The following is a 110,000-nucleotide window of genomic DNA, read 5'->3' as shown; positions in this document are numbered from 1 at the left end:
GCGACAAAAAACGCAATGATTAATAACACGACCATTTCCCCGATGTATAGATTCGTCTTTTCGAATCCGAATGCCAATCCCCGTAAATAGATCCCGTCGAATAAGGCAAATGCAATCAAGACGATTTGGACCCGATCCCAGAGCTTAGCCCCTCGGAAGATATCCAGTCCGACCCGGTGAAGGATCAGGTATGAAAAGAATCCCATCAAGCTGATTGCAGTCCATGTACTACTGTAAGCCAGTGCTGTGACATATCCGCTAATCGATTGATTCCGGACATATCCTGGTTCAGCGACAAGGTTAAACACGAAGCCGGCGAGCGTCCCGATCAGGAGCGTCATCCAAAACAGCTTCAAAAATCCTCTAGTCTTCATTTTTATCCCTCTACTTTTTCGATGACACGCGTTGCGAGTTCATTATAGTGTGTTTCAAATGGATGACCGTCACGATAGATCGACGGTGCGAAGTCCGTCTCATTCGCATACGGCTGACCAAGTGGAATCTTAGCTAGAATATCTGTTTTTAACGCTTCTGACAACTTCTCTCCGCCACCTGAACCAAAGACATACTCTTTTTCACCTGTCGTCTTGCTTTCGAAATACGCCATGTTCTCGATGATACCGAGCAGGCGGTGGTTCGTTTTGATTGCCATCGCCCCGGCGCGTGCTGCAACGAATGCTGCGGTCGCGTGTGGTGTCGTGACAATCAGTTCCTGACAGCTCGGCAACATCGAATGGATATCGAGCGCCACGTCGCCTGTGCCTGGAGGTAAATCAAGCAATAAATAATCCAGTTCGCCCCACTCGACGTCTGAGAAGAAATTATTTAACATCTTCCCAAGCATCGGACCACGCCAGATGACAGGTGCGTTGTCTTCGACGAAGAAGCCCATCGAAATGACTTTGACCCCAAAACGTTCAGGCGGCACGATCCGGTCATTGACGACAGTCGGACGTGTTTCGATTCCCATCATATCCGGAACGCTGAATCCGTAGATATCCGCGTCGATCAAGCCGACCTTCTTCCCTGCACGTGCCAAGGCAACCGCTAAGTTGACGGATACCGTCGATTTTCCGACGCCCCCTTTACCGGAAGCAATCGCGATGAACGTCGTCCCTGAGTCTGGTTTGAGGATCGATGGTGTTGTCGCGGCTTGGATGCCGTGATCACCGAGTGCCTCAAAACGTAAACCAACTGTCTTGAATCCTTTTTCTTTTAACTCTTTGACGATCTGTTGCTGTAACGTCAACTGTTCACCGGTTCCTGCTTGTGCTAGCGCAATCTTGAGACTGACATAGTCTCCCTTGATGCGGACATCCCGAATCCCGTTCGTATCTGTAAGCGAGCGGTCAATCGTCGGATCGACGAGCTTACCAACCACCTCGCGAATTTCTTGTTCATTCAACATAGTGCCTTCCCCCTGAGAACGTTCGATTTAATCCATTTCAGTATAACAAAAATAAGATAGCGCTTGCACATTTCGACTCGGAAAGGATGACATTTCCTTGTCGACTTGGAAGAACCTACGTTGACGATGCCTAAAAAAAGAGATCGTCCTCTTCGCTACCGCAAAAAGAAGATCCCTTGTCTTTAAAACATACGATTCCACGTTGCGGGGCCGACGACCCCGTCGACTGCTAATCCTTGACGCGTTTGATAGGCACGGACCTTTTCAACCGTCTCGGCGTCAAATCGTTTTGTGACCGTCGCTTTGACAGCGCGTTGAATCCGCTCGATGTCCCGACTGTTCATGTTGACCGCCCCTCTATAAAGGGGTTGACCCGGATACGGAACTAAGGCATCCGTCGTTGATTTGTTTAATTCAAAGTGTGGATAATCCTTAAATCCGTCCCAATCCCCGCCCCAGGAGAAACCTTGTCGTTTCATCGCTAGGACGATTTGTTGAAAGTTAGCATCGGTATTAAAGATCGCCTCTGCCCCGTCCATCGAATACTGAAACAGATCAACAGCAATGCCCCGGTTATGATTCGATTGTCCGCCGCGGGCATTCGTGACGATTGCACCCGGAGCCGTGCGTCCTTGCGCATAGAGCTTCTCCTGCTCGGCATAGGAACGGAATCCTTGGGCGACGCCGACATAAATGCCTTTGACATGGAGCTCCCGGATGACTTGACGTGTCTTTCGGGCGACTTCCGGCGAGAGTCCCGGAACATTTAGTTTCCGATTGGCTCGTTCAAGCAACCAACTGACTGATACTGTCATCTTTCACCACACTCCTTTCTCATCTGTTCCCGAAAACGGAATCCGGTATACTTGACGGTGGACTTGTTCTCACAATTCATTCGGAAAAAGGAGTTTTTTGATGAAAAAGATTTTAGCCGTTGCGGGTGTCTTGACCGTTCTCTTACATATGGGTTATGCGATCTACTTTTATGCGGTCCATGAAGCGAACGCGACTTATCAGCCCGCTCTCCCTGAGAACAGCACCGTGTTAAGTCAGGATACATCATTTGTCGGTCAGGTCGGTTCACAAACGGAGTACGATCCTATTTCTTTTTTAAAGGATCTTTTCCTGTGGAGCATTCCGCTGACATTCATTGGTTTGATGGCACTTTTATTCCTCATCCGAACCATCCGACGTCGTACATCCTGAACAATAGACCGTTTTTTGACCATTTCCGGTCAAGAAGCGGTCTTTTTCAAACGACGGTTTGTCAAATTAAGTGCAACACTTCTTCCGAGAAGACCTCGTATGCAGTTTTCCAGTTGAGACATTTCCGTGGTCTCCCATTGATCCAGGCGAGCGCTTGAGCGAGTTCAGAACGACTGACCTTTCCGAAATCCGTCCCCTTCGGGAAAAATTCACGGAGAAGACCATTGGCGTTCTCGTTACTTCCACGTTGCCAAGAAGAATACGGATCCGCAAAATACATCGGTACGCCTAACGTTTCACGAATTCGTTCATGACAGCTAAACTCTTTTCCACGATCTGTCGTCGCGGTTTGAAACGTTCCCGACGGGAAGTAGAGATGCAATGCTTTAATCGCTGACTCCATCGAGGCAGCGGACCGATCCTCCATCGGCACAGCGAGATAGAAACGGCTCTTTCGCTCGACGAACGTTGCGACACATGCCTTGGATTTCCCTCTGGCTGAGACGACAGTATCCAGCTCCCAATGTCCAAACGTTTGGCGCCCTTTGACGTCGGCTGGACGTTTACTGATTGGTAATCCGACATTGAAGCGTCCACGCGTCTCACGTGGTTTCTGACGCTTTCCCTTTTGGCGAAGAAAACTAGAATTGGCCTCGACGAGGCCCGTATAGATCCAGCGATAAATTGTCTTGAAGGATAGTCCTTCTTCTTGGAATAAACGTCCGGCAATCTGTTCAGGCGACCATGTCTCGCGTAACTTTTCGAGGATACGAACTCCTTTTTCTAGCGTGAACTTCGTCCGTGCACCGCACTTCTTTTTGCGCTCAACATAACGCTGGTCAGCACAGGAAGCATCATAGTAAGGGTTTCGTTTTAATTCTCGTGAAATCGTAGAAGGTTGACGCCCCAGGCGTCCCGCAATCTTTCGGACGGATAAACCTAAATCGAGATACGTTTCTATTTTGACTCTTTCTGATGTGGTAAGATGAATATAGCTCATAATGAATCCTCCGTTGAATGTGGTGTGGTAACTCCATTCTACACGAGGCCGTTATGGGCTTTTTGTGTTTTCCGTCAGGTGTTGCACTTAATATTACAATTCGTCAAACAAAAAAACCTCCCACCCGTAAGGATGAGAGGTAAAAACGATTAACGTTTTGAGAACTGAGGTGCACGACGTGCTGCTTTAAGACCGTATTTTTTACGTTCTTTCATACGAGCATCGCGTGTGAGGAAACCTTTAGCTTTAAGTGTGCCACGGAAGTCTGGATCCGCTTGAAGAAGAGCACGTGAGATACCGTGACGGATTGCGCCTGCTTGACCAGTGAAGCCGCCGCCTTTGACCGTTACCATGATATCGTATTTGCCTTCTGTTTCTGTGAGTACAAGTGGTTCTTTTGCAGTCATGATTAAAGTTTCATAACCGAAGTATTCGCTGATATCGCGCCCGTTAACTGTGACTTTACCGTCTCCAGCAACGAGGAAAACGCGAGCTGCCGCGCTTTTACGGCGACCAGTGCCGTAGTAACGTACATCTGCCATCGTGTAGTTCCTCCTAAATTCGTATTAACCGCGAAGTTCGTAAACTTCTGGTTGTTGTGCTTCTTGCTTATGAGTATCTCCAGCGTAAACGTGGAGTTTGTTGAACATTTGACGACCGAGGCTACCTTTTGGAAGCATCCCTTTGATCGCGAGTTCAAGCATACGCTCAGGTTTGTTAGCGAGTAAGTCGCGTGCGACAGTCTGCTTCAAGCCGCCTGGATGACCAGAGTGACGGTAGTAGACCTTTTTGTCGAGTTTGTTACCAGTTAATACGATTTTCTCAACGTTGATGAGGATAACGTGATCCCCACAGTCAACGTGTGGTGTGAACGTAGGTTTGTGCTTACCGCGGAGAAGTGAAGCCACTTCGCTCGAAAGACGACCGAGTGTTTTGCCTTCTGCGTCGATAAGGAGCCATTTGCGTTCTACATCAGTAGCTTTCGCCATGAAAGTTGTGCGCATGTAAAATACCTCCTAAGGAATTTAAAAATTTCTTTTTTGATTTTTCATTTATTCACTGTTTGAATCTATCAGAATCTTAGGTGTACGGGGCTAAGATTGTGGTTTCATAATAAATGAAATGCCAATAAACATTGTATGTTTTTTAGCGGCTAATGTCAAATGCCTTTTTTAGACTCTGGGTAGAAAACTTCCCAAAGGTATAACCCGTGCGGTGGTGCCGTCACACCAGCGACGTTTCGATCCTTCGCTTCGAGCATTCGTTTGATGTCTTCCGGAGCAAAACGCCCGCGTCCGACATCAAGCAACGTGCCGACCATGATCCGAATCTGATTGTAGAGAAAACCACTTCCGTGAAAACGGAAAATCAGTTCGTCTCCTTGCTCGATCAGTTCCGCCTCATAAATCGTCCGAACACGATTGTCCGTCTCTGTCTTCGCGACACAGAACGAACTAAAGTCATGAGTCCCGACTAAATACGCTAATCCCAGACGAATTTGCGCCACGTCGAGTGAATACGGAATCAAGACCGATTGATGACGCCGAAACGCATCTTCCGTCTGACGCACGAAGTACCGATATTCTTTCCCTACTACATCATACCTTGCTTCGAAGTCAGAAGCGACCTCTTTACAATCACGAATTCGAATATCGTCCGGTAATAACGTATTTAATGCCTTCACCATGCTGGCTGGAGCAATCGATAACTCCGTATTAAAATGAATGACCTGTCCCTGAGCGTGTACACGGGCGTCTGTACGTCCGGAGCCGATGATCTTGACCGGATGCTTGTGCATCCGCTCCAGCGTCTTCTCGATCACTTCCTGGATCGTCAGACCGTTCGGTTGGACTTGATACCCGGAATAGTCCGTCCCATCATACTGAATCGTACATTTAAAACGTCGCATCAAAACCCTCCTCGTAAATAAACTAAAAGGAGTCCGAGTGCGACAAGGAGAATCATCAGACCCGTATCTCGCCCTGTCCACTTCGACTCGCGGAGCCGTGTTCGGCCTTCACCACCACGGTACCCCCGCGCTTCCATCGCTGTCGCGAGATCCTCGGCCCGTTTAAAGGCCGAGATGAACAGGGGAATCAGCAGAGGAATGATGGCCCGCAACCGTTCCTTGATGGGTCCTGCCGATAGATCGACGCCACGTGCCTGTTGCGCCTTCATGATCTTCTCCGTCTCTTCTGCCAGGGTCGGCAGGAAACGGAGCGAAATCGACAGCATCAAGGCAATTTCATGCGTCGGGACACGGACGACCTTAAACGGTTTGAGTAACAACTCAATCGCATCCGTCAGTTCAATCGGTGACGTCGTCAGCGTGACGAGTGTCGTGATCGAGACCAGATAAAAGAATCGGAGCGAGACGATGATCGCAAGACGTAACCCTTCTTCGTAGATCTTGAACCAGCCGAATTCGAGCAGTACCGCCCCTTCCCGGGTAAACAGCAGCTGAATGATAAACGTAAAGACGATTAAAAATAAAATCGGCCGTAGTCCTTTTAAGACATAACGGATCGGTAATTTACTGCTCGCGAGCGCCAAAAATGTAAACACGAGTAAAAAAAGATTGGTTGCTGCATTGTTGGCCAAAAAGACGAGCGGAATGAAACAAAACGCAAAAATGATTTTAGCGACAGCAGACGAACGGTGTAAATACGATGTTCCCGGTATATGTTGGCCAACGATCATCGTCTTCCCTCCCGTACATGCAAAATCCACTCAATCAATTCGGCTTCTGTCTGAAGGGTCGGCCGGTTGATGTTCAACTGATCCGCCATTTGCCAAGCGAATGCTAAGACATGGGGTAAGTCGAGATGGAATTGACGCAATAACGTTTCTTGACGGAATAGACCCATTGGTTCTCCATCATACGCCACTTGCCCATCTTCCATGACAACGACCCGGTTCGTATATTCGAGCACTTGGTCCATATCGTGTGTGATTAACAGTAACGTCATCCCGGATTGTGCATGAAGCTCAGCGAACAGACGAAGCATCTGCTTACGTCCTTGCGGATCGAGTCCTGCCGTCGGTTCATCGACGATCAACACGTCTGGTTGACTAGCGAGTACGCCCGCAATCGCAACACGCCTCATTTGCCCACCAGACAGGTCAAACGGTGAACGTGACCAGAACACTTCATCCAGCCCGACGGTACGTAGTGCGTCCTTCGCCAAACGTTCAGCTTCTGACGGTTCGTGTCCGAAGTTCATCGGACCAAACATGACATCCTTCAAGACGGTTTCTTCAAACAGTTGATATTCCGGATACTGGAAGACAAGCCCAACCCGTTTCCGTAACGCTTTTAAATCTTGTTTACGTTTTGGTTCAATGATGATGTCATCGACCTGTACTTTTCCAGCAGTCGGTTTTAACAATCCGTTGATATGTTGAACAAGTGTCGATTTCCCGGAACCGGTATGTCCCACAAACGCAACAAGCGCCCCTGACGGAATCTCAAGATTCACATCACGCAGCGCGACTCGTTCAAACGGACTATTGAGTTGGTACGTATAATTCAATTCCTGGATTAAGATTGGCATAAGCGGTTCACCAAGTCTCTTTCATCTAGTATCGTGTCCTCATAAGTAAGACCACGTGCCGAAAGTTGCTCCTGCACCCGGACGACAAATGGAACATCCAGTCCAATCTGCTCAAGAAACGCGGATTGTGCAAACACCTCTTGCGGTGTTCCTTCTAATACGATTTGACCCGCATCCATGACAATCACACGACTTGCCCGTAAGACTTCGTCGAGTTCATGCGTAATGGCAACGACGGCCATCGGATGTTGTTCATATAATTCTTGAACGGTCGACATAACCTCAGTTCGTGCAATCGGATCAAGCATCGATGTTGCTTCATCGAGCACGAGAACATCAGGGCGCATCGCAAGCGCCGAGGCGATTGCGACACGCTGCTTCTGTCCGCCGGATAGTTGATGGGGTTCCCGATCAACAAAATCCGTAAGGCCAACGCGCGCTAGACTGTCGTCGATACGACGAACCATTTCCTCGCGTGGCACACCCCAATTTTCGAGGGCAAATGCCACGTCGTCGCGCACGGTCGTGCCAACGAATTGATTATCCGGATTTTGAAAGACGATACCGATTGCGCGGCGCATCTCCCACAGTTGCTCCGGCACTGCACTCGAGAACATCTCGTTGACAGTGACCGTTCCTTGTTCAGGAAGCAACAATCCGTTAAACAGCTTCGTCAGCGTTGATTTTCCAGAGCCGTTGTGTCCAACGATGGCGACCCATTCCTGCGAACGGATCGTCAGAGAGACATCTTGCAACGCTGGTTGTTCTTGTTCCGGGTAACGATAGGTCACCTGTTCCAACTCAATCAGCTTTGCCATGTCTGCTCCTCCTTCATCAAATCAAAATAATTTCATTTGTAACAAAAGGGCAGAAGCGAGTTACGCACTGCCCTTTTATCCGAATCATTTAAAAATTAAACGAGTTCGATGATGACCATTTCTGCGCCGTCACCACGACGTGGTCCCATTTTCATGATACGTGTGTAACCACCTTGACGCTCAGCAAAACGTGGAGCAACATCAGCAAACAATTTTTGGATTGCATCTTGTGTTTTACCAGCTTCGTTTTGACCAGCAGCTTCGCGACGAACGAACGATGCAACTTGACGACGAGCGTGGAGATCACCGCGTTTACCTAAAGTGATGAGTTTCTCAACGACTGGACGAAGTTCCTTCGCTTTTTGTTCTGTAGTTTGGATACGCTCATTGATGATGAGATCAGTCGCAAGGTCACGCAAAAGTGCCTTACGTTGTGAGCTTGTACGGCCTAATTTCGAGTATGCCATGGATGGATTCCCTCCTTCGTGCAATTAATAGTTTTAGTCTTCTTTACGTAGGCCCAGTCCGAGTTCATCGAGTTTCGCTTGAACTTCTTCGAGTGATTTACGTCCGAGGTTACGAACTTTCATCATCTCGTCTTCGCTCTTGTTCGCGAGTTCTTGAACCGTATTGATGCCGGCACGTTTCAAACAGTTGTACGAACGAACTGAAAGATCGAGTTCTTCGATCGTCATTTCAAGTACTTTTTCTTTTTGATCTTCTTCCTTTTCGACCATGATTTCGGCATGGAGCGCTTCGTCCGTAAGACCAACAAAGATGTTTAAGTGTTCTGTCATGATTTTTGCACCGAGTGACACTGCTTCTTCAGGGCGGAGTGAACCGTCCGTCCAAACATCAAGTGTCAATTTATCGAAGCTCGCATCTTGACCGACACGTGTTTTTTCAACTTGATAGTTTACACGTTGAATTGGCGTGTAAATGGAATCAATTGGGATGACGCCGATTGGCATATCGTCCCGTTTGTTATCTTCAGCCTGAACGTAACCACGACCACGACGAGCGGTCAGACGCATATGAAGTGATGCACCTTCTGCAAGTGTTGCAATGTGGAGTTCTGGGTTGAGGATTTCGACGTCGCTGTCATGCGTAATGTTCGCAGCCGTGACAACGCCAGCGCCTTGGATATCGATCTCAAGTGTTTTCTCTTCTTCCGAGTAAACTTTGAGGGCGAGTTTCTTAAGATTCAAGATGATTTGGGTAACGTCTTCTACAACGCCATCAATTGTCGAGAACTCATGAAGAACGCCATCGATTTGGACTGCAGTGACTGCAGCACCCGGAAGTGAAGATAATAGGATACGACGCAAAGAGTTACCAAGCGTTGTACCGAATCCACGCTCAAGCGGTTCTACCACGAATTTACCAAACGTAGCGTTGTCGCTTAATTCGATCGTTTCAATCTTCGGTTTTTCGATTTCGATCATCTGAACCCCTCCTTGAATATCGTCATGTTGGCCATCGCGTTCAATCGCCAACCGTCTTGTGTACGTGTCTACTGCCATGCTTGGTCAAACGATCAACGAAAGTCTACTCGAATTTCCGCTTTGCAGTACAAGACGGGTTACACGCGACGACGTTTTGGAGGGCGGCAACCGTTGTGTGGAACTGGAGTTACGTCACGGATCGCTGTTACTTCAAGACCGATTGCTTGGAGCGCACGGATTGCAGCTTCACGACCTGCACCAGGACCTTTAACGTTAACTTCTACAGTACGCATACCGTTATCCATCGCTGTTTTCGCAGCAGTTTCAGAAGCGAGTTGCGCAGCAAATGGAGTTGATTTACGTGAGCCTTTGAAGCCCATGTTTCCTGCAGTTGCCCAAGAGATTGCATTCCCTTGCATGTCAGTGATCGTAACGATTGTGTTGTTGAATGTTGAACGGATATGAACGATACCAGACTCAATATTCTTTTTGACTTTACGTTTACTACGAACATTCTGTTTACGTTTTGCCATCTTAGTTTACCCTCCCTTACTTCTTCTTGTTCGCTACTGTACGGCGTGGGCCTTTACGAGTACGCGAGTTGTTTTTAGTGTTTTGACCACGAACTGGAAGACCACGACGGTGACGAACACCACGGTAGCAACCGATTTCGATCAAACGTTTGATGTTGAGTGAGATTTCACGACGAAGGTCACCCTCAACTTTTACTTTATCTAATCCATCACGGAGTTGGTTGAGTTGTTCTTCAGTCAATTCACGAGTACGAGTATCTTCAGAGATACCAGCTTCTTTCAAGACTTTCTGAGCAGTCGTTTTACCAACACCATAGATGTAAGTGAGTGAGATAACGATGCGTTTCTCACGTGGAATATCTACACCAGCAATACGTGCCATGTGTGCACCTCCTTGTTTAATTACCCTTGTTTTTGTTTATGCTTAGGGTTTTCGCAAATAACCATTACTTTGCCTTTACGGCGGATAACTTTACACTTTTCACAGATCGGTTTAACCGAAGGTCTTACTTTCATTGTGAATACCTCCTCCTGAAAAAATCGGAGTTTTTATTTGAAACGGTATGTGATCCGTCCGCGAGTCAAGTCGTATGGTGACAACTCAACTGTTACTTTATCTCCTGGCAGGATCCGAATGAAGTGCATCCGAATTTTCCCTGAGACGTGCGCGAGGACCGTGTGGCCGTTTTCTAACTCCACCTTAAACATCGCGTTTGGAAGCGGTTCGATAACCGTACCTTCCACTTCGATTACATCTTGTTTCGCCATCAATTATACCCCTTTCTCTATAAAGTTGATTGGGAGCCCAGACGATTTGTAGCGCTTAGGGGCTTTCTACAGTAGCCGTGAGAGAATCATCGGTCACAAACACGAGTGGATAGCGGCTTATAGAAAGGTGACACCAATAACGCGCACAGCTCACTCTGCATCGACCGTTAAGATCTCGTAGCCTTCGTCTGTGATGGCGATGGTGTGCTCAAAGTGGGCGCACATGCTACCGTCCACTGTCACTACCGTCCAATTGTCGGATAGCGTGCGAACATAGCGTTTCCCGACATTGACCATTGGCTCAATCGCCAAAGTCATGCCGGTTTTCAGGCGCGGCCCTTTCCCCGGTGGTCCATAATGTGGGATTTGCGGATCTTCATGCAAATTTTGTCCCACGCCGTGGCCCACATATTCGCGGACTACAGAAAAATTCGCAGCTTCAACATGTGACTGGATCGCATGCGAAATATCTGTCAGGTGCACGCCAGCTTTGGCGCGCTCCAATCCTTTATACAGAGATTCTTCAGTTACGTCAAGTAACCGCTTCGTCTCTTCAGAGATTGTACCTACCGGATATGTCCAGGCTGAATCTCCGTGATATCCGTTATACTCCGCCCCGATATCAATCGAGATGATGTCTCCATCGTGGAGTACGCGGTCACCCGGAATACCATGGACAAGTTCTTCATTTACTGACGCACAAATGCTCCCAGTAAATCCATTATAACCTTTAAACGATGGTGTTGCCCCTTGACTTCGAATATAACGTTCAGCAATCGCATCGAGTTGCCCCGTTGTGACCCCTGGACGAATATGAGCTTGAAGCTCTTTATGCGTCCGGGCGACGATTTGTCCTGCCTTACGCATGATGTCGATTTCACGCGGCGCTTTCGTAATGATCATTACTGACCACCAAGAAGTGCTTGAACATCGGAGTAAACTTCATTAATCGGACGATCACCGTCCAAATTACGAAGATACCCTTTTTCAGCGTAAAAGTCAATCAAAGGTTGCGCTTGAGCGACGTTGACTTCAAGACGACGGCGAACCGTCTCTTCTTGATCATCTTCACGTTGAACAAGTGCTGACCCGTCGATATCACATACTCCGTCCACTTTTGGTGGGTTGTAGAGGACATGATACGTTGCTCCACATGTTGGGCAAATCCGGCGACCTGTCAAACGAGGCACAAGTTTTTCTGGATTCACACCGATGTGAATGACGTGATCGATTTGTTTGTTTAGATCCGCAAGCAACACTTCAAGTGCGTCTGCTTGTTTCACTGTGCGTGGGAAACCGTCAAGAAGAAAACCATTTGCACAGTCTTCTTTGGCGAGACGTTCACGTACGATGCCGATTGTGACTTCATCCGGAACGAGTTCCCCTTTATCCATGTACGATTTCGCTTCCTGCCCGAGCGGTGTTGAATCTTTAATCGCCGCGCGGAACATGTCGCCTGTCGAGATGTGTGGAATGGCGTAGTCTTCGATGATTTTCGCAGCCTGCGTCCCTTTTCCAGCACCCGGCAAGCCCATCAATACAAGATTCATGTCGGTAGCCTCCACTTCTATAGACTCTATAGACACAACAGAAAGGAAAGGGATGGTCCCCTTCCTCCCGCCTTATCGGATAAAGCCTTTGTAGTGTCGTTTAACCAGTTGACTTTCAATCTGTTTCATCGTCTCAAGACCTACACCGATGACGATCAGTAAGCTTGTTCCACCAATCTGGACCGAGTTCGGTAAGCCAGCGAACTTAATAAAGAACGTTGGCGTGACCGCGATCACAGCTAGGAAAAGTGAGCCGAAGAATGTCAGACGATATAGGATCTTCGTGATGTATTGTTCCGTTTGCTTACCAGGACGAATACCAGGAATGTATCCGCCTTGTTTTTGAAGGTTCTCTGCCATCTGTTCCGGATTAACCTGAACAAATGTATAGAAGTACGAAAATGCGATGATGAGCGCTACATAAATCGACATACCGATTGGACTCGTATAGTCGAAGATGTCACGAATCTTCGTCGCGTTTTCCGGACTTGCCAAGAAACTTGCAACCGTTGGTGGAGTCACCATAAACGATACAGCGAAGATAACTGGGATAACCCCAGCAGCGTTAAGCTTAATCGGCAAGTGTGTCGATTGGCCGCCAACTGGAGCACGGTTCACCGTACGCTTGGCGTACTGAATCGGAATCTTCCGGGCAGCTTGCTGCACATAGATGACACCGACGATGACCGCGATGATGATTAAAAGCAACAGTACGATATAAAGCACGTTGACAAACAAAGCATCCCCTGCATTTTGGAGCTTTGTTTCGTAAATCTGACGGAATGCGTTCGGGAAGCCCGCGACGATCCCAGCGAAGATGATCATTGATATCCCGTTACCAATGCCCTTCTCCGTGATGAGTTCACCGAGGAACATCAAGAATGCGGTACCCGCCGTCAAAACAAGTGCAATCATAACGTACGTCCAGGTGCCAAAATCTTCATTGACAAGACCTGGGTAGATACGGTTAAATCCAAGCGCGATTCCAAACGCTTGGACTAAGCCGAGTACGATCGTTCCATAGCGCGTTACCGTTGCTAACTTCTTACGGCCCGCCTCTCCTTGTTTTGCCCATTCGGCAAACTTTGGAACAACGTCCATCTGTAAGAGTTGGACAACGATCGAGGCCGTGATATACGGCATGATTCCCATCGCAAAGAGTGAGAAATTCTGCAAAGCATTCCCGCCGAAGGAGTTCAAGAAACCAAGAATACCATTCTCATCGATCTTGAATACTTCAGTGTTTACCATTGGTACTGGGATATGTGCTCCGATTCGGAAGACGATAATCAGGGCCAAGGTAAAGAGAATGCGCCGACGGATGTCGGCTACGCGCCACATATTGGAGATCGCTTGAAACATTAGATCACCTCAACCGTACCGCCGGCAGCTTCGATCGCTTGCTTCGCAGCTTCGGAGAACTTGTGAGCTTTTACTGTCAGTTTCTTTTCAATCTTACCGTTTGAAAGGATCTTCACGCCATCTTTCATACCTTTGACTGCGCGAGTCTCGATAAGAAGTTCTGGTGTTACTTCCGTTCCATCTTCAAAACGGTTAAGTGTGTCAAGGTTGATAACCGCGAACTCTTTACGAGTCGGGTTGTTGAAGCCGCGTTTTGGTAAACGACGGAAAAGTGGGTTTTGTCCACCTTCGAAACCTGGACGAACACCACCGCCTGAACGAGCTTTTTGACCTTTGTGACCACGGCCAGAAGTCTTACCGTTACCAGAAGACATACCGCGACCTACACGGTTGCGTTCTGAACGTGAACCAGCAGCTGGTTTCAATTCATGGAGTTTCATAGTGGGGCACCTCCTCATAAAATTATATCGAACTATTACTCTTGAATTTCTTTTACTGTCAATAAGTGTGACACGTGGTTAATCATCCCACGCATAGCAGCGTTGTCAGGTACAACAACAGTTTGGTGCATCTTATGGAGACCAAGCGTACGAGTAGTAACGCGTTGGTTCTCCGGACGACCGATCATGCTGCGTGTGAGGGTAACTGCGAGTTTCGCCATCTGTATTCCCTCCCTTTCTTAACCGCGAAGTTCTTCGACGGTTTTACCGCGGAGTTTCGCAACGTCTTCAGCACGTTTAAGTGATGTGAGACCTTTAACAGTCGCACGAACCATGTTGATTGGAGTGCTTGATCCAAGTGATTTCGAAAGAATGTCGTTGATTCCCGCTAATTCGAGAACCGCACGAACTGGACCACCAGCGATGACTCCAGTACCTTCAGAAGCAGGTTTCAAGAAGACGTGACCTGCACCGAAAATTCCGTTGATTTCGTGTGGAATTGTAGTGTTAACGATTGGAACGTTAACCATGTTTTTCTTAGCATCTTCGATTGCTTTACGGATCGCTTCAGGCACTTCCTGAGCTTTACCCGTACCGAAACCTACGTGACCATTCTTGTCACCTACGACGACGAGTGCAGCAAAACGGAAGCGACGGCCACCTTTTACTACTTTCGCGACGCGGTTTACAGTAACAACGCGTTCTTCGAGTTGATCCATGTTAATTTCTAACTGGCGCATGTAGAGGTTCCCTCCTTTTCTATTAGAATTTGAGACCAGCTTCACGAGCTGCTTCAGCTACAGCTTTGATACGTCCATGATAGAGATATCCTCCACGGTCGAAAACGACTGTTTCAATACCTTTTTCAAGAGCGCGTTCAGCTGCGAGCTTACCAACTGCTGTTGCAGCGTCAGTCGTGTTGCCTTTTTCAAGGTCGAGTGATGATGCAGATGCGAGTGTTGCATGTGTTGCATCGTCAATGACTTGTACGTAAATGTTCTTGTTCGAACGGAATACATTCAAACGTGGACGAGTTGCCGTCCCGATGATTGTACGACGTACACGACCATGACGCTTTTTACGCGTAGCGTTTTTGTCTGCCTTTGAGATCATTTATGCCACTCCTTTCCGGTCAATTCGTATCAACGAATTACTTACCTGTTTTACCTTCTTTACGACGAACGATTTCATCACTGTAACGAATTCCTTTACCTTTGTAAGGCTCAGGTTGACGGTACGAACGAATCAATGCAGCAACGTGTCCAACACGCTCTTTGTTGATACCGCGAACGATGATTTGCGTATTCGTAGGAACTTCGACTTCAATGCCTTGTTCCGGAGTGTACTCGATTGGGTGTGAATAACCGAGGTTGAGTACGATTTTGTTACCTTGCTTTTGAGCACGGTAACCAACACCTTGGATATCAAGTGTCTTAGCGAAACCGTTGTTTACACCTTCGACCATGTTCGCGATAAGCGCACGAGTCGTTCCGTGGATTGTACGGTTAGCTTTCTCGTCGTTTGGACGAGTGACAGTCAATTCATTACCTTCTACGTTGATAGCCATAGTCGGGTTGAACTCACGAGTGAGTTCACCTTTAGGACCTTTTACTGTAACTGTGCTGTTTTCAACTGTTACTGTAACGCCTGCTGGGATAACGACTGGCTTTTTACCAATACGTGACATTTAAGACACCTCCGTTCTTTTTATGCGTGAATTACCAGATGTATGCGATCACTTCGCCGCCGACTTTTTGTTGGCGAGCTTCTTTGTCTGTCATAACACCTTTAGATGTTGAAACGATAGCGATTCCGAGACCACCGAGTACTTTCGGGATTTCATCAGCTTTCGCGTAAACGCGAAGACCTGGTTTCGAGATACGTTTGAGTCCAGTGATGACGCGTTCGTTGCTTGCGCCGTACTTAAGGAATACGCGGAGCGTACCTTGTTTGCTGTCCTCGAGATATTCAACATCGCGGATGAAACCTTCACGTTTGAGGATTTCAGCGACTTCACGTTTGATTGTAGAAGCTGGCATTTCCAACTTCTCATGGCGAACCATGTTTGCATTACGAATGCGTGTAAGCATATCTGCAATCGGATCTGTCATAACCATGCGATGTACCTCCTTTCACAACTTTAATGAATTACCAGCTTGCTTTTTTAACACCAGGGATTTGACCTTTATGAGCAAGATCACGGAACTTAATACGGCTGATACCGAATTTACCAATGTAACCGTGTGGACGGCCAGTGATACTGCAACGGTTGTGTAAACGAACCGCTGAAGAGTTACGTGGGAGTTTGCTCAAGCCGATGAAGTCGCCTTGTGCTTTCAATTCTGCGCGTTGTTCAGCGTAGCGCTCTACGAGTGCTTGACGTTTTACTTCACGTGCGATCATTGATTTCTTAGCCATGTTGTCGGCCTCCCTTATTTTTGGAATGGCATGCCGAGTGCTGTGAGAAGCTCACGTGACTCTTCATCCGTATTAGCAGTTGTTACGATAACGATGTCCATACCACGGACTTTCGATACGCGATCGTAGTCGATCTCTGGGAAGATCAATTGTTCCTTCACGCCTAGCGTGTAGTTACCACGGCCATCGAATGATTTCTTCGATACACCACGGAAGTCACGTACACGTGGAAGTGACACGTTGATCAACTTGTCGAGGAACTCATACATGCGCTCTCCACGAAGTGTTACCTTCGCGCCGATTGGCATACCTTCACGAAGTTTGAAACCAGCGATTGATTTCTTAGCTTTCGTGATGAGTGGCTTCTGACCAGTGAGGAGCTGAAGCTCTTCGACTGCCATGTCAAGTGCTTTCGTGTTCGTAACAGCGTCACCAACACCCATGTTGATTACGATCTTATCGACTTTCGGCGCTTGCATTACAGAAGTATAGTTGAATTTCTCCATCATTACTTTGACGATTTCGTCTTGGTATTTTACTTTTAAACGGTTCATCAGAAAGTGGACCTCCTTTCTTTAAATCTTCTTATTTATCTAAAGCTTCGCCCGATTTTTTAGCGATACGTACTTTCTTGCCGTCAACCACAGTGAAACCAACGCGTGTTGGGTTTCCTGTCTTAGGGTCGATAAGCATAACGTTCGATACGTGAATCGGTGCTTCTTTCTCGACAATTCCGCCTTGCGGGTTGAGTTGAGAAGGTTTTGAGTGTTTCTTGATCATATTAACGCCTTCGACGATAATGCGATCTTTTTTAGGCATAGCAGTAAGGACAACACCTTGTTTGCCTTTATCTTTACCAGTCATAACCTGAACTTTATCACCTTTTTTGACATGCATCGTTAGAGCACCTCCTTGTAGGAATTCTTTGGAATTAAAGTACTTCCGGTGCCAACGAGACGATCTTCATGAAGTCTTTTTCACGAAGTTCGCGTGCGACTGGTCCGAAGATACGTGTGCCACGTGGGCTTTTATCATCTTTGATGATGACTGCTGCGTTTTCGTCAAAACGGATGTACGAACCGTCTTTACGACGAACGCCACGTTTAGTACGAACGACTACTGCGCGTACAACTTCACCTTTTTTGACAACGCCACCTGGTGTTGCTTGTTTAACTGTGCAAACAATTACGTCACCGATGTTAGCAGTTTTGCGACCAGATCCACCGAGGACTTTGATCGTCAAGACTTCACGAGCTCCTGAGTTGTCTGCTACTTTCAAGCGAGATTCTTGTTGAATCATACGATTGTACCTCCCTCCGGATGTTTATTCATCCGAACTAATTAGAGTTTAGATGATTACTGCTTTTTCGACGACTTCTACGAGACGGAAACGTTTGTCTTTAGAAAGTGGACGTGTTTCTTGAATGCGTACGACGTCACCGATTTTAGCTGTGTTACTTTCATCATGCGTTTTATACTTCTTCGAGTAGTTTACGCGTTTGCCGTAGAGCTTGTGCTTTACTTTTGTCTCAACTGAAACCACGATCGTTTTATCCATTTTGTCAGATACGACGCGTCCAGTTAATACTTTGCGGTTGTTAGTGCGTTCCATTGAGTGTTCCTCCTCTCAGAATCCGAGTGAATTATGCGTTGTTGATGCCGAGTTCGCGTTCACGAAGAACGGTTTTCGCGCGTGCAATCGACTTGCGCACTTCACGGATACGAGCAGGGTTCTCAAGCTGACCAGTCGCGAGTTGGAAACGAAGGTTGAACAACTCTTCTTTCCACGAACCGACTTTACCGTTGAGCTCTTCTGTAGTTTGCTGACGGAGATCAGTTGCTTTCATTCGTATCACCACCATTTTCTTCACGTTTTACGAACTTACATTTTACTGGAAGTTTGTGTGATGCAAGACGGAGAGCTTCGCGTGCGATCTCTTCCGATACTCCTGCGATTTCGAACATTACTTTCCCCGGTTTGACGACTGCAACCCAGCCCTCCGGAGCACCTTTACCTGAACCCATTCGGACTTCAAGAGGTTTTTTAGTGTATGGTTTGTGTGGGAAGATCTTGATCCACACTTTACCACCACGTTTCATATAACGAGTCATCGCGATACGCGCTGATTCGATTTGACGGCTAGTGATCCAGCTAGCTTCTTGAGCTTGGATACCGAACTCGCCGAAATGTACTGTAGTACCACGTTTCGCTTTACCACGCATGTTGCCGCGGTGAACACGACGATATTTTACACGTTTTGGTAACAACATGTTGTGTTGCCTCCTTCCCTAGACGGATGTGGATTATTGTTCGTTAGCTGCTGCTTTTTTCGTAGGAAGCACTTCACCGTGGTGGAGCCATACTTTTACGCCGATTTTGCCGTAAGTTGTATCAGCTTCTGCAGTACCGTAATCGATGTCTGCACGGAGTGTATGAAGTGGAACTGTTCCTTCTGAATACTTCTCTGAACGAGCGATATCAGCGCCACCAAGACGACCAGAAACTTCAGTCTTGATTCCTTTGATACCTGAACGCATAGAGCGTTGGATTGATTGCTTCATTGCACGACGGAACGATACACGGCCTTCAAGTTGGCGTGCGATGTTCTCAGCGACGAGTTTAGCAACTGCATCCGGGTTTTTCACTTCAACGACGTTAACGTGAACGCGTTTGCCTTTTGCAAGGTTAGTGATGTCTGTACGAAGTGTTTCGATTTCCGAACCGCCTTTACCGATAACCATACCCGGTTTAGCAGTGTGAAGTGAAATGTTCAAGCGGTTTGCTGCGCGCTCGATTTCAACTTTAGCAACACTTGCATCTTTCAGACGTTTTTCGATATATTCACGAACTACGTAGTCTTCATGAAGGAGATCAGCATAGTCTTTATCTGCGAACCAACGTGATTCCCAGTCTTTGATGATACCTACGCGAAGACCAGTTGGGTTAATCTTCTGACCCACGGTAATCCCTCCTTATTTTTCAGATACCACGATATGAACGTGGCTCGTACGTTTGTTGATGCGGCTTGCGCGACCCATTGCACGTGGGCGGAAACGTTTGAGCGTTGGACCTTCGTTGACGTAAGCCTCTGTTACTACGAGGTTTTCGATGTTCATGTCGAAGTTGTGCTCAGCGTTCGCGATTGCCGATTTCAATACTTTCTCAACGATTGGCGTTGCTGCCTTGTTCGTGTAAGCAAGAATCGAAAGTGCTTCGCCGATTTGCTTCCCGCGGATTAAGTCTACTACTAGACGTGCCTTACGAGGAGCAATGCGAACCATGTTAGCCGATGCTTTTGATTGCATAATGAGTACCTCCCCTCAGATTAACGTTTAGTCTTCTTATCGTTTCCAGCATGTCCTTTATAAGAACGTGTTGGCGCGAATTCACCAAGTTTGTGACCGACCATATCTTCTGTCACGTAAACCGGTACGTGTTTACGACCATCGTAGACAGCGATCGTGTGACCGATGAACTCTGGGAAGATTGTAGAACGGCGTGACCAAGTTTTGATAACATGCTTGTCACCAGCTTCATTGGCTTTGTCAACCTTAGCAAGCAAATGGTGATCTGCAAATGGACCTTTTTTCATGCTGCGACCCATAGTTGTACCTCCCTTTGGCATGATTCAGGAACGGTTCCTGCGAACCGTTCAGAAATCACGTAATTATTTTTTAGAACGACGGACGATATATTTATCGCTCGCTTTGTTTTTCTTACGAGTTTTGTATCCGAGTGCCGGTTTACCCCAAGGAGTAAGTGGGCCCGAACGACCGATTGGAGCACGTCCTTCACCACCACCGTGTGGGTGATCGACTGGGTTCATAACAGAACCACGAACTGTAGGACGTTTTCCGAGCCAGCGTGAACGACCAGCTTTACCGATATTGACGAGCTCATGCTCTTCATTACCGACAGCGCCGATTGTTGCACGGCAAGTAGCAAGGATCATACGTGTTTCGCCTGATTGGAGACGAACAATCGCGTATTTACCATCTTTACCGAGAAGCTGAGCAGAAGTACCAGCTGAACGAACGAGCTGACCACCTTTACCTGGCTTAAGTTCGATGTTGTGGATCAATGTACCAACTGGGATGTTTGAAAGTGGAAGAGCGTTACCGACTTTAATATCAGCGTCAACTCCTGACATGACTTGCATGTCAACTTTCAATCCTTTAGGTGCGAGGATGTAGCGTTTTTCACCATCGATGTAGTGTACAAGAGCGATGTTTGCAGAGCGGTTCGGATCGTACTCGATTGTAGCGATACGGCCAGCGATGCCATCCTTGTTACGTTTGAAGTCGATGATACGGTATTTACGTTTGTGTCCGCCACCTTGGTGACGTACTGTCAAGCGACCTTGGTTGTTACGTCCGCCCTTTTTCGTAAGCTTTTCAGTTAACGATTTTTCAGGACGTGAAGCCGTAATCTCAGCAAAGTCAAGCGCAGTCATATTACGACGACCGTTAGTGGTCGGTTTAAACTTTTTAATTCCCATCGAGAGTTCCCTCCTTTTCTACAGAGTACCGATTAACCGAGGTAATCGAGTTCTTTGCTATCTGCAGTAAGCGTGACGACCGCTTTTTTGCGGCGTGCTGTGTAACCAGCGTGACGACCTACGCGTTTTGCTTTTGGTTTTGAGATTAGTGTGTTGATTTTTTCAACTTTAACGCCGAAGATCGCTTCAACTGCATCTTTGATTTGTGGCTTAGATGCCTTTACGTCTACTTCGAACGTGTACTTTTTCTCAGCCATTTGGTTCACTGAGCGTTCAGTAATTACAGGACGTTTGATAATGTCGTGTGCGTTTGCCATTATGCAAGCACCTCCTCTACTCTCGCAACAGCATCCTTCGTGAAGATGACTTTGTCGTGTGCGACAAGATCAAGGACGTTTACTCCAGCAGCGTCAACGACTGTGACACCTGGAATGTTGCGTGTTGAAAGAACGACTGTCTCGTTGTAATCAGCTGTAACGACGAGGACTTTACGTTCGATTGAAAGAGCAGCGAAGACCGAAATCATGTCTTTTGTTTTCGGAGCATCGATTGTCAATCCTTCAAGAACGATGAACTCGTTGTTAGCGACTTTCGAAGAAAGTGCTGAACGTAATGCGAGACGACGAACCTTTTTAGGAAGTTTATAAGCGTACGAACGTGGTGTTGGACCGAAGACTGTTCCACCGCCAACCCATTGTGGCGAACGGATCGAACCTTGGCGTGCACGACCAGTACCTTTTTGTTTCCATGGTTTACGGCCGCCACCGCGAACTTCCGAGCGACCTTTTGTATCATGTGTACCTTGGCGACGTGAAGCTTGTTGCATGACGATTGCATCGTATACGACTGCTTCGTTTGGCTCGATTCCGAAAACGGCATCTGCGAGCTCAATATCTCCAACTTGTGTACCTGTTTGGTTAAGCAAAGCTACTTTAGGCATTCGTTATTCCTCCTTTCCTTGCAAACAAATTAGTTGCCTTTTACCGCAGTTTTGACGACAACTTGGCTCTTACGTGCGCCCGGGATAGCACCCTTGACGAGGAGTAAGCCGCGTTCTACATCAACTTTTACGATTTCAAGGTTTTGAACAGTGACTTGCTCTCCACCCATGCGTCCTGGGAGCAATTTCCCTTTGAATACACGGTTTGGAGCGACAGGACCCATTGAACCTGGGCGACGGTGGTAACGCGAACCGTGAGCCATTGGACCACGTGATTGGTTGTGACGCTTGATTGCTCCAGCGAAACCTTTACCTTTCGACGTACCTGTTACATCAACCATTTCGCCTGCAGCGAAAGTATCTGCTTTCATCTCTTGACCGATTTCGAAATCTGCTACTGATGTACGGATTTCTTTAATGAAGCGCTTAGGTGTCGCACTAGCTTTCGCTGCGTGACCTTTTTGCGGTTTGTTTTGACGACCTTCTTTAATATCACCAAAGCCGAGCTGGACTGCTTCGTAACCGTCCACTTCCATTGTCTTCAATTGAAGAACAACGTTACCTTCTACTGAAACGACAGTAACTGGTACTACTTCACCTGATTCGTTAAAGATCTGTGTCATACCGAGTTTAGTTCCTAAGATTCCTTTAGCCATGAGATACACCTCCTAATATTGAATGATTTTGATCTTCTGGCTAGTATCAACTATTTATAGAAGAAAAATTAAAGTTTGATTTCAATGTCAACGCCCGATGGAAGTTCAAGACGCATAAGCGCATCAACTGTTTTCGGTGTTGGGTTAACGATGTCGATCAAACGTTTGTGTGTACGCATTTCGAACTGCTCACGAGCATCTTTGTACTTGTGAACGGCACGAAGTACTGTGTAGATCGCTCTCTCTGTTGGGAGTGGGATCGGACCAGATACAGTAGCACCAGAACGTTTTGCTGTTTCGACAATTTTCTCAGCCGATTGATCAAGCACGCGGTGATCGTATGCTTTCAAACGGATCCGAATTTTTTCATTTGCCATGTTGTTTCCCTCCTTTTCGCCTATTTTGTAAATAGACATTCTCCGCGGAAATTTCCACACTAGCCATGGCAATGCCGCCTGGTGTGTCATAACCTCCCGCTTCATCGCGTTGTGTTTGTGACCAACATATTCTAGTGTACTTAATTCCAAGACGGAAAGCAAGTAAAATAAAATAGAATTTGTTTTCAAGTCTCTCACCACTCGCACAAACACTTTCCTCAGTATATAAGATGTCAGACCATGTTGCAAGACTGTTTTCAAAGAAACAAAAAAAGGTCTTCCGTCACGGGAGACGGAAGACCTTTTTGCTTAAAAATTACTCAACGATTTCTGTAACTGATCCAGCGCCTACTGTACGGCCACCTTCACGGATTGAGAAACGAGTTTCTTTTTCAAGAGCGATTGGCGCGATGAGTTCAATAGTCAATTCGATATTGTCCCCAGGCATAACCATTTCAGTTCCTTCAGGAAGTTGGCACATACCAGTTACGTCAGTTGTACGGAAGTAGAACTGTGGACGGTAGTTACCGAAGAATGGCGTGTGACGGCCACCCTCTTCTTTTGAAAGGATGTAAACTTGCGCTTTGAAAATTTTGTGCGGTGTGATTGTGTTTGGTTTCGCGAGAACTTGTCCACGCTCGATGTCGTCACGTGATACACCACGGAGAAGAGCTCCGATGTTGTCGCCAGCTTCAGCATAGTCAAGAAGCTTACGGAACATCTCTACACCAGTACATACTGATTTTTTAGTTTCTTCGTGAAGACCAACGATTTCAACTTCGTCGTTGACTTTAAGAACTCCACGCTCAACGCGGCCAGTAGCTACTGTACCACGACCAGTGATTGAGAAAACATCCTCAACTGGCATCATGAAGTCTTTTTCAGTGTCACGAGTTGGCTCAGGGATGTACTCATCAACAGCTGTCATGAGTTCCATGATTTTTTCTTCCCATTTAGCTTCGCCGTTAAGCGCGCCAAGAGCAGATCCTTGGATAACTGGGAGGTCATCGCCTGGGAAATCGTAAGCAGAAAGAAGTTCACGGATTTCCATTTCAACGAGTTCAAGAAGCTCTTCGTCGTCAACCATGTCGACTTTGTTCATGAATACTACGATGAAAGGAACACCTACTTGACGTGAAAGCAAGATGTGCTCACGTGTTTGTGGCATTGGACCATCAGTTGCAGAAACAACGAGGATCGCGCCGTCCATTTGTGCAGCACCAGTGATCATGTTTTTAACATAGTCAGCGTGACCTGGGCAGTCAACGTGTGCATAGTGGCGTTTTTCTGTTTCGTACTCGATATGAGCTGTTGCGATCGTGATACCACGTTCGCGCTCTTCTGGAGCACCATCGATTTGGTCAAACTTAGTAGCAGTTTTCCCTTGTGATTTTGCAAGTACAGCTGAAATAGCAGCTGTTAAAGTTGTTTTACCGTGGTCGACGTGACCAATTGTACCAACGTTAACGTGCGGTTTAGAACGGTCGAATTTTTCTTTACCCATTCTGAATTCCTCCTCTATATGTCTGATAATATTTTATAACTAGGAAGGTGAATCGTCGAATAACGTACACCTTCCTTAGCTTACACTAATCAAATAAGCGTGACAACCTGTGAAGGATTAGCCGTTTGCTTTTTTAATGATTTCTTCAGCAACTGATTTCGGTACTTCTTCATAATGATCGAAGTGCATCGAGTACGTACCGCGTCCTTGTGTCCGCGAACGAAGTCCTGTTGCATATCCGAACATTTCTGAAAGTGGAATCATCGAGCGAACGACTTGTGCGTTCCCACGTGCGTCCATACCTTCAACGCGTCCACGGCGTGATGTAACATCACCCATGATGTCTCCCATATATTCGTCTGGGATGACGATTTCAACTTTCATCATTGGCTCAAGGATAACAGCGCCGCTCTTATCTTTAAGTTGTTTGACGGCCATTGAAGCCGCGATTTTAAATGCCATCTCGTTTGAGTCGACATCATGATACGAACCGAAAACGAGTGCCGCTTTAACGTCAACTACTGGATAACCAGCAAGGATACCGTTTTGAAGTGCTTCTTCGATTCCGTGTTCAACCGCTGGGATGTATTCACGTGGAACGACACCACCGACGATTTTGTTGTTGAACTCAAAGCCAGCACCTTCTTCGTTTGGCTCGAATTCTACGACGACGTGACCATACTGACCACGACCACCTGATTGACGAGCAAACTTAGAATCGATTTTCGCCGCTTGGCGGATCGTTTCACGGTAAGCTACTTGTGGAGCACCAACATTTGCTTCGACTTTAAATTCGCGACGCATACGGTCAACGATGATGTCGAGGTGAAGCTCACCCATACCTGAGATGATCGTTTGACCAGTCTCTGGGTTTGTTTCAGTGCGGAACGTTGGATCCTCTTCAGCAAGCTTAGCGAGTGCTTGACCCATTTTATCTTGGTCAGCTTTCGTTTTTGGTTCGATTGCGACCGAGATAACTGGTTCTGGGAATGTCATTGATTCGAGAACGACGTTGTCTTTCTCAGAACAAAGCGTATCACCAGTAGTAGTATCTTTAAGACCTACAGCAGCTGCGATGTCACCAGCGAAGACCATTGGGATCTCCTCACGGCTGTTCGCGTGCATTTGAAGGATACGTCCAAGACGCTCACGTTTCCCTTTTGTTGAGTTCTTGACATATGATCCTGCCGTAGCTGTACCTGAGTACACACGGAAGAATGTCAATTTACCAACATACGGGTCAGTCATAACTTTGAATGCGAGTGCAGAGAATGGCGCTTCGTCAGTTGACTCACGAATAACCTCTTCCTCTGTATCCATGTTAATCCCTGTGATTGCTTTTACGTCGACTGGTGATGGGAGGTAGTCAAGAACTGCGTCAAGCATAAGCTGAACACCTTTGTTCTTGAATGCCGAACCTACGAGAACTGGGTAGAAATCAACTGTAAGAGTCGCTTTACGGATACCCGCTTTAAGCTCTTCAATCGTGATTTCCTCGCCCTCGAGGTATTTCATCATCATTTCTTCTTCGTAATCCGCAACGGCCTCGATCAATGATGCACGAAGTTCTTCAGCTTCTTCTGCAAATTCTGCAGGGAACCCTTCAGTTTCTTCGATATCTGTACCAAGGTCATTTCCGTACATGTATGTTTTCTTTTCAACGAGGTCGATGATTCCTTTGAATTCATCTTCCGCGCCGATTGGAATTTGGATTGCGTGTGCGTTTGCTTGAAGGCGATCGCGAAGCGTTCCAACCGAGTACAAGAAGTCTGCACCGATTTTATCCATTTTGTTAACGAAAACGATACGTGGTACGCCGTAAGTTGTTGCTTGACGCCATACTGTCTCAGTTTGTGGCTCAACACCAGACTGAGCATCAAGTACTGCAACGGCACCATCAAGTACACGGAGTGAACGTTCAACTTCAACAGTGAAGTCTACGTGTCCAGGTGTATCAATGATGTTTACGCGGTTCCCTTTCCATTGAGCAGTTGTTGCTGCCGATGTAATCGTGATTCCACGCTCTTGCTCTTGCTCCATCCAGTCCATCTGTGAAGCACCTTCGTGCGTTTCACCAATCTTGTGGATACGACCCGTATAATAAAGGATACGCTCAGTCGTTGTTGTTTTACCAGCATCGATGTGGGCCATGATTCCGATATTACGGGTGTTCTTAAGGGAGAATTCTCTTGCCATCTTTAAACATTCTCCTTTCGCATTTTAGTTTAGTGTCCGTGTGTTGCCACACGTCATGACTATACCCGAAAGCCACCTCATATTTCCATACAAAATGGCATAGATGAGGTGGTTGATTCCGGATTTACCAGCGGTAGTGAGCAAACGCTTTGTTCGCTTCCGCCATTTTGTGCATATCTTCGCGCTTCTTAACTGAAGCACCAGTGTTGTTTGCAGCGTCCATGATTTCATTCGCAAGACGAGCATCCATTGTTTTTTCGTTACGGAGACGTGAGTAGTTCACGAGGTAACGAAGTGCAAGTGTCGTACGGCGCTCAGGGCGGACTTCGACAGGAACTTGATAGTTAGCTCCACCTACACGGCGTGCTTTTACTTCAAGAACTGGCATGATGTTGTTCATCGCCTCTTCAAAAACTTCCATTGCGTCGCGACCTGAACGTTCAGCGACAGCTTCAAAAGCTTTGTATAAGATTTGTTGAGCAGTACCTTTTTTACCATCTAACATAAGACGGTTGATAAGGCGGGTAACGAGTTTAGAGTTGTAGATCGGATCAGCCATTACATCACGGCGTTCTACTTGACCTTTACGTGGCATTCCGAGTCCCTCCTTTCATATAGTGAGGTGATATCTTTTGATATCTAGATTATTTTTTTGCTGCTTTTGGACGTTTAGTACCATATTTCGAACGACCTTGCATACGGCCGTCAACTCCAGCTGTATCGAGTGCACCACGAACGATGTGGTAACGTACCCCTGGTAAGTCTTTTACGCGACCGCCGCGAATAAGAACAACACTGTGTTCTTGCAAGTTGTGGCCGATACCTGGGATGTAAGCTGTTACTTCCATTGTGTTCGTTAAACGTACACGTGCGTACTTACGAAGAGCCGAGTTCGGTTTCTTCGGAGTCATTGTACCTACACGAGTACAAACACCACGTTTTTGTGGTGAGCTGATGTCAGTACGAGCTTTGATAAAGCTGTTGTACCCTTTGTTCAGCGCTGGCGAATCTGATTTCACAACTTTTGATTGACGTCCTTTACGGACTAATTGGTTGATAGTAGGCATCTTTGAGATCCTCCCTTCCTGAATTCATGACAAGTTTCAAAACCACCGAGCCGGGTGGTTCATCGAAAGTCATAATGAAACGTTTTGCGTGGCTCAGGCATTCCATCGCCACACAAAACGTATTATCAAACTTTCTTAATAGCAACGGCAGTTGCCGCAACGTCGATTCCACAAGCCTTACCAAGCTCAAGCTTAGAAGGAACGCTCACGACTGGAACGTCTGCTTGTTTCGCCGCGTCGAGCAATGCTTGCTTTACGTGTTCATCTGCGTCATCTGCAATGATCACTTCCGACGCCTTGCCAGAACGCAATGCTTTGAGCGTTTGTTTTTGACCAACAAACTTCAAATCTGCGCCGACTACTTTTTTGTAAGACATGAAGATATCCTCCAAAATAACACAGCCGGTTGGCAACACTATATCATAGTAGCACCGCCATACCGACGTGTCAAGGCGTTTTATTCTACAGGAGAATCTGCTTCTACAGGTGTTTCGCCTGCTATCTCGAGACCGATTTGACGGTAACGTGTCATTCCTGTACCAGCTGGAACAAGTTTACCGATAATAACGTTCTCTTTCAAGCCGCGAAGGTAGTCGCTCTTCCCTTTAATCGCCGCATCCGTAAGGACACGAGTAGTTTCCTGGAACGAAGCAGCTGATAGGAATGAATCCGTCTCAAGCGACGCTTTTGTGATACCAAGGAGAACTGGTTTAGCGGAAGCGAGTGCTTTACCGGCACGGAGCGCTTCTTTACATGCTTCTTTAAATGTGCTGATATCGACAAGCGAACCTGGTAAGAGTGAAGTCTCACCCGACTCGATGACACGAACGCGACGGATCATCTGACGTACCATGACCTCGACGTGCTTATCACCGATCTCAACCCCTTGCATCCGGTATACTTTTTGAACTTCTTGGAGAAGATAGTTCTGTACGCCAGATACACCTTTGACGTTCAAGAGTTCTTTCGGGTCGATTGAACCTTCCGTGAACACTTGACCAGCAATGACTTCTTCACCGAGTTGAACACGTAGACGTGATCCGAAAGGAATCGTGTATGTCCGTGTTTCGCTCAGACCTTGAATCGTCAACTCACGCTTATCACGCGACTCTGTAAAGTCGATGACTTGTCCATCAATTTCCGAGATGACCGCTTGACCTTTCGGGTTACGGGCCTCGAACAACTCCTGGATACGCGGGAGACCTTGTGTGATATCATCTCCGGCAACACCACCTGTGTGGAAGGTACGCATTGTAAGCTGCGTTCCTGGCTCACCGATTGATTGTGCCGCGATGATTCCGACTGCTTCGCCGACTTCGACGTCGTTACCAGTCGCAAGGTTACGTCCGTAACATTTCTTACAGACACCATGACTTGTGTTACAAGTAAAGGCTGTACGAATCTCAACATTGTCGATACCGGCGTCCGTAATCGCACGTGCGATATCTTCGTCGATGAGTTCGTTAGTTGAAACGAGGATTGCTCCTGTTTCTGGGTGGACGACTTTCTCGAACGCCGTACGGCCGACAAGTCGGTCGTAGAGATTTTCGATTTCTTCCGTCCCTTCACGAAGTGCTGTGACACGAATACCACGATCCGTTCCACAATCATCTTCGCGAATGATAACATCTTGCGCAACATCGACGAGACGACGAGTCAGGTAACCTGAATCGGCAGTCTTCAAGGCTGTATCGGCAAGACCTTTACGCGCACCGTGCGTCGAGATGAAGTATTCCTGAACCGTCAGACCCTCACGGAACGAAGATTTGATCGGGAGCTCGATGATCCGTCCACTTGGAGCGGCCATGAGTCCACGCATCCCTGCAAGCTGCGTAAAGTTTGATGCGTTACCACGGGCACCAGAGTCACTCATCATGAAGATCGGGTTCAGACGGTTAAGAGATTTCATCAGACGAGACTGAATTTCATCCTTCGCGTCATTCCACGATTTAACGACACGCTCATAGCGCTCTTCTTCCGTGATGAGACCACGGCGATATGACTTCATAACGCGGTCAACATTATCTTGTGCTTCGACCAGGATTTCCTGTTTGTCCGGAAGTACGATGATATCCGCGATACCAACCGTAATACCCGCACGTGTCGAGTGTTTGAAACCAAGGTTTTTCATGCGGTCAAGCATGCGGCTTGTTTCAGTCGTTTCAAAACGCTTGAAGACTTCCGCAATGACATTTCCGAGGAATCCTTTTTTGAATGGTTCGATGATCGGACGGCTCTTGATTTCAGCAGCGACATCCGTTCCTCTTTCAAGGAAGTATTGATCAGGCGTTGCTTCCTGAAGATTGTTCATCGATGGCTCATTCAAGTATGGGAACGTCGTTGGGAGGATCTCGTTGAAGATCAACTTACCGACCGTCGTAACCAATAACTTCTCGTTTTGCGCTTCCGTGAATGTCGGGTTTTTGAGAACACCGGCCGGAACAGCAACACGTGTGTGGAAGTGGACATACCCATTTTGGTAGGCAATCAACGCTTCGTTCACCGTCGAGAATGTTTTCCCTTCGCCGATTGCGTTTTCACGCTCAAGCGTCAGGTAGTAGTTCCCGAGGACCATATCCTGCGATGGTGTAACAACAGGCTTACCGTCTTTCGGGTTCAAGATGTTTTGTGCAGCGAGCATGAGAAGACGTGCTTCTGCTTGTGCTTCTGCTGAAAGTGGTACGTGAACCGCCATTTGGTCACCATCGAAATCGGCATTGTATGCCGTACATACGAGTGGGTGAAGACGGATTGCGCGACCTTCGACGAGTGTTGGTTCGAACGCCTGGATACCGAGACGGTGAAGGGTCGGAGCACGGTTCAAGAGAACCGGATGCTCACGGATGACTTCTTCTAACACGTCCCAAATTTCAGGTTGGACACGTTCGATTTTGCGTTTCGCACTCTTGATGTTTGGTGCGATGCCACGCGAGACAAGCTCTTTCATGACAAACGGTTTGAAGAGTTCAAGGGCCATTTCTTTCGGAAGACCACATTGATACATCTTCAGGTTCGGACCAACGACGATAACCGAACGACCTGAATAGTCGACTCGTTTACCGAGTAAGTTTTGACGGAAACGTCCTTGTTTCCCTTTCAACATATGTGAAAGAGATTTCAACGGACGGTTACCTGGTCCCGTGACCGGACGACCACGACGGCCGTTATCGATCAAGGCATCAACCGCTTCTTGCAACATCCGTTTTTCATTCTGAACGATGATGTTCGGAGCGCCAAGGTCAAGAAGACGCTTGAGACGGTTGTTACGGTTGATGACACGACGGTACAAATCGTTTAAGTCAGACGTCGCGAAACGTCCACCATCAAGCTGTACCATCGGACGAAGTTCCGGTGGAATGACTGGTAATACTTCGAGAACCATCCATTCCGGATTGTTGCCTGAGTTACGGAAAGCATCTAAGACTTCAAGACGTTTGATCGCACGTGTACGACGTTGTCCTTGGATCATTCGAAGATCTTCACGTAAACCAGCTACTTCTTTTTCGAGTTCGACGTCACGGAGCAATTTACGAACCGCTTCCGCACCCATTTCAGCCGTAAACGAACTACCGAATTTCTCACGGTAAGCCCGGTACTCTTTTTCTGAAAGGAGTTGCTTCTTCTCGAGTGTCGATTCGCCCGGATCCGTCACGACGTACGACGCGAAGTAAATGATCTCTTCGAGTGCACGGGGTGACATATCAAGGACGAGACCCATACGACTTGGGATTCCTTTGAAATACCAGATGTGCGAAACCGGTGCAGCAAGCTCAATGTGACCCATGCGCTCACGACGGACTTTCGACTTCGTTACTTCAACACCACAGCGGTCACAAATGATTCCTTTATAACGGATTCGTTTGTATTTCCCGCAGTAACATTCCCAGTCTTTTGTTGGACCAAAAATCCGTTCACAGAACAAGCCGTCTTTCTCTGGCTTGAGCGTACGATAGTTGATCGTTTCCGGCTTCTTCACTTCCCCGAAAGACCACGAACGGATCTTTTCAGGGGAAGCGAGGCCGATTTTCATATATTCAAATCTATTAACATCTACCAAGGGGTGGACCTCCCTTTCGCTTATTCCTCTTCAGTAACAACTGGTGCGACAGGCGCTTGAACTTCTTCGAGTGCTGGAGTCGCGTTCGGGATATTGTCATCGTCATCGTCTTTCATTTCGATCTCTTCATCTTCGGCAGACATCATCTTAACATCCATACCGAGGGATTGAAGCTCTTTAATGAGGACTCGGAACGATTCAGGTACGCCCGGTTGTGGTACGTTTTCACCTTTAACGATCGCTTCATATGCTTTAACACGACCGATTGTATCATCCGACTTGATCGTCAGGATCTCTTGGAGCGTATAAGCGGCACCATATGCTTCCAGTGCCCATACTTCCATCTCACCGAAACGCTGTCCACCGAACTGGGCTTTACCACCGAGCGGCTGTTGCGTAACGAGTGAGTAAGGACCCGTCGAACGTGCATGAAGTTTATCATCGACCATGTGGGCGAGTTTGATCATATACATGACACCAACCGAGATACGGTTATCGAAGGCTTCACCAGAACGTCCATCATAGAGGATAGTTTTAGCGTCACGGTCCATACCGGCTTCTTCAATCGTTGCCCAAACATCTTCCTCACGCGCACCATCAAATACTGGCGATGCGACTTTGATTCCGAGTTGGCGTGCAGCCATACCAAGGTGAAGCTCGAGCAACTGCCCGATGTTCATCCGCGATGGTACACCAAGTGGATTCAACATGATGTCGATTGGTGTGCCGTCTGGCATGTACGGCATGTCTTCTTCTGGCAGGATACGTGAGATAACACCCTTGTTACCGTGACGTCCCGCCATTTTATCTCCTTCGTGAATCTTACGCTTCTGAACGATATACGCACGGATCAACTGGTTGACACCAGGTGACAGTTCGTCGCCGTTATCACGATCAAAGATTTTCACGTCAAGGATGATACCGTCGCCGCCGTGTGGTACACGGAGTGAAGTATCACGGACTTCACGTGCTTTTTCACCGAAGATTGCATGAAGCAAACGTTCTTCAGCCGTCAATTCCGTTACGCCCTTAGGTGTAACTTTACCGACTAGGATATCCCCGTCTTTCACCTCAGCACCGACGCGGATGATTCCGCGATCGTCGAGATTTTTCAAGGCGTCGTCGCCGACGTTCGGAATGTCACGAGTGATCTCTTCCGGTCCGAGTTTTGTATCACGTGACTCACACTCATATTCCTCAATGTGGATCGACGTGTAGACATCATCTTTCACAAGACGTTCGCTCATGATGACGGCATCCTCGTAGTTGTAACCATCCCATGTCATGAAACCGACGAGTACGTTACGACCAAGCGCAAGTTCCCCACCGTCCATCGATGGACCATCTGCAAGAATCTCGCCTTTGTCGACTGGATCGCCTGCTTTGATGATTGGTTTTTGGTTATAGCACGTTCCTTGGTTGGAACGAATGAATTTTTGGATCTTATAACGATCGAGTTCGCCTTGAACGATGTTGCCATCGACTTCCGTCGTACGACGGACAAGGATTTCACGCGCCGTTACACGCTCAGCGATACCTGAATGTTTTGCAACAACGGCAGCACCTGAGTCTTTTGCAGACACGTACTCCATCCCAGTCCCAACAATCGGTGATTCCGGGTCGAGAAGTGGTACGGCCTGACGTTGCATGTTCGCTCCCATGAGGGCACGGTTCGAGTCATCGTTCTCTAGGAACGGGATACATGCCGTCGCTGCCGAAACAACCTGTTTCGGTGAAACGTCCATGTAATCGACACGAGGTGGTTCAACAGACAAGTTTTGTCCGCGGAAACGAGATAAGACGTGTGTATCTTGGAACGTCTTCTCTTCCGTCAATAACATGTTTGCCTGTGCGACGACGTAGAGATCTTCTTCGTCTGCCGTCATGTAGTGAATCTCATTCGTGACGACACCCGTTTCCGGATTGACACGACGGTATGGCGCTTCAATGAAACCATACTCATTGACCTTCGCGAACGAAGACAGTGAGTTGATCAGCCCGATGTTCGGACCCTCAGGCGTTTCGATTGGACACATACGGGAATAATGCGAGTAGTGAACATCTCGAACTTCAAAGCCGGCGCGCTCACGTGTGAGACCACCGGGTCCAAGTGCAGAGAGACGACGTTTGTGCGTCAACTCAGCAAGCGGGTTCGTTTGGTCCATGAACTGCGATAACTGCGAGCTACCGAAGAACTCTTTAATCGATGCAATAACCGGACGAATGTTGATCAATGCCTGTGGCGTGATCGCATTCTGATCCTGAATCGACATCCGCTCCTTAACGACACGTTCCATCCGGGAAAGACCGATCCGGAACTGGTTTTGGAGCAATTCACCGACTGAACGGAGACGACGGTTACCGAGGTGGTCGATATCGTCTGTCGTTCCTACTTCATGCAACAAGTTGAAGAAATAGTTGATCGCAGCAATCATGTCAGCAGGCGTAATGTGCTTGATGTCACGATCGATGTTACCGTTACCGATGATATTGATGATGCGTTCACCTTCAGCATCGTCCGGTGCGAACACCTTGATCGACTGTAAGTTGAAAGCTTCACCTTGTGTCACGCCGCCAGTTGGCGTCGCTTCGATGTAACCAACAGATCCTTCAAGGAATGGTAAGACTTTGTCGAGCATACGACGGTCAAGTACTGTTCCTTCTTCTGCGATTACTTCCCCTGTCTCAGGATCCACAAGCGTTTCTGCAAGTTTCTGTCCGAACAGACGATTCTTCAAATGAAGTTTTTTATTGATTTTATAACGACCAACGTTTGCCAAATCATAACGTTTCGGGTCAAAGAACCGTGACACGAGAAGTGCTTTCGCATTTTCGACAGTCGGTGGTTCTCCCGGACGTAGACGCTCATAAATCTCGATGAGGGCTTTTTCCGTTGTTTCTGTATTATCTTTTTCAAGGGAGTTACGGAGGTATTCATCATCTCCAAGAAGATCGATGATTTCCTGATCCGTACCGAAACCAAGAGCACGTAAAAGAACCGTTACTGGAATCTTACGCGTGCGGTCGATTCGGACGTATACGATATCCTTCGCATCTGTCTCAAGTTCGAGCCATGCTCCACGGTTCGGGATGACCGTTGCCGAAAATCCACGTTTACCGTTCTTATCTAACTTATTGTTGTAATACACACTTGGCGAACGAACAAGCTGAGAAACGATGACTCGTTCCGCACCATTAATAATGAATGTTCCCGACTCCGTCATAAGCGGGAAGTCACCCATGAAGACTTCTTGTTCCTTCAATTCACCCGTCTCTTTGTTTTGAAGACGGACTTTTACGCGTAGTGGTGCCGAATAGGTCACATCGCGTTCTTTTGATTCATCAGTCGAATACTTTGGCTCTCCGAGCGAGTAATCGATGAATTCTAATACGAGATTTCCTGTGAAGTCGGAAATCGGCGAGATATCACGAAACATCTCACGAAGACCTTCCCGCAGGAACCATTCATATGAATTCGTTTGAATCTCAATAAGGTTTGGAAGTTCTAAAACTTCGCTGATACGTGCATAGCTTCTTCTCTGACGGTGACGACCGTACTGAACAAGTTGACCAGTCAACTGATTCACCTCTCAGACCCAGTTCTTCTTCTAGAGAAGGACGGGTGTAATATCGAACATTGAAGCCATTTTTTGACCGATAAGCGCAAAAAAAGCGACGTCTTGTCTACTCAATCATCTGTAGTCGAGAACGCCAGCTGCTTCAAACTGCTTATCCAAAAATCACTCCAATGGCATTTTATAATATTATCATAGACACTAGACAAGGTCAACGACAAATCACTCGATTTGTCAAGACCGAATTGATTTAAATATCGAGTACCCTTTATCCCGGGTAATCGTCTCACATGAACCGAAGACTTCTTCCATCAATTTTTTAGCTGACGGTCCGCCTTGTTTTTTCTGAATGACGACCCATAAGGCACCGCCGACTTCCAAATGATCATACGCTTCTCGTAAAATACGGTGGACAACTGTTTTCCCTGCCCGAATCGGTGGATTCGTCACGATCGCTGCAAACGTCTGATCAGCCACGCCAGCATATCCGTCACTTACACCGGTCGTCACGGAAACACCATTCGCGCGTGCATTTTCAGCAGCAAGCTCAAGTGCTCGCTCATTCACATCCACTAAAACCACATCTCGTCCTGTCGTCTTCGCAAGCGAAATCCCCATCGGTCCATACCCGCAACCCACATCCAGAATCGCACCCGTTATGTCCGGTTCGACAAACGCTTCAATGAGTAGATGTGACCCAAAATCAACGCCACCCTTCGAAAAGACTCCATGATCGGATGTAAAACGGAACGTTTCACCACGCAAGATAAACTCCCACGACTTCGGATCCCGTTTCGAGGAGGGATCATTTGTATAATAATGATCTGCCATGTTTCCTTCCCCTCTCTGCATTAAAGTTGAAAACAAAAGAAGCCCGCAAAGCGAGCTTCTTTTGTTTTTTAAGGAAGAAGAAAATTACTTAACTTCTACGCTTGCGCCAGCTTCTTCAAGCTTAGCTTTGATTGCGTCAGCGTCTTCTTTCGAAACGCCTTCTTTAACTGGAGCTGGAGTTCCGTCAACGAGTGCTTTCGCTTCTTTAAGACCGAGGCCTGTCAATTCGCGAACTGCTTTGATGACGTTGATTTTACCAGAACCTGCGCTAGTAAGGATTACGTCGAATTCAGTTTGCTCTTCAGCTGCTGCTGCGCCTGCACCTGCTGCTGCTACTGGAGCTGCTGCTGATACGCCGAATTCTTCTTCGATTGTTTTTACGAGTTCGTTAAGTTCAAGAACAGTCATGCCCTTGAGGTCTTCGATAAATTGCTCTTTGTTGAAAGCCATTATGGTTTTCCTCCTTTGATTTAGCCCACGTTGGGGTTTGAAAAATTGTGTGTTTGCCTATCCCGCTAAGCGGACATTAAGCAGATTGTTCTTCTTTTTGCTCTGCAATTGCGTTCGTTGCCACCGCAAGACCGCGGATTGGCGCTTGAAGCACGCTGAGAAGCATCGAAAGGAGACCTTCGCGTGACGGAAGTTCCGCAAGGGCTTTGACATCTTCTACTGAAGTGACTTTGCCTTCGATGATACCACCTTTAAGCTCAAGAGCTTTGTGTTCTTTCGAGAAGTTGTTTAAGATCTTAGCTGGAGCGATAACGTCTTCATTGCTGAAGGCGATCGCAGTAGGACCTGTAAAGACTTCCTCAAGACCTTCAAGATTGCTTTGAACTGCTGCACGGCGGAGGAGACCGTTTTTGTAAACTTTGAATTCAACGCCCGCTTCGCGGAGTTGTTTACGAAGTTCAGTTACTTCGTCTACTGTGAGACCACGGTAGTCGACGACGATCGTTCCAGCACTCGCTTGCATTTTCTCAGCGATCTCAGATACGAGATCCGCTTTGACAGCGATAACTTTTTCGTTTGCCATTTCTGTTGCACCTCCTGGTAAATGGAATGTACCGGCGCGAGGGGCTGCTCGATTTCAAATAAAAAGCCTCCGTCTGCAAAGCAGAGGAGGCGTAATCGTCAAAAAGGATACCTGAACAAACAGGCTCTCTGAGCAAGAACACCTCGGAAGGGTTTATGCTCAATCGATGAGCACCTTCTGTCTACGGTATGTCGAATATATCAACGTTTTATACTGTAACAGCGTTCTTAGAACGTTGTCAAGTTCGTTTTAGACGAAATTATTTCGCGAAGTCAACCGCAGATACTTTTACACCAGGACCCATTGTTGAAGCGATCGCGATGTTCTTCAGGTAAACACCTTTAGCAGTAGCTGGTTTAACTTTGACGAGAGTTTCCATAACGGTCGTGATGTTTTCAATCAACTTCTCGTTATCGAATGATTTTTTACCGACTGGAACGTGGATGTTACCTGATTTGTCAACGCGGTACTCAACTTTACCAGCTTTGATATCGTTGATTGCTTTTGTGACGTCAAATGTAACTGTTCCTGTTTTCGGGTTAGGCATGAGGCCTTTAGGTCCGAGAACACGGCCGAGTTTACCAACTTCACCCATCATGTCAGGTGTCGCAACGATAACATCGAAGTCGAACCATCCTTGTTGGATTTTAGTGATGTACTCAGAATCACCAGCGAAGTCTGCTCCAGCAGCTTCCGCTTCTTTTAATTTCTCACCTTTAGCAAAGACGAGAACTTTTTGTGTTTTACCAGTACCGTGTGGCAATACGACTGCTCCACGGATTTGTTGATCTGCTTTCTTCGGATCGACTCCGAGACGAACAGCAAGTTCGATTGTTTCATCGAATTTCGCAGTTGCAGACTTTTTAGTAAGATCTACAGCTTCAGCGAGTTCGTATGAAACCGTACGATCGATAAGTTTAGCAGCTTCTTTATACTTCTTACCCATTTTAGGTTCCTCCTTTGTGGTTGTGCGGAAAATCCTCCCACATAATGAAAGGGTAGCAAGGCTTCAAGTAACTATCCGCCTGCGACCCTCATCGTTGTTCATTGTAATCAAAAGACTTAGTCTTCGATTACGATACCCATAGAACGTGCAGTACCTTCAACCATCAACATCGCTGTTTCAACAGATGCTGCGTTGAGGTCTGGCATTTTCGTTTCAGCGATTTCGCGAACTTTGTCACGTTTGACAGTCGCTACTTTCTTACGGTTAGGCTCGCCTGAACCGCTCTCGATTCCAGCTGCTTTCTTCAAGAGAACTGCTGCTGGTGGAGTTTTAGTAATAAACGTAAATGAACGATCTTCAAAAACCGTGATGACTACAGGAATAATCAAGCCGGCTTGGTCTTGTGTACGAGCGTTAAACTCTTTACAGAAGCCCATAATGTTCACACCTGCTTGACCGAGTGCCGGTCCAACTGGTGGAGCTGGGTTTGCTTTGCCCGCAGGAATTTGAAGTTTAACTAGTTTCATAACCTTCTTCGCCACGAGACACACCTCCTTAATTCTTTAATGTGGTTTAATTGGACGTTGCGCGTCCTCCCACTCATTCTATTCGACGAGTAATTTATCGAAATAAGCACAACATCAAACAGGAAAAATTGTACCATTAAAACAAAAGTTTCGCAATAGGAAACTTAATCTATTTTCTCAACCTGCGAGAAATCAAGCTCCACTTTCGTTTCACGACCGAACATATCGACAGAAACCTTCATTTTTTCCGTTTCCGTGTCGAGCTCTTCAACCGTTCCTTCTAGGTTCTCAAACGCACCTTCTTTGATCCGAACAATTTGTCCCATCGTAAAGTCATAACGACTCTTCATGTCGACAAGTCCCATTGATCCAAGAATGTTTTCTGCTTCTTCAGGAAGAAGTGGTGTCGGTTTTGAACCGCCGCCGACCGAACCAAGGAATCCTGTGACGTTCGGCGTGTTACGGACGACATACCAAGAATCATCGGTCATGACCATTTCCACAAGGACATACCCTGGGAAGATCTTGATTTCACGTTCCTTGATTTTCGTCTCACCTTTTTTATTTGTTACTTCTTCCTGTACCGTTTCGATCGGAACGAGTACACGGAAGATCTTCTCGTCCATGTTCATAGATTCGATCCGACGTTCAAGGTTTGCCTTGACGTTGTTTTCGAATCCAGAGTACGTTTGGACAACAAACCACTGCTTATCCATGGTACGTCACCTCTTCTTTTTACTTAATCAACCAACTCATGAATGCGCTGAGCCCAGAATCGATACCGAAGATGAAGACACCCATGAAAATGACCATACCGATTACGGTCAGCGTATACTTCGTCAGTTCTTTTCGTTTTGGCCAGCTCGTCTTTTTCAGTTCATTCCATACGTCACGCAAAAATTTCATCGTACTTTCCCTCCAGGATGTATTAAATCGGGACAGATGAAGCCTTATTTCGCTTCTTTATGAATCGTATGCGCGTTACAGCGGCGACAGAACTTTTTTAGTTCCAAGCGGATGCTGACATCCTCTTTTTTCATCGTCGTGTAGTCGCGGGCACCGCAAATATCACAAGCAAGGCCTACTTTCTTAGCCATCTCAAACGACCTCCTTCTTTGCCACTCCTTCTCTTCAAGAAGAGAACCCTCTCTCCAAAAAAGAGCGTAAAAAAAAACGCCTCTGAGCGGCGTCTCGCTAGTAAGGCGCTATTTATACAGTAGCACACCGGGATGAGGTGGTCAATCCACCTCTCGATCATACGGTCAGTTTCCGTGCCTCGAGGTACCGTTCTAATTTCTTCTTGACACGTTGAAGGGCATTGTCGATTGACTTGACATGACGATCGAGATCATCCGAAATTTCTTGATACGTTCTCCCATCGAGATAAAGAGCAAGGACTTTACGTTCGAGATCACTCAAAATTTCATCCATCTTACTTTCGATGTCCGCATACTCTTCCCGGTTCACAATCAGAATTTGTGGATCGGAAGGGACCGTCGATGTGATGATGTCGAGTAACGTCCGCTCTGATTCATCATCGTAAATCGGCTTATCAAGCGAAATGTATGAATTGAGCGGAATATGTTTTTGCCGTGTCGCGGTTTTGATTGCCGTGATCATCTGTCGTGTGATACAGAGTTCGGCAAATCCTTTGAAAGAAGCGAGCTTATCCGTCCGATAATCACGGACTGCTTTATATAGTCCGATCATTCCTTCTTGAATGATATCTTCCCGGTCCGCCCCAATCAAGAAATAGGACCGTGCCTTTGCACGCACGAAGTTCCGATACCGCTCGATCAGAAATTCGAGCGCATCACTGTTGTCAAATACCTTCGCTTGTTCCACAAGCGCCTCATCGGTCATGCACTCAAACTGGTCGAACGAAACCAAACTCATCCTTCATCCCTCCAAGCTTCTCTGACAAACTAATCGATTGTTTCTAATTATACAATAATTTCCTATCGTACGACAATAAAAATTGGCATGACCTCTTTTTTCTTCCATTTTGGCACATGGTGATCTGACAGATGATTTAAAGACAAAAAACGAGATCCACGATTTACTCGTGAATCCCGTTCGTCCAACCCTGTCATGAATCCGAGTTTTTACGCCGGCGTATTTGTTCGAGACGTTCGATGACATCTGCCGGCATATCAATCGTCGACCGTGGTTTTTTGCTTGTCTTCGAAACCGACGTCTGTCCTCGAATGACCACGACAGCTGCTTTCCAATCGCGGCGTAACTCTTGTGCCGAGATACGAAGCGCCCCCAGCGTAAAGATGACCCATTGCTCCGTAAAATCATTGGTCGCAACGGTCAACTTGACCCGGATATCTTGTAACCACTCTGCTGCTGTTTTCTCAATCCATTCATCGGCCGTTTCATTTTCACGGGTATAAATGACTTCAATCCCACTTTTCTTGATCCGGGATTCTCGTCCCGGTTGGAGATAGGCATCGAAGACAATCGTCACGCTAATTCCTGTTACAGCTTGGTACTCGGCCATCGCATCGACCAATCGTTCCCGTGCTAATTCAAAATCCTGCTCCCGCAATGTCCGGAATTCCGGCCATGCGCCAATGATATTGTAGCCATCAACGATCAGACGGTCATATTTCATCGCGAATACGGCTTTCTCGTCCGGTAGACCTCATACAACAGTAAAGAGGCTGCGACGGACGCATTCAGCGACGTGACGTGCCCTGCCATCGGGAGATGGACAAGAAAATCACATTTTTCGCGGACGAGCCGGCTCATCCCTTTTCCTTCACTGCCGATGACGATCCCGAGTGGCATCGTCCCGTCGAGCGTCCGGTAGTCGTCACTTTCACGTGCATCCGTTCCGACAAACCAGATGCCTTTTTTCTTCAAGTCTTCCATCGTCCGGGTCAAGTTCGTCACACGGACGACCGGTATATGTTCGATCGCACCGGTAGATGCTTTCGCGACGACCTGCGTCAATCCGACGGACCGGCGTTTTGGGATAATGACGCCGTGAGCACCGACCGCATCCGCCGTCCGGAGAATCGATCCCAGATTATGCGGGTCTTCCAGTTCATCCAGCAAAATCATCAATGGGGTCTCGTCTTTTTTCTCCGCGAGCGCAAAAATGTCATCGAGTTCCGCATATTCGTAAGCCGCGACGGCCGCGACGACTCCTTGGTGGTTGTCACTCCCCGTCAGGCCATGGAGCTTCGAACGGGGAACGATTTGCGTCTGGACACCGGCTTCTTTGGCCATCGCGTGAATGACCGCGAGTGGTCCTTTCTGTTGCCCTTCTTGAATGAACAGCTTGTTCATCTCACGTCCCGTCCGTAAGGCTTCAAGGACCGGGTTCCGTCCGTATAAGAAATCTTGCCCTTCTTCGAGCGGCTCAATCACGATCGGGTCTTCCTGTTTCTTTTCAATCCGTTTCTGTTTCTCAACACTCGGCTTATCGCCTTTTGGTTTCCGTAATGGGTGGCCTGATTTATTTTCCGTCCGTTGCTTCGTTTTCGAGTAATGTGAACGCTTGTCCGATGAGTTCTTCAAGACGATTCCCTCCTTTTGAAAGATAAACATATCCTAACAGGGCTTCAAATGCCGTCGCGTAACGATACGTGTGGACATCCGTACTTTTAGGTACAGAACCTGATTTCGCATTTTTACCACGACGGACGACAGCCTGTTCTTCTTCCGTTAACGTGTCCGTGTTCAGCCAGTGGGTGACGACTAAGGCCTGAGCTTGCGCCCGGACATATCGGATCGCCGCCTGATGCAGGTCTCCCGGTTTGACGAACCCTTGATCGAGTAACCGTTCCCGGACATGTAATTCATACACGACATCCCCCATATAGGCGAGTGCCAAGGCATTTAATTGTTTATAATTTTTCATCCGCGCTTCCACCGCATCCCTTGCGCCGTGTCTTCAAGTAAGATGCCCTGGTCACGCAGTTGATCCCGGATTGCGTCAGCCCGTGCGAAGTCACGGTCTTTTCGTGCCGTGTCCCGGTCACGGATCAATTGTTCGACTTCTTCGTCGAGCAATCCTTTATCGACCGTGAGTGTGACACCAAGAACGGTCGACAATTCATCGAAGACGGCTAAAAATCGTTCAAGGACTTCCGTTGCGACTTGGTCCTCTCCGAGATACAGGTTTGCTTCTTTGGATAAATCAAACAAATCCGTTACCGCATTCGCCGTATTGAAGTCGTCATCCATCGATGTCACGAAATGTTGTTTGATCGCTTCAATCCGTTTCAACCACTTTTCATTTGATGTGCCCAGGTTCGCCGTCATCGTCAGACGATGTTCGACGTTTGCGACCGATTCACGGATCCGCGCCAGACCATTTGCCGCCTGATCGATCAGTTCACGGCTGTAGTTGATCGGATGACGGTATTGGACCGATAACATGAAGAAACGTAAGACCATCGGATCGACCGCTTGGATCGCTTCGTGGACCGTCAGGAAATTCCCGAGTGATTTTGACATCTTTTCATTTTCAATATTGAGGAATCCATTATGCATCCAGTAATTGGCGAACTTTTGCGAGTTACAAGCTTCCGACTGAGCAATCTCATTTTCATGGTGTGGGAATTTTAAGTCTTGTCCTCCCGCGTGAATATCAATCGTATCGCCGAGATACTTTTTCGCCATCGCCGAGCATTCGATGTGCCAGCCGGGACGCCCTTCGCCCCACGGACTGGTCCATGCCGGCTCACCTGGTTTTGCCGCTTTCCATAACACGAAGTCGAGTGGATCTTCTTTTTTCTCACCCACTTCAATCCGGGCGCCGGACCGGAGCTCATCGATCGACTGTTGGCTCAATTGCCCGTAGTTCTCAAAGCTGCGTGTCCGGAAATAGACATCGCCACTTGATGCATAGGCGTTTCCTTTTTCGACGAGCACTTCGATGAAGGCGATGATATCGTCCATCGTTTCCGTGACGAGCGGATGGATATCTGCTTTTTGGACATTCAACGCGCCGGTATCCGCATGATACGCGTCGATGAAACGTTTCGTTAATTCGTGGTAATCTTCTCCCAGTTCATTGGCCGTCCGAATGATTTTATCGTCGACATCCGTGAAGTTCGAGACGTATTTCACTTCATATCCACGATACGTGAAGTAGCGGCGGACGGTATCAAACACGATGGCCGGACGGGCATTTCCGATATGAATGTAATTGTAGACAGTTGGTCCACAGACATACATCTTGACCTTGCCTTCTTCTAACGGTTTAAATGGTTCCTTTTTTCCGGTCATGCTGTTGTAAAGTTGTATCATGGCGGCGTCCTCCTTTTATTCGTTCAATCTCACGTTTTAGTTGTTCGAGCTCTAGTTCAATTCGTTCTTGGCATTCACGGACCGGGTCCGGTAACTGATGATCTAATGGCGCATCGACTTTGATCCCGTCTTGGACGACGACTCGACCAGGAATCCCGACGACTGTTGCGTTTGCCGGCACATCCTTTAACACCACGGAACTCGCACCGATTTTGGAGGAATCTCCTATTTTAATATCTCCGAGCACGCGGGCTCCCGCTGAAACGAGGACCCCATTTCCGAGTGTCGGATGCCGTTTCCCCGTCTCTTTCCCCGTTCCGCCAAGCGTCACACCTTGAAACAGGGTGACATCATCCCCGATGATCGCCGTTTCACCAATGACGACCCCCATACCATGGTCGATGAAAAAGCGTCGTCCGATTGTTGCTCCAGGATGGATTTCAATCCCCGTTAAGAAACGACTGAATTGAGCGAGCATCCGGGCAGCCAGATGCAGATTCATCTTCCACAAACGATGAGCGAATCGGTGCATCCAGACGGCATGGAGTCCAGGATAGGTCAATACGACTTCGACCGTACTCCGTGCTGCCGGATCTTGCTTAAATACATTTCGGATATCTTCACGCATCCGTGTCATGTTCGTTCTCCTCTCCATAAGAAAAAGCGCCCCCGTGCATCGCTGCACAGAGACGCTAATCAGCGCGGTCCCACTCTGTTTGGATGAAAAACTTCATCCCTCTCCGATCCGTTAACGCCGGAGATACGTCTACGCCTACTCTCACTGATTTCGGGTAGCACTCAGAGGGGCATTTCGAAACGCGTCTGTTCAAGCTCTCTCATCACGCAAGCTCGTCTCTGTACAACAGGCATCGTTCCTACTTTCCTCATCTACGCTTTATTTATGCGTCCAGACGCGCGAGTACGCGGTCTTTTCCTAATAGTTGAATCGTGTTCGGAAGTTCTGGTCCGTGTGTCTGTCCGGTCGTTGCGACGCGGATTGGCATGAACAAGTTTTTTCCTTTTTGTCCAGTTGCTTTTTGTGTCGATTTAATCGCACCTTTGATGGCTTCCGGCGTCCAGTCTTCAAGTGTCCGCAACTGAGTCGCGAACTCACTTAAGACGGTAGGAACCATTTCTCCTGCCAAAACAGTGTTTGCCTCTTCATCATACACCAGTTCTTCTTCAAAAAACATCTCTGAAAGCTCAACGATTTCTGCACCATGTGTCATCTGTTCCCGGTACAGTCCGACTAGATCTTGTGCCCAGATTCGTTCTTCTTCCGTCGGCTCACTTGATACACGACCCGCTTCTTGTAAAAACGGTAAACTGGCTTCGAACACTTCTTCAAACGATTGGTGTTTCATATATTGTCCGTTGATCCAAGCCAATTTCTGCTGATCGAAGACAGCTGGACTTTTCGAAAGACGGGAGGCATCGAAGATTTCAATGAACTCTTCCTTCGTAAAGATTTCTTGTTCACCAACCGGCGACCAACCAAGTAACGTCACGAAGTTGAGTAACGCTTCTGGCAGATATCCGAGATCTTTATACTGCTCGATGTATTGAATGATCGATTGGTCACGTTTTGACAACTTTTTATGCTCTTCATTGACGATCAGCGTCATGTGACCGAACGTTGGATATTCCCAACCGAACGCATCATAAATCATCATCTGTTTTGGTGTGTTCGAGATATGATCGTCACCACGAAGCACATGGCTGATTGCCATCAAGTGATCATCGATGACAACAGCAAAGTTGTATGTCGGGATACCGTCCTTCTTGACGATGACCCAATCTCCGAAGTCTTTTGACTCAAACGAGACGTCTTCTTTAACGATATCATGCCATGTATACGTCACATCTTCCGGTACACGAATCCGGATCGATGGTGTTCGTCCTTCTGCAACAAATGCCTCTTCTTGCTCTTGCGTCAAGTTACGGTGTGCACCAGAATAACGTGGCGCTTCACCACGGGCGATCTGGGCTTCCCGCTCTGCTTCGAGCTCTTCTGATGTCATATAGCAGCGATACGCAAGCCCTTTTTCAAGCAACTCGTCCGTATACTTTTTGTATAGATCCAGTCGTTCCATCTGGAAGTAAGGACCGTATTCGCCGCCACGACCCGGACCTTCATCCCAATCGATGCCGAGCCACTCCAGATACTTCATCTGACTTTCGACACCGCCGTCAATGTTTCGTTTCTGGTCCGTATCCTCGATTCGTAAAATCATTTTCCCGCCTGCATGTCGTGCGAACAGGTAGTTAAACAACGCTGTTCGTGCGTTTCCAATATGAAGATGTCCCGTTGGACTTGGTGCATAACGTACACGTACTTCTGCCATTACCGATCCACTCCCTTAGTCTAAAATTCGCTTACCTAGTATACCTTATTCTTCGATTCGTTTCAGCAAAATCACAGCCTGGCATGCGATTCCTTCTTCACGTCCCGTAAAGCCAAGCCATTCTGTCGTCGTTGCCTTCACATTGATTTGTTCAATATCTGCTTCGAGCAGTTCTGCGATCCGGGCACGCATCGTATCGATATATGGACGTAATTTCGGCGCCTGTGCAATCACCGTCGCATCGAGATTACCAAGTTCATATCCCTGCTCCTTGACGAGCGCATACACATGTTGCAACAGTTTTGCGGAATCCGCATCTTTGAATTCCGGATCCGTGTCCGGAAAATGTTTCCCGATGTCGCCTGCTGCGATCGCTCCAAGTGCCGCATCGGCAATCGTATGTAACAAGACATCCGCATCGGAATGACCGAGTAATCCTTTTGTGTGCGGAATTTCGATTCCACCTAAAATCAGTTTCCGATCCTCTGCAAACGCATGTACATCAAATCCTTGTCCAATTCGAATCATCATCATTTCCCCCGTTTCGTTAAAATCGCTTCACCAAATACTAAATCGTCGGGTGTCGTTACTTTAATGTTCTCGTATTGTCCGGTCACCTGAGTCACCGTACCTCCGTCCCATTCTATCAAACTTGCATCATCCGTACCTAAAAATTCTGTGGCTGCTTTTTCATGGACCGTCCGAATCGTCTCGAGTTGAAACGCTTGTGGGGTTTGAGCCGCCATCAACTGCTCCCGTGGAACGGTTTCGACAATCCTATCCTGCTCGACCCGTTTGACGGTATCTTTGATAGGGACGGCAAGAATGGCCGCACCCGTTACTTCAGCTGCTGCGACGACACGGTGAATCGCGTCGAGTGTCACGAATGGACGTGCCCCATCATGGATCAGGACGATGCCGGGCTCGGTGATCACGGCTAATCCTCGCCGGACACTCTCCTGCCGTTCGCGTCCACCTGGAATCAGTTGGATTGTCGTCTCGTACTGCGCCGTGATCGATTCAAACCAAGTCTGTTCTGCTGGATTGATTGCAAGGATGATTTCAAGACATTGATCGTCTTGTTCGAAGACATCCAGTGTCCACTCGATGATGGAGCGGTTTCGTAACAACAACATCAATTTATTTCGATCGGCTCCCATCCGTTTACCTGCTCCGGCAGCCGGAATGACAATGCGATAAGTCTGTTCTTTCATCTAGTTCCCTCTTTTCCCATAAGTAAAGACTGCCAAAACGAATTTGGCAGCCTGCTGTTTATTTTTCTTGAGGTTTTGCAAAAATCATCCGTCCAGCAGACGTTTGAAGCACACTGGTCACGACGACACCAATCGTCTTCGAAATCAGATGTTTTCCTTCTTCGACGACGACCATCGTTCCGTCTTCGAGATAAGCGATCCCCTGCTTTTGTTCTTTTCCTTCTTTGATGACAAGAACCGTCATCTCTTCACCGGGAATGACCACCTGCTTGACGGCATTCGCTAAATCATTGATGTTGAGAACAGGAACATTCCGGACTTCGCAGACCTTATTTAAGTTGTAGTCATTTGTGACGACGATCCCTTTGATCAATTCGGCGAGCTTAATCAACTTGATGTCCACTTCCGACACGTCTTCAAAATCACCATCATAAATTTCGACTTCCATTCCGGGAATCGACTGCAATTCTTTTAAGACATCCAGTCCACGGCGTCCACGGTTCCGTTTCAGTGTATCCGATGAGTCCGCGATATACTGTAACTCTCCGATGACGAATTGCGGAACGATCAATTTCCCTTCGACGAAACCTGTTTTCGCGATGTCGGTAATCCGACCGTCGATGATGACACTCGTATCGAGGACTTTACTGTTCGATTTTGTGACGACGACAGGTTCTGCCACCGCTTTTTTCTCTGCTTGATTACTGTTATTGCGCAAGAAGACTTTTGTCAGTTCGTGACGTTTCCGGTAACCGACCGTAAATCCAAGGTACCCGAACAGTGCCGTGACAAAAATCGTTAAGACGTTGCTGAGTAGCGGAATATCAACGAGTTCGATTAACATGCTGACGAGAAAGGCCATGACGAGACCAATCAGTAGACCGAATGTGCCGAAAAATAAATCAGCGACAGGTGCTTTGACTAACTTTTCTTCTAAAAACCGGAGAAGTCGAATCACAGAATCCGTAATGAATAATCCAATTAATAAAAATATGAGTGCACCAATCGTTCCTGTTACATATGTGGTCATCAACCAGTCCGGGAAAGCCATCTTCGTCGCGGCTTCAATCAGTTGAAATAATTCAGGAAGCAACAAGATACCAAGCGCAAGACCTAGTAACGCAAAAAAGATCCTGATGACGATTTTCAATCTCCCCACCTCCTTTTATTATTTTAAGTTCATTGTAACATGTATTTATTTGAATCACCTACGCCTTAGGAAGGGGATACTGTTTACAGGTCTGTGACAGTTGCCCCTTCCTTTATCGTAGTTGCACTGACTTAAAAAGGAATCGTTTCGCGTAATGCTTCATCCACACTTTCGACACCAATCACTGTGATGCCTGGAGGATACGTCCATCCACCTAAGTTGTTTTTCGGAATGATGGCACGCGTGAAACCAAGTTTTGCAGCTTCCGCGACCCGTTGCTCGATCCGTGACACCCGTCGGACTTCTCCTGTCAAGCCGACTTCGCCGATGACGACGTCGGTCGGTCGTGTCGGTTTATCCCGAAAACTCGAAGCGACGGCGACACAAATCGCTAAATCAATCGCTGGTTCATCCAGTTTGACACCACCCGCTGCCTTGAGATATGCATCTTGTGTCTGAAGTAATAAGCCGGACCTTTTTTCTAAAACCGCCATCAACAGGGCCACTTTATTCTGATCGATTCCGGTCGCCATACGACGTGGGTTTCCGAATGAAGTCGGTGAAATCAAGGCTTGTAATTCGACAAGAACCGTTCGTGTCCCTTCCATCGAAGCAACGATCGTCGAACCGGACACCCCGGACGTCCGTTCTTCCAAGAAGATTTCTGACGGATTCAAGACTTCTTCGAGACCTGACTCCCGCATTTCAAAGATTCCAATCTCATTGGTCGAGCCAAATCGGTTTTTGACAGCCCGTAAAATCCGAAACGTATGGTGACGTTCCCCTTCGAAATACAACACGGCATCCACCATGTGCTCAAGCAGACGTGGACCGGCAATCGACCCTTGCTTCGTCACGTGACCAACGATGAAGATGGCAATCCCACGACTCTTAGCAATTTTCATCAACATGGCTGTACATTCACGAACTTGGGTCACACTTCCTGGTGCGGACTGAATCTCATCAATATAAACCGTTTGGATCGAATCGATGATTAAGAAAGCAGGATTTTCTTCATCGACGACCCGCTCGATCATGTTCATGTCAGTCTCACTGAGGACAAATAAATCCTGAGTCGGTAAGCCGAGTCGCTCCGCTCTTAATTTCGTCTGCTTCAGTGATTCCTCACCGGAAATATAAAGCACCTTTTCACCACGCTGTGCGAGACGAGCACTCGTCTGGAGTAAAATCGTCGACTTCCCGATTCCGGGATCACCTCCGACGAGCACCATCGAGCCTGGTACGATTCCGCCACCGAGGACACGGTCAAACTCACTACTCCCTGTGAAGACACGACTCTCTTCTTGCGATACGATATCCGACAGTCGCTCCGGTTTTAATTGTTTAGTTGTCGTATGGACAAAAGCCGATCCACGCCGTGCCTTTTTCTCCTCGATGACTTCCTCCACCATCGTATTCCACTCACCACAGCCGGAGCAACGCCCCATCCATTTTGGAGATTCCGTCCCACAGCTTTGACAAACAAATTTTGTCTTCAGTTTAGCCAATCGATTCATCCTTTCTCTTTATCAAGAAAAAAGTCCAGCTTTCGCCTCATACTTGCGAAAGCTGGACCCTGTTGATCACTTATTCAGTGGTTGCTGGTTCAGCTTGATGACGGCGGACGATGAATTCGCCATCTTCGACATCAAGTGCTACACGTTCACCTTTTTGGATGTCTCCCGCAAGCAAGGCTTCCGACAAACGATCCTCCGCTTCACGTTGAAGCGCACGGCGAATCGGACGCGCTCCGTACTCTGGATCATATCCGATATCCGCAATTTTCGAGAGCGCAGCTGGCGTCAACTCGAAATGCACTTGTTGTTCAGCAAGTCGTTTTTCAAGCGTTTTAGCCATCAATTTAACGATTTCTTCGATGTGTTTCTTCTCAAGTGAGTGGAAGACGATCGTTTCGTCGATCCGGTTCAAGAACTCAGGGCGGAAGGCTTTTTTCAACTCATCCATGACTTTACCCTTCATGTCTTTATACTCACGATCCGTGTCATCTGATACGGCAAATCCAACATATTTATTTCGTTTGAGTGCACTTGCTCCGACGTTTGATGTCATGACGATGATTGTATTCCGGAAGTCGACAGTGCGACCTTTTGAATCCGTCAAACGTCCGTCATCCAGCACTTGAAGTAAGATGTTGAAGACTTCAGGGTGCGCTTTTTCGATCTCATCGAGCAAGATGACAGAGTATGGTTTGCGGCGAACTTTTTCTGTTAATTGACCGCCTTCTTCATACCCGACATATCCCGGAGGCGAACCGACTAGGCGACTTGTCGCATGTTTCTCCATGTACTCAGACATGTCGATTCGGATGATGGCATCCTCGTCACCGAACATCGCTTCCGCAACCGCTCGTGCGAGTTCCGTTTTACCGACACCAGTCGGACCGAGGAAGATAAACGAACCAATCGGACGTTTTGGATCTTTGAGTCCAGCCCGAGCACGACGGATGGCTTTTGAAATGGATTTAACCGCTTCGTTTTGACCGATGACGCGACCATGAAGAATTTCTTCGAGACGCAATAAACGATCTGTTTCTTCTTCCGCGATTTTCGTGACGGGAACACCTGTCCAGTTGGCGACGACTTGTGCGATATCGTCTTTTGTGACTTCAAGTTTTTCGTTGCCTTGCTTGTTCTGCCATTCCTCTTTCAAACGCTCCAGCTCGTCGCGCAATTTTTGTTCCGTGTCGCGAAGACTTGCTGCCTTTTCGAATTCCTGACTTTGAACGGCTTCATCTTTATCTTTACGAATACCTTCAAGCTTTGCTTCGACTTCTTTTAAGTTGGGTGGTGCTGTATACGAACGAAGACGGACTTTCGAAGCTGCTTCATCAACCAGGTCGATGGCTTTATCCGGTAGGAAACGGTCCGAAATGTACCGATCCGAAAGTGTAACCGCTTCGTGAATCGCTTCATCCGTGATGGTGACACGGTGATGTGCTTCATAACGGTCACGAAGACCAAACAAGATTTGTGTTGCTTCATCCGTTGTGGGCTCAGCAACTTGGATTGGTTGGAAACGACGTTCGAGTGCCGCATCTTTTTCGATGTATTTCCGGTACTCATCAAGTGTCGTTGCTCCGACACATTGAAGTTCCCCACGTGCGAGTGATGGTTTCAGGATGTTCGACGCATCAATCGCACCTTCTGCTCCACCAGCACCGATCAACGTGTGCAGTTCATCGATGAAGAGAATGATGTTACCAGCCTGACGAATTTCGTCCATGACCTTCTTCAACCGATCTTCAAACTCACCACGATACTTCGTGCCCGCGACGAGTGTCCCCATGTCGAGTACCATGACGCGTTTATTCCGTAACGTCTCCGGCACTTCATTATTGACGATTTGTTGCGCTAGTCCTTCGACGACAGCTGTTTTACCAACACCTGGTTCCCCGATTAAGACGGGATTATTTTTCGTCCGGCGGCTTAAGACTTCAATGACACGTTGGATTTCTTTTGCACGACCAATGACTGGGTCAAGACGTGTCTCACGAGCTTGCTGTGTCAAGTCACGAGCCAGACCATCAAGCGTTGGTGTCGCGACGCCTGATCCAGCTTGTGAGGCGTTTGCTGTCGTTTCACTGTTGCCTAACAGTTGTAATACTTGTTGACGCGCTTTTGAGAGACTGATCCCGAGGTTGTTTAAGACACGTGCCGCGACACCTTCTCCTTCACGGATCAAACCGAGCAAGAGGTGTTCTGTTCCGACATACGAGTGACCCAGTTTACGCGCTTCATCCATCGAAAGTTCGATAACCTTTTTCGCACGTGGTGTATAGTGAATCGTCGTCGCACCATCTTGACCACGACCGATCAATGCTTCGACTTCCATTTGAATCTTATCTGAACTGAGTCCGAGTGCCGTTAATGCTTTCGCCGCAATCCCGTCTCCTTCACGTACAAGTCCGAGTAAAATATGTTCTGTCCCGATATTATGGTGACCAAGACGTACCGCTTCTTCTTGAGCAAGTGCGAGTACGCGTTGAGCACGTTCTGTGAATCGTCCAAACATCATTACGCAAAACCTCCTTGTGTGTGATCCCTTTTTGTCTGCTCGGTTAACATCTCGCGAATGACAGTCGCTCGTTCGATGTCCCGTTCTCTTGATGTTAATTGTTTCCCGAAATGCTTTTGTAGAAAACCTGTTTGTAACGATACGAGTAAATGATGGAACAAACTTGGCGGAAGTTCGACTGCTAAACCTAAGCTGTCAGCCAACCGAACATCGGATAACCGTTCCGTCGCTTCTCGCGCCGTAATCAAACGCGCAGATCTTAGAATGCCGTACGACCGATACAACCGGTCCTCTAGTTCTTCTTGATACATCTCCAATAATCCTTTTCTTGCGGCTTGTTCCGCCTCAATTAATGCTTCGACGGCGAATTGATAATCGGTAATCAGCATATCTTCACTCGCTCCAAGCGTCCGTTGATTCGACAATTGAAACATTCTTCCAGACGCATCGCTACCTTCGCCGTAACGTCCACGAATCGCAAAACCCAGCTGTCGCAAGTGTTTGATATAGCCTTGGATTTGATTCGTTAGGACAAGACCAGGCAAATGTAACATCACAGACGCACGAAGACCTGTGCCGACGTTGCTCGGACAAGTCGTCAAGTAACCAAGTGTATCGTCAAAAGCGATTTTAAAGCGTTCACTAATCAACAGATCGACTTGTTTCGCTACCCGAAAAGCCTCTTCTAGTTGCAGGCCGGGTAACAATGTCTGAATGCGGAAATGATCTTCTTCATTCACCATGACACTAATTTGTTCATCTTCACTCACAAAGAGTCCTGTGCGTGGATGAGTTGCGAGTGCCGGACTGATTAAATGTTTTTCTACTAAAGCAGTTCGTGTTAAAGCATCGACTTGGTCGACCCGTCCGAATTGAAACCCTTTTAACCCCGATAGCTGTCGCTCAGTTTCATCAATCAAGGCAGCAGCCTGCGTTTCTGTCAATCTTGTCGAGAACGGATAATGGGTGACATTCCGAGCTAAACGAATCCGGGTCGAGACGACGATATCATCGTAGGGTGCTTGTTGATTCATCTTTTCGCTAAGAGGTTGCGTCAATAATTTTTCAAACATGGCGCAAATCCTCCTCCACATTTAAAATTTGTTGTTTCAGGACCTCGGCTTCTTCATAATCTTCTGATAAGATCTTACGATTCAACTGTTCTTTGAGTCGACTTAATTGTTGCGATAAACGTCTTTCGACCGACTCTTCTTCAGGCCGTGAACCATAATGTTTCGTATGACCGTGTTGAAATTGGCGAATCATCCCATCGACTTCTTCTTTAAAAAACGAATAGCATGTCGCACACCCAACTTTTCGTAAATGTAATACCTGTTGACGTGTCATTCCACATGAAGGACAAGCTGTTTCTTGATAGGCTTTGGCCATTTCCTTTACACAAACCGAACAGAGTACTTGTTCGGTTTCCTCTGTATCTTGTGGAAGTTTGACACGGACAACGGCTTCACGTTCACCACACCGTTGACAACGCATACACATTCCTCCCGTGTCAAAGTCGTTTGATTGTTTTCAAAAGTGTCTGCATCAAATGAGCCCGCATACGACGTTGATCTTCAAGTACCATCGGCAAACTTTCTTTTTGTAACAAGGATTGGACGACAATGGCTTCACGTCGTGTTAAAAGTTGTTCATTCACTAAGCGAATCAAATAATCTTCCGCTGCTTGTTCCGTCAAGTCATTCCCAATCCATCGGCTCATCTCGTCTAACAGATCATGGCTATCCAAAATTACGATTTTTTGAATCCGGATATAACCGCCACCACCACGCTTACTTTCAACAAAATAACCTTTTTCAATCGTAAAACGGGTATTGATGACATAGTTGATTTGTGATGGTACACAATCAAAACGTTCAGCAATTTCTTGACGTTTGATTTCAATTTTTTTCTCATCATGTAAAATCTGCTTTAAATAGGCTTCGATGATATCTGTGATGTTTTGCATGGGCACCACCTCTCTGACCATCTTTGACTATTGTTTGATTTAATAGTAATCATCTTAAAAGTGAAATGCAACCATTTAGTCTTTTCATTTGGTATACACAAAAAGGACCGATCTGCATATGCAGATCGGTCCTTTCAATGGCCTGGCAACGTCCTATCCTCACAGGGGGAAGCCCCCAACTACTTTCGGCGTTCAAGTGCTTAACTTCCGTGTTCGGCATGGGAACGGGTGTGACCACTTGGCTATCGTCACCAGACATCTATCATCTTAACATTATGTTTCCATAACGTCAAGAACTTTTTTGAAAAGCTCGCGCCCTCAAAACTGAAGTCATCAACAAGATCATCTGCTAGAACAAAGCCTCGACCGATTAGTATCACTCAGCTCCGCATGTCGCCATGCTTCCACCCGTGACCTATCTACCTCATCGTCTCTGAGGGGTCTTTCTTGATTACTCAAAGGGAAATCTCATCTTGGAGGGGGCTTCATGCTTAGATGCTTTCAGCATTTATCCCGTCCGCACGTAGCTACCCAGCGATGCTCCTGGCGGAACAACTGGTACACCAGCGGTGCGTCCATCCCGGTCCTCTCGTACTAAGGACAGCTCTCCTCAAATTTCCTGCGCCCACGACGGATAGGGACCGAACTGTCTCACGACGTTCTGAACCCAGCTCGCGTACCGCTTTAATGGGCGAACAGCCCAACCCTTGGGACCTACTCCAGCCCCAGGATGCGATGAGCCGACATCGAGGTGCCAAACCTCCCCGTCGATGTGGACTCTTGGGGGAGATCAGCCTGTTATCCCCAGGGTAGCTTTTATCCGTTGAGCGATGGCCCTTCCATGCGGAACCACCGGATCACTAAGCCCGACTTTCGTCCCTGCTCGACTTGTAGGTCTCGCAGTCAAGCTCCCTTCTGCCTTTGCGCTCTACGAATGATTTCCAACCATTCTGAGGGAACCTTTGGGCGCCTCCGTTACTGTTTAGGAGGCGACCGCCCCAGTCAAACTACCCGCCTGACACGGTCCTCCAGCCGGATGACGGCTGCGAGTTAGAGACTCTATGCATGAAGGGCGGTATCCCAAGGGTGACTCCTCCGAAGCTGGCGCTCCGGTCTCGACGTCTCCCGCCTATCCTGTACATCATGCACAAAGCCTCAATATCAGGCTGTAGTAAAGCTCCATGGGGTCTTTCCGTCCTGTCGCGGGTAACCTGCATCTTCACAGGTACTATGATTTCACCGGGTCTCTCGTTGAGACAGTGCCCAAATCGTTACGCCTTTCGTGCGGGTCGGAACTTACCCGACAAGGAATTTCGCTACCTTAGGACCGTTATAGTTACGGCCGCCGTTTACTGGGGCTTCGGTTCAAAGCTTCGCTTGCGCTAACCCATCCCCTTAACCTTCCAGCACCGGGCAGGCGTCAGCCCCTATACGTCATCTTGCGATTTAGCAGAGACCTGTGTTTTTGCTAAACAGTCGTTTGGGCCTATTCACTGCGGCTCTACTCAATGTAGAGCGTCCCTTCTCCCGAAGTTACGGGACCATTTTGCCGAGTTCCTTAACGAGAGTTATCCCGCGCGTCTTAGAATTCTCATCCCGCCTACCTGTGTCGGTTTACGGTACTGGCACCTTCCACCTCACTAGAGGCTTTTCTTGGCAGTGTGAAATCGTGACCTTCGTCCCTACGGGACTCCGCATCGTTCCTCGACTTTGATGCCTGACGGATTTGCCAATCAGACGGTCTCGAAACTTACACATGCACTTCCATCCGCATGCGTCACTATCCTCCTGCGTCCCCCCATTGTTCAAACGGTGGATCGGTGGTACAGGAATATCAACCTGTTATCCATCGCCTACGCCTTTCGGCCTCGGCTTAGGTCCAGACTAACCCTGAGCGGACGAGCCTTCCTCAGGAAACCTTGGGCTTTCGACGGAGGGGATTCTCACCCCTCTTTTCGCTACTCACACCGGCATTCTCACTTCCAAACGCTCCACTGCTCCTTACGGTACAGCTTCACAGCGGTTTGGAACGCTCCCCTACCATTCCTTACGGAATCCGCAGCTTCGGTGGTATGTTTAGCCCCGTTACATTTTCGGCGCGGCGCCACTCGACTAGTGAGCTATTACGCACTCTTTGAATGGTGGCTGCTTCTAAGCCAACATCCTAGCTGTCTAGGCAGCGCCACATCCTTTTCCACTTAACATACACTTTGGGACCTTAGCTGGCGGTCTGGGCTGTTTCCCTCTTGACTACGGATCTTATCACTCGCAGTCTGACTCCCGAGTATAAGTTGCCGGCATTCGGAGTTTAACTGAATTCGGTAACCCTGTGGGGGCCCCTAGTCCAATCAGTGCTCTACCTCCGGAACTCTCAACCTCGAGGCTAGCCCTAAAGCTATTTCGGGGAGAACCAGCTATCTCCAGGTTCGATTGGCATTTCACCGCTACCCACACCTCATCCCCGCACTTTTCAACGTGCGTGGGTTCGGACCTCCAGTCAGTGTTACCTGACCTTCATCCTGGACATGGGTAGATCACCTGGTTTCGGGTCTACGACAACGCACTATGGCGCCCTATTCAGACTCGCTTTCGCTACGGCTCCGCCTCATCAGCTTAACCTCGCGCGCTATCGTAACTCGCCGGTTCATTCTACAAAAGGCACGCCATCACCCATTAACGGGCTCTGACTACTTGTAGGCATACGGTTTCAGGATCTATTTCACTCCCCTTCCGGGGTGCTTTTCACCTTTCCCTCACGGTACTGGTTCACTATCGGTCACTAGGGAGTATTTAGCCTTGGGAGATGGTCCTCCCGGATTCCGACGGGGTTTCACGTGTCCCGCCGTACTCAGGATCCACTCTGGAGGGAAAACAGTTTCAGCTACAGGGCTGTCACCTTCTTCGGCCGACCTTTCCAGGTCGTTCACCTACTGTCTTCCTTTTTGACTCCGTATAGAGTGTCCTACAACCCCGGAGAGCATGCTCTCCGGTTTGGGCTGTTCCCGTTTCGCTCGCCGCTACTCAGGGAATCGCATTTGCTTTCTCTTCCTCCGGGTACTTAGATGTTTCAGTTCCCCGGGTCTGCCTCACGCTACACTATGTATTCATGTAACATGTCCCATCCCATTACGGATGGTGGGTTCCCCCATTCGGAAATCCTCGGATCAAAGCATACTTACTGCTCCCCGAAGCATATCGCTGTTCGTCGCGTCCTTCATCGGCTCCTAGTGCCAAGGCATCCACCGTACGCCCTTCATACCTTGATCTAGCATTTTGGTATTCTAAGAACACACGTCTAATGACATGGTTATAAAAAGTTTGATGTCTTGTTGATGTCTTCAGTTTTCAAGGTGCGAGTGTCTCTTATCGAGACTGAGAGACGAGCTCTCAAAACTGAACGATGGGCATGTCCCTTACGGGACGTTTTCCTTAGAAAGGAGGTGATCCAGCCGCACCTTCCGATACGGCTACCTTGTTACGACTTCACCCCAATCATCTACCCCACCTTCGACGGCTGGCTCCTTGCGGTTACCTCACCGGCTTCGGGTGTTGCAAACTCTCGTGGTGTGACGGGCGGTGTGTACAAGACCCGGGAACGTATTCACCGCAGTATGCTGACCTGCGATTACTAGCGATTCCGACTTCATGCAGGCGAGTTGCAGCCTGCAATCCGAACTGGGAACGGCTTTCTGGGATTGGCTCCACCTCGCGGTCTCGCTGCCCTTTGTACCGTCCATTGTAGCACGTGTGTAGCCCAACTCATAAGGGGCATGATGATTTGACGTCATCCCCACCTTCCTCCGGTTTGTCACCGGCAGTCTCCCTAGAGTGCCCAACTAAATGCTGGCAACTAAGGATAGGGGTTGCGCTCGTTGCGGGACTTAACCCAACATCTCACGACACGAGCTGACGACAACCATGCACCACCTGTCACCCTTGTCCCCGAAGGGAAAACTTGATCTCTCAAGCGGTCAAGGGGATGTCAAGAGTTGGTAAGGTTCTTCGCGTTGCTTCGAATTAAACCACATGCTCCACCGCTTGTGCGGGTCCCCGTCAATTCCTTTGAGTTTCAGCCTTGCGGCCGTACTCCCCAGGCGGAGTGCTTAATGCGTTAGCTTCAGCACTGAGGGGCGGAAACCCCCCAACACCTAGCACTCATCGTTTACGGCGTGGACTACCAGGGTATCTAATCCTGTTTGCTCCCCACGCTTTCGCGCCTCAGCGTCAGTTACAGACCAAAGAGTCGCCTTCGCCACTGGTGTTCCTCCACATCTCTACGCATTTCACCGCTACACATGGAATTCCACTCTTCTCTTCTGTACTCAAGCCTTCCAGTTTCCAATGACCCTCCCCGGTTGAGCCGGGGGCTTTCACATCAGACTTAAAAGGCCGCCTGCGCGCGCTTTACGCCCAATAATTCCGGACAACGCTTGCCACCTACGTATTACCGCGGCTGCTGGCACGTAGTTAGCCGTGGCTTTCTCGTAAGGTACCGTCATAGCATGAGCATTACCTCTCACGCCTATTCTTCCCTTACAACAGAGTTTTACGATCCGAAAACCTTCATCACTCACGCGGCGTTGCTCCATCAGACTTTCGTCCATTGTGGAAGATTCCCTACTGCTGCCTCCCGTAGGAGTCTGGGCCGTGTCTCAGTCCCAGTGTGGCCGATCACCCTCTCAGGTCGGCTATGCATCGTCGCCTTGGTGGGCCATTACCCCACCAACTAGCTAATGCACCGCAAGGCCATCTCAAGGTGACGCCGAAGCGCCTTTCATCATCAGACCATGCGGTCTGAAGAACTATCCGGTATTAGCTCCGATTTCTCGGAGTTATCCCAATCCTTGAGGCAGGTTCCTTACGTGTTACTCACCCGTCCGCCGCTCATTCCGCTCACTTCCCTCCGAAGAGTTCCGTGAGCTTCCTGCGCTCGACTTGCATGTATTAGGCACGCCGCCAGCGTTCGTCCTGAGCCAGGATCAAACTCTTCATAAAGTGTTTGACTTGCTCGTTTTTGTGACCGGAGTCACGTTGACGAAGCTTGCGCTTCATTCATTGTTTGTATCCGAAGATACGTTTTTTGCCTCATCGTTCAGTTTTCAAAGTTCGTCATAAAGATAATTTGGTGGAGCCTAGCGGGATCGAACCGCTGACCTCCTGCGTGCAAGGCAGGCGCTCTCCCAGCTGAGCTAAGGCCCCATTAAGGGATTAAATTGAAGATGGTCGGGAAGACAGGATTCGAACCTGCGACCCCTTGGTCCCAAACCAAGTGCTCTACCAAGCTGAGCTACTTCCCGAAAAGTGCACCCTGAGAGATTCGAACTCCCGACCCCTTGATTCGTAGTCAAGTACTCTATCCAGCTGAGCTAAGGGTGCGGGGTATATAATCAAACAGTTACATTAAAAAATGGTACCGAGGGCCGGAATCGAACCGGCACGGGGAAACCCCCGCAGGATTTTAAGTCCTGTGCGTCTACCAGTTCCGCCACCCCGGCAGGGTGATAAAAGGTAGCATCTAAACTTTTTTAAGTTTGATGATATTTAAGATGAAAATGGTGCCGGCAACAGGAGTCGAACCCGCGACCTACTGATTACAAGTCAGTTGCTCTACCAGCTGAGCTACACCGGCAAGTGTAATAAAAATTAAAAATGGTGGAGGATGACGGGATCGAACCGCCGACCCTCTGCTTGTAAGGCAGATGCTCTCCCAGCTGAGCTAATCCTCCATATTTATCGCCTGGCAGCGTCCTATCCTCACAGGGGGAAGCCCCCAACTACTTTCGGCGTTCAAGTGCTTAACTTCCGTGTTCGGCATGGGAACGGGTGTGACCACTTGGCTATCGCCACCAGACATCTACCATCTTAACATTATGTTTCCATAACGTCAAGAACTTTTTTGAAAAGCTCGCGCCCTCAAAACTGAAGTCATCAACAAGATCATCTGCTAGAACAAAGCCTCGACCGATTAGTATCACTCAGCTCCGCATGTCGCCATGCTTCCACCCGTGACCTATCTACCTCATCGTCTCTGAGGGGTCTTTCTTGATTACTCAAAGGGAAATCTCATCTTGGAGGGGGCTTCATGCTTAGATGCTTTCAGCATTTATCCCGTCCGCACGTAGCTACCCAGCGATGCTCCTGGCGGAACAACTGGTACACCAGCGGTGCGTCCATCCCGGTCCTCTCGTACTAAGGACAGCTCTCCTCAAATTTCCTGCGCCCACGACGGATAGGGACCGAACTGTCTCACGACGTTCTGAACCCAGCTCGCGTACCGCTTTAATGGGCGAACAGCCCAACCCTTGGGACCTACTCCAGCCCCAGGATGCGATGAGCCGACATCGAGGTGCCAAACCTCCCCGTCGATGTGGACTCTTGGGGGAGATCAGCCTGTTATCCCCAGGGTAGCTTTTATCCGTTGAGCGATGGCCCTTCCATGCGGAACCACCGGATCACTAAGCCCGACTTTCGTCCCTGCTCGACTTGTAGGTCTCGCAGTCAAGCTCCCTTCTGCCTTTGCGCTCTACGAATGATTTCCAACCATTCTGAGGGAACCTTTGGGCGCCTCCGTTACTGTTTAGGAGGCGACCGCCCCAGTCAAACTACCCGCCTGACACGGTCCTCCAGCCGGATGACGGCTGCGAGTTAGAGACTCTATGCATGAAGGGCGGTATCCCAAGGGTGACTCCTCCGAAGCTGGCGCTCCGGTCTCGACGTCTCCCGCCTATCCTGTACATCATGCACAAAGCCTCAATATCAGGCTGTAGTAAAGCTCCATGGGGTCTTTCCGTCCTGTCGCGGGTAACCTGCATCTTCACAGGTACTATGATTTCACCGGGTCTCTCGTTGAGACAGTGCCCAAATCGTTACGCCTTTCGTGCGGGTCGGAACTTACCCGACAAGGAATTTCGCTACCTTAGGACCGTTATAGTTACGGCCGCCGTTTACTGGGGCTTCGGTTCAAAGCTTCGCTTGCGCTAACCCATCCCCTTAACCTTCCAGCACCGGGCAGGCGTCAGCCCCTATACGTCATCTTGCGATTTAGCAGAGACCTGTGTTTTTGCTAAACAGTCGTTTGGGCCTATTCACTGCGGCTCTACTCAATGTAGAGCGTCCCTTCTCCCGAAGTTACGGGACCATTTTGCCGAGTTCCTTAACGAGAGTTATCCCGCGCGTCTTAGAATTCTCATCCCGCCTACCTGTGTCGGTTTACGGTACTGGCACCTTCCACCTCACTAGAGGCTTTTCTTGGCAGTGTGAAATCGTGACCTTCGTCCCTACGGGACTCCGCATCGTTCCTCGACTTTGATGCCTGACGGATTTGCCAATCAGACGGTCTCGAAACTTACACATGCACTTCCATCCGCATGCGTCACTATCCTCCTGCGTCCCCCCATTGTTCAAACGGTGGATCGGTGGTACAGGAATATCAACCTGTTATCCATCGCCTACGCCTTTCGGCCTCGGCTTAGGTCCAGACTAACCCTGAGCGGACGAGCCTTCCTCAGGAAACCTTGGGCTTTCGACGGAGGGGATTCTCACCCCTCTTTTCGCTACTCACACCGGCATTCTCACTTCCAAACGCTCCACTGCTCCTTACGGTACAGCTTCACAGCGGTTTGGAACGCTCCCCTACCATTCCTTACGGAATCCGCAGCTTCGGTGGTATGTTTAGCCCCGTTACATTTTCGGCGCGGCGCCACTCGACTAGTGAGCTATTACGCACTCTTTGAATGGTGGCTGCTTCTAAGCCAACATCCTAGCTGTCTAGGCAGCGCCACATCCTTTTCCACTTAACATACACTTTGGGACCTTAGCTGGCGGTCTGGGCTGTTTCCCTCTTGACTACGGATCTTATCACTCGCAGTCTGACTCCCGAGTATAAGTTGCCGGCATTCGGAGTTTAACTGAATTCGGTAACCCTGTGGGGGCCCCTAGTCCAATCAGTGCTCTACCTCCGGAACTCTCAACCTCGAGGCTAGCCCTAAAGCTATTTCGGGGAGAACCAGCTATCTCCAGGTTCGATTGGCATTTCACCGCTACCCACACCTCATCCCCGCACTTTTCAACGTGCGTGGGTTCGGACCTCCAGTCAGTGTTACCTGACCTTCATCCTGGACATGGGTAGATCACCTGGTTTCGGGTCTACGACAACGCACTATGGCGCCCTATTCAGACTCGCTTTCGCTACGGCTCCGCCTCATCAGCTTAACCTCGCGCGCTATCGTAACTCGCCGGTTCATTCTACAAAAGGCACGCCATCACCCATTAACGGGCTCTGACTACTTGTAGGCATACGGTTTCAGGATCTATTTCACTCCCCTTCCGGGGTGCTTTTCACCTTTCCCTCACGGTACTGGTTCACTATCGGTCACTAGGGAGTATTTAGCCTTGGGAGATGGTCCTCCCGGATTCCGACGGGGTTTCACGTGTCCCGCCGTACTCAGGATCCACTCTGGAGGGAAAACAGTTTCAGCTACAGGGCTGTCACCTTCTTCGGCCGACCTTTCCAGGTCGTTCACCTACTGTCTTCCTTTTTGACTCCGTATAGAGTGTCCTACAACCCCGGAGAGCATGCTCTCCGGTTTGGGCTGTTCCCGTTTCGCTCGCCGCTACTCAGGGAATCGCATTTGCTTTCTCTTCCTCCGGGTACTTAGATGTTTCAGTTCCCCGGGTCTGCCTCACGCTACACTATGTATTCATGTAACATGTCCCATCCCATTACGGATGGTGGGTTCCCCCATTCGGAAATCCTCGGATCAAAGCATACTTACTGCTCCCCGAAGCATATCGCTGTTCGTCGCGTCCTTCATCGGCTCCTAGTGCCAAGGCATCCACCGTACGCCCTTCATACCTTGATCTAGCATTTTGGTATTCTAAGAACACACGTCTAATGACATGGTTATAAAAAGTTTGATGTCTTGTTGATGTCTTCAGTTTTCAAGGTGCGAGTGTCTCTTATCGAGACTGAGAGACGAGCTCTCAAAACTGAACGATGGGCATGTCCCTTACGGGACGTTTTCCTTAGAAAGGAGGTGATCCAGCCGCACCTTCCGATACGGCTACCTTGTTACGACTTCACCCCAATCATCTACCCCACCTTCGACGGCTGGCTCCTTGCGGTTACCTCACCGGCTTCGGGTGTTGCAAACTCTCGTGGTGTGACGGGCGGTGTGTACAAGACCCGGGAACGTATTCACCGCAGTATGCTGACCTGCGATTACTAGCGATTCCGACTTCATGCAGGCGAGTTGCAGCCTGCAATCCGAACTGGGAACGGCTTTCTGGGATTGGCTCCACCTCGCGGTCTCGCTGCCCTTTGTACCGTCCATTGTAGCACGTGTGTAGCCCAACTCATAAGGGGCATGATGATTTGACGTCATCCCCACCTTCCTCCGGTTTGTCACCGGCAGTCTCCCTAGAGTGCCCAACTAAATGCTGGCAACTAAGGATAGGGGTTGCGCTCGTTGCGGGACTTAACCCAACATCTCACGACACGAGCTGACGACAACCATGCACCACCTGTCACCCTTGTCCCCGAAGGGAAAACTTGATCTCTCAAGCGGTCAAGGGGATGTCAAGAGTTGGTAAGGTTCTTCGCGTTGCTTCGAATTAAACCACATGCTCCACCGCTTGTGCGGGTCCCCGTCAATTCCTTTGAGTTTCAGCCTTGCGGCCGTACTCCCCAGGCGGAGTGCTTAATGCGTTAGCTTCAGCACTGAGGGGCGGAAACCCCCCAACACCTAGCACTCATCGTTTACGGCGTGGACTACCAGGGTATCTAATCCTGTTTGCTCCCCACGCTTTCGCGCCTCAGCGTCAGTTACAGACCAAAGAGTCGCCTTCGCCACTGGTGTTCCTCCACATCTCTACGCATTTCACCGCTACACATGGAATTCCACTCTTCTCTTCTGTACTCAAGCCTTCCAGTTTCCAATGACCCTCCCCGGTTGAGCCGGGGGCTTTCACATCAGACTTAAAAGGCCGCCTGCGCGCGCTTTACGCCCAATAATTCCGGACAACGCTTGCCACCTACGTATTACCGCGGCTGCTGGCACGTAGTTAGCCGTGGCTTTCTCGTAAGGTACCGTCATAGCATGAGCATTACCTCTCACGCCTATTCTTCCCTTACAACAGAGTTTTACGATCCGAAAACCTTCATCACTCACGCGGCGTTGCTCCATCAGACTTTCGTCCATTGTGGAAGATTCCCTACTGCTGCCTCCCGTAGGAGTCTGGGCCGTGTCTCAGTCCCAGTGTGGCCGATCACCCTCTCAGGTCGGCTATGCATCGTCGCCTTGGTGGGCCATTACCCCACCAACTAGCTAATGCACCGCAAGGCCATCTCAAGGTGACGCCGAAGCGCCTTTCATCATCAGACCATGCGGTCTGAAGAACTATCCGGTATTAGCTCCGATTTCTCGGAGTTATCCCAATCCTTAAGGCAGGTTCCTTACGTGTTACTCACCCGTCCGCCGCTCATTCCCCTCACTTCCCTCCGAAGAGTTCCGTGAGCTTCCTGCGCTCGACTTGCATGTATTAGGCACGCCGCCAGCGTTCGTCCTGAGCCAGGATCAAACTCTCCATAAAGTGTTTGACTTGCTCGTTGTTGTGACCGGAGTCACGTTGACGAAGCTTGCGCTTCATTCATTGTTTGTATCCGAAGATACGTTTTTTGCCTCATCGTTCAGTTTTCAAAGTTCGTCGTGTCGTTTTCAGCGACTTTAATATCTTACCAAGTCACCGACACGATTGTCAATAACTTTTCTCGATATTTTTTTCGGTGTGTCACAACCATTTGCGGCACAAGAAATAATATACCATGGAGTTTTTGTTTAGACAAGTGTTTTATTAGAAAAACATTTAAAAGTTTATTTTCCCCGTTTTCTCCAAAAGATATTCTAGCAAACCTCTTATCAGATAAAGGTTTTTTGATGACCTGATCACTAACAAACCCCCCCCGCTTTCTTCTATTATGAAGAAAAACGGGGGAGAATCACTTTCGATGAGTCCTTAGTTTTGTTGATGGCGCATCGTTGGGAACAGGAGTACATCACGGATCGACGGTGCATTCGTCAGCAACATGACGAGACGATCGATTCCGATTCCGAGCCCTCCAGTTGGTGGCATACCATACTCAAGTGCTTCGATGAAATCATTATCCATTTCATGCGCTTCATCGTTCCCTGCTTCTTTTTCAACAAGCTGGGCTTCGAAACGTTCCCGTTGATCAATCGGATCATTCAATTCCGTAAAGGCATTCGCATGTTCCCGACGGACGATAAACAATTCAAAACGATCCGTGAAACGTGGGTCTTCTGGATTTTTCTTCGCAAGCGGTGAAATCTCGACCGGATGTCCGTAGACAAATGTCGGCTGAACAAGTGACTCTTCAATCTTTTGTTCAAAGAATTCATTGAGGATATGTCCAGTTGTCATATGGGCTTGAACTTCAACACCATGTTCATGCGCCAACTCATGGGCACGTTCTTTTGTAATCTCTTCAAAGAAATCAACACCTGTCGCTTCTTTAACAAGGTCCGCCATATGGGCACGTTTCCATCCGACAGACAGATCGATGACATCTTCACCATATGTGACTTGTGTTGTGCCAAGTACTTCTTGCGCGACATGCGCAATCAGGTTTTCTGTCAAGTTCATGATGTCATTGTAATCCGCGTATGCTTCATACAACTCGATCATCGTGAATTCAGGGTTATGACGTGTCGAGATTCCTTCATTTCGGAAGACACGACCGATTTCATAGACCTTCTCCAGCCCACCGACGATCAAACGCTTAAGATGCAATTCGATGGCAATCCGCATATACAGCGTCATATCGAGTGCATTGTGATGTGTGATGAACGGACGTGCTGATGCACCACCTGCGATTGTATGCAACATCGGTGTTTCAACTTCCAAGTATCCGAGACTATCGAGGTACTGACGGATGCCACGAATGACTTTACTACGTGCGATGAATGTCTCACGTGATTCATTGTTCGTGATCAAATCGAGATACCGTTGACGATAACGCTGTTCGACATCTTTTAGTCCGTGGTATTTATCCGGAAGGGGACGTAGTGCTTTTGTCAGTAATGTAAAGGATGTGACGTGAACCGATAATTCACCGACGTTCGTCTTGAAGACGTATCCACTGATTCCGACAATATCGCCCAGATCACATGTTTTATAAATTTCATAGGCTTCTTCACCTACATCATCTTTACGCACATACAATTGAATTTGGCCTTTTACATCTTGCACGTTCGTAAAGCCAACTTTCCCTTTACGGCGTGTCGTCATGACGCGACCCGCAATCGCAACGTCCGGTTTCAGTTCTGCCAATTCTTCTTTTTCGTGTTCGCCGTAAGCGGCACGAATACTGGCTGTATCCGTTGACCGTTCGAAACGAGCACCAAACGGATCAAGTCCTTGTTCACGCATGGCATTCATCTTACCGAGACGCACCTGCATTTGATCATTCATTTCCATGTCCTGACTCACTGTCTTCACTCCTTTTATAATGGTTCACGATGGTTTTCACCTTCTTCGATGAAAAAGCTGCCGGTATGACCGACAGCTCTTAGAAAAACCGATTCGCTCATCTTCAATGGCATTAGCGTACCATAAAACGGGCAAGCCCGACTATACTTTACCTGTTACGCATGTACTGCGTTCGTTTCCAACGTTTCGACGTACTGATGGAGTAAGCTTTGCAGACCGGCATGCGTATCGATATCAAATAACGCTTTACGAACCTGTCCGTTCCCACTTAGTCCTTTTAAGTACCATGCGACATGCGTCCGCATCTCACGGACGGCAAGTGCCTCACCCTTTAACGCAACGAGACGCGCTGCATGCAACAGACAAATATCGATTTTTTCACGTGCTGTCGGTTCAACCGGGAGGGTGCCCGATTCGAGGTACTGGATTGTTTGATACAACATCCAAGGATTGCCGAGTGCCGCCCGACCAATCATCACCCCATCAACACCGATTTCATCAATCATTCGTTTAGCATCTTGCGGCGTTTGAACATCCCCATTGCCGATGACCGGAATGCCGACTGCACGTTTCGCTTCCCCAATGATGTTCCAATCCGCTACCCCTTCATATTTCTGGGAACGGGTTCGTCCATGAATGGCGACGGCCTTCGCACCACCGGCTTCCGCCGCGCGGACATTATCGACACAATAAATATGATGACTGTCCCAGCCGGTCCGCATCTTGACCGTGACAGGTTTATCGACCGCTTGCGATACCGCATGAACCATCTCGTAGACCTTGTCCGGATCAAGTAACCACTTCGCACCGGCGTCACACTTCGTCACTTTCGGTACAGGGCACCCCATATTGATATCAATGATATCGGCATTCGTGTTGGCATCGACATACTGAGCGGCTTGAACCAGTGTTTCCTTTGAACCGCCATAAATCTGTAAACTAAGCGGTTTTTCCCGATCGTCGACATATAACATCTGCATCGTTCGTTCATTTTCATACAGAATTCCTTTATCACTGACCATTTCCGCACAGACGAGACCTGCCCCGAATTCTTTTGCAATCAAACGAAACGCAGGATTACAGACGCCCGCCATCGGTGCTAAAATGACACGGTTATTCAGTACGACTTCACCAATTTTAAAACCTGCCATCCTTCTCATCCCTTCTTCTGTCTGAAACTGTTCCCTACTCGATGCGTCTAACGTCAGCTCGTTCTGCTTCCGGTAACGCAACATACAACTGTCCGACGGTCTGATCTACTCCCGGCACAATGTGAGATGCATTTAATTCACGTAACGGGGCTAATACGAATGCCCGATCTTGCATCCGCGGATGAGGGACCGTCAACCCTTCCGATTGGATCATCTCTTCGTTGTACAAGACGATATCGAGATCAAGGGTCCGTGGTCCATTTTTAAAGAGACGTTTCCGGCCTTCTTGCTGCTCGATTCGTTGGAGTTCTTCCAGTAACATTTCTGCCGATAATGTCGTCTCGAGCTCGACGACCATATTATAAAACAGGTCCTGATCGACATAACCGACGGGAGCCGTCTCATAGATGGATGAAGGACGGACGGTTTTGGTCGTCGGCAGCAAACGCATGGCATCAATCGCCGCTTGTAAATGCCCCGCCTTATCCCCGATGTTCGACCCTAATGCAATGTAGGCACGGTTCATTGATCATCCGCTCGTTTCCGGTGAATTTCAACAGCGACATGTTCATAGTGCCCGGCAATCGGAGGATCGGGTTTGATGACCTTGATCGTCGTTTCAAGAATTCGTGAATCCAGCAACAGGACGTGCGCTGCGATCCGCTCGGCCAACGCTTCGACGAGCTGTAACGGTGCCCCTTCGACGACCTGTTTTGTAACATTGTACAATTCCGCGTAATTGACGCTTTCCCGTAAATCATCGGTCTTACCCGCACTTGATAAATCCAGACCAATCGATAAATCGACGTTAAAGCGTTGTCCTAACTTGGTTTCCTCTGCAAACACACCATGGTAGCCGTAAAAACGCATACCGGTCACTTGTATTCGATCCATCGTCATTCCCCTCCCGCTAGTTCCGCTGCCAACATCGTATCCATCATGACGGCTGCTCGTTTAATCGCTTTGACGTCATGGACCCGCATCCATTCACACCCTTGCTGAATGCCGTAACAAACCGTAGCAATCGTCCCTTCGACGCGTTGATCAGCGGGTAATCCGAGCGTCAGACCAATCATCGACTTGCGTGACGTCCCAAGCAAGACCGGGTACCCAAAATCGGTCGTGATTGACAAATGACGCATTAAAAACAAATTTTCTTGATGCGTCTTCATGAAGCCGATTCCCGGGTCCAGCCAAATCCGATTTTCCGAAACTCCTGCTTGTTTTGCCAAACGAATCGAATCCTCTAAATCTGCACGTACTTCTGCTAACAGATCTGGCCCATGGGGTTCTGAACGGTTATGCATCAAGATGATCGGGACTTTGTGCCGCGCTGCGACATCGACCATCGAACAATCGCCCCACTTCGATCCCCAGACGTCATTGATGATGTCCGCACCCGCTTTGACTGCCGCTTCCGCTACTTCCGGTTTATACGTATCGATTGACACGAACACATCCAGTTCTCGTTTCAAGCGACGAATGACCGGCACGACACGTTCGATTTCTTCCTGAGCCGAGACGAACGTCGCACCGGGTCGCGTCGATTCGCCGCCGACATCGATTGCATCCGCCCCATCCGCCACAAGTTGTTTCGCATGACGAACGGCTTGTTCGACATCCACATAGTTTCCACCATCGGAAAATGAATCCGGCGTCACGTTCAGGATTCCCATAATCTTCGTCATTCTCGTTCCCTCCTTGACCATTTCGTCTGGACCGCTTGATCAAACAAGGTCTGCACTGACTGATACCCGTGTCCTGCAAGACCCGGAAATGCTCGTCCGTCAAGTGACGAGACCGCGACCGCTTCCTGGATCGAATTCGTATAAAGGATTTCATCCGCTTCAGATAATTGGGGCAACAAGGCCAATCGTTCTTCGACCGGCATCTGTTCCATGAGGAATTGGCGGGTGATTCCGTTTAAGGCCCCTGTCTCAAGTGGTGGTGTATACCACTTGTCTCCATACCGCCAAAAGATATTCGATGTGATACCTTCACAGATAAATCCTTCTTTGGTTAAGAACAATCCTTCCGCTTCTTGATTAAACAGTTGCCGTTTGGCGACAAGATTGTTCATATAGTGATGCGACTTCAGACGGTAATTTGTTTCCGGTGTACTGCGCGCAAGACGGATCGTCTCCAGTGCTCGTTCTGAATTCCGTCTTGGCCCAACCGGTTTCGCATACATCAAAACAGTTGGTGTGGCATACGGTTCACTCGAGAGCCCGATTTCCCGTTCTCCAGCCGAGACATTCAGCCGAATGTACACGTCCGATTTTTCATGTATTCGATAAAGTTCTTCCACTGCCGCTAACAACTCATCCCGTCCATACGGTAATTTGATCCCAATCGCGGCACAACTCATCTGAAGTCGTTCGATATGATCGTCAAATAAAAAGGGGTGTCCCCCGTAAGTCCGAAACGTCTCAAATACACCCACCCCATATAAATATCCGTGGTCAAACGGCGAGATCCGAATGTCTTCTTCTCGTTTTACGTGTCCATCATGCCAAAGATACATAGTGTGTCAGCTCCAAAAAGTTTTTTAACATCTGTTTCCCATCGCGTGTCAAAATCGCTTCCGGATGAAACTGGACCCCGACGATCGGCCAGTCCTTATGGCGCAGTGCCATGATTTCACCATCTGCTTCTGCCGTGATCGTCAAGACGTCCGGAAAACTTTCCCGCTCGACGACTAATGAATGATAACGCGTGACGGGTGTCTGTTGTTCGATTCCGGCAAACATCAACGAGTCGTCATGCGACAGTAAGGATACCTTCCCGTGCATCAACGTTTTCGCGCGGACGACCTTTCCGCCAAAGACTTGACCGATCGCTTGATGTCCGAGACAGACACCAAGTATCGGAATCCGTCCGGCAAAATAACGGATCGCTTCTAAACTAATTCCCGCCTCGTTTGGGGTACAGGGTCCGGGTGAGATGACTAAATGATCAGGGGCAAGCTGTTCGATTTCTTCGATCGTGATCGCATCATTTCGAAACACACGAATATCTTGTCCGAGTTCCCCCAAATACTGTACTAGATTATACGTAAATGAATCATAATTATCGATTAATACAATCATGTCGTTTCCTCCGCCATTTCTTTTGCCACCCAAAGGGCTTTCGCTTTACTCAGCGATTCTTCATATTCACTTTCCGAATCTGAATCGGTCACGATGCCGGCACCAGCCTGAATATAAGCCATCCCGTCTTTTGCGACTAACGTCCGAATCAGGATGTTGAAAATCGCTTCATCCGCCCAGCTGATGAATCCTAAGGAACCCGTATAGATCCCCCGGCGAACCGGCTCCAGCTCTTCGATGATCTCCATCGTCCGGATTTTAGGTGCGCCTGTGATCGTGCCCCCTGGAAACATCGCTGCGAGGACACTACTGGCCGTTTCCCCGTCCGCAATCTCTCCTCGGACATTCGAGACGATATGTTGGACATGCGAATATTTTTCGATGACCATCAGTTCGTCGACATGAACGGATCCATACCGGCTGACGCGTCCTAAATCGTTCCGTTCGAGATCGACAAGCATGACATGCTCTGCGCGTTCCTTTTCATTATCAAGCAACGTTTTCGCTAAAGCTAAATCTTCTTCTTCATCTTTTCCCCGCGGTCGTGTTCCGGCAATCGGACGTGTCGCCAGCGACGCACCAATTTTTTCGACGAGCAATTCAGGAGACGCCGAGACGAGGACTAGGTCTGGATCCGCGAAGTATCCCATATACGGGGAAGGATTCACCGTTCGCAAGACATCATAGATATGAGCAGGTGTCGTCCGTAACGGTTCCTGTTGACGGACGGCGAGGTTGACTTGAAACACATCCCCGGCTTCAATATATCGTTTCACGCGATCTGCCGCCTGGACGAAGTCCGCTCGTTCAAAGGAACGTCCACGACGCACGGTGACTTCCTCCGGTGTTGGAAACGTCGGGACCGGACTTGTTTGACACCAAGACGCCACTTCTTTTGCCAGGTCGAGACGTGCTTCTGCTTCGGTCTCCCGCGTGACGGCGACAAATAATTGCTCGGTCTGGTGGTCAAAAACGGCTACTTCATCATACCAATAGAGGGAGACGTCAGCTGTCGCCAAGTCATCTTCCGCTTGTTCAGGCAAACGTTCGAGATAACGGACCGCGTCATAACTGACATACCCCGCCAATCCACCAAAAAACGGCGGCATGCCTGCCGGGCGCGCCGATGCGTACCGGGAACGGATTTCGTCTATGAGTATAAACGGAGCATCCGTCCTCTGTTCCTGTTCACCGGAAATCGTAATGGTCGTGATCCCGTCTTTTGTCCGCACATGTCCGACAGGCCGAATCCCCGCCATCGTATAAGACCCGATGCGCCCACTTTCAAGCCAGACATGTCCTGTTTGTCCTGTTGTCAATTCGACGTACCGGTTATAAAACTGTTCTTTTGTCCACGTAAATGATTCATATACTGTCTGTCGCACTGTTGTTCCTCCACTTCCGAACTATATTCTGTCCTCATTATACGCAAAAAGCAGACAGACGGACGACTCAAACGTCAGTCTGTTTCTTTGTTAGTAGTAAAAAAGAGGTCCATTCCATAAAATCGGAATGAACCCCTTGACTGAAAAGATTATAATTTTGAACTGTCTGCTTCTTCTTCCACTTGATACAGCGGTGTACTGAGGTAACGTTCTCCGTTCGACGGGATGATCGCCAGAACAGTTTTTCCTTTTCCCAGACGTGCGGCGGTCTTCAAGGCAGCCGCGATCGCCGCTCCAGAAGAAATCCCACCGAGAATCCCGTTCGTTTTAGCGGCACGGCGCGCATGATCAAACGCTTCTTCCGTCGTCACTTGCTCGACGCCATCGTAGATCTTCGTATCAAGAATCGATGGGACGAATCCAGCTCCGATTCCTTGTAACTTGTGCGGACCCGGTTTCCCACCCGAAAGTACAGGGGAATCCGTTGGTTCAACGGCAATGATTTCAATTCCAGGGAAAGCATGACGTAACACTTTTCCAGCACCAGTAATCGTTCCGCCCGTTCCAATTCCAGCGATGAACGCATCAAGCGTCAATCCTTCAAACGCCTCGACGATTTCAGGGCCTGTCGTTTGTTCATGGACGACCGGATTCGCTTCGTTGTTGAACTGTTGCGGCATGAAATAACCGTGTTCTTCGGCTTCTGCCGTTGCCCGAGCAATCGCACCCTTCATTCCTTCCGGGCCTGGTGTTAAAATCAACTCCGCACCGTACGCACGAAGAAGAGTTCGACGTTCCATGCTCATCGTTTCCGGCATGACAAGAATCGAGCGGTACCCTTTTGCAGCAGCGACCATCGCGAGTCCAATTCCGGTGTTTCCACTCGTGGGCTCAATGATCGTATCTCCTGTTTTCAGATGCCCTGCCGACTCAGCCGTTTCGATCATCGCTAAGGCGATTCGGTCCTTGACGCTTGAACCTGGATTCATATATTCCAGTTTCAAATACACGTCCGCATCTTCCGGTCCTGTCAAATGATTCAATTTAACGATCGGCGTGCGGCCGACTAAATCCAATACTGAATTCGCAATGCGCATGACCATTCCTCCTCATAATGAAAAACTTCAATTCCAAGTAATCCGATAGATCAATTATCGATGGACTGGATGAAAATTGTCAATCAAAGCGCTCTACCGTCGGCTTTGATCCGTTTTTTGATTGTTTTTCGACTGCTTCCGCAATCAAACGGTCAATCGTTTCCTGCTCATGCTCATTTCGCATGACTTGATAGACATCCGCCCGTGTGATTTCTTGATCACCGACTTGCGCGACGACCTCTTCGAGCGGTCCACCGATACTGTCCTGGACAATCTTCGGTGAGTCAACTTTTGGCAATTCACCCATGAACGCGTAAGCACCTGTCAAAAAGTTCGTCAATAACAAAATGAAAATCAACATCCACAAGTACTTAGAGTTTACAGTTCCCATTTTCAGACCCTCTTATGCTCTTTCGAGTGATTTTTCGCGAAGTGATTGTAATTCTTCGACACCATACTGATAATGTTCTGAACAAAAATGACAAACAGCTTCTGCGCCACCATCTTCATCAATCATCGCTTGAATCTCGTCCGGTCCGAGCGCGACGATCGCTGTCGCTAATTTTTCACGCTCACACGTACATTTAAAGGCAACTGGAATCGTATCGAGGACTTCAAACGAATCCCCTAAGACAAGACCTAACATCTCTTCCGGCGTTTTTTCTTCTCCGACCAGAATCGAAATCGGTTTTAACGCAGCGATTCGTTGCTCGAGTGCCGCAATCGTTTCTTCTGACGCATCTGGCATCAATTGGACGATCAAGCCGCCTGCTGCGATGACAGACTCATCTTCTGGATAGACGAGGACACCGGCACCAACGACGGATGGACTTTGCTCTGAAACAGCAAAATAGTATGTGAAGTCTTCACTGATCTCACCTGTTTGGATCGGCGACTGTCCGCCGACGAAGTCCCGGAGACCTAAGTCTTTGATGACCGAGATATTTCCACGACCAACGGCGTCGCCGACTTTCAGTTTCGTCAGACCATCGCCATTGACATACGTATCCATCTCAACACGCGGGTGGGTGACGTAGCCTCGGACTTGTCCTTTTGCATCGGCATCGACGATGATTTTACCGATTGGTCCGTCCCCTTCGACTTTCAGCGTCACACGTGTGTCTCCTTTTTGCATCGTTCCCATCATCGCCCCGATCGTCAATGTCCGACCAAGCGCTGCTGTCACAACGGGTGTCGTCTGGTGACGCAGTTGTGCTTCATAAACCGTTTTTGTCGAACGGATGGAAAAGGCGCGGACTTCCCCATTAAAACCTAAGGCTCTTACTAAATAATCATCTTTTAATTGTGCTAATAATTCTTCACGTTTCATTATTTTTCCCTCACTTATTTCGGTCGTAGATAATCCGCAACCCGTCAAGCGTCAAAAATGGATCAACGATTTTGATCGTCGCGGATTCCTCACTGATTAATCGGGCAAGTCCTCCTGTCGCAATGACAGTAGCTTCACCCATTTCTTCTTTCATCCGATGAACGAGTCCATCGACTTGCGCGACGTATCCGAAATAGGTTCCGGATTGCATCGCATGGACCGTATTGCGACCAATCGCTGACTGCGGTTTCGCAATCTCGATTCGTGGTAATTTCGCTGCTTTGTTATACAGTGCCTCGGTCGATACCATGACACCCGGTGAGATGATCCCACCGTAATAGCGTTTTTGTGAATCGATATAACAATAGGTCGTGGCCGTTCCAAAATCAACAATGATCAAAGGACCATCGTATTTGACTGTCGCAGCGACCGCATTGACGATTCGATCCGCCCCGACCTCTCTTGGATTGTCGACTTTCAAATCGAGTCCCGTCTTGATTCCCGGTCCAATCACAAATGGACGTCGGTTGAAGTAACGGACGCACATGTTTTCGAGCGGAAACACGACAGGGGGTACGACAGATGATAACACGATTCCCTCAATGTCTTCCACGTTTAAGTCTGCATCCCGAAACAGAGCTTTGACCAACATCCCGTACTCGTCCGTTGTCCGTGTACGATCCGTCGCGATCCGCCAATGCTGAACAAGTGTCTGTTCATCATAGACGCCAAGCACGATATTCGTATTTCCCACATCAATTACTAAAATCATCTGATTCCCCACTTTTCTCTGACGATAGCTGTTGCATACGTTGTGATTATACCACGCACGTCTGGCTTCACCTATTGAAGTGCGCCTTGTCAAACAGAACAGAAAAGGTCAGCATCCCATTTGGAATACTGACCTTCTTTGTTCGCTAGACACCGTCTAGTCTCTTTTAGTCCATACGTACTTAAATTTGATCATCCCGACGTGGTTGATCTGGTTTTTCCGTATCGACATTTTCCCCTTCTTCGATGACAGAGCCACGTTGCGTCGGAGATTCTGTCGGTTGATCGATGACAGGTGTCGTCGATTCCGGCGTTTTCTCGTCCACTTTTGGTTCTGCGATCACTTCAGGTTGGTTTTTCTTGTATTCGCCCGTCTCCAAGAGATGGTGAATTTGTTTCTGGTCAAGTGTTTCCACTTCAAGTAACGTCGTCGCAATCAAATCAAGCTGATCGCGTTTTTCCGTTAGGATCGTTTTCGCTTTTTGGTAACACTTGTTGATGATCGCTTGAATTTCCATATCGATTTCATGGGCAATCGCATCAGAATAGTTCTGTTCGTTTTGGAAGTCACGTCCTAAGAAGACGTTTCCGCTTTGACCGGAACCAAACTGAAGGGGTCCGAGTTTTTCACTCATCCCGAACTCCATGACCATCTTCCGTGCTAATCCTGTTGCACGTTGGAAGTCATTACTCGCTCCAGTCGATGCTTCACCAAAGACGATATCTTCCGCGACACGACCACCAAGTAATCCAGTGATCTTATCTTCAAGTTCTGGTTTCGTCATGAAGTAACGATCTTCTTTCGGAAGCATGATGACGTAGCCGCCCGCATTTCCACGAGGAACGATCGTAACTTTATGCACTTCATCCGCATCATCGAGTGTGACACCGATGATCGTATGACCCGCTTCATGCCACGCGACAATCTTTTTCTCTTTTGGTGAGATGATCCGACTCTTCTTCGCCGGCCCAGCGATGACACGGTCGATCGCTTCTTCGAGATCGACGATTGAGATCTTGTCACGGTCGGTACGCGCTGCAATAAGTGCTGCTTCGTTCAACAGGTTTTCAAGATCGGCACCAGAGAAACCTGGTGTACGTTGTGCGATGGCTTTTAAATCAACCGTTGCATCAAGTGGTTTATTGCGTGCGTGTACTTTCAGAACCGCTTCACGTCCGACGACATCTGGACGCTCGACCGTGATTTGACGGTCAAAACGGCCTGGACGAAGTAAAGCAGGGTCCAGGATATCGGCACGGTTCGTTGCTGCGATCATGATGATACCTTCGTTTTCACTGAATCCATCCATCTCAACAAGAAGTTGGTTCAATGTTTGTTCCCGCTCATCATGTCCGCCGCCAAGACCAGCTCCACGTTGACGACCGACTGCATCGATCTCATCGATGAAGATGATACATGGTGCATTCTTTTTCGCATTTTCGAACAAGTCACGTACACGTGATGCCCCAACCCCTACAAACATCTCAACGAAGTCAGAACCTGAAATCGAGAAGAATGGGACGCCGGCTTCACCCGCTGCCGCACGGGCTAACAATGTTTTACCTGTACCTGGAGGACCTACAAGGAGGACACCTTTTGGAATACGGGCACCGAGACGGGCAAACTTACGAGGATCTTTCAAGAATTCAACAACCTCAACGAGTTCTTGTTTTTCCTCATCTGCTCCTGCGACATCGTCAAACGTAATCTTTTTCTTTTCTGTATCGTACAGGCGCGCCTTCGATTTTCCGAAGTTCATGACGCGACCACCGCCGCCGCCGCCTTGTGCTTGATTAATCAAGAAGAAGAACAGGATGAAGATGATGATGAATGGAACGATGGTCGTCAGTAACGCGATCCAACCGCCATTTGTTTCTGCTGCCTTAAAGTCCAACTTGACGTTTTGGCTACGCAATTGCGTATACAAATCCGTCAGTTCTGTATCGACAGCCGGTACGACGGTTTCATATGTCGTATCCTTTTCACGTAATTCACCTGTGACGTTATACGTCTGTCCCTCATACTGGAACGTCGCCGTCTTGACATCACCTTTTTCAACTGACTCGACAAACTGTGTGTAATTGATTTCTTTGCTTTTGTTCACTGGACTCTGCAAGTATTGCAGAAACAAGATCAAAGCTAGAAAAATGACCCCAAACACGAGGGTATTCTTCACTGCTCGGTTCATCGTAGGCCTCCTCTCCGCACCAACTGATTGAACTTACTCAATCGATACGAATCCTAACGCGGCAAAGCGCGCTTTGTAATTGGTTTCATCTTATCATGTGACAGTCAAGATTAAAAATAATTAGCCGCCGTAGACTGCTGGTTTCAATACACCAACATAAGGAAGGTTACGATATTTTTCTTCATAGTCAAGACCATAACCGACAACGAACTCATGTGGAATGACAAAACCGCTATAATCGGCGTGTAAATCGTTTTTACGACCACTTGGTTTATCGAGCAATGTCACGATTTTGACTGACTTTGCTTTCCGATATTTAAAGAGATCCACGAGATAGCCTAATGTTAATCCACTGTCGATGATATCTTCGACAATCAGGATGTCACGTCCTTCTACTGACGTGTTTAAATCCTTCTCAATCTTAACTTCTCCCGTCGATGTCGTCCCGCCGTGATACGTCGAGACATCCATGAAGTCCATTTCTAAATGCATATCCATCTTTTTGACAAGATCAGACATGAATGGCATTGCCCCTTTGAGCACACATACGAGTAGTGGGAAACGATCTCCATAATCCGCTGTCAGTTCACCCGCGAGTTCACCGACTTTATGTTGGATCTCTTCTTCCGAAATCAGTACTTTTTCCATATCATTCATTAAGGTCATGCTAGGTATTCCTCCTCCATTTTAAACACTACATTACCATTCTATCATTAAACACGATTGTGCGAGGAGTTCAAATGACCCGAATATTGCAATTCGATGTCCGATGACTGCCAGAACTTGACCTGTTGCATCGACGACGACCGGAATTTCTGTCCGCAATGCCCGCGGTACCTTGGCATCAATAAGAATTCGACTGACTTTTTTTGTCCCGATGGCCAGTTGAATCCGGTCCCCCGGTAACGGTCGTCGAATCGTTAACGGGAAACGGATTGCCCCGACAGGAATCCCTGCTGAGGCACGGAAAAACCTAATCCGATGGTCACCATAGTGATAGGTACCCAAATCAGGACCGATTTCAAGTGGTTCAGATGCAAAGTTTCTCACAGGACAGCGGTCACATGTCAAAAATCCATATGTGCGCTGTATCCTCCAGTTTCCATAATACACTTCACCGGACGGCATATCTACTCGTAACCATGTCAAAAATCGATTGTAATCATTTGAGGAGAGTTCGCTGCCAGGTAACAGAACACGTAAGACGAACCGTTTGAAGTCGGAAGGAAGTCGCTGAACGACTTCGAGGGGAAGTCCCCGTTCTGTCATCTGCGACTTGACGAGTTCTGCGACATATGTCAGATGTTCTTGTTGTTGTTCATCCCGCACCATCGCCGCGCGCGCCGTCGCTTCCTCATAACCGGGGCGTAATTCCGCCAAGAGTGGCAACACCTGATGCCGCATCTGGTTTCGAAGGTACTTTGTTTCAGCATTTGTCGCATCTTCAGACCACTGAATGCGTTGTTCCTTCGCATAGTCATACAGTTGTTGTTTCGTATATGCCAATAACGGACGATGCATCTGACCATTCGCAAACGGCCGGAGGAGCGGGATTCCGTCGATATGTGCTTCCCCGCGAATCAATTGAATCAACAGCGTCTCCAATTGATCGTCTCGGTGGTGGGCTAGAACCAAATGGTGCCGTCCGGTTTCTGCCATGACCTGTCGAAAAAACGTATACCGTCTGTTTCGGCATGCTGCTTGACTTGGTGTCTCCCCTTCCCAATCGAGACGCGTCATCCGGAACTCAATTTGACGTGCTGCGGCAAAGTTGCGGATCGCCTCCGCTTCCTGATCTGATTCTTTCCGAAGACCGTGATGGACATGGACAATCAAAATATCGTAATCTGCCTCATGTAAAACATGCGCTAACACCATTGAATCACAGCCACCCGAGACCGCGACGAGTAAGGGTTCCTTTGGAAGATTCACGTCTAATCGCATATCTTGACCTCCTTCATTTGATGATTGAAACGAAAAAAGCTACCTCTATATAAATAGAGATAGCTTTTTTACAGAATGACCCGTACGGGAATCGAACCCGTGATACCGCCGTGAAAGGGCGGTGTCTTAACCGCTTGACCAACGGGCCAAAAAAATATGGTAGCGGCGGAGGGAGTCGAACCCACGACCTCACGGGTATGAACCGTACGCTCTAGCCAGCTGAGCTACACCGCCATATTTTGAACGCGTGCGTCTTAAGCACATTTTCTATAATACTTGGGAGTCAAATGATTGTCAACGCTTTTTGTAAAAATAATTTCAAAAAAATAAAAGATGGAATGAACAGCGTCATTCCATCTCTATTCTTATAAAGAACAGGTCAGCAAGTTATTGACGTTTAGCACCACGTCCGCCACGTTTTGAATCCGTTTGACGTTTCAATGTAGCAAGACGATCTTCACTATCTTTGAGGAAACTAGTCATCAACGTATCGAACGTTTGCTCTTTACGTGGAGCTGGTGCGCCACGGCCACCTTTGTTAAAGCCACCACGGTTTCCACCGCCGCCACTTCCACCACGTGGACCTTTGTTATCGAAAGGACGTGGTCCACGGTCTTGACCTGCTGGACGTGGTCCGCGATCAAACTGACGAGCAGGAGGACGTGGACGTTCGCCTTCTGGGCGATCGACGGCTTTCTTAATTGAAAGACCGATCTTTCCGTCGTTCTCTACACTCAACACTTTAACCGTGATTTCTTGTCCGACTGTCAAGACATCATTGATATCCTTGACGTAAGAATCTGCTACTTCACTGATGTGAACAAGACCTGTCTTCCCCGTCGGTAATTCTACGAACGCGCCGAAATTGGTGATGCCTGTAACTTTCCCTTGTACTTTGCTGCCTACTTCAATCGACATAAATTGTATTGCTCCTTTTTAGTTGATTCATTTCTTATTATACGAGTGATTCTACATTTTTTCAATCAATCGGCAAGCTTCGTTTAATCTTCCGGTGAAAAATAGAAAATCGTTTCGCCTTTTTTCGAGTACAGCAGTTCACTTCTCGCTAAGTTCGCAACATATTTCTTATCATTCAATCGTTCAATTTCTTCTTTCAGACGGGCTGTTTCTTTTTCTGCTTTCGCCTGTTCTTGATTCGCAACCTGAAACGACTGTTTCTGTTCAGCAATCAATTGTTTCTTTTCGATATATGACCACCCCATCAGGGACAGGACAATAAGAAAGATCGACATACAGACTAAGAAGCGCCTCTTCAGACGTAAACGGTTTTCGATTGCATTTTGACTTAACTGTTTTTTCCGGTCATTGAGCGGTTTGATCTTGGGCGGTGTATCACGCCCTGATTCCAACGGTGCTGGCATATCATCCCTCCTTATCCGAGTGGTCATCTCTGACACTCTCTAGTATACTTCCTTTTTCAACCAAATCACATCGATTCTTCGGAATTCACTTTTTCTTCACGAATGATTTGATACATATCTGAAGCTTCTTCTTTTTTGGCATGTTCCTTAATGCTATCAATTTGTACGGTGACGATCTTATTTCCAAACCGGATCGTCATCTCGTCTCCAACTGACACTGTACTGCTCGCTTTAGCGACAAGACCGTTGATTGTAATGCGACCTTGATCCGCGACCTCTTTCGCAAGTGTACGGCGTTTGATCAAACGGGATACTTTTAAAAATTTATCAAGTCTCATCACTGTTCCTCCTGCTTTGATTGATTCCATAAGGCGTCTTGTTCCGATAACGAAAGTTCCGTCAACGGACGATCTGCCAATTGTTCCATTCGTCTGAAACGGCGGATGAACTTATCATTCGTCTGTTGCAACGCTTCTTCAGCAGATAACTCCATGTACTTCCCGACAAGCGTTAATGAAAATAGGATATCACCCAACTCCCCTAAACGCTCTGCTGCCGGTGCCTCCTGCAATTCCTGGATTTCTTCCCGCACTTTATCGAGTGCTCCAGCGACGGTATCCCATTCGAATCCGACCTTCGCGACCTTTTTTTGAATCTGTTCTGCACGCATTAAAGCGGGAGCCCCTTTTGTGACACCATCTAACAGATGGATCCGTTCCGGTTTTTCCTGCGCTTTGATGTCCTGCCAGTTAGTGACGACGTCTGCGGTCGAGTCGACGGTCACATCTCCAAATACATGCGGATGACGGCGAATCATCTTGTCGCTGACGCTACCGATGACGTCTCGCACATCAAAATACCCTTCATCCAGACCGATTTGGGCATGAAGCATGACCTGAAGGAGGACATCGCCTAATTCTTCAATCATTAAGTTATCGTCCTGAAGGTCGATTGCTTCCAGTAATTCGTAGGATTCTTCGATTAAATGTTTTTTTAACGACTCGTGTGTCTGTTCTTGATCCCACGGACAGCCACCTTCTCCACGCAACCTTGCGATGATTTGTTTTAACGTCGTAAAATCACGGTTCAAGATCGTTTGATCCGTGACGGGCGGGACATAGACCGTCGTCAGGTTACTTAATGTCGTCACGTGATCGAGTTCATAAAGCGGAACCGTCGTGACCTGTTGCTGACTCGTCCCAGCTGCCGTCACTAGTGTCACGTCATGTTCATCGGGATAACGTTCCATCAACATGACTTTTAAATCCCCCGCGACCAACTGATCGTACACTTGCCCGATCAATAGATGCTGTCGAATTTGTGCTTCGTCAATCTCAAACGCAGTCGCATCCAACAACTGAAATCCTTCAATCGGATCCACACCGACCGCAGCAAACATCGGGTCGAGAAAACTTTGACCACCAACGATGTTGATGTTTTCTGTCTGTGCGAGTAATTGTTGTACGGTACTTTCGGCGACGAGTGGATGACCCGGAACGGCATAGATGATTGGTTCTGTCACAGCTTGCTCGAGCAACGTTGCCACAATCTCACCGTACACACCCTCGAATTGGTCATGCTTCTCATAAATGAAATCAAACGATGTAAATTTCATTCCCTCTGCCATCAGTTCTGAAACGACAGGATGATCTGCCGTCCGTAAATAGACCGGTTGCTTCGTCTCTTTTAATAACTTATAGATTCCATACGGTAATTGTTCCAGTTCACCGACTCCTAGGCCGACGACTGTAATCTGATGTGTCATATGATCCCCCTACGTTGATGAATACGATATAGTTTTTCTCCAAATGGCAACAACGCCCATTCCCGTTCCGATAAGACGCCGGTCCGTAATGCAAAGACACAGAAAACACCGGCTCCACCAAGTACAAGTATACCTACTTCAAGCATCGCTCCGAACCGGCTTTCCCAGCCGGATAAACGAAACAGTTGCTCGATGATATACAAGAACACGGCCATCGGGACAACCGCTTTCGATAACCGGACATAAAAGGAACGTCCAGCTGTCACTCGGCCAAACTTACGATTGAGCAACACCAATTGAGCTGCCGCCATGACGGCAAATCCACCAAATGTCGCCATTCCAGCACCTAACATGCCATATGCCGGAATTAAAGTGATATTGAGCCCTAGCTTGACTGATAGACCGACGACGACTCCGACGAACGCATATTTTTCCGCATCCACCGATTGGAGACAGGAGACGATAATCATTGATAAGGAGGCCGTGAATGCTGTCGCAGCCAACCAACTGAGTGCCACCGTCCCGTTATCGTCCTGATACAAGGCGATGTTCAGTGGCCGCATGACTCCGACTAGACCGACCGTTGCCGCTGCCGCAATCAACAAACCCGACCGTAACAACGTCTCGAGGTGCTGTTTCGTCGCTGCATCATTTCGTTTCCTGTATTCCATCAATAATGTCGGGACACTGGCGAGACTGATCGATGTCGCAAACAAGATGGCGAACTGGAGTAATGGATACCCGCGATCAAAAATTCCTTTTTCGACTTTCGTTTCAAGCGAATCTCCAAGTAAGTTGACGAAGGTCAGTCCATCAATCAATTGCATCAACAACAACGCGAGTGAGGCAATACTAACAGCTAGACCACTTGTCAACAAAACACGTCCGACACGTCGAATATGTCGTTTCGAGACGACGGGACGACCGATCCGTCCTTTAGCGAAACGGACCAATAAAATCAATGATGCAATACTTCCACCAAGGGCCGTCATGTGCGCCGCTGCTCCGACTTGATACGGATTGGCGCCCATTTGAACGCCGTAGTAGGTCACGAGTAGTAACAGGCAGACACGAACGGCATTTTCCGTAATTTGCGAAAAAGCCGTCGGACGCATCTCAAGATCCGCTTGGAACATCCCTCGTAAAACAGCGATGACCGGCAGCAGGTAAAACGTAAGCGTCACTGCCCGGAGCGGTTGGACGAGCTGGGCATCCCCGAATAATAACGCCACTTCCGGAGCGACCCACCAGCCGAGTGTACCGAGTACAAAAGACATGACTAACAAAACAAAAAAGATGGACCATAAGACTTCCCGTTTCTCTTCCGGGTGATGTAACGTCAGCTTGGCGACGACGACGGGCAATGCATAAATGCCAAGTGCTGCCGCAATCGCAAACACTGGATAAACGGTTTGATACACATATAATCCGAAATCTCCCGCCATGTTCTGATAAGGAATCCGGTAAAAAAAACTCAGCAATTTAGACACATAACTTGAGATGGCCAGGAGAGCTGCCCCCTGAGCAATCGTCATCCGTTGATTCATTGCATGATCCGACGATCAATCTCAGCGAGTAATCGTTCCGCCTGCTCTGTTGTCTGTTGAAGCGTTTGTTTGCCACGATTGAGCGTCAACACCAATTTCCCGTCTTCTTGGCCCATACCAAGACCACGACCGATCGGGACGGTCCATTTGACGAAATCCGCAACGTCAAGCGTCTGTGTCGTCTGTTCGGACAAGACGATCTCGATTTTCGGATCCGTCTGTTTGACACGTTCGACGCGAGCCCGCTCAGCGAAAATCCGCATTCGCGTCAACTGGATCAATCGAGCGACTTCGCTTGGGAATTCTCCGAAGCGTTCTAACATCTCGGATTCCAGTGCTTCGAGACTGTCCGGTGTATCGACGTACTTCAATCGTTTATAAAACTCGATTTTTAATTCAGAGTCTGCCATGTAATGACTTGGGATATACGCATCCAGACTAAACGTGAAGTCCGGGACGAATTTTTGGATTTTCCGTTTCCCTTTCATCCGTTCTTTTCGTTCTTCGACCGCTTCCGACAACATCTGGGAATAGAGATCAAATCCAACCGAGTCGATGAAGCCTGACTGTTGGGATCCGAGTAAGTTTCCAGCCCCGCGAATCGATAAATCACGCATCGCAATCTTAAAGCCGCTACCGAGCTCCGTAAACTCCTTGATGGCCTGCAGGCGGCTTTCCGCAACTTCCGTTAATCGTTTTTGCGGACGATACGTGAAGTACGAATACGCGACCCGGCTCGAACGTCCGACACGTCCTCGCAATTGATACAGCTGGGACAGACCCATCTGATCGGCATCGTTGACGATGAGTGTGTTGACATTCGGAATATCGATTCCGGTTTCGATGATCGTCGTACTGACCAACACATCGGCGTCCCCTTCAAAAAAGGCGATCAATTGGCTTTCGAGTTCACTTTCCGTCATGCGACCATGAGCCGTCACGACACGTGCTTCCGGAACAAGAGCACGAATTTCTTCTGCTTTCCGCTCGATTCCTTCGACCCGGTTATAAAGGAAAAAGGCTTGTCCCCCACGTCCAAGTTCACGCTCTAACGCTTCGCGCATGACGATTCCGTCATACTCCATGACATAGGTCTGAACCGGATAACGATTTTCTGGCGGTGTCTCAAGTACTGACAAATCACGGATACCGATCATCGACATATGCAACGTCCGTGGAATCGGTGTGGCCGTCAATGTCAGGACGTCGACGTTCGTTTTCAACTGTTTTAAACGTTCTTTATGCTTGACGCCAAACCGTTGTTCTTCGTCGATGATGAGTAACCCGACATCCGCAAACTGGACATCTTTCGATAAGACACGATGTGTCCCGACGACGACATCTACCGTCCCTTCCTTCAGGCCTTTTTTCGTTGCTTTTAACTCTGCCGCTGAACGGAATCGACTCATGACGGACACGTTGATCGGCCAGTCGCTGAATCGTTCGAGCATCGTTTCATAGTGTTGCTGCGCAAGAACAGTCGTCGGAACAAGCAACGCCACTTGTTTTCCTGCCATGACGGCTTTAAAGGCAGCTCGAATCGCGACTTCCGTTTTCCCATAACCGACATCACCGCATAAGAGACGATCCATCGGGCGTGGACGTTCCATATCTTTTTTGATTTCTTCGATCGAACGTAACTGATCGACGGTTTCCTCATACGGGAACGAGGCTTCAAAGGCCTGTGTACTATCATCGTCTTCCGGAAATGCAAATCCGACCGCCGCTTCACGTGCCGCATAGAGTTTAATCAGCTCGTCCGCGATGTCTTCGACCGATTTTTGGACTTTCGCTTTGACTTTCTTCCACTCCATACCGCCAAGTTTATAAATCTTTGGTTCCTTGCCTTCCGCGCCGACATACTTTTGGATCAAATCGATTTGGTCGACCGGTACGTACAACGAGTCTTCACCGGCATAAATCAGATGGAGATAATCCTGGTGATTGCCCGCGACATCAATCGTCTTGATGCCGTGATAACGGCCGATCCCATGATGAATATGGACGACGTAATCGCCTGTCTTCAATTCCTGGTAACTTTTGATACGCTCGGCATTCGTCAGCTTAGTCGTTTGTTTCCGGCGGCGTGCCGGTTGCTTAAAGACTTCTTCTTCCGTGATGACGACAAGACGGGCATTCGTCATCTCGAAACCGCCGTGAATACCTCCGATTAAAATCGAGGGATGTCCTCGTTTGATGTCATCTTCCGTCGTATGCAACGAGGCTTCGACCCCATAATCGGATAACGTTTGCCGCATCCGCTCCGCCCGTTCGCGATTACTCGCTAAAAAGACCATCCACATGTCCGCCCGGCCGTACCGATCGACTTCTTGCTTCAACCGTTCCATCTGTCCGTGGAACGGAGCAATTGGTTTGATGCTGAAGTGAATGGCGGCACTCTCCGGCACACCACTGCGTCGTGTCGGGAGTAACGATAAATACAACAGTTGACGTTGCTGGAAGACTTTCATCATCGGGACCGATAACGTATAGTCACTGATGCTTTGTCCCCGTTCAATCAATGAAGCCATCCATTCCGCTTCTTCTGTATCCTGGACTTCGGCCGCTTCTTCAATCCGGGCGACCTCATCGACGATCAAAACAGTATCCCGAATATCATCAAGCAAGGTGGTTTTGTACAGTAACGGCGCATATTTAGGAAGTTGTTTCGGACGTTCCCCGTTTTCGAGCAATTCGACATCGTAAGCGATTCCTTCTTCTAAGGCAACCAACACTTCCGTGCTCTGCACACGTTGCTTCGTCGCTTCATAAAGACCACGCAACTGTTCACCCGCTGCACGCAATCCGTCATTCGTCGCAAAATGTTCCGCTGCCGGTGGCACCAATGCTTCCGCAACGACACCAAGCGAACGTTGTGTCTCTGCATCAAACGTATAGATGGAGTCGACTTCTTCATCAAATAAATCAAGCCGGTAAGGACGTTCCACTGTCAACGGATACAGATCGATGATGCTCCCGCGGACGGCAAATTCGCCCGGTGTCGTAACCGTAGCTGCCCGTTCGTACCCGGCATCCACCAATTCCTGAATAAAATCCGGAATCGACAAAACATCCCCCGGTTTAATCCGGTGCGTATGCCCTAAAAAATCAGCCGCGGTCGGGACATATCGTCTGAGTCCGACGAGCGGAATGATTAAAATCCCATCGTCCGTCGTCAGTAGACGTTGCCGTGTCTCGATTCGTGTCGCCCGGAGTTCCGGGCTTGCCCCGTACGATAATTCTGCAGCAAGTGTCTCATCGACCGGATACAACATCACGTCCTGCTCGGGAACGAGTTCAATTAGATCATCATATAATTTTTGAGCCTGGAACATGTTGTGGGTCACGATGACGAATCTTTTTTTCGTCTCTTGGTAAATGCCGGCGATGAATAATGCTTTTCCGCTGTTCATCAGTCCCGTGATTAGTTGGGCATTGACCCCGTCACGGAAACGTTCCCGGACGGTTTTGATCTCCGGAATGCCGAGTAACAGATTTTGTAGTTGTTTCATTGTTTCCCCTCCTAGGACGACAGCAAAAACGCTTTGGACATCCAAAGCGTTTTGTTCAGTTATAACGATTCATCAACGCTAAAAATGGCGTATCGATGAAATCCGTTGCGATGTTTACAGAATCAGCCAACACATGTTGCAACGTCACCTGTTCTGATTTTGCAAATGGCATCAAGACCCAGTCAATGACTTGGATCGGTGCCGGCGGACGCCCGACCCCTAACTTCAGCCGTTTGATGTCTTGTGTCCCTAAATGTTGAATCAATGATTTGACCCCGTTATGACCACCAGCACTTCCTTTAGAACGCAGACGCATCTTCTCGAGCGGAAGATCCAGGTCATCATAGATGACCAGTACGTCCTCGACCGCGATTTTATAAAAGTCGAGTAACGGTCGCACGGCTTCACCGGACAAGTTCATATATGTCAATGGTTTGACGAGAAGGACCCGTTCCCCTTTCATCATTCCCGTTCCGAAGACTGCTTTAAACTTCGACTCCGTTAATTTTATACCATGTTCTTTTGCCAAGGCATCAACCGCCAAAAATCCGATGTTGTGGCGGGTATTGGCATATTTGGCCCCTGGATTTCCTAAACCGACGATACATTTCATACCGTCACCTCCTTAAGTTCACAGACAAAATCACATCTCGCCTGGATGATGAAAAACACCAACGCACAAGGGTCCGATTTCTAAAAACCGGACCTTGGCGTGCATATCTGTTTAAAATCAGCTAAAGAGCGGGCTGATTGATTTTTGTTCATGGACACGGATGATCGCTTCTGCAAGCAACCGTGCGACTGAAATTTGTTTGATTTTGCTTGCACATTCACGTTTCGTCAAATCGATTGTGTTTAAGACAACAAGCTCTTCGATTGCCGAGTTTTCGATTCGCTCCATCGCTGGACCTGACAGAACCGGGTGCGTACAGCAGGCATAGACTTGTTTTGCTCCGTTTTCAATCAACGCGTTGGCAGCAAGCGTGATCGTGCCGGCTGTATCGATGATGTCATCGATGATGATGGCGATTTTCCCATCAACTTGCCCGACGATGTTCATGACTTCCGCGACGTTTGGTTTCGGACGGCGTTTGTCGATGATCGCGATCGGTGCTTTTAATTGTTCTGCTAATTTACGAGCCCGCGTCACACCGCCATGATCCGGAGAAACGATGACAAGTTCGTTCGGGTCGATATTCTTCTTCTCGAAGTAAGAAGCAAGCAAGGGAACACCCATTAATTGATCTACTGGAATATCGAAGAAACCTTGGATTTGGGCAGCATGGAGATCCATTGTCACGACGCGTGTCGCCCCTGCGACTTCAAGCAAGTTCGCGACGAGTTTCGCTGTGATCGGCTCACGCGAACGCGCTTTACGGTCTTGACGCGCATACCCGTAATACGGAATGACGACGTTGATCGTCCGAGCAGAAGCTCGTTTTAACGCATCGATCATGATGAGGAGCTCCATCAAGTTTTCGTTGACCGGTTGGCTTGTCGATTGGATGATGTAGATATCATCACCACGGACGCTTTCTTCGATGTTCATTGAAATTTCGCCATCACTGAAGTGTTTGACTGAACTTTCGCTGACAGGAATCCCGATGACTTTAGCGATTTCCTCTGCCAGTGGTTTGTTCGAGTTAAGTGCGAAAATACGAATTTCATGTTCTAAGACAGTAGACATGGTTAGGTGGCCTCCATTTGTTTGGTTTAGACGAGTAGAGCGACAGGTAATGAACGAATAAAATTAACGGTAATCCGGTTTGGTCGTCTGACGCTCCCGTGCGATCGCGAGACCATTGTCAGGAACATCATCCGTGACGGTCGATCCTGCTGCGACAAGCGCATTTTTACCGACCGTGACAGGGGCGATCAAATTGACGTTACAGCCGATGAAGGCGTCGTCTCCGATGACCGTTTCAAACTTATTTGTTCCATCATAGTTGACCGTGATCGAACCACACCCTAAGTTGACGTTTTTGCCGATCGTCGCGTCGCCAACATAACTTAAGTGTGCAGATTTGCTACCTTCTCCAAACGTTGATTTTTTCACTTCAACGAAGTTGCCGACACGGGTATTTGCACCGAGGATCGCTTGTTGGCGTAGGTGAGCAAACGGACCGACTTGTGCTGCTGGTCCAATTTGACTATCCGTGACAACCGATTGACGGACAACCGCGTGATCTGCAATCGTACTATCGCGAATATCCGAGTTCGGTCCGATGATGCATTCCGAGCCAACTGTTGTGTTACCAAGCAATTGTGTCCCCGGGTACAAGACGGTATCAGAACCAATCACCACATCTGGTCCGATGTACGTTGAAGCAGGGTCGACGAACGTGACACCTTGACGCATCCAATGTTCGTTTGTCCGTTTCCGCATCGATGTTTCTGCTTGCGCAAGCGCTACCCGATCATTGACGCCAATCGTCTCTTCGAACGTCGATGCTGCGTAGGCGGCAATCGTTTCGCCGTCGGCTTTCGCGATTTCGATGACGTCGGGTAAATAGAATTCACCTTGGACGTTATCGTTTTTGACTTGTTTTAGCGCTGCGAAAAGCATTTCATTATCAAACACGTACGTGCCTGTGTTGATTTCTCTGATGAGAAGTTCTTCTGCGTTCGCATCCTTATGCTCAACGATTTTCGAGACGTTTCCGTCTTCACCACGGACGATTCGTCCGTAGCCCGTTGCATCATCGGCATGTGCCGTCAAAACAGTCACTTTCGCGCCTGTTTCGGCATGATGTTGCAGCAACGATTCTAACGTCGCACTTGTTAGGAGTGGGGTATCCCCACACACGACGAGAGTCGAACCCGTTTCGTGACCCAGTACAGGTTCCGCCATCTGAACAGCATGACCCGTGCCAAGCTGCTCACTTTGAAGTGCATATTCCACCGATGTGCCGAGCACTTCTTTGACAGCCTCTGCACCGTGACCGACGATGACGACTTGACGTGTGACACCGAGTGTCGTCAATTGATCAACGACATGTTGTACCATAGGCTTCCCAGCTACTGGGTGAAGTACTTTATAGAGCTTTGATTTCATCCGAGTGCCTTTACCCGCTGCTAGAATTACCGCGAAATGATTCATCCTTGTCGCTCCTCCATATAAATTAGTGATGATTTCGTTCTGAAATAGTCCACTCGTTCCCACTATAACGAAAATGGCGCGACGAATCAATCACAGGGGAGAGCAGAAATCACGAAAATACGCAAAAAAAGACAGGTTCTCCCATCGCTAGGGACCTGTCCGTTGAATTACGAATGATCGGTGACTTCGAGCACCGTCAGTTCACGCTCTGACGTCTCGTCCTGATCCTCGCGTACCGCATATGCTTCTAATACTGAATCTTCGACCTTTTTTCGCATTAATGCATTGATTGGATGGGCGACATCACGAAAGATGCCCTCCTGTGTTCGTTTACTCGGCATCGCGACGAAAAGACCGCTGTTCCCTTCGATCACGCGTAAATCATGTACCACGAATTCGTGGTCGAGCGTAATCGAGGCCAGTGCTTTCATTCGACCCTCAGCTACGACGCGACGAATCTTGACGTCGGTGACATTCATTTTGTCCGCACCCCTTTTATAACCGTTGTCACAACTCTTCGTTGTCTACTTCTACTTACGGCTTAAAACATTCAAAGGTTTAGCTTTTGCCAATCATTTTACGCATAATTTCCAAAAGTTTGATAATTACAGTATAGTTACAAAAAAAATGTGTGTCAAATTTAGATATTGTCACCATCTGTGAAATACTGGTCGACGTTCCCACGCTTCACTTGAATCTGTCCAAGATCGACATCGACGTCGGCAAGCTTCATCAGACTGACATACTCATTGACCATCTTTTTCTCGGCACCTTCCGCTTCAATCAGTACACCGACTCCGGCTACGTTCGCTTCGAACTCACTGAGGAGGCTCATCATGCCGCGAATCGTTCCGCCGGCCTTCATGAAATCATCGATCAGTAAGACATTGGCACCACGGGGCAAACTGCGTCGTGCGAGCGCCATCGTCCGAATTGCTTTTGATGAACCGGACACATAGTTGATGCTGACGGTCGAACCTTCCGTGACCCGGCTATCCGAGCGGACGATCACAAACGGCACACCTAACTGTTCGGCGACGGCGTAAGCTAACGGAATTCCCTTTGTCGCGATCGTCATGACGACATCGACCTTTTTCTGGCTGAAGACAGAGGCGAACACTTGCCCCATCTGTTTCACCATTCGTGGATCTCCGAGCAAGTCTGTTAAGTAGAGATACCCACCTGGCAGTAATCGATCCGGCCGTGCTACACGTTCACATAACTCATCGATGAACGGTAACGCCTTTGCGCTACTCCATGTCGGAATGAACATGACCCCTCCGGCAGCTCCCGGGACCGTCACGAGTCGCCCTGTGCCTTCATGCTCTAACATTTCACTGACAATATCTAAATCTTCACTGATCGAAGATTTCGCAGATTTGTAACGCTCCGCGAATATCGTCAATGAGACTAGATGATGCGGATGGTCCAGCAGGTAACGTGTCATGTCTACCAACCGACCACTTCTCCGAATTTTCATCTAAATCGTTCCACCTCTCCGTAATTCCGAATATTCACTAGTGAATATATCATTTTCATACGGAATTTATCAATGATTTTCCCCTAAAAGACGAACGACGTAGACTTCATTACAAAAACCTCGTAAGCCATTGTACAGACGTTGCGCTCGGTTTTCGTGTTCCGTCAGCGCAAAGACAGTAGGACCACTTCCGCTCATCAAAACACCTTCCGCCCCGCAACTCGTCATGAACGCTTTGATCTGTTCGACTTCCGGATGCATCGGTAACGTCACCGATTCCAACACATTTCCGAGTGCGTCACAGATGCCATTGAAATCCTGCGCCTTGACGGCTTGGATCATCGCCTCGACATCCGGTCGCTCCGCTGTCGTCAGATCAAGGGCTCCATAGACATCCGCCGTCGACACACCAATCGTCGGTTTCGCAAGGACGACCCAACAGGGTGGAGGGGATACTAATTTTTCAAGCTGTTCCCCGCGTCCCGTCGCGATCGCCGTCCCGCCCATCACACAAAACGGAACATCCGATCCGACTTCAGCCCCGATCTCTGCTAACTGTTCGAGCGTCAAATCCAGTTTCCACAACTCATTCAAGCCACGTAACGTCGCGGCCGCATCGCTTGAGCCGCCGGCCAGACCGGCTGCGACCGGAATATGTTTTTCGAGATAGATTTCAACTCCACTTCGGATGTTAAACCGTTCCTTTAAAACCGCCGCCGCTTTATACGCTAAATTCCGTTCATCGTTCGGTACATACGCATGTTGCGCATTCATCCGAATTTCACCAGAAGGTAATTCCGTCAATTCCAACCGGTCTGCCAAATCAACTGTCGTCATCACCATATGTACATCATGATAACCGTCCGGACGTTTCGCCGTCGCATCCAATACTAAATTGATTTTTGCTGGAGCTTTTACAATAATCGTCATCGTGCCGTTCCTCCTCTAGTACGTATCCTGTACGAATTGTATCAACCTTTGCACAAAAAAAGAAGCGAACATTTCTGTCCGCTTCGGAAGGTAAGTTTACGAATTCGCAAATTCGATTTGTACGGAGTCTGTTAACACGTCGGCATAGCTATAAGAAACTCGCTCGACATTGTGGCGCTCTGCGTCTAGCTTGACTACAAACACCGATGGATACGTCTCAACGAGCGTTCCGATTCGGGTTACGACCTTTTTACGACCGCCGCTTGCTTTTAGCGTCAGTCTTTCACCAACATGTGTTTCAAACACATGTCTGATTTCGTTCAACGTCTTTGGCATACGCTTCACCTCACTAATATTTATTATAGCATATGAATTAAATATTAGAAAGAGCGAATATTATATCCGTTCTTTTGTCTACCGTCAACGTTTTTTAATCGGTAAAAGTGCGTCGGCTAGCTGTGCGAATTCCTGCAGGCTCAGTGTCTCACCACGGCGGCGGGGATCGATCCCCGCTTCATGTAACGCTGCTTCGACCGCTTCTTTTTCTGCTTTTCCGAAATGACTCGACAAGTTATTTAAAATCGTTTTTCGGCGTTGCGCGAAACTCGCACGTGTCACTTCAAAGAACAATTTCTCATCGAGCGTCTTGACGGCGGGTTCTTTTCGGATATTCAGGCGAATGACAGCTGAATCGACGTTCGGTGCCGGTATGAACACATGTTTCGGGACGGTAAAGCAGACTTCTGCCTCCGCATAGTATTGAATCGCAATCGATAGCGAACCATAGGCTTTTGTCCCGGGTTTCGCGCCAATCCGTTCAGCCACCTCTTTTTGAATCATCATGATGAGCGTCCGGAATGGAGTCCGCGCTTCAAGAATGCGCATGATGATTGGCGTCGTCACATAATATGGAAGATTGGCGACGACGGCAAGATCGGTAATGCCTTGTTGTGTGAACTCTTGATCGACGATTGTCTCAAGATCGAGCTCGAGCGCATCGCCGTGGATGACTTTGACATGGGGATACGGGGCGAGCGAATCTTCGAGAATCGGTAATAACCGTTGATCGATTTCGAGTGCGACGACCTTTTTCGCCTGTTTCGCTGATTGTTCCGTCAACGAACCGATACCGGGACCAATCTCAAGCACTCCACTGTCAGGTGTTAAGTTGGCGGCGCCGACGATGTTACCGAGTACGTTTAAATCAATTAAAAAGTTTTGCCCTAAGGACTTTTTGAATGAAAATCCGTGTTTCGCCAGGATTTCCTTAGTCCGGTGCAATGTAGCGATGTCTTTCAATCTTGTTCCTCCTCTATCTGTTTCAACGCGTCTTCCCATTCTTGTTTGGTGATCCGGATCGATGCCACCCGTTTGACCAATTGTTTGGCATTTGGCTCTCCGATCGAAAGCACCTGTCCAAGTCGTTTCCGACGTTTTGAGGCGGCCGGTCCACCAATCAAATCGGCTGCAAGAATCATCTCCCGCGTCACTTCCGCGATATGGTGTTCTTCTGTTTCGTAGACGGCTTCCAGTGCCCGTTCAATCGCTTTCGGTGAAGCGTGTTCGACTCCGATTTTCCCGCGTTTGTCTTTCGCATCGGCCCGTGGCAGGTAGGCTTGCTTGCAGCCCGGCACCCGCTCGTTGATCCGTGCCCGAATCCGGTCTCCTGGAAAATCAGGATCCGTAAAGACGATCACACCACGACGTTCAAGCGCTTTTGCGATCCGTTGTAACGTCTGCTCGTTGACGGCAGACCCGTTTGTTTCGATTGTATCGACATCGAATACTTCTTGTAACCGTGTCGTATCATCGCGTCCTTCGACGACGATGACTTCTTTTAAGCGTTCCCGCATCATGTCTTCTCCACCTTCTTCAAACACTTCCGTAATTGTACCTGTTTTGATAAAAAAAACAAGGAAGCGTCAATTGCCCGCTTCCGCTGTCGTCTCGTTAGGAATGACCCAGACTTGGATCGTCTTTCGACCAAACTGTTTAGCGGTCGTCTCTCCATCAACGAGGACATCGATTTTATTCCCTTTGATGGCACCACCGGTATCGAGGGCAATCGCAAGACCTACCCCCTCGACATACACTTTTGTCCCGAGCGGAATGACTTTTGGATCAACGGCGATGATCGGTAATCCTTGATAGGTGATCGTATCCGTCACGTCATACCCCGTCGCCGTCAAGGCGCGTCCATCATACAGCCGACTCCCGTTCGAAGCAGGATCGTTCGTATAAGCGGTCGCCTCGACCATCAGGGTTTTCGCTTTTTTAAAGTCTAGATCCGTGGCTGCTTTAGGTGCTTCCGCTAAAGGTACCGTCGCTTTTTCAGTATCAAAGACCGGAGCCGGTGTCGTTTCGACTGCCTCGACGGATGCGACCGGCTTCGTCCCGACTTTGACGACTTGCTTGACCGGCTGGCTCGTGATTTTGTTTGTGATCAATTTCTTTTCTTTACTCAGTCCGTCAGCGAGCGTCAACTGATACTTTTGTGTCCGGATGCCGGGACGCCCCGCTTTTGTCACCAATTGCTCACCGGCCGGTAACGTCTCGTCTTCAATCGTCTCGACTTCAAACGGTAACAATTGTTCTTCCGTCAGAACGGCGCGTCGTGTCGTATTGACCGTGACGAGCATGTCCTTTACGACGACCGTATCAAGACCCGGAGAGACGTTGTCTTCCGGTTGAAGTTTGATCCCTTGCATCGCGAGGAGCTCACGTACCGTCGTCTGATACGTATACAGTGAACGAGCCTTTCCTTCTACGATCAATTCAAGTGGGAACGCCTCACGGTATCGGACCGTCATTCCAGTCGTCAAGACGGCATCCTTCGACGGATAGATGTCATCCGTCTCCATCTGCTCGATCCCACGTTCTTTTAATAGATCATCGACTCGGCGTGCTTGCGTCCGGATGGTTTGTGCTTCTCCATATCCCATGATCAATGTGATTTCTTTTGCGGGACGAATGACAATCAACTCATTGTCCGGAAGATCCGCACTGAGTGCCGGTTCGATTTCATCTTGTGCCCGAACTGAAATGCCGGCTTCCTTCAAGACACCATAGACCGACGTCTCGAGCGTCTCGATCTTCGTTTCCCGACCATCCACCATGATCGTGATGTCACGCGGGTGGTCCATCGCCAAATACAATACACTTGCGATCAGAAGCAATGTACAGCCGATCGTCATATACGCTATCGATCGAATCATGGAAGCCGGAAGACGCGCTTCGCGTTTTCAGTGGTCGCTTGTTCGATATCGGCATACATCATACCACGCAGCTGTGCGATCTCTTCTGCCACGAATCGGACATACGCCGGTTCATTACGCTTTCCCCGGTACGGTGTGGGTGTCAGATAAGGACAGTCCGTCTCGACCAACAAACGATCAAGTGGCACTTCCTGCGCCACACGTTTTGGTGTCTTCGCATTTTTAAATGTCACCGGTCCGCCTAACGAGATGTAGAAGTTCATCGCTAAACAACGGGGGAGTAATTCTGCACTCATACTATAACTGTGAAGGATTCCTCCCACTTCTTTTGCGTCTTCTTCTTCCAAAATCCGAAGTGTATCCTCCGTCGCTTCACGGTTATGGATGACGATCGGTTTATTTTTTTGTTTTGCCAAGCGAATCTGTTTTCGGAACGCTTCTTCTTGAACGTCTTTCGGTGACGTATCCCAGTGATAGTCAAGACCGATTTCTCCTAATGCGACGACTTTCGGATGGTCCATCAAACGTTCGACTTTCTGATAAGCGGCGTCATCAAAATCAATCGAATCAACAGGATGCCATCCGATGACTGCGTAGAGATCATCATAGTGTTCGACGAGCTCCATCGCCCGGTCGATCGTCTTGTGGTCAAATCCAACGACGATCATCGGTGAAACACCATTGGCGCGTGCCCGCTCAATCGTCTCATCAACATCTCCATCAAACTGATCAGAATTCAAATGTGTGTGTGTATCAATCAACATAAAGTTCGACTCCTTTTTTCAAAAAAATGCCTGTGACATCAAGTCCACAGGCATCTGAATTATTTTACACTTGCCCCGTTCGCCATCGTCGATGGTACCGTGGCTAGTTCAAGCTTACCTGATTTTTCAGCAGCTAGCACCATACCTTGTGACAATTCGCCACGTAACGTAACCGGTTTTAAGTTGGCGACAACGATGACTTTACGCCCTACTAAATCTTCCGGCTCATACCATTCGGCAATCCCCGACACGATTTGACGTGTTTCTTTGCCCATATCGACGGTTAGCTTCAGCAATTTTTTGGCCTTTTTGATTTTTTCAGCCGTGACGACCTCACCGACCCGTAGTTCAATCTGATCAAACACATCAATCGTCGTTTCTGGGCGGACGTCAGCATCCACTTCTTCTTCGACTGTCTCTTCTTCGACACGAGCAGCAGACGCCTGTTTCATCATTTCAACGATGGCTTCGACTTCCTCTTTCATGTCACGACGCGGGAAGATCGGTTGAGCGACGCCGACTTTTGTTCCTTCGTTGATTGCAGCGAACTGTTCAAGTGCTGTCCAGTCCATCGGTTGTCCTTCGAGTCCAAGCTGACGGAACATCTCTTTTGGTGACCGTGTCATGAACGGTTGGAGCATGATCGCAACATGACGTAATGCCCCTACTAAATGGACCATCGATGAAGCGAGTTCAGCTGTTTTCGTTTCATCTTTCGCGAGTACCCATGGTTGTGTCTCATCGATATACTTGTTCGCTCGGCTGATCAGTTGCCAGATATGCGACAAGGCGACTGAAAATTCCATGTGTTCCATCGATGCTTCGACCTTCTCGACCGTTTCTTGTGCTAGCGTCGACAATGTCTCATCAAATGGTGTGACGTTTCCAGCATACGTCGGAATGACGCCATCGAAATATTTTGTGATCATCGCGATCGTCCGGTTCAGTAAGTTCCCTAAATCGTTTGCGAGATCAAAATTCATTCGCTCGACGAATGCTTCCGGTGTGAACATACCATCCGATCCGAATGGAACTTCACGTAACAAATAATACCGTAACGCATCGAGTCCGTACCGGTCGATCATCGGAATCGGATCTACGACGTTCCCTTTGGATTTCGACATCTTTCCGTCCTTCATTAGCAACCAGCCGTGTGCGAAGACTTGTTTCGGAAGTGGTAAGTCGAGCGCCATCAGCAGGGCCGGCCAAACGATTGTATGGAAACGAACGATTTCCTTCCCGACCAGATGAACGTCGGCTGGCCAATACTTGTCGAAATTGCCTTGGTCATCCGTTCCGTAGCCGAGTGACGAGATATAGTTCGTCAATGCGTCAACCCAAACGTAAACGACATGTTTCGGGTTCGATGGGACCTTGACACCCCAATCAAACGTCGTCCGCGAGACGGCGAGGTCTTGGAGACCGGGTTTAATGAAGTTATTGATCATCTCATGTTTCCGGGATTCTGGTAAAATGAACGAAGGGTTCGCTTCATAGTACTCAACTAGGCGATCCGCGTATTGGCTGATCCGGAAGAAATAACATTCTTCGCGAACGAGTTCGACCGGGTGACCACTGTCAGGACTTTTTCCATCCACTAACTGCGATTCCGTATAATACGTTTCATCCGGAACAGAATACCAGCCTTCGTATTCGCCGAGATAAATGTCCCCTTTTTCGAGCAATGTCTCAAATACCCGTTCGACGACTTCTTTATGGCGCGGTTCTGTTGTCCGGATGTAATCGTCATACGAAATATCGAGCCGATCCCATAACACTTTGATCTGTTCGACGACTCCGTCAACGAACGTTTGCTCGGATACACCGGCTTCTTTAGCTTTTTCTTGAATTTTTTGTCCGTGCTCGTCCGTCCCCGTCAAGTAACGAACATCAAAACCTTGAAGCCGTTTGTAACGAGCCATCGCATCTCCCGCGACCGTCGTGTAGGCATGACCGATATGTAGCTTTGCGCTAGGATAATAAATCGGTGTTGTGATATAAAATGTTTTTGCCATGATATTCCTCCGTTCTGTATTTCATTCCATTATTATACGCTGTTCTAGCCCCCATGTCGAAACTCGTTTTTTGTCGAATCCAAACATTTTTTGACATCAGACATCAAATTACAAAAAAACACACTCAATAGTTTGATTTCCTTTAAAAAGGGAAATTCTATTAATAAATCGTTTCAGATATGGTTTTTTTGAGAAATAAATGACATTTTGATTTCAAGCTATTCAGATTGGTTGACTACTTTTGGAAAGTTTAGTATTCTACATTCTATAGAAGTGATGTCGAATTTTGACGATTTTCCAAAAACAAAGAGAACCTAGACATCAGAGGAGGAACAACAAAATGAAATCAACAGGTATTGTACGTAAAGTAGACGAGCTTGGCCGGGTAGTTATTCCAATCGAACTTCGTCGGACACTTCAAATCGCAGAGAAGGATGCTCTTGAGATTTATGTCGACAACGAGCAGATCATTCTTAAAAAATACAAACCAAACATGACTTGCCAAGTAACCGGTGAAGTATCAGATGATAACTTCAAATTGGCAGACGGTAAATTGATTCTCTCTCCAGATGGCGCACAGCGTGTCCTCGTTGAGTTAAAAGATTTCCTCGATCGTCATTACGCAGGAAACGAATAAGTAAAAAGAAGCGATTCCAAGCGGAGTCGCTTCTTTTTTTTAGGATTCATGATAACGTAGATACAATTCCTGACGATCGAGTCCCCGCTCCTTGGCAACTCGTTTCAGGGCAGCATTCGGTTTTTCGCCTTGTTCGATGTACCGTTCGATTTGTTGCAACGGATCCGCTTCTTGCTCGATGTCGCTTGGACGTTCTTCCGTTGATCCTTCGACGATGACGACGAATTCACCGCGTACGTCTTCTCCGGCCCAGTCCAGTGCTTCCGTGACCGAACCACGAATGTATTCTTCATAGCGTTTCGTCAGTTCGCGGGCTAACGTCAGCTGGCGGTCCCCTAATACATCCCGTAACGCCCCTAACATCTCTTTTAAGCGATGGGGTGCTTCGTAGAAGATTAGCGTTCCACTTTCATAGCGAACTGTTTCCAGGGCCTCGCGGCGCTCTTTTTTCTTCCGTGGTAAAAAACCATAATACAGAAAACGTTCTGTCGCAAGACCGGATGCGACGAGTGCCGTCAAGGCTGCATTCGCGCCCGGTAAGACGACGACCGGGATATCCGCTTCAATCGTAGCCCGGATCAAGTCACTTCCTGGATCAGAAATGCCTGGCATTCCGGCATCCGAGACCAGTGCAACTTGTTTTCCGGCTTGTAAGTCTGCCAGTAGCCGTGCTCCACTGACTTGTTTATTGTGTTCGTGATAGCTGACGAGTTTCGTATCAATCTCAAAGTGATTAAACAACTTTATCGTCTGGCGTGTATCTTCTGCCGCGACGAGATCGGATTCTTGTAAAATACGAACGGCCCGGTATGTCATGTCCTCTAAATTTCCGATCGGAGTCGGAACGATATACAGACCATTCGTCTGTCCTTTAAAACTACTGGTCGCTTTCATGAGACGACCTCCCTTCTTGAATCAGTTGTTCCTTTTTCGTGCGCGTCAATTGTTTAATCGCATATTCCCGCTTCAAGGCTTCCGACTTCGTAGCACACGTTTCTGTATAAATCAAAACAACAGGGAGCCGTGCCCGGGTGTACTTCGCTCCTTGTCCCGTGTTATGCGTCGCGAGACGTTTCGTAACATCGACGGTATATCCTGTATACAACGTACCATCTTGGCAACGGACGATATAGACCGTATGATTAGACATCGAGATGCTTCCGCATCTGTAGCGTGTACGTATCATCTTGTTCATAGACGATGAACGGAGGCAACACCTTTAGACCTGGTTTAGCATCCTTGATCCCTTCGATCAATAACATGTTGGCCTCCTTACCTTGTTTCGGATAAATCCATTGCATCCGTTTTGGTTCAATCCGGTACTGGCGCATCAAGGTGACGATATCGAGCAAACGTTCCGGTCGATGGACAAAAGCTGTCTTGCCCCCTTGTTTGAGTAAATCTGCCGCTGATCGAATACAGTCTTCGAGCGTACAGAGTACTTCATGACGCGCAATCGTATAATGTTCACTTAGGTTTCGATTAGACGATGCGTGCGCTAAAAAATACGGCGGATTACAGGTGACGACGTCATAAAGACCATATCCGAGCAGTTTTCCTGCTTCCTTGACGTCCCCTTCCACCATCTTCAGTTGATCTTGTTTGTCATTCAACTGAATACTCCGTCGCGCCATCCCAGCCAGACGAGGTTGAATTTCAAGCCCTGTGATCGTCCCTTTCGTTCGGTATGACAAAAACAAAGGAATGGCGCCATTGCCGGCACATAAGTCGACTAACTGCCCTTGTTTGATTGGAACCCAGACGAATTGGGAAAGTAACGCCGCATCGAGGGAATAGGAAAACACGGTTGGACTTTGGATGATCCGCCCTTCTTTTCCGAGCAGATGGTCCAGTCGTTCATCCGGTAATAATTCAGTCATCTTGTTCTTCCTTTCTGAAAAAAAGACTGACTCCTAGGAAGTCAGCCTCTCAATGTTTCGTTAACATGGACAAGCAGAACAGACAGTCTCCGTCTTTACGGACTTGACCATAATGCAGGTTACAAATATGGAATCCTTCTTGATACAATCGTCCTAGATTATCGTACCCCGCACCGATGCCTGCTTCAGCCTGTGCTTCTTCTGTAACCGGTTGTTGTTCGTCACGCTCTACCTTCTCGCGGAGGTGGTGATTCTCAAGATACAGGTGTTGGTTCTCCTCCATCATGTAAGCAAGCTGATCCTTTAACACGCTCAGATGCTCCGTCAGCAAATGAATCTGTTGCTCGATCGCATCGACACGCGTAATGATTTCTTTTTTATCGACTCTCTCCACGCGTATGCACCCCGTCATTCTTTTGGTCGTTTTTGTTTTACGGCACCGACAGATAATAATTCTTCCATCGAATATGTGAGGACCCGGGAACGGTCTTTTAGTTCGATTTGAACGATTTGATCGAGGATGTTCAGACCAACGACCCGTCCTTCCCCTTCAGGAACGGTCAGACGTTTTCCGTAATCCGGTAGATCCCGTCGCATTTCTTCATACGTATCGTTTTCGTATTTTAAGCAACACATCAAACGACCGCAGACACCAGAAATTTTTGTTGGATTCAAGGATAAGTTCTGATCTTTCGCCATCTTGATTGACACCGGCTCAAACTCTCCTAAAAACGAAGAACAACACAGCACACGACCACACGGACCGATTCCGCCAAGCAGTTTCGCTTCATCGCGTACACCAATCTGGCGTAATTCAATTCGTGTCCGGAAGACAGCCGCTAAATCTTTGACGAGTTCACGGAAATCGACACGACCTTCCGCTGTGAAATAAAAGATGACTTTATTTCGATCAAATGTATATTCGACATCGACAAGTTTCATATCGAGTTTGTGCTCCCGAATTTTTTCGACACAGACAGCGTGCGCATCAAACGCCGCCATTTTATTTTCACGGACAATCATCGCATCTTTATCATCTGCGACGCGAAGGATGGCTTTCAGTGGCAAGACCACATCATCTTCGTCCATTTGTTTATCGGCAATGACAACTTCACCATATTCAATGCCCCGTACCGTCTCAACGATGACTGCCTGTCCTCGTGATAATGACTCTTGTCCAGGTGCAAAATAATAAATTTTGCCCGCTTCTTTAAAGCGAACGCCTACTACTTTTAGCATATCGCTCTACCCTTTCTGTAAGTCAAACATGAGACGCTCAACTGTTAATTGAGGATTAACATTTGCTTCGATCCGTTTAACGGCTGCGAGTACTGCTTGTAGCCACCGTGTGATCGTCGTCTGACTTTTCCCACCCATCTGTTCCAGTAATGGTCGGCTGTTCGCATAGGTGATCATTTCCCATGACGGATTTAGTTTGAGATGTAGAACATCTTCAAAAAAACACGTCACAAGTTCTAGACCAATCCGAGCATCTTGCCGGTTCTTGAATTGACTGATCCATTTTTCCTGGACAAACAAAGGTAAATCGGCCGGACGATTCGCTAATTCCTCCATCAATTGTACCACTGTCCCTCGCGCATTTACAAACCAGTCTTCGATTAATGCCTGCTCTGCATCTTCTATTTTAGGATAAACACGTGCTGCCAGTTGCGTTAATTCGCTGTCCCGTCCTGTTTTTTCAGACAAGACTTGACCAATCAACAAACGATCTGCGGGACGAAAACTCAGTAATTGCCCCCGCGAACGAATCGTTGGTAACAAAAGCTGGGGTTGATTCGTAATTAAAATTGCCACTTTTCCAGCACCCGGCTCTTCAAAAAACTTCAATAAGCTATTTGCTGCTTGTGGTGTCATCTTATGCGCTTGTGTCACGACATAGATTTGTCGATCTCCCTCAAGCCCCCGTAATGAGAGGTCATGCATCAGTTGCTGAATCTGTTCTTTTTTAATGGTCGCTCCGTCTGGCTCGATTTGATAATAATCGACGAGATTCCCACTGTCCATCCGGCGGCAACTCCGACACGTTTGACACGGTTCGATTTGATCGCGATGTTCACAGAACAGACTTTTGGCGAACAACTGAGCCGCCTCCAAAAGAAGCGGCTCATAGTCTCCAGTAAAGATATAAGCATGATTAATCCGATTCGCACGTAGTGAATTTTGTAAAATCGTCGCGATGACGGATTGTGTTTGTCCTAGTTCATGGAATGTCTGCATCAGAATTGATGGAACCCTTCGATCGGTAAGACAAAGACAGTTGCCCCGCCGACTTGAACTTCAACCGGATATGGAATATATGAATCGGCATGACCACCCATCGGTGAGATCGGTGAAACCATCTGTTCGCGGCTCGAGCAGTTTTTTTTGATTAACCGCATCAAGTCGTCTAAACGTTCGCTCTGAACACCAATCATGAACGTCGTATTTCCTTCTTTTAGAAATCCACCGGTCGTCGCTAGTTTTGTCGCTCGAAAATCATTTTCCACCAGTGCTTCTGCTAGACGTAAGCTATCTTTATCTTGAACAATCGTAATGACCATTTTCATGATAATCTCTCCCTTTTCTCTAGATAAGTCAGTAGATCCTGACATAAGTTGTTTTGTAAGACTTCGATTGATTGGTTGGCATTGACTAGCTGAATCCGTTCCGGCTCCTGCTCTGCTAATGTCATGAAACCTTCATACACCCGTTGGCGGAACAAATCGTCCCGTTGTTCGATTCGATCGAGTGCTCCTCGTTCCATCATCCGTTGCTTGGAATCTGTGACCGTCAAGTCAAACAGATAGGTCCGATCGGGTTCTAATCCATTTGTGGCTTGATGATTGATTGTCCGAACTTGTTCGATGGAATAACCAAGCCCATAACCTTGATAGGCAATCGAAGCATCGATGAAGCGATCACATAAAACGATCTTCCCTGCCGCCAAGGCCGGACGAATCAATTCATTGACATGTTGCGCCCGTGAGGCGGCATATAACAAGATCTCAGTCATCTCATCCATCTCACTGAATGCAGGATTTAAAATCAAGGAGCGAATCTCATTTCCAATTCGTGTCCCACCTGGTTCACGTGTCATCACGATATCATATCCTTCGGCTGTCAACCGTTCTGCAAGTAATTGTAATTGCGTCGTTTTTCCGGCACCATCCGGACCTTCGACAGTAATAAATGTTCCTGTCATTCCATAATTCCTTCCTGTATCACACGCAATTTGCCTTCATGTAGAAGTTCTCCACCTTGTAGATGAATCGATGCGGTTATATACTGCTCAATCAGAGTGATATGTTCCAACGTCACCCGTTCTCCACGTAGGATTAGCGGAACCCCCGGCGGATAGGGAATGATAGTTTCCAGTGCTATCGAACCCACTGCTTCTTCAAAAGATTGTTCGACTCCTTCAAAACATTCCAACTGATCGAGTGGGCATGCCAGTGACGATACTTTTATTTTACCCATAATGGGTTGTCCGATATACCTTTTATCTGGAATTCCTTTTGCTTTCATCGTATCGAGTGCTGTTTTAATTTGTATGATCCAAACCTCACGTTCTAATTTTGGCAAGATTCGCAATGGCAAAATACAAACAACATGATCGCCAAGTGCAAATTCGGCATCAAGTCCCTGTTTCTCCAAAGCATCCAATAATTCTTTCCCGGAATGATTGGAGTGGGATAGAATCATTCGTGACCAATCTTCAAAGGTAAACGCCTTTAAACCATCAAGTTGATTGATTTGTTGATGAAACAATTCATGACTAAAACGAACTTCTGCCATCTGTTGACCTGTCCACTGTTGTCGGTGATTACGAGCAAAATCGAGCGAAGCCATCAGCAGATAGGACGGACTTGAGGTTTGAAAAGCCTGGAGCGCATGCTTTAATTTTCTTCGTTCGTTATTCGTGAAACGTTCATGGATCCAAGCAGCCATTGTTAACGCCGGTAACGTTTTATGTGCCGACTGCACGACGGCTGTTGCACCTAACTCAAATGCGGAAGAAATACCAAACGCTTCACCAAAATGAGCCCCATGTGCTTCGTCAACGAGTAAGGGTAAGTTGTGCGACTTCGTCAATTGAACCAGTTCTTTGATCTGTGCGGTCTCTCCATAATAGGTCGGCGACGTCAAAAATACCGCTGTCCCCCCCGGATAAAGCTTTAATGCTTCTTCCAATGTTTCACGTGAAACATTACCACTGATTCCTGTTGTGTGATGGTATTCTGGCTCCATTAAAATAGGTGACAAACCTAACCATTCTAATGCATTAAAAACAGATTTATGTGAATTACGCTGAACATATATACGATCGCCACGACTCGCAACAGCCGCTAACATCCCCCAATTCCCGACAGTCGATCCATTCACCAGAAAATGGCTGTCTGAGGCGTCATAGATTTGACGTAACAAAAGTTTTGCCTCATAAATGGCTTCTTCGGGATGATGAAAATCATCTAAACCACTCAACTCTGTTTTATCCCATTCCAAAAAAGAAGGTAAGTCTTTTAGTAATGTTCCGTTCTTATGACCAGGAACATGCCAAGAAGTAGCTTTTCTTTTTACATGAGCATACAGTGCTTCGACAATCGGCATCCGACCTTTCATATCGTACAGTCCTTCCTGATTTAAACTACAAAAAAACCGACCTGCTGTATGCAGATCGGTCCTTTCAATGGCCTGGCAACGTCCTATCCTCACAGGGGGAAGCCCCCAACTACTTTCGGCGTTCAAGTGCTTAACTTCCGTGTTCGGCATGGGAACGGGTGTGACCACTTGGCTATCGTCACCAGACGACGGGCTCGCGCCCTCAAAACTGAAGTCATCAACAAGATCATCTGCTAGAACAAAGCCTCGACCGATTAGTATCACTCAGCTCCGCATGTCGCCATGCTTCCACCCGTGACCTATCTACCTCATCGTCTCTGAGGGGTCTTTCTTGATTACTCAAAGGGAAATCTCATCTTGGAGGGGGCTTCATGCTTAGATGCTTTCAGCATTTATCCCGTCCGCACGTAGCTACCCAGCGATGCTCCTGGCGGAACAACTGGTACACCAGCGGTGCGTCCATCCCGGTCCTCTCGTACTAAGGACAGCTCTCCTCAAATTTCCTGCGCCCACGACGGATAGGGACCGAACTGTCTCACGACGTTCTGAACCCAGCTCGCGTACCGCTTTAATGGGCGAACAGCCCAACCCTTGGGACCTACTCCAGCCCCAGGATGCGATGAGCCGACATCGAGGTGCCAAACCTCCCCGTCGATGTGGACTCTTGGGGGAGATCAGCCTGTTATCCCCAGGGTAGCTTTTATCCGTTGAGCGATGGCCCTTCCATGCGGAACCACCGGATCACTAAGCCCGACTTTCGTCCCTGCTCGACTTGTAGGTCTCGCAGTCAAGCTCCCTTCTGCCTTTGCGCTCTACGAATGATTTCCAACCATTCTGAGGGAACCTTTGGGCGCCTCCGTTACTGTTTAGGAGGCGACCGCCCCAGTCAAACTACCCGCCTGACACGGTCCTCCAGCCGGATGACGGCTGCGAGTTAGAGACTCTATGCATGAAGGGCGGTATCCCAAGGGTGACTCCTCCGAAGCTGGCGCTCCGGTCTCGACGTCTCCCGCCTATCCTGTACATCATGCACAAAGCCTCAATATCAGGCTGTAGTAAAGCTCCATGGGGTCTTTCCGTCCTGTCGCGGGTAACCTGCATCTTCACAGGTACTATGATTTCACCGGGTCTCTCGTTGAGACAGTGCCCAAATCGTTACGCCTTTCGTGCGGGTCGGAACTTACCCGACAAGGAATTTCGCTACCTTAGGACCGTTATAGTTACGGCCGCCGTTTACTGGGGCTTCGGTTCAAAGCTTCGCTTGCGCTAACCCATCCCCTTAACCTTCCAGCACCGGGCAGGCGTCAGCCCCTATACGTCATCTTGCGATTTAGCAGAGACCTGTGTTTTTGCTAAACAGTCGTTTGGGCCTATTCACTGCGGCTCTACTCAATGTAGAGCGTCCCTTCTCCCGAAGTTACGGGACCATTTTGCCGAGTTCCTTAACGAGAGTTATCCCGCGCGTCTTAGAATTCTCATCCCGCCTACCTGTGTCGGTTTACGGTACTGGCACCTTCCACCTCACTAGAGGCTTTTCTTGGCAGTGTGAAATCGTGACCTTCGTCCCTACGGGACTCCGCATCGTTCCTCGACTTTGATGCCTGACGGATTTGCCAATCAGACGGTCTCGAAACTTACACATGCACTTCCATCCGCATGCGTCACTATCCTCCTGCGTCCCCCCATTGTTCAAACGGTGGATCGGTGGTACAGGAATATCAACCTGTTATCCATCGCCTACGCCTTTCGGCCTCGGCTTAGGTCCAGACTAACCCTGAGCGGACGAGCCTTCCTCAGGAAACCTTGGGCTTTCGACGGAGGGGATTCTCACCCCTCTTTTCGCTACTCACACCGGCATTCTCACTTCCAAACGCTCCACTGCTCCTTACGGTACAGCTTCACAGCGGTTTGGAACGCTCCCCTACCATTCCTTACGGAATCCGCAGCTTCGGTGGTATGTTTAGCCCCGTTACATTTTCGGCGCGGCGCCACTCGACTAGTGAGCTATTACGCACTCTTTGAATGGTGGCTGCTTCTAAGCCAACATCCTAGCTGTCTAGGCAGCGCCACATCCTTTTCCACTTAACATACACTTTGGGACCTTAGCTGGCGGTCTGGGCTGTTTCCCTCTTGACTACGGATCTTATCACTCGCAGTCTGACTCCCGAGTATAAGTTGCCGGCATTCGGAGTTTAACTGAATTCGGTAACCCTGTGGGGGCCCCTAGTCCAATCAGTGCTCTACCTCCGGAACTCTCAACCTCGAGGCTAGCCCTAAAGCTATTTCGGGGAGAACCAGCTATCTCCAGGTTCGATTGGCATTTCACCGCTACCCACACCTCATCCCCGCACTTTTCAACGTGCGTGGGTTCGGACCTCCAGTCAGTGTTACCTGACCTTCATCCTGGACATGGGTAGATCACCTGGTTTCGGGTCTACGACAACGCACTATGGCGCCCTATTCAGACTCGCTTTCGCTACGGCTCCGCCTCATCAGCTTAACCTCGCGCGCTATCGTAACTCGCCGGTTCATTCTACAAAAGGCACGCCATCACCCATTAACGGGCTCTGACTACTTGTAGGCATACGGTTTCAGGATCTATTTCACTCCCCTTCCGGGGTGCTTTTCACCTTTCCCTCACGGTACTGGTTCACTATCGGTCACTAGGGAGTATTTAGCCTTGGGAGATGGTCCTCCCGGATTCCGACGGGGTTTCACGTGTCCCGCCGTACTCAGGATCCACTCTGGAGGGAAAACAGTTTCAGCTACAGGGCTGTCACCTTCTTCGGCCGACCTTTCCAGGTCGTTCACCTACTGTCTTCCTTTTTGACTCCGTATAGAGTGTCCTACAACCCCGGAGAGCATGCTCTCCGGTTTGGGCTGTTCCCGTTTCGCTCGCCGCTACTCAGGGAATCGCATTTGCTTTCTCTTCCTCCGGGTACTTAGATGTTTCAGTTCCCCGGGTCTGCCTCACGCTACACTATGTATTCATGTAACATGTC

114 protein-coding genes, 8 tRNA genes, 8 rRNA genes and 2 other annotated features (2 of these 132 running past the window's edge) are annotated in these 110,000 nt (G+C 48.2%); of the genes, 2 read left to right on the top strand and 128 right to left on the bottom strand.

Annotation, left to right across the window (positions count from 1 at the left end):
- The 3 genes from P404_RS0108920 to P404_RS0108910 form a co-directional block, all read right to left on the bottom strand.
- Positions 1-374 carry the 5' portion of a KinB-signaling pathway activation protein gene (locus P404_RS0108920; RefSeq protein ID WP_014969175.1) on the bottom strand. The gene continues 232 nt to the left of window position 1, outside the view, so 374 of the gene's 606 nt are visible here — the first part of the coding sequence; it begins with the start codon at positions 372-374; its stop codon lies off the left edge, out of view.
- A 2-nt stretch (positions 375-376) separates the two neighbouring features.
- Positions 377-1,408 (bottom strand): P-loop NTPase, encoded by a 1,032-nt coding sequence (locus P404_RS0108915; RefSeq protein ID WP_014969174.1) that lies wholly within the window; start codon positions 1,406-1,408, stop codon positions 377-379.
- Between the two features lie 182 nt (positions 1,409-1,590).
- Positions 1,591-2,223, bottom strand: a complete 633-nt coding sequence (locus tag P404_RS0108910; protein WP_026830528.1) for a M15 family metallopeptidase — start codon at positions 2,221-2,223, stop codon at positions 1,591-1,593.
- A gap of 100 nt (positions 2,224-2,323) precedes the next feature.
- Between P404_RS0108910 and P404_RS0108905 the strand changes: the two genes are divergently transcribed.
- Positions 2,324-2,614: a hypothetical protein gene (locus P404_RS0108905; protein WP_026830527.1), complete on the top strand. Its 291-nt coding sequence runs from the start codon at positions 2,324-2,326 to the stop codon at positions 2,612-2,614.
- A 61-nt stretch (positions 2,615-2,675) separates the two neighbouring features.
- Here the strand turns inward: P404_RS0108905 and P404_RS0108900 are convergent, their stop codons facing one another.
- From P404_RS0108900 to metG, 114 genes are all read right to left on the bottom strand, one after another.
- Positions 2,676-3,614: an IS30 family transposase gene (locus tag P404_RS0108900; RefSeq protein ID WP_026829704.1), complete on the bottom strand. Its 939-nt coding sequence runs from the start codon at positions 3,612-3,614 to the stop codon at positions 2,676-2,678.
- A 149-nt stretch (positions 3,615-3,763) separates the two neighbouring features.
- Positions 3,764-4,156 (bottom strand): 30S ribosomal protein S9, encoded by a 393-nt coding sequence (gene rpsI, locus P404_RS0108895; RefSeq protein ID WP_014969171.1) that lies wholly within the window; start codon positions 4,154-4,156, stop codon positions 3,764-3,766.
- A gap of 24 nt (positions 4,157-4,180) precedes the next feature.
- The gene (gene rplM / locus P404_RS0108890) at positions 4,181-4,618 is read right to left on the bottom strand and encodes a 50S ribosomal protein L13 (RefSeq protein WP_012369041.1); all 438 of its coding nucleotides are present in this window, start codon (positions 4,616-4,618) and stop codon (positions 4,181-4,183) included.
- A 155-nt stretch (positions 4,619-4,773) separates the two neighbouring features.
- Positions 4,774-5,523, bottom strand: a complete 750-nt coding sequence (truA, locus tag P404_RS0108885) for a tRNA pseudouridine(38-40) synthase TruA (RefSeq protein WP_014969170.1) — start codon at positions 5,521-5,523, stop codon at positions 4,774-4,776.
- Positions 5,523-6,314, bottom strand: a complete 792-nt coding sequence (locus tag P404_RS0108880; protein WP_014969169.1) for an energy-coupling factor transporter transmembrane component T family protein — start codon at positions 6,312-6,314, stop codon at positions 5,523-5,525. The genes truA and P404_RS0108880 overlap by 1 nt, the downstream gene beginning before the upstream one ends.
- Positions 6,311-7,168, bottom strand: a complete 858-nt coding sequence (locus P404_RS0108875; protein ID WP_014969168.1) for an energy-coupling factor transporter ATPase — start codon at positions 7,166-7,168, stop codon at positions 6,311-6,313. The genes P404_RS0108880 and P404_RS0108875 overlap by 4 nt, the downstream gene beginning before the upstream one ends.
- The gene (locus tag P404_RS0108870) at positions 7,156-7,986 is read right to left on the bottom strand and encodes an energy-coupling factor ABC transporter ATP-binding protein (protein ID WP_014969167.1); all 831 of its coding nucleotides are present in this window, start codon (positions 7,984-7,986) and stop codon (positions 7,156-7,158) included. Before P404_RS0108870 ends, P404_RS0108875 begins: the two co-directional genes overlap by 13 nt.
- A gap of 95 nt (positions 7,987-8,081) precedes the next feature.
- Positions 8,082-8,453, bottom strand: a complete 372-nt coding sequence (gene rplQ, locus P404_RS0108865; RefSeq protein WP_012369036.1) for a 50S ribosomal protein L17 — start codon at positions 8,451-8,453, stop codon at positions 8,082-8,084.
- A gap of 33 nt (positions 8,454-8,486) precedes the next feature.
- Positions 8,487-9,431 carry a DNA-directed RNA polymerase subunit alpha gene (locus tag P404_RS0108860; protein ID WP_014969166.1) on the bottom strand — a complete coding sequence of 315 codons (945 nt, stop codon included), beginning with the start codon at positions 9,429-9,431 and terminating at the stop codon, positions 8,487-8,489.
- A 137-nt stretch (positions 9,432-9,568) separates the two neighbouring features.
- The gene (gene rpsK / locus P404_RS0108855) at positions 9,569-9,964 is read right to left on the bottom strand and encodes a 30S ribosomal protein S11 (protein WP_012369034.1); all 396 of its coding nucleotides are present in this window, start codon (positions 9,962-9,964) and stop codon (positions 9,569-9,571) included.
- 16 nt (positions 9,965-9,980) lie between these two features.
- Positions 9,981-10,346, bottom strand: coding sequence for a 30S ribosomal protein S13 (rpsM, locus tag P404_RS0108850; RefSeq protein ID WP_012369033.1), 366 nt, complete (start codon positions 10,344-10,346; stop codon positions 9,981-9,983).
- A 20-nt stretch (positions 10,347-10,366) separates the two neighbouring features.
- Positions 10,367-10,480, bottom strand: a complete 114-nt coding sequence (rpmJ, locus tag P404_RS0108845) for a 50S ribosomal protein L36 (protein ID WP_003156543.1) — start codon at positions 10,478-10,480, stop codon at positions 10,367-10,369.
- 33 nt (positions 10,481-10,513) lie between these two features.
- Entirely contained in the window at positions 10,514-10,732 is a 219-nt protein-coding gene (gene infA, locus P404_RS0108840) for a translation initiation factor IF-1 (protein WP_012369032.1), read from the bottom strand.
- Positions 10,733-10,882: 150 nt separating this feature from the next.
- Positions 10,883-11,635 (bottom strand): type I methionyl aminopeptidase, encoded by a 753-nt coding sequence (map, locus tag P404_RS0108835; protein ID WP_014969164.1) that lies wholly within the window; start codon positions 11,633-11,635, stop codon positions 10,883-10,885.
- Complete coding sequence (locus P404_RS0108830) at positions 11,635-12,282, bottom strand: adenylate kinase (protein WP_014969163.1); 648 nt, start codon at positions 12,280-12,282, stop codon at positions 11,635-11,637. The genes map and P404_RS0108830 overlap by 1 nt, the downstream gene beginning before the upstream one ends.
- Before the next feature lie 72 nt (positions 12,283-12,354).
- Entirely contained in the window at positions 12,355-13,644 is a 1,290-nt protein-coding gene (gene secY, locus P404_RS0108825) for a preprotein translocase subunit SecY (protein ID WP_014969162.1), read from the bottom strand.
- Positions 13,644-14,084, bottom strand: a complete 441-nt coding sequence (gene rplO / locus P404_RS0108820; protein WP_012369028.1) for a 50S ribosomal protein L15 — start codon at positions 14,082-14,084, stop codon at positions 13,644-13,646. The genes secY and rplO overlap by 1 nt, the downstream gene beginning before the upstream one ends.
- A 35-nt stretch (positions 14,085-14,119) precedes the next feature.
- Positions 14,120-14,305 (bottom strand): 50S ribosomal protein L30, encoded by a 186-nt coding sequence (gene rpmD / locus P404_RS0108815; RefSeq protein WP_014969161.1) that lies wholly within the window; start codon positions 14,303-14,305, stop codon positions 14,120-14,122.
- 18 nt (positions 14,306-14,323) lie between these two features.
- Entirely contained in the window at positions 14,324-14,824 is a 501-nt protein-coding gene (rpsE, locus tag P404_RS0108810; protein WP_012369026.1) for a 30S ribosomal protein S5, read from the bottom strand.
- A gap of 22 nt (positions 14,825-14,846) precedes the next feature.
- Complete coding sequence (rplR, locus tag P404_RS0108805) at positions 14,847-15,197, bottom strand: 50S ribosomal protein L18 (protein ID WP_014969160.1); 351 nt, start codon at positions 15,195-15,197, stop codon at positions 14,847-14,849.
- A gap of 37 nt (positions 15,198-15,234) precedes the next feature.
- Positions 15,235-15,771 (bottom strand): 50S ribosomal protein L6, encoded by a 537-nt coding sequence (rplF, locus tag P404_RS0108800; RefSeq protein ID WP_014969159.1) that lies wholly within the window; start codon positions 15,769-15,771, stop codon positions 15,235-15,237.
- Positions 15,772-15,802: 31 nt separating this feature from the next.
- Complete coding sequence (gene rpsH / locus P404_RS0108795; protein ID WP_012369023.1) at positions 15,803-16,201, bottom strand: 30S ribosomal protein S8; 399 nt, start codon at positions 16,199-16,201, stop codon at positions 15,803-15,805.
- 31 nt (positions 16,202-16,232) lie between these two features.
- Entirely contained in the window at positions 16,233-16,502 is a 270-nt protein-coding gene (rpsN, locus tag P404_RS0108790; RefSeq protein ID WP_014969158.1) for a 30S ribosomal protein S14, read from the bottom strand.
- Positions 16,503-16,516: 14 nt separating this feature from the next.
- Positions 16,517-17,056: a 50S ribosomal protein L5 gene (gene rplE / locus P404_RS0108785; protein WP_014969157.1), complete on the bottom strand. Its 540-nt coding sequence runs from the start codon at positions 17,054-17,056 to the stop codon at positions 16,517-16,519.
- Positions 17,057-17,087: 31 nt separating this feature from the next.
- Positions 17,088-17,399, bottom strand: coding sequence for a 50S ribosomal protein L24 (gene rplX / locus P404_RS0108780; RefSeq protein ID WP_014969156.1), 312 nt, complete (start codon positions 17,397-17,399; stop codon positions 17,088-17,090).
- Between the two features lie 34 nt (positions 17,400-17,433).
- Positions 17,434-17,802 (bottom strand): 50S ribosomal protein L14, encoded by a 369-nt coding sequence (rplN, locus tag P404_RS0108775; RefSeq protein WP_012369019.1) that lies wholly within the window; start codon positions 17,800-17,802, stop codon positions 17,434-17,436.
- A gap of 48 nt (positions 17,803-17,850) precedes the next feature.
- The gene (gene rpsQ, locus P404_RS0108770; RefSeq protein WP_014969155.1) at positions 17,851-18,114 is read right to left on the bottom strand and encodes a 30S ribosomal protein S17; all 264 of its coding nucleotides are present in this window, start codon (positions 18,112-18,114) and stop codon (positions 17,851-17,853) included.
- 31 nt (positions 18,115-18,145) lie between these two features.
- Positions 18,146-18,349, bottom strand: a complete 204-nt coding sequence (gene rpmC / locus P404_RS0108765) for a 50S ribosomal protein L29 (protein ID WP_012369017.1) — start codon at positions 18,347-18,349, stop codon at positions 18,146-18,148.
- Positions 18,336-18,773, bottom strand: coding sequence for a 50S ribosomal protein L16 (gene rplP, locus P404_RS0108760; protein WP_012369016.1), 438 nt, complete (start codon positions 18,771-18,773; stop codon positions 18,336-18,338). Before rplP ends, rpmC begins: the two co-directional genes overlap by 14 nt.
- Before the next feature lie 33 nt (positions 18,774-18,806).
- Positions 18,807-19,463, bottom strand: a complete 657-nt coding sequence (gene rpsC, locus P404_RS0108755; protein WP_014969154.1) for a 30S ribosomal protein S3 — start codon at positions 19,461-19,463, stop codon at positions 18,807-18,809.
- Positions 19,464-19,475: 12 nt separating this feature from the next.
- Entirely contained in the window at positions 19,476-19,808 is a 333-nt protein-coding gene (gene rplV / locus P404_RS0108750; protein WP_012369014.1) for a 50S ribosomal protein L22, read from the bottom strand.
- Positions 19,809-19,828: 20 nt separating this feature from the next.
- Positions 19,829-20,107 carry a 30S ribosomal protein S19 gene (gene rpsS, locus P404_RS0108745; RefSeq protein ID WP_014969153.1) on the bottom strand — a complete coding sequence of 93 codons (279 nt, stop codon included), beginning with the start codon at positions 20,105-20,107 and terminating at the stop codon, positions 19,829-19,831.
- Positions 20,108-20,170: 63 nt separating this feature from the next.
- Complete coding sequence (gene rplB, locus P404_RS0108740; RefSeq protein WP_014969152.1) at positions 20,171-21,001, bottom strand: 50S ribosomal protein L2; 831 nt, start codon at positions 20,999-21,001, stop codon at positions 20,171-20,173.
- 32 nt (positions 21,002-21,033) lie between these two features.
- On the bottom strand, positions 21,034-21,318 hold the full coding sequence (gene rplW / locus P404_RS0108735; RefSeq protein WP_014969151.1) for a 50S ribosomal protein L23: 285 nt from the start codon (positions 21,316-21,318) through the stop codon (positions 21,034-21,036).
- Positions 21,318-21,941, bottom strand: a complete 624-nt coding sequence (gene rplD / locus P404_RS0108730) for a 50S ribosomal protein L4 (RefSeq protein WP_012369010.1) — start codon at positions 21,939-21,941, stop codon at positions 21,318-21,320. Before rplD ends, rplW begins: the two co-directional genes overlap by 1 nt.
- A 29-nt stretch (positions 21,942-21,970) precedes the next feature.
- The gene (rplC, locus tag P404_RS0108725; RefSeq protein ID WP_014969150.1) at positions 21,971-22,597 is read right to left on the bottom strand and encodes a 50S ribosomal protein L3; all 627 of its coding nucleotides are present in this window, start codon (positions 22,595-22,597) and stop codon (positions 21,971-21,973) included.
- A 68-nt stretch (positions 22,598-22,665) separates the two neighbouring features.
- On the bottom strand, positions 22,666-22,974 hold the full coding sequence (gene rpsJ / locus P404_RS0108720; protein ID WP_014969149.1) for a 30S ribosomal protein S10: 309 nt from the start codon (positions 22,972-22,974) through the stop codon (positions 22,666-22,668).
- A 316-nt stretch (positions 22,975-23,290) separates the two neighbouring features.
- Positions 23,291-24,478, bottom strand: a complete 1,188-nt coding sequence (gene tuf / locus P404_RS0108715; protein WP_014969148.1) for an elongation factor Tu — start codon at positions 24,476-24,478, stop codon at positions 23,291-23,293.
- Between the two features lie 117 nt (positions 24,479-24,595).
- Complete coding sequence (gene fusA / locus P404_RS0108710) at positions 24,596-26,674, bottom strand: elongation factor G (RefSeq protein ID WP_014969147.1); 2,079 nt, start codon at positions 26,672-26,674, stop codon at positions 24,596-24,598.
- 124 nt (positions 26,675-26,798) lie between these two features.
- Positions 26,799-27,269: a 30S ribosomal protein S7 gene (gene rpsG, locus P404_RS0108705; protein WP_014969146.1), complete on the bottom strand. Its 471-nt coding sequence runs from the start codon at positions 27,267-27,269 to the stop codon at positions 26,799-26,801.
- 49 nt (positions 27,270-27,318) lie between these two features.
- A complete protein-coding gene (gene rpsL, locus P404_RS0108700; RefSeq protein WP_012369004.1) occupies positions 27,319-27,741 on the bottom strand; it encodes a 30S ribosomal protein S12 in 423 nt (140 codons plus the stop codon).
- A gap of 125 nt (positions 27,742-27,866) precedes the next feature.
- A complete protein-coding gene (locus P404_RS0108695; protein WP_014969145.1) occupies positions 27,867-28,118 on the bottom strand; it encodes a ribosomal L7Ae/L30e/S12e/Gadd45 family protein in 252 nt (83 codons plus the stop codon).
- Between the two features lie 80 nt (positions 28,119-28,198).
- Positions 28,199-31,798, bottom strand: coding sequence for a DNA-directed RNA polymerase subunit beta' (rpoC, locus tag P404_RS0108690; RefSeq protein WP_026830526.1), 3,600 nt, complete (start codon positions 31,796-31,798; stop codon positions 28,199-28,201).
- A gap of 20 nt (positions 31,799-31,818) precedes the next feature.
- Positions 31,819-35,376, bottom strand: coding sequence for a DNA-directed RNA polymerase subunit beta (gene rpoB, locus P404_RS0108685; protein WP_026830525.1), 3,558 nt, complete (start codon positions 35,374-35,376; stop codon positions 31,819-31,821).
- A 231-nt stretch (positions 35,377-35,607) separates the two neighbouring features.
- Positions 35,608-36,204 (bottom strand): class I SAM-dependent methyltransferase, encoded by a 597-nt coding sequence (locus P404_RS0108680; protein WP_026830524.1) that lies wholly within the window; start codon positions 36,202-36,204, stop codon positions 35,608-35,610.
- Between the two features lie 84 nt (positions 36,205-36,288).
- Positions 36,289-36,654, bottom strand: a complete 366-nt coding sequence (gene rplL, locus P404_RS0108675) for a 50S ribosomal protein L7/L12 (RefSeq protein WP_012368999.1) — start codon at positions 36,652-36,654, stop codon at positions 36,289-36,291.
- A 76-nt stretch (positions 36,655-36,730) separates the two neighbouring features.
- The gene (gene rplJ / locus P404_RS0108670) at positions 36,731-37,237 is read right to left on the bottom strand and encodes a 50S ribosomal protein L10 (RefSeq protein ID WP_014969141.1); all 507 of its coding nucleotides are present in this window, start codon (positions 37,235-37,237) and stop codon (positions 36,731-36,733) included.
- 50 nt (positions 37,238-37,287) lie between these two features.
- Positions 37,288-37,442: a sequence feature (ribosomal protein L10 leader region), on the bottom strand.
- A 54-nt stretch (positions 37,443-37,496) separates the two neighbouring features.
- Positions 37,497-38,183 carry a 50S ribosomal protein L1 gene (gene rplA, locus P404_RS0108665; protein WP_014969140.1) on the bottom strand — a complete coding sequence of 229 codons (687 nt, stop codon included), beginning with the start codon at positions 38,181-38,183 and terminating at the stop codon, positions 37,497-37,499.
- Between the two features lie 116 nt (positions 38,184-38,299).
- Positions 38,300-38,725, bottom strand: a complete 426-nt coding sequence (rplK, locus tag P404_RS0108660; protein ID WP_012368996.1) for a 50S ribosomal protein L11 — start codon at positions 38,723-38,725, stop codon at positions 38,300-38,302.
- Positions 38,726-38,874: 149 nt separating this feature from the next.
- On the bottom strand, positions 38,875-39,426 hold the full coding sequence (nusG, locus tag P404_RS0108655; RefSeq protein WP_014969139.1) for a transcription termination/antitermination protein NusG: 552 nt from the start codon (positions 39,424-39,426) through the stop codon (positions 38,875-38,877).
- A gap of 19 nt (positions 39,427-39,445) precedes the next feature.
- Positions 39,446-39,616: a preprotein translocase subunit SecE gene (secE, locus tag P404_RS0108650; protein WP_014969138.1), complete on the bottom strand. Its 171-nt coding sequence runs from the start codon at positions 39,614-39,616 to the stop codon at positions 39,446-39,448.
- 44 nt (positions 39,617-39,660) lie between these two features.
- Positions 39,661-39,807 carry a 50S ribosomal protein L33 gene (gene rpmG, locus P404_RS0108645; protein ID WP_012368993.1) on the bottom strand — a complete coding sequence of 49 codons (147 nt, stop codon included), beginning with the start codon at positions 39,805-39,807 and terminating at the stop codon, positions 39,661-39,663.
- Between the two features lie 157 nt (positions 39,808-39,964).
- A complete protein-coding gene (gene sigH, locus P404_RS0108640; protein WP_026830523.1) occupies positions 39,965-40,606 on the bottom strand; it encodes an RNA polymerase sporulation sigma factor SigH in 642 nt (213 codons plus the stop codon).
- A 193-nt stretch (positions 40,607-40,799) separates the two neighbouring features.
- The gene (locus tag P404_RS0108635) at positions 40,800-41,330 is read right to left on the bottom strand and encodes an NYN domain-containing protein (protein WP_026830522.1); all 531 of its coding nucleotides are present in this window, start codon (positions 41,328-41,330) and stop codon (positions 40,800-40,802) included.
- On the bottom strand, positions 41,327-42,091 hold the full coding sequence (gene rlmB / locus P404_RS0108630; protein WP_014969135.1) for a 23S rRNA (guanosine(2251)-2'-O)-methyltransferase RlmB: 765 nt from the start codon (positions 42,089-42,091) through the stop codon (positions 41,327-41,329). The genes P404_RS0108635 and rlmB overlap by 4 nt, the downstream gene beginning before the upstream one ends.
- A gap of 88 nt (positions 42,092-42,179) precedes the next feature.
- Positions 42,180-42,584, bottom strand: coding sequence for a Mini-ribonuclease 3 (locus P404_RS0108625; RefSeq protein ID WP_026830521.1), 405 nt, complete (start codon positions 42,582-42,584; stop codon positions 42,180-42,182).
- On the bottom strand, positions 42,581-43,978 hold the full coding sequence (gene cysS / locus P404_RS0108620) for a cysteine--tRNA ligase (RefSeq protein WP_026830520.1): 1,398 nt from the start codon (positions 43,976-43,978) through the stop codon (positions 42,581-42,583). Before cysS ends, P404_RS0108625 begins: the two co-directional genes overlap by 4 nt.
- A complete protein-coding gene (gene cysE, locus P404_RS17450; protein WP_014969132.1) occupies positions 43,932-44,615 on the bottom strand; it encodes a serine O-acetyltransferase in 684 nt (227 codons plus the stop codon). Before cysE ends, cysS begins: the two co-directional genes overlap by 47 nt.
- A gap of 45 nt (positions 44,616-44,660) precedes the next feature.
- Positions 44,661-44,878: a binding site (T-box leader), on the bottom strand.
- On the bottom strand, positions 44,878-46,323 hold the full coding sequence (gene gltX, locus P404_RS0108610; protein WP_014969131.1) for a glutamate--tRNA ligase: 1,446 nt from the start codon (positions 46,321-46,323) through the stop codon (positions 44,878-44,880). Its footprint overlaps the feature before it by 1 nt.
- Positions 46,324-46,368: 45 nt before the next feature.
- Positions 46,369-46,851: a 2-C-methyl-D-erythritol 2,4-cyclodiphosphate synthase gene (ispF, locus tag P404_RS0108605; RefSeq protein ID WP_014969130.1), complete on the bottom strand. Its 483-nt coding sequence runs from the start codon at positions 46,849-46,851 to the stop codon at positions 46,369-46,371.
- Between the two features lie 2 nt (positions 46,852-46,853).
- Positions 46,854-47,537, bottom strand: coding sequence for a 2-C-methyl-D-erythritol 4-phosphate cytidylyltransferase (gene ispD, locus P404_RS0108600; RefSeq protein ID WP_026830519.1), 684 nt, complete (start codon positions 47,535-47,537; stop codon positions 46,854-46,856).
- Between the two features lie 58 nt (positions 47,538-47,595).
- Positions 47,596-48,687 carry a PIN/TRAM domain-containing protein gene (locus P404_RS0108595; RefSeq protein ID WP_014969128.1) on the bottom strand — a complete coding sequence of 364 codons (1,092 nt, stop codon included), beginning with the start codon at positions 48,685-48,687 and terminating at the stop codon, positions 47,596-47,598.
- A 131-nt stretch (positions 48,688-48,818) separates the two neighbouring features.
- On the bottom strand, positions 48,819-50,195 hold the full coding sequence (gene radA, locus P404_RS0108590) for a DNA repair protein RadA (protein ID WP_026830518.1): 1,377 nt from the start codon (positions 50,193-50,195) through the stop codon (positions 48,819-48,821).
- Between the two features lie 79 nt (positions 50,196-50,274).
- Entirely contained in the window at positions 50,275-52,722 is a 2,448-nt protein-coding gene (clpC, locus tag P404_RS0108585; protein WP_014969126.1) for an ATP-dependent protease ATP-binding subunit ClpC, read from the bottom strand.
- Positions 52,722-53,795 carry an ATP--guanido phosphotransferase gene (locus P404_RS0108580; RefSeq protein WP_026830517.1) on the bottom strand — a complete coding sequence of 358 codons (1,074 nt, stop codon included), beginning with the start codon at positions 53,793-53,795 and terminating at the stop codon, positions 52,722-52,724. The genes clpC and P404_RS0108580 overlap by 1 nt, the downstream gene beginning before the upstream one ends.
- Positions 53,788-54,216 carry a hypothetical protein gene (locus tag P404_RS0108575; protein ID WP_026830516.1) on the bottom strand — a complete coding sequence of 143 codons (429 nt, stop codon included), beginning with the start codon at positions 54,214-54,216 and terminating at the stop codon, positions 53,788-53,790. Before P404_RS0108575 ends, P404_RS0108580 begins: the two co-directional genes overlap by 8 nt.
- A 16-nt stretch (positions 54,217-54,232) precedes the next feature.
- Complete coding sequence (locus P404_RS0108570; protein WP_014969123.1) at positions 54,233-54,688, bottom strand: CtsR family transcriptional regulator; 456 nt, start codon at positions 54,686-54,688, stop codon at positions 54,233-54,235.
- A gap of 140 nt (positions 54,689-54,828) precedes the next feature.
- A 5S ribosomal RNA gene (rrf, locus tag P404_RS0108565) occupies positions 54,829-54,944 on the bottom strand.
- Positions 54,945-55,038: 94 nt separating this feature from the next.
- Positions 55,039-57,954 (bottom strand): 23S ribosomal RNA (locus P404_RS0108560).
- A gap of 167 nt (positions 57,955-58,121) precedes the next feature.
- A 16S ribosomal RNA gene (locus P404_RS0108555) occupies positions 58,122-59,683 on the bottom strand.
- A 128-nt stretch (positions 59,684-59,811) separates the two neighbouring features.
- Positions 59,812-59,887: transfer RNA gene (locus tag P404_RS0108545), tRNA-Ala, on the bottom strand.
- A gap of 21 nt (positions 59,888-59,908) precedes the next feature.
- A tRNA-Pro gene (locus tag P404_RS0108540) sits at positions 59,909-59,985 on the bottom strand.
- A 5-nt stretch (positions 59,986-59,990) separates the two neighbouring features.
- A tRNA-Arg gene (locus tag P404_RS0108535) sits at positions 59,991-60,064 on the bottom strand.
- A 32-nt stretch (positions 60,065-60,096) separates the two neighbouring features.
- Positions 60,097-60,183, bottom strand: a tRNA-Leu gene (locus tag P404_RS0108530).
- A 58-nt stretch (positions 60,184-60,241) separates the two neighbouring features.
- Positions 60,242-60,317 (bottom strand) — tRNA-Thr (locus tag P404_RS0108525).
- Positions 60,318-60,338: 21 nt separating this feature from the next.
- Positions 60,339-60,414 (bottom strand) — tRNA-Val (locus tag P404_RS0108520).
- A 9-nt stretch (positions 60,415-60,423) separates the two neighbouring features.
- Positions 60,424-60,539, bottom strand: a 5S ribosomal RNA gene (gene rrf, locus P404_RS0108515).
- Between the two features lie 94 nt (positions 60,540-60,633).
- Positions 60,634-63,549, bottom strand: a 23S ribosomal RNA gene (locus tag P404_RS0108510).
- Between the two features lie 167 nt (positions 63,550-63,716).
- Positions 63,717-65,278, bottom strand: a 16S ribosomal RNA gene (locus P404_RS0108505).
- Together the 16S, 23S and 5S rRNA genes with 6 tRNA genes alongside form the textbook arrangement of a ribosomal RNA operon.
- A 423-nt stretch (positions 65,279-65,701) precedes the next feature.
- Positions 65,702-67,183, bottom strand: a complete 1,482-nt coding sequence (lysS, locus tag P404_RS0108495; protein ID WP_193363378.1) for a lysine--tRNA ligase — start codon at positions 67,181-67,183, stop codon at positions 65,702-65,704.
- 167 nt (positions 67,184-67,350) lie between these two features.
- Positions 67,351-68,346, bottom strand: a complete 996-nt coding sequence (dusB, locus tag P404_RS0108490; RefSeq protein WP_026830515.1) for a tRNA dihydrouridine synthase DusB — start codon at positions 68,344-68,346, stop codon at positions 67,351-67,353.
- 34 nt (positions 68,347-68,380) lie between these two features.
- A complete protein-coding gene (folK, locus tag P404_RS0108485) occupies positions 68,381-68,872 on the bottom strand; it encodes a 2-amino-4-hydroxy-6-hydroxymethyldihydropteridine diphosphokinase (protein ID WP_026830514.1) in 492 nt (163 codons plus the stop codon).
- Positions 68,869-69,240 carry a dihydroneopterin aldolase gene (gene folB, locus P404_RS0108480; RefSeq protein ID WP_014969118.1) on the bottom strand — a complete coding sequence of 124 codons (372 nt, stop codon included), beginning with the start codon at positions 69,238-69,240 and terminating at the stop codon, positions 68,869-68,871. The genes folK and folB overlap by 4 nt, the downstream gene beginning before the upstream one ends.
- Before the next feature lie 2 nt (positions 69,241-69,242).
- On the bottom strand, positions 69,243-70,034 hold the full coding sequence (gene folP, locus P404_RS0108475; RefSeq protein WP_014969117.1) for a dihydropteroate synthase: 792 nt from the start codon (positions 70,032-70,034) through the stop codon (positions 69,243-69,245).
- Positions 70,031-70,870, bottom strand: coding sequence for an aminotransferase class IV (locus P404_RS0108470; RefSeq protein WP_026830513.1), 840 nt, complete (start codon positions 70,868-70,870; stop codon positions 70,031-70,033). Before P404_RS0108470 ends, folP begins: the two co-directional genes overlap by 4 nt.
- Positions 70,854-71,435 (bottom strand): anthranilate synthase component II, encoded by a 582-nt coding sequence (locus P404_RS0108465; protein WP_014969115.1) that lies wholly within the window; start codon positions 71,433-71,435, stop codon positions 70,854-70,856. Before P404_RS0108465 ends, P404_RS0108470 begins: the two co-directional genes overlap by 17 nt.
- Complete coding sequence (locus P404_RS0108460; RefSeq protein ID WP_026830512.1) at positions 71,432-72,820, bottom strand: anthranilate synthase component I family protein; 1,389 nt, start codon at positions 72,818-72,820, stop codon at positions 71,432-71,434. Before P404_RS0108460 ends, P404_RS0108465 begins: the two co-directional genes overlap by 4 nt.
- Before the next feature lie 149 nt (positions 72,821-72,969).
- Positions 72,970-73,917 (bottom strand): cysteine synthase A, encoded by a 948-nt coding sequence (cysK, locus tag P404_RS0108455; RefSeq protein ID WP_014969113.1) that lies wholly within the window; start codon positions 73,915-73,917, stop codon positions 72,970-72,972.
- Positions 73,918-73,996: 79 nt separating this feature from the next.
- Positions 73,997-74,278 carry a SurA N-terminal domain-containing protein gene (locus P404_RS0108450; RefSeq protein WP_014969112.1) on the bottom strand — a complete coding sequence of 94 codons (282 nt, stop codon included), beginning with the start codon at positions 74,276-74,278 and terminating at the stop codon, positions 73,997-73,999.
- Between the two features lie 42 nt (positions 74,279-74,320).
- Entirely contained in the window at positions 74,321-75,247 is a 927-nt protein-coding gene (gene hslO, locus P404_RS0108445; protein ID WP_014969111.1) for an Hsp33 family molecular chaperone HslO, read from the bottom strand.
- Between the two features lie 10 nt (positions 75,248-75,257).
- Positions 75,258-76,019: a type III pantothenate kinase gene (locus tag P404_RS0108440; protein WP_014969110.1), complete on the bottom strand. Its 762-nt coding sequence runs from the start codon at positions 76,017-76,019 to the stop codon at positions 75,258-75,260.
- 181 nt (positions 76,020-76,200) lie between these two features.
- Positions 76,201-78,207, bottom strand: coding sequence for an ATP-dependent zinc metalloprotease FtsH (gene ftsH / locus P404_RS0108435; RefSeq protein ID WP_014969109.1), 2,007 nt, complete (start codon positions 78,205-78,207; stop codon positions 76,201-76,203).
- Positions 78,208-78,327: 120 nt separating this feature from the next.
- A complete protein-coding gene (gene hpt, locus P404_RS0108430) occupies positions 78,328-78,873 on the bottom strand; it encodes a hypoxanthine phosphoribosyltransferase (RefSeq protein WP_012368964.1) in 546 nt (181 codons plus the stop codon).
- A 33-nt stretch (positions 78,874-78,906) separates the two neighbouring features.
- Positions 78,907-80,151, bottom strand: coding sequence for a tRNA lysidine(34) synthetase TilS (gene tilS / locus P404_RS0108425; RefSeq protein WP_026830511.1), 1,245 nt, complete (start codon positions 80,149-80,151; stop codon positions 78,907-78,909).
- 76 nt (positions 80,152-80,227) lie between these two features.
- Positions 80,228-80,299, bottom strand: a tRNA-Glu gene (locus P404_RS0108420).
- A 9-nt stretch (positions 80,300-80,308) separates the two neighbouring features.
- Positions 80,309-80,385 (bottom strand) — tRNA-Met (locus P404_RS0108415).
- Positions 80,386-80,538: 153 nt separating this feature from the next.
- On the bottom strand, positions 80,539-81,069 hold the full coding sequence (locus P404_RS0108410) for a S1 domain-containing RNA-binding protein (RefSeq protein WP_014969107.1): 531 nt from the start codon (positions 81,067-81,069) through the stop codon (positions 80,539-80,541).
- 83 nt (positions 81,070-81,152) lie between these two features.
- Positions 81,153-81,533, bottom strand: a complete 381-nt coding sequence (locus tag P404_RS0108405) for an FtsB family cell division protein (protein ID WP_014969106.1) — start codon at positions 81,531-81,533, stop codon at positions 81,153-81,155.
- Between the two features lie 65 nt (positions 81,534-81,598).
- Entirely contained in the window at positions 81,599-81,871 is a 273-nt protein-coding gene (locus P404_RS0108400) for an RNA-binding S4 domain-containing protein (RefSeq protein WP_014969105.1), read from the bottom strand.
- Entirely contained in the window at positions 81,871-83,298 is a 1,428-nt protein-coding gene (gene yabN, locus P404_RS0108395) for a bifunctional methyltransferase/pyrophosphohydrolase YabN (protein ID WP_026830510.1), read from the bottom strand. The genes P404_RS0108400 and yabN overlap by 1 nt, the downstream gene beginning before the upstream one ends.
- Positions 83,295-84,845 (bottom strand): polysaccharide biosynthesis protein, encoded by a 1,551-nt coding sequence (locus P404_RS0108390; RefSeq protein ID WP_014969103.1) that lies wholly within the window; start codon positions 84,843-84,845, stop codon positions 83,295-83,297. Before P404_RS0108390 ends, yabN begins: the two co-directional genes overlap by 4 nt.
- Complete coding sequence (gene mfd, locus P404_RS0108385) at positions 84,842-88,357, bottom strand: transcription-repair coupling factor (RefSeq protein ID WP_026830509.1); 3,516 nt, start codon at positions 88,355-88,357, stop codon at positions 84,842-84,844. The genes P404_RS0108390 and mfd overlap by 4 nt, the downstream gene beginning before the upstream one ends.
- A 55-nt stretch (positions 88,358-88,412) precedes the next feature.
- A complete protein-coding gene (gene pth, locus P404_RS0108380; protein ID WP_014969101.1) occupies positions 88,413-88,970 on the bottom strand; it encodes an aminoacyl-tRNA hydrolase in 558 nt (185 codons plus the stop codon).
- A gap of 117 nt (positions 88,971-89,087) precedes the next feature.
- Complete coding sequence (locus P404_RS0108375; RefSeq protein WP_014969100.1) at positions 89,088-90,044, bottom strand: ribose-phosphate diphosphokinase; 957 nt, start codon at positions 90,042-90,044, stop codon at positions 89,088-89,090.
- Between the two features lie 63 nt (positions 90,045-90,107).
- On the bottom strand, positions 90,108-91,457 hold the full coding sequence (gene glmU / locus P404_RS0108370) for a bifunctional UDP-N-acetylglucosamine diphosphorylase/glucosamine-1-phosphate N-acetyltransferase GlmU (protein ID WP_026830508.1): 1,350 nt from the start codon (positions 91,455-91,457) through the stop codon (positions 90,108-90,110).
- Positions 91,458-91,624: 167 nt separating this feature from the next.
- Complete coding sequence (gene spoVG, locus P404_RS0108365; RefSeq protein WP_026830507.1) at positions 91,625-91,936, bottom strand: septation regulator SpoVG; 312 nt, start codon at positions 91,934-91,936, stop codon at positions 91,625-91,627.
- A 161-nt stretch (positions 91,937-92,097) separates the two neighbouring features.
- Complete coding sequence (gene purR, locus P404_RS0108360; protein WP_014969097.1) at positions 92,098-92,937, bottom strand: pur operon repressor; 840 nt, start codon at positions 92,935-92,937, stop codon at positions 92,098-92,100.
- A 69-nt stretch (positions 92,938-93,006) separates the two neighbouring features.
- A complete protein-coding gene (gene ispE / locus P404_RS0108355) occupies positions 93,007-93,867 on the bottom strand; it encodes a 4-(cytidine 5'-diphospho)-2-C-methyl-D-erythritol kinase (RefSeq protein WP_014969096.1) in 861 nt (286 codons plus the stop codon).
- A 96-nt stretch (positions 93,868-93,963) separates the two neighbouring features.
- The gene (locus P404_RS0108350) at positions 93,964-94,203 is read right to left on the bottom strand and encodes a Veg family protein (RefSeq protein ID WP_012368950.1); all 240 of its coding nucleotides are present in this window, start codon (positions 94,201-94,203) and stop codon (positions 93,964-93,966) included.
- Positions 94,204-94,287: 84 nt separating this feature from the next.
- Positions 94,288-95,166 (bottom strand): 16S rRNA (adenine(1518)-N(6)/adenine(1519)-N(6))-dimethyltransferase RsmA, encoded by an 879-nt coding sequence (rsmA, locus tag P404_RS0108345; RefSeq protein ID WP_014969094.1) that lies wholly within the window; start codon positions 95,164-95,166, stop codon positions 94,288-94,290.
- The gene (gene rnmV, locus P404_RS0108340; RefSeq protein WP_081809576.1) at positions 95,163-95,723 is read right to left on the bottom strand and encodes a ribonuclease M5; all 561 of its coding nucleotides are present in this window, start codon (positions 95,721-95,723) and stop codon (positions 95,163-95,165) included. The genes rsmA and rnmV overlap by 4 nt, the downstream gene beginning before the upstream one ends.
- A 66-nt stretch (positions 95,724-95,789) precedes the next feature.
- Entirely contained in the window at positions 95,790-97,082 is a 1,293-nt protein-coding gene (locus tag P404_RS19045; RefSeq protein WP_026830505.1) for a 3D domain-containing protein, read from the bottom strand.
- Entirely contained in the window at positions 97,079-97,846 is a 768-nt protein-coding gene (locus tag P404_RS0108330) for a TatD family hydrolase (protein ID WP_026830504.1), read from the bottom strand. The genes P404_RS19045 and P404_RS0108330 overlap by 4 nt, the downstream gene beginning before the upstream one ends.
- A 59-nt stretch (positions 97,847-97,905) precedes the next feature.
- Positions 97,906-99,861 carry a methionine--tRNA ligase gene (metG, locus tag P404_RS0108325; protein WP_026830503.1) on the bottom strand — a complete coding sequence of 652 codons (1,956 nt, stop codon included), beginning with the start codon at positions 99,859-99,861 and terminating at the stop codon, positions 97,906-97,908.
- 340 nt (positions 99,862-100,201) lie between these two features.
- On the opposite strand from metG, the gene P404_RS0108320 reads away from it, so the two are divergent.
- Positions 100,202-100,498 carry an AbrB/MazE/SpoVT family DNA-binding domain-containing protein gene (locus P404_RS0108320; RefSeq protein ID WP_014969089.1) on the top strand — a complete coding sequence of 99 codons (297 nt, stop codon included), beginning with the start codon at positions 100,202-100,204 and terminating at the stop codon, positions 100,496-100,498.
- Between the two features lie 39 nt (positions 100,499-100,537).
- On the opposite strand, the gene rsmI is transcribed toward P404_RS0108320, so the two are convergent.
- From rsmI to P404_RS0108265, 11 genes are all read right to left on the bottom strand, one after another.
- Positions 100,538-101,392 carry a 16S rRNA (cytidine(1402)-2'-O)-methyltransferase gene (gene rsmI, locus P404_RS0108315; RefSeq protein WP_014969088.1) on the bottom strand — a complete coding sequence of 285 codons (855 nt, stop codon included), beginning with the start codon at positions 101,390-101,392 and terminating at the stop codon, positions 100,538-100,540.
- Complete coding sequence (locus P404_RS0108310) at positions 101,376-101,648, bottom strand: GIY-YIG nuclease family protein (protein WP_014969087.1); 273 nt, start codon at positions 101,646-101,648, stop codon at positions 101,376-101,378. The genes rsmI and P404_RS0108310 overlap by 17 nt, the downstream gene beginning before the upstream one ends.
- Positions 101,641-102,378, bottom strand: coding sequence for a tRNA1(Val) (adenine(37)-N6)-methyltransferase (locus tag P404_RS0108305; RefSeq protein ID WP_026830502.1), 738 nt, complete (start codon positions 102,376-102,378; stop codon positions 101,641-101,643). The genes P404_RS0108310 and P404_RS0108305 overlap by 8 nt, the downstream gene beginning before the upstream one ends.
- Positions 102,379-102,427: 49 nt before the next feature.
- Entirely contained in the window at positions 102,428-102,790 is a 363-nt protein-coding gene (yabA, locus tag P404_RS0108300; RefSeq protein ID WP_014969085.1) for a DNA replication initiation control protein YabA, read from the bottom strand.
- Positions 102,787-103,617 carry a PSP1 domain-containing protein gene (locus P404_RS0108295; RefSeq protein ID WP_014969084.1) on the bottom strand — a complete coding sequence of 277 codons (831 nt, stop codon included), beginning with the start codon at positions 103,615-103,617 and terminating at the stop codon, positions 102,787-102,789. Before P404_RS0108295 ends, yabA begins: the two co-directional genes overlap by 4 nt.
- A 6-nt stretch (positions 103,618-103,623) precedes the next feature.
- The gene (locus tag P404_RS0108290) at positions 103,624-104,616 is read right to left on the bottom strand and encodes a DNA polymerase III subunit delta' (protein WP_014969083.1); all 993 of its coding nucleotides are present in this window, start codon (positions 104,614-104,616) and stop codon (positions 103,624-103,626) included.
- Entirely contained in the window at positions 104,616-104,945 is a 330-nt protein-coding gene (locus tag P404_RS0108285) for a cyclic-di-AMP receptor (protein ID WP_014969082.1), read from the bottom strand. The genes P404_RS0108290 and P404_RS0108285 overlap by 1 nt, the downstream gene beginning before the upstream one ends.
- Complete coding sequence (gene tmk / locus P404_RS0108280) at positions 104,942-105,580, bottom strand: dTMP kinase (protein WP_014969081.1); 639 nt, start codon at positions 105,578-105,580, stop codon at positions 104,942-104,944. The genes P404_RS0108285 and tmk overlap by 4 nt, the downstream gene beginning before the upstream one ends.
- Positions 105,577-106,998 (bottom strand): aminotransferase class I/II-fold pyridoxal phosphate-dependent enzyme, encoded by a 1,422-nt coding sequence (locus P404_RS0108275; RefSeq protein ID WP_236624351.1) that lies wholly within the window; start codon positions 106,996-106,998, stop codon positions 105,577-105,579. The genes tmk and P404_RS0108275 overlap by 4 nt, the downstream gene beginning before the upstream one ends.
- Before the next feature lie 70 nt (positions 106,999-107,068).
- A 5S ribosomal RNA gene (rrf, locus tag P404_RS0108270) occupies positions 107,069-107,184 on the bottom strand.
- A gap of 48 nt (positions 107,185-107,232) precedes the next feature.
- Positions 107,233-110,000 (bottom strand): 23S ribosomal RNA (locus P404_RS0108265) (it continues 148 nt past the right edge of the window).

Origin of the sequence: Exiguobacterium antarcticum DSM 14480 (genome assembly GCF_000685865.1) — a bacterium.
GTDB lineage: Bacteria > Bacillota > Bacilli > Exiguobacteriales > Exiguobacteriaceae > Exiguobacterium_A > Exiguobacterium_A antarcticum.
The sequence above is the reverse complement of the archived record's forward strand: the minus strand, read 5'-3'. Positions and strand labels throughout refer to the sequence as shown.

Excerpts from the sequence above, each read along its gene's own strand:
- truA (WP_014969170.1), bottom strand. The coding sequence starts at position 5,523 with ATGCGACGTTTTAAATGTACGATTCAGTATGATGGGACGGACTATTCC.
- rpsN (WP_014969158.1), bottom strand. The coding sequence starts at position 16,502 with ATGGCTAAGAAATCAATGATCGCACGTGAAGTAAAACGTCAAGCACTC.
- P404_RS0108860 (WP_014969166.1), bottom strand. The coding sequence starts at position 9,431 with ATGATCGAAATCGAAAAACCGAAGATTGAAACGATCGAATTAAGCGAC.
- rplL (WP_012368999.1), bottom strand. The coding sequence starts at position 36,654 with ATGGCTTTCAACAAAGAGCAATTTATCGAAGACCTCAAGGGCATGACT.
- rsmI (WP_014969088.1), bottom strand. The coding sequence starts at position 101,392 with ATGAAAGCGACCAGTAGTTTTAAAGGACAGACGAATGGTCTGTATATC.
- rpmC (WP_012369017.1), bottom strand. The coding sequence starts at position 18,349 with ATGAAAGCAACTGATCTCCGTCAGCAAACTACAGAAGAGCTCAACGGT.
- rpsH (WP_012369023.1), bottom strand. The coding sequence starts at position 16,201 with ATGGTTATGACAGATCCGATTGCAGATATGCTTACACGCATTCGTAAT.
- P404_RS0108330 (WP_026830504.1), bottom strand. The coding sequence starts at position 97,846 with ATGTTGATTGATACACACACACATTTGAATTCTGATCAGTTTGATGGA.
- rplE (WP_014969157.1), bottom strand. The coding sequence starts at position 17,056 with ATGAACCGTTTAAAAGTAAAATACCAAGACGAAATCGTCAAAGTAATG.
- P404_RS0108575 (WP_026830516.1), bottom strand. The coding sequence starts at position 54,216 with ATGCGTTGTCAACGGTGTGGTGAACGTGAAGCCGTTGTCCGTGTCAAA.
- P404_RS0108695 (WP_014969145.1), bottom strand. The coding sequence starts at position 28,118 with ATGTCTTACAAAAAAGTAGTCGGCGCAGATTTGAAGTTTGTTGGTCAA.
- rnmV (WP_081809576.1), bottom strand. The coding sequence starts at position 95,723 with ATGATGCGGGAACGCTTAAAAGAAGTCATCGTCGTCGAAGGACGCGAT.
- P404_RS0108470 (WP_026830513.1), bottom strand. The coding sequence starts at position 70,870 with ATGTATCTTTGGCATGATGGACACGTAAAACGAGAAGAAGACATTCGG.
- P404_RS0108320 (WP_014969089.1), top strand. The coding sequence starts at position 100,202 with ATGAAATCAACAGGTATTGTACGTAAAGTAGACGAGCTTGGCCGGGTA.
- P404_RS0108910 (WP_026830528.1), bottom strand. The coding sequence starts at position 2,223 with ATGACAGTATCAGTCAGTTGGTTGCTTGAACGAGCCAATCGGAAACTA.
- folK (WP_026830514.1), bottom strand. The coding sequence starts at position 68,872 with ATGAACCGTGCCTACATTGCATTAGGGTCGAACATCGGGGATAAGGCG.
- yabA (WP_014969085.1), bottom strand. The coding sequence starts at position 102,790 with ATGACGGGGTGCATACGCGTGGAGAGAGTCGATAAAAAAGAAATCATT.
- P404_RS0108410 (WP_014969107.1), bottom strand. The coding sequence starts at position 81,069 with ATGTCGATTGAAGTAGGCAGCAAAGTACAAGGGAAAGTTACAGGCATC.
- rplP (WP_012369016.1), bottom strand. The coding sequence starts at position 18,773 with ATGTTGTTACCAAAACGTGTAAAATATCGTCGTGTTCACCGCGGCAAC.
- metG (WP_026830503.1), bottom strand. The coding sequence starts at position 99,861 with ATGGCAAAAACATTTTATATCACAACACCGATTTATTATCCTAGCGCA.
- cysK (WP_014969113.1), bottom strand. The coding sequence starts at position 73,917 with ATGCGCATTGCGAATTCAGTATTGGATTTAGTCGGCCGCACGCCGATC.
- rplJ (WP_014969141.1), bottom strand. The coding sequence starts at position 37,237 with ATGGCAAACGAAAAAGTTATCGCTGTCAAAGCGGATCTCGTATCTGAG.
- P404_RS0108290 (WP_014969083.1), bottom strand. The coding sequence starts at position 104,616 with ATGCAGACATTCCATGAACTAGGACAAACACAATCCGTCATCGCGACG.
- rplW (WP_014969151.1), bottom strand. The coding sequence starts at position 21,318 with ATGGCAAACGCACACGACATTATCAAACGTCCTGTAATTACTGAACGC.
- rpsE (WP_012369026.1), bottom strand. The coding sequence starts at position 14,824 with ATGCGCCAGTTAGAAATTAACATGGATCAACTCGAAGAACGCGTTGTT.
- gltX (WP_014969131.1), bottom strand. The coding sequence starts at position 46,323 with ATGGCAGAAGTACGTGTACGTTATGCACCAAGTCCAACGGGACATCTT.
- P404_RS0108580 (WP_026830517.1), bottom strand. The coding sequence starts at position 53,795 with ATGTTTGAAAAATTATTGACGCAACCTCTTAGCGAAAAGATGAATCAA.
- P404_RS0108915 (WP_014969174.1), bottom strand. The coding sequence starts at position 1,408 with ATGTTGAATGAACAAGAAATTCGCGAGGTGGTTGGTAAGCTCGTCGAT.
- rplN (WP_012369019.1), bottom strand. The coding sequence starts at position 17,802 with ATGATTCAACAAGAATCTCGCTTGAAAGTAGCAGACAACTCAGGAGCT.
- rpsL (WP_012369004.1), bottom strand. The coding sequence starts at position 27,741 with ATGCCTACTATCAACCAATTAGTCCGTAAAGGACGTCAATCAAAAGTT.
- P404_RS0108285 (WP_014969082.1), bottom strand. The coding sequence starts at position 104,945 with ATGAAAATGGTCATTACGATTGTTCAAGATAAAGATAGCTTACGTCTA.
- pth (WP_014969101.1), bottom strand. The coding sequence starts at position 88,970 with ATGAAATGTATCGTCGGTTTAGGAAATCCAGGGGCCAAATATGCCAAT.
- folP (WP_014969117.1), bottom strand. The coding sequence starts at position 70,034 with ATGACGAAGATTATGGGAATCCTGAACGTGACGCCGGATTCATTTTCC.
- ispE (WP_014969096.1), bottom strand. The coding sequence starts at position 93,867 with ATGACGATTATTGTAAAAGCTCCAGCAAAAATCAATTTAGTATTGGAT.
- purR (WP_014969097.1), bottom strand. The coding sequence starts at position 92,937 with ATGAAAATTCGGAGAAGTGGTCGGTTGGTAGACATGACACGTTACCTG.
- P404_RS0108625 (WP_026830521.1), bottom strand. The coding sequence starts at position 42,584 with ATGAAAAATTATAAACAATTAAATGCCTTGGCACTCGCCTATATGGGG.
- fusA (WP_014969147.1), bottom strand. The coding sequence starts at position 26,674 with ATGGCAAGAGAATTCTCCCTTAAGAACACCCGTAATATCGGAATCATG.
- map (WP_014969164.1), bottom strand. The coding sequence starts at position 11,635 with ATGATCATTACGAAAGCGCCGCGTGAAATCGACATCATGCGTAAGGCA.
- rplM (WP_012369041.1), bottom strand. The coding sequence starts at position 4,618 with ATGCGCACAACTTTCATGGCGAAAGCTACTGATGTAGAACGCAAATGG.
- P404_RS19045 (WP_026830505.1), bottom strand. The coding sequence starts at position 97,082 with ATGATTCGATCGATAGCGTATATGACGATCGGCTGTACATTGCTTCTG.
- yabN (WP_026830510.1), bottom strand. The coding sequence starts at position 83,298 with ATGACACATCAGATTACAGTCGTCGGCCTAGGAGTCGGTGAACTGGAA.
- P404_RS0108350 (WP_012368950.1), bottom strand. The coding sequence starts at position 94,203 with ATGCCAAAGACGTTGAACGAAATCAGACATGTGTTTGAAACACATGTT.
- rplO (WP_012369028.1), bottom strand. The coding sequence starts at position 14,084 with ATGAAACTCCATGAATTGAAACCAGCTGCTGGTTCACGTTCAGAACGC.
- P404_RS0108295 (WP_014969084.1), bottom strand. The coding sequence starts at position 103,617 with ATGCTAAAAGTAGTAGGCGTTCGCTTTAAAGAAGCGGGCAAAATTTAT.
- P404_RS0108905 (WP_026830527.1), top strand. The coding sequence starts at position 2,324 with ATGAAAAAGATTTTAGCCGTTGCGGGTGTCTTGACCGTTCTCTTACAT.
- glmU (WP_026830508.1), bottom strand. The coding sequence starts at position 91,457 with ATGAATCATTTCGCGGTAATTCTAGCAGCGGGTAAAGGCACTCGGATG.
- rplR (WP_014969160.1), bottom strand. The coding sequence starts at position 15,197 with ATGATCTCAAAGGCAGACAAAAACGCTACGCGTAAAAAGCGTCATGGT.
- ispD (WP_026830519.1), bottom strand. The coding sequence starts at position 47,537 with ATGAAAGAACAGACTTATCGCATTGTCATTCCGGCTGCCGGAGCAGGT.
- rpsI (WP_014969171.1), bottom strand. The coding sequence starts at position 4,156 with ATGGCAGATGTACGTTACTACGGCACTGGTCGCCGTAAAAGCGCGGCA.
- infA (WP_012369032.1), bottom strand. The coding sequence starts at position 10,732 with ATGGCGAAACAAGATGTAATCGAAGTGGAAGGTACGGTTATCGAACCG.
- rplC (WP_014969150.1), bottom strand. The coding sequence starts at position 22,597 with ATGGCTAAAGGAATCTTAGGAACTAAACTCGGTATGACACAGATCTTT.
- rplQ (WP_012369036.1), bottom strand. The coding sequence starts at position 8,453 with ATGGCATACTCGAAATTAGGCCGTACAAGCTCACAACGTAAGGCACTT.
- ispF (WP_014969130.1), bottom strand. The coding sequence starts at position 46,851 with ATGATTCGAATTGGACAAGGATTTGATGTACATGCGTTTGCAGAGGAT.
- rplV (WP_012369014.1), bottom strand. The coding sequence starts at position 19,808 with ATGCAATCAAAAGCATCGGCTAACATGGTTCGCATTGCTCCTCGTAAG.
- P404_RS0108875 (WP_014969168.1), bottom strand. The coding sequence starts at position 7,168 with ATGCCAATCTTAATCCAGGAATTGAATTATACGTACCAACTCAATAGT.
- rpsJ (WP_014969149.1), bottom strand. The coding sequence starts at position 22,974 with ATGGCAAATGAAAAAATTCGGATCCGTTTGAAAGCATACGATCACCGC.
- rplF (WP_014969159.1), bottom strand. The coding sequence starts at position 15,771 with ATGTCACGTATTGGTAAAAAGCCAGTCGTTATCCCAGCAGGCGTTACA.
- mfd (WP_026830509.1), bottom strand. The coding sequence starts at position 88,357 with ATGAAACAACTACAAAATCTGTTACTCGGCATTCCGGAGATCAAAACC.
- rpsM (WP_012369033.1), bottom strand. The coding sequence starts at position 10,346 with ATGGCACGTATTGCTGGTGTAGATATTCCACGTGAGAAACGCATCGTT.
- rpsS (WP_014969153.1), bottom strand. The coding sequence starts at position 20,107 with ATGGGTCGCAGCATGAAAAAAGGTCCATTTGCAGATCACCATTTGCTT.
- P404_RS0108635 (WP_026830522.1), bottom strand. The coding sequence starts at position 41,330 with ATGAAATATGACCGTCTGATCGTTGATGGCTACAATATCATTGGCGCA.
- rpsG (WP_014969146.1), bottom strand. The coding sequence starts at position 27,269 with ATGCCACGTAAAGGTCAAGTAGAACGCCGTGATGTAATGGCTGATCCG.
- P404_RS0108310 (WP_014969087.1), bottom strand. The coding sequence starts at position 101,648 with ATGTCTAATCATACGGTCTATATCGTCCGTTGCCAAGATGGTACGTTG.
- P404_RS0108465 (WP_014969115.1), bottom strand. The coding sequence starts at position 71,435 with ATGATTGTATTAATCGATAATTATGATTCATTTACGTATAATCTAGTA.
- P404_RS0108830 (WP_014969163.1), bottom strand. The coding sequence starts at position 12,282 with ATGAATCTTGTATTGATGGGCTTGCCGGGTGCTGGAAAAGGGACGCAG.
- spoVG (WP_026830507.1), bottom strand. The coding sequence starts at position 91,936 with ATGAATGTCACCGACGTCAAGATTCGTCGCGTCGTAGCTGAGGGTCGA.
- ftsH (WP_014969109.1), bottom strand. The coding sequence starts at position 78,207 with ATGAACCGAGCAGTGAAGAATACCCTCGTGTTTGGGGTCATTTTTCTA.
- tuf (WP_014969148.1), bottom strand. The coding sequence starts at position 24,478 with ATGGGTAAAGAAAAATTCGACCGTTCTAAACCGCACGTTAACGTTGGT.
- P404_RS0108400 (WP_014969105.1), bottom strand. The coding sequence starts at position 81,871 with ATGAGACTTGATAAATTTTTAAAAGTATCCCGTTTGATCAAACGCCGT.
- hpt (WP_012368964.1), bottom strand. The coding sequence starts at position 78,873 with ATGACCTTAATGAATGATATGGAAAAAGTACTGATTTCGGAAGAAGAG.
- P404_RS0108680 (WP_026830524.1), bottom strand. The coding sequence starts at position 36,204 with ATGGCAGATCATTATTATACAAATGATCCCTCCTCGAAACGGGATCCG.
- P404_RS0108440 (WP_014969110.1), bottom strand. The coding sequence starts at position 76,019 with ATGATTTTAGTAATTGATGTGGGAAATACGAATATCGTGCTTGGCGTC.
- P404_RS0108275 (WP_236624351.1), bottom strand. The coding sequence starts at position 106,998 with ATGAAAGGTCGGATGCCGATTGTCGAAGCACTGTATGCTCATGTAAAA.
- dusB (WP_026830515.1), bottom strand. The coding sequence starts at position 68,346 with ATGGCAGGTTTTAAAATTGGTGAAGTCGTACTGAATAACCGTGTCATT.
- P404_RS0108375 (WP_014969100.1), bottom strand. The coding sequence starts at position 90,044 with ATGTCTACTGTCTTAGAACATGAAATTCGTATTTTCGCACTTAACTCG.
- P404_RS0108450 (WP_014969112.1), bottom strand. The coding sequence starts at position 74,278 with ATGTTGATTTTCATTTTGTTATTGACGAACTTTTTGACAGGTGCTTAC.
- folB (WP_014969118.1), bottom strand. The coding sequence starts at position 69,240 with ATGGATCGAATACAAGTGACCGGTATGCGTTTTTACGGCTACCATGGT.
- sigH (WP_026830523.1), bottom strand. The coding sequence starts at position 40,606 with ATGAGTTTGGTTTCGTTCGACCAGTTTGAGTGCATGACCGATGAGGCG.
- P404_RS0108405 (WP_014969106.1), bottom strand. The coding sequence starts at position 81,533 with ATGCCAGCACCGTTGGAATCAGGGCGTGATACACCGCCCAAGATCAAA.
- secY (WP_014969162.1), bottom strand. The coding sequence starts at position 13,644 with ATGTTTCAAGCGATCTCCAATATGTGGCGCGTAGCCGACATCCGTCGG.
- rpsQ (WP_014969155.1), bottom strand. The coding sequence starts at position 18,114 with ATGGAACGCACTAACAACCGCAAAGTATTAACTGGACGCGTCGTATCT.
- P404_RS0108305 (WP_026830502.1), bottom strand. The coding sequence starts at position 102,378 with ATGACTGAATTATTACCGGATGAACGACTGGACCATCTGCTCGGAAAA.
- rplA (WP_014969140.1), bottom strand. The coding sequence starts at position 38,183 with ATGGGTAAGAAGTATAAAGAAGCTGCTAAACTTATCGATCGTACGGTT.
- tilS (WP_026830511.1), bottom strand. The coding sequence starts at position 80,151 with ATGCGATTAGACGTGAATCTTCCAAAGGAACCCTTACTCGTCGCGGTC.
- tmk (WP_014969081.1), bottom strand. The coding sequence starts at position 105,580 with ATGACAGGAACATTTATTACTGTCGAAGGTCCGGATGGTGCCGGAAAA.
- rpmD (WP_014969161.1), bottom strand. The coding sequence starts at position 14,305 with ATGGCGAAACTCGCAGTTACCCTCACACGCAGCATGATCGGTCGTCCG.
- P404_RS0108900 (WP_026829704.1), bottom strand. The coding sequence starts at position 3,614 with ATGAGCTATATTCATCTTACCACATCAGAAAGAGTCAAAATAGAAACG.
- secE (WP_014969138.1), bottom strand. The coding sequence starts at position 39,616 with ATGAAATTTTTGCGTGACGTATGGAATGAACTGAAAAAGACGAGCTGG.
- rplB (WP_014969152.1), bottom strand. The coding sequence starts at position 21,001 with ATGGGAATTAAAAAGTTTAAACCGACCACTAACGGTCGTCGTAATATG.
- clpC (WP_014969126.1), bottom strand. The coding sequence starts at position 52,722 with ATGATGTTTGGACGATTCACAGAACGTGCTCAACGCGTACTCGCACTT.
- P404_RS0108870 (WP_014969167.1), bottom strand. The coding sequence starts at position 7,986 with ATGGCAAAGCTGATTGAGTTGGAACAGGTGACCTATCGTTACCCGGAA.
- rpsK (WP_012369034.1), bottom strand. The coding sequence starts at position 9,964 with ATGGCAAAACGTAAACAGAATGTTCGTAGTAAACGTAAAGTCAAAAAG.
- cysS (WP_026830520.1), bottom strand. The coding sequence starts at position 43,978 with ATGATACAACTTTACAACAGCATGACCGGAAAAAAGGAACCATTTAAA.
- rpmJ (WP_003156543.1), bottom strand. The coding sequence starts at position 10,480 with ATGAAAGTAAGACCTTCGGTTAAACCGATCTGTGAAAAGTGTAAAGTT.
- rpmG (WP_012368993.1), bottom strand. The coding sequence starts at position 39,807 with ATGGCTAAGAAAGTAGGCCTTGCTTGTGATATTTGCGGTGCCCGCGAC.
- P404_RS0108390 (WP_014969103.1), bottom strand. The coding sequence starts at position 84,845 with ATGAATCAACGGATGACGATTGCTCAGGGGGCAGCTCTCCTGGCCATC.
- lysS (WP_193363378.1), bottom strand. The coding sequence starts at position 67,183 with ATGGAAATGAATGATCAAATGCAGGTGCGTCTCGGTAAGATGAATGCC.
- P404_RS0108570 (WP_014969123.1), bottom strand. The coding sequence starts at position 54,688 with ATGCAAAACATCACAGATATCATCGAAGCCTATTTAAAGCAGATTTTA.
- rplX (WP_014969156.1), bottom strand. The coding sequence starts at position 17,399 with ATGCATGTCAAAAAAGGTGATAAAGTTCAGGTTATGACTGGTAAAGAT.
- P404_RS0108880 (WP_014969169.1), bottom strand. The coding sequence starts at position 6,314 with ATGATCGTTGGCCAACATATACCGGGAACATCGTATTTACACCGTTCG.
- nusG (WP_014969139.1), bottom strand. The coding sequence starts at position 39,426 with ATGGATAAGCAGTGGTTTGTTGTCCAAACGTACTCTGGATTCGAAAAC.
- cysE (WP_014969132.1), bottom strand. The coding sequence starts at position 44,615 with ATGACACGGATGCGTGAAGATATCCGAAATGTATTTAAGCAAGATCCG.
- rplD (WP_012369010.1), bottom strand. The coding sequence starts at position 21,941 with ATGCCTAAAGTAGCTTTGCTTAACCAAACAGGTACACAAGTTGGAGAT.
- hslO (WP_014969111.1), bottom strand. The coding sequence starts at position 75,247 with ATGAAACGTGAAGAATTATTAGCACAATTAAAAGATGATTATTTAGTA.